At 51.4% G+C, this 113524-nt stretch carries 110 protein-coding genes and 1 other annotated feature (1 of these 111 cut by a window edge); of the genes, 75 read left to right on the top strand and 35 right to left on the bottom strand.

Annotated features, from left to right (window positions below; genetic code table 11):
* Window positions 1–693, bottom strand: the start of a protein-coding gene (locus tag I2D94_RS04515; protein WP_195395767.1) for an FAD-dependent oxidoreductase. 1074 nt of this gene lie to the left of the window's left edge; only the first 693 of its 1767 coding nucleotides appear in the window; its start codon is at window positions 691–693; its stop codon lies off the left edge, out of view.
* 195 nt (window positions 694–888) lie between these two features.
* Here I2D94_RS04515 and I2D94_RS04510 point away from each other — a divergent pair, with 195 nt between their 5' ends.
* The 8 genes from I2D94_RS04510 (at window position 889) to I2D94_RS04475 (ending at window position 9072) form a co-directional block, all read left to right on the top strand.
* Complete coding sequence (locus tag I2D94_RS04510) at window positions 889–1806, top strand: LysR family transcriptional regulator (protein ID WP_195395766.1); 918 nt, start codon at window positions 889–891, stop codon at window positions 1804–1806.
* Window positions 1807–2139: 333 nt separating this feature from the next.
* On the top strand, window positions 2140–3012 hold the full coding sequence (locus I2D94_RS04505; RefSeq protein ID WP_072683067.1) for a PRD domain-containing protein: 873 nt from the start codon (window positions 2140–2142) through the stop codon (window positions 3010–3012).
* An 18-nt stretch (window positions 3013–3030) separates the two neighbouring features.
* Window positions 3031–4422 (top strand): PTS transporter subunit EIIC, encoded by a 1392-nt coding sequence (locus tag I2D94_RS04500; RefSeq protein WP_195395765.1) that lies wholly within the window; start codon window positions 3031–3033, stop codon window positions 4420–4422.
* A 5-nt stretch (window positions 4423–4427) separates the two neighbouring features.
* On the top strand, window positions 4428–4937 hold the full coding sequence (locus I2D94_RS04495; protein WP_195395764.1) for a PTS glucose transporter subunit IIA: 510 nt from the start codon (window positions 4428–4430) through the stop codon (window positions 4935–4937).
* A 1-nt stretch (window position 4938) separates the two neighbouring features.
* Complete coding sequence (locus I2D94_RS04490) at window positions 4939–6423, top strand: glycoside hydrolase family 1 protein (RefSeq protein WP_195395763.1); 1485 nt, start codon at window positions 4939–4941, stop codon at window positions 6421–6423.
* Window positions 6416–7249, top strand: coding sequence for a Cof-type HAD-IIB family hydrolase (locus I2D94_RS04485; protein WP_195395762.1), 834 nt, complete (start codon window positions 6416–6418; stop codon window positions 7247–7249). Before I2D94_RS04490 ends, I2D94_RS04485 begins: the two co-directional genes overlap by 8 nt.
* Before the next feature lie 240 nt (window positions 7250–7489).
* On the top strand, window positions 7490–8062 hold the full coding sequence (locus I2D94_RS04480; protein ID WP_195395761.1) for a guanylate kinase: 573 nt from the start codon (window positions 7490–7492) through the stop codon (window positions 8060–8062).
* A 266-nt stretch (window positions 8063–8328) separates the two neighbouring features.
* Complete coding sequence (locus I2D94_RS04475; RefSeq protein ID WP_195395760.1) at window positions 8329–9072, top strand: YdcF family protein; 744 nt, start codon at window positions 8329–8331, stop codon at window positions 9070–9072.
* Window positions 9073–9610: 538 nt separating this feature from the next.
* On the opposite strand, the gene I2D94_RS18195 is transcribed toward I2D94_RS04475, so the two are convergent.
* On the bottom strand, window positions 9611–9721 hold the full coding sequence (locus I2D94_RS18195; RefSeq protein ID WP_234973134.1) for a transposase: 111 nt from the start codon (window positions 9719–9721) through the stop codon (window positions 9611–9613).
* Window positions 9722–10169: 448 nt separating this feature from the next.
* Here I2D94_RS18195 and I2D94_RS04465 point away from each other — a divergent pair, with 448 nt between their 5' ends.
* The 15 genes from I2D94_RS04465 (at window position 10170) to I2D94_RS04395 (ending at window position 27167) form a co-directional block, all read left to right on the top strand.
* Complete coding sequence (locus I2D94_RS04465) at window positions 10170–10673, top strand: PTS sugar transporter subunit IIB (protein WP_195395759.1); 504 nt, start codon at window positions 10170–10172, stop codon at window positions 10671–10673.
* Window positions 10674–10691: 18 nt separating this feature from the next.
* On the top strand, window positions 10692–11504 hold the full coding sequence (locus I2D94_RS04460) for a PTS sugar transporter subunit IIC (protein ID WP_195395758.1): 813 nt from the start codon (window positions 10692–10694) through the stop codon (window positions 11502–11504).
* Complete coding sequence (locus I2D94_RS04455) at window positions 11497–12309, top strand: PTS system mannose/fructose/sorbose family transporter subunit IID (protein WP_195395757.1); 813 nt, start codon at window positions 11497–11499, stop codon at window positions 12307–12309. The genes I2D94_RS04460 and I2D94_RS04455 overlap by 8 nt, the downstream gene beginning before the upstream one ends.
* Entirely contained in the window at window positions 12293–13171 is an 879-nt protein-coding gene (locus I2D94_RS04450; protein WP_195395756.1) for an HAD family hydrolase, read from the top strand. Before I2D94_RS04455 ends, I2D94_RS04450 begins: the two co-directional genes overlap by 17 nt.
* Window positions 13164–13583, top strand: coding sequence for a PTS sugar transporter subunit IIA (locus tag I2D94_RS04445; RefSeq protein WP_195395755.1), 420 nt, complete (start codon window positions 13164–13166; stop codon window positions 13581–13583). Before I2D94_RS04450 ends, I2D94_RS04445 begins: the two co-directional genes overlap by 8 nt.
* Window positions 13584–13592: 9 nt before the next feature.
* Window positions 13593–14822: a hypothetical protein gene (locus I2D94_RS04440; RefSeq protein WP_195395754.1), complete on the top strand. Its 1230-nt coding sequence runs from the start codon at window positions 13593–13595 to the stop codon at window positions 14820–14822.
* A gap of 71 nt (window positions 14823–14893) precedes the next feature.
* Window positions 14894–16825: an HTH domain-containing protein gene (locus I2D94_RS04435; protein WP_195395753.1), complete on the top strand. Its 1932-nt coding sequence runs from the start codon at window positions 14894–14896 to the stop codon at window positions 16823–16825.
* 75 nt (window positions 16826–16900) lie between these two features.
* Window positions 16901–17359, top strand: coding sequence for a hypothetical protein (locus I2D94_RS04430; RefSeq protein ID WP_195395752.1), 459 nt, complete (start codon window positions 16901–16903; stop codon window positions 17357–17359).
* Window positions 17360–17545: 186 nt separating this feature from the next.
* Complete coding sequence (locus I2D94_RS04425) at window positions 17546–17941, top strand: BlaI/MecI/CopY family transcriptional regulator (RefSeq protein WP_072683081.1); 396 nt, start codon at window positions 17546–17548, stop codon at window positions 17939–17941.
* Between the two features lie 151 nt (window positions 17942–18092).
* The gene (locus I2D94_RS04420; RefSeq protein ID WP_195395751.1) at window positions 18093–19154 is read left to right on the top strand and encodes a hypothetical protein; all 1062 of its coding nucleotides are present in this window, start codon (window positions 18093–18095) and stop codon (window positions 19152–19154) included.
* A gap of 190 nt (window positions 19155–19344) precedes the next feature.
* Entirely contained in the window at window positions 19345–22371 is a 3027-nt protein-coding gene (locus I2D94_RS04415) for an AAA domain-containing protein (RefSeq protein ID WP_195395750.1), read from the top strand.
* Window positions 22372–22425: 54 nt separating this feature from the next.
* On the top strand, window positions 22426–23748 hold the full coding sequence (locus I2D94_RS04410; protein WP_195395749.1) for a hypothetical protein: 1323 nt from the start codon (window positions 22426–22428) through the stop codon (window positions 23746–23748).
* 51 nt (window positions 23749–23799) lie between these two features.
* Window positions 23800–25131 carry an MFS transporter gene (locus I2D94_RS04405; RefSeq protein ID WP_195395748.1) on the top strand — a complete coding sequence of 444 codons (1332 nt, stop codon included), beginning with the start codon at window positions 23800–23802 and terminating at the stop codon, window positions 25129–25131.
* 65 nt (window positions 25132–25196) lie between these two features.
* Complete coding sequence (locus tag I2D94_RS04400; protein WP_195395747.1) at window positions 25197–25646, top strand: hypothetical protein; 450 nt, start codon at window positions 25197–25199, stop codon at window positions 25644–25646.
* Between the two features lie 111 nt (window positions 25647–25757).
* Window positions 25758–27167 (top strand): ATP-binding protein, encoded by a 1410-nt coding sequence (locus tag I2D94_RS04395; protein WP_195395746.1) that lies wholly within the window; start codon window positions 25758–25760, stop codon window positions 27165–27167.
* 254 nt (window positions 27168–27421) lie between these two features.
* Here the strand turns inward: I2D94_RS04395 and I2D94_RS04390 are convergent, their stop codons facing one another.
* The 5 genes from I2D94_RS04390 to I2D94_RS04370 all read right to left on the bottom strand — a co-directional run bounded on the left by I2D94_RS04390 (window position 27422) and on the right by I2D94_RS04370 (window position 31351).
* Window positions 27422–28063 (bottom strand): CatA-like O-acetyltransferase, encoded by a 642-nt coding sequence (locus I2D94_RS04390; protein WP_195395745.1) that lies wholly within the window; start codon window positions 28061–28063, stop codon window positions 27422–27424.
* A gap of 279 nt (window positions 28064–28342) precedes the next feature.
* Window positions 28343–29821, bottom strand: a complete 1479-nt coding sequence (locus tag I2D94_RS04385; RefSeq protein WP_195395744.1) for a TrkH family potassium uptake protein — start codon at window positions 29819–29821, stop codon at window positions 28343–28345.
* Window positions 29818–30483, bottom strand: coding sequence for a TrkA family potassium uptake protein (locus tag I2D94_RS04380; protein WP_195395743.1), 666 nt, complete (start codon window positions 30481–30483; stop codon window positions 29818–29820). Before I2D94_RS04380 ends, I2D94_RS04385 begins: the two co-directional genes overlap by 4 nt.
* Window positions 30484–30485: 2 nt before the next feature.
* Window positions 30486–30959 (bottom strand): TrkA family potassium uptake protein, encoded by a 474-nt coding sequence (locus I2D94_RS04375; protein ID WP_195395742.1) that lies wholly within the window; start codon window positions 30957–30959, stop codon window positions 30486–30488.
* Entirely contained in the window at window positions 30953–31351 is a 399-nt protein-coding gene (locus I2D94_RS04370; RefSeq protein ID WP_195395741.1) for a hypothetical protein, read from the bottom strand. The genes I2D94_RS04375 and I2D94_RS04370 overlap by 7 nt, the downstream gene beginning before the upstream one ends.
* Before the next feature lie 326 nt (window positions 31352–31677).
* On the opposite strand from I2D94_RS04370, the gene I2D94_RS04365 reads away from it, so the two are divergent.
* Together I2D94_RS04365 and fucO are read left to right on the top strand one after the other, a co-directional pair.
* On the top strand, window positions 31678–32235 hold the full coding sequence (locus tag I2D94_RS04365; protein ID WP_072683093.1) for a TetR/AcrR family transcriptional regulator C-terminal domain-containing protein: 558 nt from the start codon (window positions 31678–31680) through the stop codon (window positions 32233–32235).
* Between the two features lie 92 nt (window positions 32236–32327).
* A complete protein-coding gene (fucO, locus tag I2D94_RS04360; RefSeq protein ID WP_195395740.1) occupies window positions 32328–33479 on the top strand; it encodes a lactaldehyde reductase in 1152 nt (383 codons plus the stop codon).
* A 416-nt stretch (window positions 33480–33895) separates the two neighbouring features.
* On the opposite strand, the gene I2D94_RS04355 is transcribed toward fucO, so the two are convergent.
* The 3 genes from I2D94_RS04355 to I2D94_RS04345 are packed head-to-tail and all read right to left on the bottom strand — an operon-like array spanning window position 33896 to window position 36375.
* A complete protein-coding gene (locus tag I2D94_RS04355; protein WP_195395739.1) occupies window positions 33896–34159 on the bottom strand; it encodes a hypothetical protein in 264 nt (87 codons plus the stop codon).
* A gap of 6 nt (window positions 34160–34165) precedes the next feature.
* On the bottom strand, window positions 34166–34879 hold the full coding sequence (locus I2D94_RS04350; RefSeq protein ID WP_072683097.1) for a response regulator: 714 nt from the start codon (window positions 34877–34879) through the stop codon (window positions 34166–34168).
* Window positions 34876–36375, bottom strand: coding sequence for a DUF4118 domain-containing protein (locus I2D94_RS04345; protein ID WP_229056755.1), 1500 nt, complete (start codon window positions 36373–36375; stop codon window positions 34876–34878). Before I2D94_RS04345 ends, I2D94_RS04350 begins: the two co-directional genes overlap by 4 nt.
* A gap of 359 nt (window positions 36376–36734) precedes the next feature.
* On the opposite strand from I2D94_RS04345, the gene I2D94_RS04340 reads away from it, so the two are divergent.
* Both I2D94_RS04340 and I2D94_RS04335 read left to right on the top strand, forming a co-directional pair.
* A complete protein-coding gene (locus tag I2D94_RS04340) occupies window positions 36735–37772 on the top strand; it encodes a diguanylate cyclase domain-containing protein (RefSeq protein ID WP_195395737.1) in 1038 nt (345 codons plus the stop codon).
* A 64-nt stretch (window positions 37773–37836) separates the two neighbouring features.
* A complete protein-coding gene (locus I2D94_RS04335; RefSeq protein ID WP_195395736.1) occupies window positions 37837–39300 on the top strand; it encodes a hypothetical protein in 1464 nt (487 codons plus the stop codon).
* A 331-nt stretch (window positions 39301–39631) separates the two neighbouring features.
* Here I2D94_RS04335 and brnQ read toward each other — a convergent pair whose 3' ends face one another.
* The 4 genes from brnQ to I2D94_RS04315 form a co-directional block, all read right to left on the bottom strand.
* Window positions 39632–40942 carry a branched-chain amino acid transport system II carrier protein gene (gene brnQ, locus I2D94_RS04330; RefSeq protein WP_195395735.1) on the bottom strand — a complete coding sequence of 437 codons (1311 nt, stop codon included), beginning with the start codon at window positions 40940–40942 and terminating at the stop codon, window positions 39632–39634.
* A 40-nt stretch (window positions 40943–40982) separates the two neighbouring features.
* Window positions 40983–41217, bottom strand: a binding site (T-box leader).
* 282 nt (window positions 41218–41499) lie between these two features.
* Window positions 41500–42369 (bottom strand): carbohydrate kinase family protein, encoded by an 870-nt coding sequence (locus tag I2D94_RS04325; RefSeq protein WP_195395734.1) that lies wholly within the window; start codon window positions 42367–42369, stop codon window positions 41500–41502.
* 190 nt (window positions 42370–42559) lie between these two features.
* On the bottom strand, window positions 42560–42988 hold the full coding sequence (locus tag I2D94_RS04320) for a hypothetical protein (protein WP_195395733.1): 429 nt from the start codon (window positions 42986–42988) through the stop codon (window positions 42560–42562).
* Window positions 42985–43188, bottom strand: coding sequence for a helix-turn-helix transcriptional regulator (locus I2D94_RS04315; protein ID WP_072683103.1), 204 nt, complete (start codon window positions 43186–43188; stop codon window positions 42985–42987). The genes I2D94_RS04320 and I2D94_RS04315 overlap by 4 nt, the downstream gene beginning before the upstream one ends.
* Before the next feature lie 399 nt (window positions 43189–43587).
* Between I2D94_RS04315 and ispF the strand changes: the two genes are divergently transcribed.
* From ispF to gluQRS, 5 genes are all read left to right on the top strand, one after another.
* A complete protein-coding gene (gene ispF, locus I2D94_RS04310) occupies window positions 43588–44070 on the top strand; it encodes a 2-C-methyl-D-erythritol 2,4-cyclodiphosphate synthase (protein WP_195395732.1) in 483 nt (160 codons plus the stop codon).
* Complete coding sequence (locus tag I2D94_RS04305; RefSeq protein ID WP_072683105.1) at window positions 44067–44366, top strand: hypothetical protein; 300 nt, start codon at window positions 44067–44069, stop codon at window positions 44364–44366. The genes ispF and I2D94_RS04305 overlap by 4 nt, the downstream gene beginning before the upstream one ends.
* A gap of 357 nt (window positions 44367–44723) precedes the next feature.
* Entirely contained in the window at window positions 44724–45218 is a 495-nt protein-coding gene (locus I2D94_RS04300) for an RNA polymerase sigma factor (protein WP_195395731.1), read from the top strand.
* Between the two features lie 3 nt (window positions 45219–45221).
* Window positions 45222–46076 (top strand): anti-sigma-V factor rsiV, encoded by an 855-nt coding sequence (locus tag I2D94_RS04295; protein WP_072683107.1) that lies wholly within the window; start codon window positions 45222–45224, stop codon window positions 46074–46076.
* Window positions 46077–46334: 258 nt separating this feature from the next.
* Window positions 46335–47282 (top strand): tRNA glutamyl-Q(34) synthetase GluQRS, encoded by a 948-nt coding sequence (gene gluQRS, locus I2D94_RS04290; RefSeq protein ID WP_195395730.1) that lies wholly within the window; start codon window positions 46335–46337, stop codon window positions 47280–47282.
* 49 nt (window positions 47283–47331) lie between these two features.
* Here the strand turns inward: gluQRS and I2D94_RS04285 are convergent, their stop codons facing one another.
* Window positions 47332–48120 carry a sugar phosphate isomerase/epimerase gene (locus tag I2D94_RS04285; RefSeq protein WP_195395729.1) on the bottom strand — a complete coding sequence of 263 codons (789 nt, stop codon included), beginning with the start codon at window positions 48118–48120 and terminating at the stop codon, window positions 47332–47334.
* Between the two features lie 143 nt (window positions 48121–48263).
* Here I2D94_RS04285 and I2D94_RS04280 point away from each other — a divergent pair, with 143 nt between their 5' ends.
* The 9 genes from I2D94_RS04280 to I2D94_RS04240 all read left to right on the top strand — a co-directional run bounded on the left by I2D94_RS04280 (window position 48264) and on the right by I2D94_RS04240 (window position 57593).
* Window positions 48264–49538, top strand: coding sequence for a four-carbon acid sugar kinase family protein (locus tag I2D94_RS04280; RefSeq protein WP_195395728.1), 1275 nt, complete (start codon window positions 48264–48266; stop codon window positions 49536–49538).
* Between the two features lie 240 nt (window positions 49539–49778).
* Complete coding sequence (locus I2D94_RS04275; protein ID WP_195395727.1) at window positions 49779–51824, top strand: BglG family transcription antiterminator; 2046 nt, start codon at window positions 49779–49781, stop codon at window positions 51822–51824.
* A gap of 1 nt (window position 51825) precedes the next feature.
* On the top strand, window positions 51826–52299 hold the full coding sequence (locus I2D94_RS04270; RefSeq protein ID WP_006058440.1) for a PTS sugar transporter subunit IIA: 474 nt from the start codon (window positions 51826–51828) through the stop codon (window positions 52297–52299).
* A 55-nt stretch (window positions 52300–52354) separates the two neighbouring features.
* Window positions 52355–52639, top strand: a complete 285-nt coding sequence (locus I2D94_RS04265) for a PTS sugar transporter subunit IIB (protein ID WP_006058439.1) — start codon at window positions 52355–52357, stop codon at window positions 52637–52639.
* Window positions 52640–52664: 25 nt separating this feature from the next.
* On the top strand, window positions 52665–54044 hold the full coding sequence (locus I2D94_RS04260; protein WP_195395726.1) for a PTS galactitol transporter subunit IIC: 1380 nt from the start codon (window positions 52665–52667) through the stop codon (window positions 54042–54044).
* A gap of 96 nt (window positions 54045–54140) precedes the next feature.
* Window positions 54141–54806 carry a class II aldolase/adducin family protein gene (locus tag I2D94_RS04255; RefSeq protein WP_195395725.1) on the top strand — a complete coding sequence of 222 codons (666 nt, stop codon included), beginning with the start codon at window positions 54141–54143 and terminating at the stop codon, window positions 54804–54806.
* Window positions 54803–55462: an aspartate/glutamate racemase family protein gene (locus I2D94_RS04250; RefSeq protein ID WP_195395724.1), complete on the top strand. Its 660-nt coding sequence runs from the start codon at window positions 54803–54805 to the stop codon at window positions 55460–55462. The genes I2D94_RS04255 and I2D94_RS04250 overlap by 4 nt, the downstream gene beginning before the upstream one ends.
* Window positions 55463–55464: 2 nt before the next feature.
* Window positions 55465–56349: a 2-hydroxy-3-oxopropionate reductase gene (gene garR / locus I2D94_RS04245; RefSeq protein WP_229056754.1), complete on the top strand. Its 885-nt coding sequence runs from the start codon at window positions 55465–55467 to the stop codon at window positions 56347–56349.
* On the top strand, window positions 56346–57593 hold the full coding sequence (locus I2D94_RS04240; protein WP_195395723.1) for a glycerate kinase: 1248 nt from the start codon (window positions 56346–56348) through the stop codon (window positions 57591–57593). The genes garR and I2D94_RS04240 overlap by 4 nt, the downstream gene beginning before the upstream one ends.
* 127 nt (window positions 57594–57720) lie before the next feature.
* Here I2D94_RS04240 and I2D94_RS04235 read toward each other — a convergent pair whose 3' ends face one another.
* Window positions 57721–58350: a TetR/AcrR family transcriptional regulator gene (locus tag I2D94_RS04235; protein ID WP_195395722.1), complete on the bottom strand. Its 630-nt coding sequence runs from the start codon at window positions 58348–58350 to the stop codon at window positions 57721–57723.
* Window positions 58351–58478: 128 nt separating this feature from the next.
* Between I2D94_RS04235 and I2D94_RS04230 the strand changes: the two genes are divergently transcribed.
* On the top strand, window positions 58479–59378 hold the full coding sequence (locus tag I2D94_RS04230) for a hypothetical protein (protein ID WP_195395721.1): 900 nt from the start codon (window positions 58479–58481) through the stop codon (window positions 59376–59378).
* A gap of 72 nt (window positions 59379–59450) precedes the next feature.
* Here I2D94_RS04230 and I2D94_RS04225 read toward each other — a convergent pair whose 3' ends face one another.
* The gene (locus I2D94_RS04225; protein WP_195395720.1) at window positions 59451–60221 is read right to left on the bottom strand and encodes a ZIP family metal transporter; all 771 of its coding nucleotides are present in this window, start codon (window positions 60219–60221) and stop codon (window positions 59451–59453) included.
* 224 nt (window positions 60222–60445) lie between these two features.
* On the opposite strand from I2D94_RS04225, the gene I2D94_RS04220 reads away from it, so the two are divergent.
* The 15 genes from I2D94_RS04220 (at window position 60446) to I2D94_RS04150 (ending at window position 74299) form a co-directional block, all read left to right on the top strand.
* Window positions 60446–61003, top strand: coding sequence for a hypothetical protein (locus I2D94_RS04220; protein ID WP_195395719.1), 558 nt, complete (start codon window positions 60446–60448; stop codon window positions 61001–61003).
* 21 nt (window positions 61004–61024) lie between these two features.
* On the top strand, window positions 61025–61498 hold the full coding sequence (locus I2D94_RS04215) for a hypothetical protein (protein ID WP_195395718.1): 474 nt from the start codon (window positions 61025–61027) through the stop codon (window positions 61496–61498).
* A gap of 104 nt (window positions 61499–61602) precedes the next feature.
* Window positions 61603–62466, top strand: a complete 864-nt coding sequence (locus I2D94_RS04210; RefSeq protein ID WP_072683114.1) for a DUF4438 domain-containing protein — start codon at window positions 61603–61605, stop codon at window positions 62464–62466.
* A gap of 517 nt (window positions 62467–62983) precedes the next feature.
* Window positions 62984–63820 (top strand): transketolase, encoded by an 837-nt coding sequence (locus I2D94_RS04205; protein WP_195395717.1) that lies wholly within the window; start codon window positions 62984–62986, stop codon window positions 63818–63820.
* A complete protein-coding gene (locus tag I2D94_RS04200; protein WP_195395716.1) occupies window positions 63817–64737 on the top strand; it encodes a transketolase family protein in 921 nt (306 codons plus the stop codon). The genes I2D94_RS04205 and I2D94_RS04200 overlap by 4 nt, the downstream gene beginning before the upstream one ends.
* Window positions 64738–64740: 3 nt before the next feature.
* A complete protein-coding gene (locus I2D94_RS04195) occupies window positions 64741–65565 on the top strand; it encodes a triose-phosphate isomerase family protein (RefSeq protein WP_195395715.1) in 825 nt (274 codons plus the stop codon).
* Complete coding sequence (locus tag I2D94_RS04190) at window positions 65562–67010, top strand: lactate racemase domain-containing protein (protein ID WP_195395714.1); 1449 nt, start codon at window positions 65562–65564, stop codon at window positions 67008–67010. The genes I2D94_RS04195 and I2D94_RS04190 overlap by 4 nt, the downstream gene beginning before the upstream one ends.
* A 92-nt stretch (window positions 67011–67102) precedes the next feature.
* A complete protein-coding gene (locus I2D94_RS04185; RefSeq protein ID WP_195395713.1) occupies window positions 67103–68200 on the top strand; it encodes a class I mannose-6-phosphate isomerase in 1098 nt (365 codons plus the stop codon).
* Window positions 68200–68538: a PTS fructose transporter subunit IIB gene (locus tag I2D94_RS04180; RefSeq protein ID WP_072683284.1), complete on the top strand. Its 339-nt coding sequence runs from the start codon at window positions 68200–68202 to the stop codon at window positions 68536–68538. The genes I2D94_RS04185 and I2D94_RS04180 overlap by 1 nt, the downstream gene beginning before the upstream one ends.
* Window positions 68522–69613, top strand: coding sequence for a PTS fructose transporter subunit IIC (locus I2D94_RS04175; protein ID WP_072683120.1), 1092 nt, complete (start codon window positions 68522–68524; stop codon window positions 69611–69613). Before I2D94_RS04180 ends, I2D94_RS04175 begins: the two co-directional genes overlap by 17 nt.
* A 5-nt stretch (window positions 69614–69618) precedes the next feature.
* Window positions 69619–70479: a ketose-bisphosphate aldolase gene (locus I2D94_RS04170; protein ID WP_195395712.1), complete on the top strand. Its 861-nt coding sequence runs from the start codon at window positions 69619–69621 to the stop codon at window positions 70477–70479.
* A gap of 86 nt (window positions 70480–70565) precedes the next feature.
* A complete protein-coding gene (locus I2D94_RS04165) occupies window positions 70566–72521 on the top strand; it encodes a transcription antiterminator (RefSeq protein WP_195395711.1) in 1956 nt (651 codons plus the stop codon).
* A gap of 13 nt (window positions 72522–72534) precedes the next feature.
* Complete coding sequence (locus I2D94_RS04160; RefSeq protein ID WP_072683123.1) at window positions 72535–72990, top strand: PTS sugar transporter subunit IIA; 456 nt, start codon at window positions 72535–72537, stop codon at window positions 72988–72990.
* The gene (locus I2D94_RS04155; RefSeq protein ID WP_195395710.1) at window positions 72983–73846 is read left to right on the top strand and encodes a hypothetical protein; all 864 of its coding nucleotides are present in this window, start codon (window positions 72983–72985) and stop codon (window positions 73844–73846) included. The genes I2D94_RS04160 and I2D94_RS04155 overlap by 8 nt, the downstream gene beginning before the upstream one ends.
* 162 nt (window positions 73847–74008) lie before the next feature.
* On the top strand, window positions 74009–74299 hold the full coding sequence (locus tag I2D94_RS04150; protein WP_195395709.1) for a metallophosphoesterase: 291 nt from the start codon (window positions 74009–74011) through the stop codon (window positions 74297–74299).
* 3 nt (window positions 74300–74302) lie between these two features.
* On the opposite strand, the gene I2D94_RS04145 is transcribed toward I2D94_RS04150, so the two are convergent.
* A complete protein-coding gene (locus I2D94_RS04145; protein WP_072683126.1) occupies window positions 74303–75172 on the bottom strand; it encodes a hypothetical protein in 870 nt (289 codons plus the stop codon).
* 133 nt (window positions 75173–75305) lie between these two features.
* Here I2D94_RS04145 and I2D94_RS04140 point away from each other — a divergent pair, with 133 nt between their 5' ends.
* A complete protein-coding gene (locus I2D94_RS04140; RefSeq protein ID WP_195395708.1) occupies window positions 75306–76244 on the top strand; it encodes a LysR family transcriptional regulator in 939 nt (312 codons plus the stop codon).
* A gap of 86 nt (window positions 76245–76330) precedes the next feature.
* Here I2D94_RS04140 and pepF read toward each other — a convergent pair whose 3' ends face one another.
* Entirely contained in the window at window positions 76331–78097 is a 1767-nt protein-coding gene (gene pepF, locus I2D94_RS04135) for an oligoendopeptidase F (RefSeq protein WP_195395707.1), read from the bottom strand.
* A 236-nt stretch (window positions 78098–78333) separates the two neighbouring features.
* Window positions 78334–79092: an SDR family NAD(P)-dependent oxidoreductase gene (locus I2D94_RS04130; protein WP_072683129.1), complete on the bottom strand. Its 759-nt coding sequence runs from the start codon at window positions 79090–79092 to the stop codon at window positions 78334–78336.
* On the opposite strand from I2D94_RS04130, the gene I2D94_RS04125 reads away from it, so the two are divergent.
* Window positions 79064–79342: a hypothetical protein gene (locus I2D94_RS04125; RefSeq protein ID WP_195395706.1), complete on the top strand. Its 279-nt coding sequence runs from the start codon at window positions 79064–79066 to the stop codon at window positions 79340–79342. The two genes, I2D94_RS04130 and I2D94_RS04125, sit on opposite strands and share 29 nt — an antisense overlap.
* A gap of 401 nt (window positions 79343–79743) precedes the next feature.
* On the opposite strand, the gene I2D94_RS04120 is transcribed toward I2D94_RS04125, so the two are convergent.
* The 3 genes from I2D94_RS04120 to I2D94_RS04110 form a co-directional block, all read right to left on the bottom strand.
* On the bottom strand, window positions 79744–80415 hold the full coding sequence (locus tag I2D94_RS04120) for a lysoplasmalogenase family protein (protein ID WP_195395705.1): 672 nt from the start codon (window positions 80413–80415) through the stop codon (window positions 79744–79746).
* Window positions 80416–80669: 254 nt separating this feature from the next.
* Entirely contained in the window at window positions 80670–82790 is a 2121-nt protein-coding gene (gene feoB, locus I2D94_RS04115; RefSeq protein WP_195395704.1) for a ferrous iron transport protein B, read from the bottom strand.
* 2 nt (window positions 82791–82792) lie between these two features.
* Window positions 82793–83038, bottom strand: a complete 246-nt coding sequence (locus tag I2D94_RS04110) for a FeoA family protein (RefSeq protein WP_006058412.1) — start codon at window positions 83036–83038, stop codon at window positions 82793–82795.
* A 227-nt stretch (window positions 83039–83265) separates the two neighbouring features.
* Here I2D94_RS04110 and I2D94_RS04105 point away from each other — a divergent pair, with 227 nt between their 5' ends.
* Both I2D94_RS04105 and I2D94_RS04100 read left to right on the top strand, forming a co-directional pair.
* Window positions 83266–84000 carry a hypothetical protein gene (locus I2D94_RS04105; RefSeq protein ID WP_195395703.1) on the top strand — a complete coding sequence of 245 codons (735 nt, stop codon included), beginning with the start codon at window positions 83266–83268 and terminating at the stop codon, window positions 83998–84000.
* The gene (locus I2D94_RS04100) at window positions 83997–84761 is read left to right on the top strand and encodes a hypothetical protein (RefSeq protein ID WP_195395702.1); all 765 of its coding nucleotides are present in this window, start codon (window positions 83997–83999) and stop codon (window positions 84759–84761) included. Before I2D94_RS04105 ends, I2D94_RS04100 begins: the two co-directional genes overlap by 4 nt.
* A 302-nt stretch (window positions 84762–85063) precedes the next feature.
* Here I2D94_RS04100 and I2D94_RS04095 read toward each other — a convergent pair whose 3' ends face one another.
* A complete protein-coding gene (locus I2D94_RS04095) occupies window positions 85064–86899 on the bottom strand; it encodes an FAD-dependent oxidoreductase (protein ID WP_195395701.1) in 1836 nt (611 codons plus the stop codon).
* A 122-nt stretch (window positions 86900–87021) separates the two neighbouring features.
* Between I2D94_RS04095 and I2D94_RS04090 the strand changes: the two genes are divergently transcribed.
* The 3 genes from I2D94_RS04090 to I2D94_RS04080 all read left to right on the top strand — a co-directional run bounded on the left by I2D94_RS04090 (window position 87022) and on the right by I2D94_RS04080 (window position 89954).
* Complete coding sequence (locus I2D94_RS04090) at window positions 87022–87726, top strand: response regulator transcription factor (protein ID WP_072683135.1); 705 nt, start codon at window positions 87022–87024, stop codon at window positions 87724–87726.
* A complete protein-coding gene (locus I2D94_RS04085; RefSeq protein ID WP_195395700.1) occupies window positions 87707–89173 on the top strand; it encodes a HAMP domain-containing sensor histidine kinase in 1467 nt (488 codons plus the stop codon). The genes I2D94_RS04090 and I2D94_RS04085 overlap by 20 nt, the downstream gene beginning before the upstream one ends.
* A 319-nt stretch (window positions 89174–89492) precedes the next feature.
* Window positions 89493–89954, top strand: a complete 462-nt coding sequence (locus I2D94_RS04080; RefSeq protein ID WP_195395699.1) for a YbaK/EbsC family protein — start codon at window positions 89493–89495, stop codon at window positions 89952–89954.
* Window positions 89955–89998: 44 nt separating this feature from the next.
* Here the strand turns inward: I2D94_RS04080 and I2D94_RS04075 are convergent, their stop codons facing one another.
* Window positions 89999–90481, bottom strand: coding sequence for a type II secretion system protein (locus I2D94_RS04075; RefSeq protein ID WP_195395698.1), 483 nt, complete (start codon window positions 90479–90481; stop codon window positions 89999–90001).
* A gap of 87 nt (window positions 90482–90568) precedes the next feature.
* A complete protein-coding gene (gene proC, locus I2D94_RS04070; protein WP_195395697.1) occupies window positions 90569–91354 on the bottom strand; it encodes a pyrroline-5-carboxylate reductase in 786 nt (261 codons plus the stop codon).
* Window positions 91355–91500: 146 nt separating this feature from the next.
* Here proC and I2D94_RS04065 point away from each other — a divergent pair, with 146 nt between their 5' ends.
* Both I2D94_RS04065 and I2D94_RS04060 read left to right on the top strand, forming a co-directional pair.
* Window positions 91501–92739: an HD domain-containing protein gene (locus I2D94_RS04065; RefSeq protein ID WP_195395696.1), complete on the top strand. Its 1239-nt coding sequence runs from the start codon at window positions 91501–91503 to the stop codon at window positions 92737–92739.
* 228 nt (window positions 92740–92967) lie between these two features.
* Window positions 92968–93750, top strand: a complete 783-nt coding sequence (locus I2D94_RS04060) for a hypothetical protein (protein WP_195395695.1) — start codon at window positions 92968–92970, stop codon at window positions 93748–93750.
* Here I2D94_RS04060 and I2D94_RS04055 read toward each other — a convergent pair.
* The gene (locus I2D94_RS04055) at window positions 93733–93897 is read right to left on the bottom strand and encodes a hypothetical protein (RefSeq protein ID WP_195395694.1); all 165 of its coding nucleotides are present in this window, start codon (window positions 93895–93897) and stop codon (window positions 93733–93735) included. The two genes, I2D94_RS04060 and I2D94_RS04055, sit on opposite strands and share 18 nt — an antisense overlap.
* Window positions 93898–94016: 119 nt before the next feature.
* Window positions 94017–95903 (bottom strand): transglycosylase domain-containing protein, encoded by a 1887-nt coding sequence (locus tag I2D94_RS04050; RefSeq protein WP_195395693.1) that lies wholly within the window; start codon window positions 95901–95903, stop codon window positions 94017–94019.
* Between the two features lie 118 nt (window positions 95904–96021).
* Between I2D94_RS04050 and I2D94_RS04045 the strand changes: the two genes are divergently transcribed.
* From I2D94_RS04045 to I2D94_RS04030, 4 genes are all read left to right on the top strand, one after another.
* Window positions 96022–96414 (top strand): DUF1934 domain-containing protein, encoded by a 393-nt coding sequence (locus I2D94_RS04045; RefSeq protein ID WP_072683143.1) that lies wholly within the window; start codon window positions 96022–96024, stop codon window positions 96412–96414.
* Window positions 96411–98057 carry an arginine--tRNA ligase gene (argS, locus tag I2D94_RS04040; protein WP_072683144.1) on the top strand — a complete coding sequence of 549 codons (1647 nt, stop codon included), beginning with the start codon at window positions 96411–96413 and terminating at the stop codon, window positions 98055–98057. Before I2D94_RS04045 ends, argS begins: the two co-directional genes overlap by 4 nt.
* Window positions 98058–98089: 32 nt before the next feature.
* Window positions 98090–98434: a DNA-directed RNA polymerase subunit delta gene (gene rpoE, locus I2D94_RS04035; RefSeq protein ID WP_195395692.1), complete on the top strand. Its 345-nt coding sequence runs from the start codon at window positions 98090–98092 to the stop codon at window positions 98432–98434.
* A 127-nt stretch (window positions 98435–98561) separates the two neighbouring features.
* A complete protein-coding gene (locus I2D94_RS04030; protein WP_195395691.1) occupies window positions 98562–99215 on the top strand; it encodes an HAD family hydrolase in 654 nt (217 codons plus the stop codon).
* Window positions 99216–99358: 143 nt separating this feature from the next.
* On the opposite strand, the gene I2D94_RS04025 is transcribed toward I2D94_RS04030, so the two are convergent.
* The 5 genes from I2D94_RS04025 to I2D94_RS04005 all read right to left on the bottom strand — a co-directional run bounded on the left by I2D94_RS04025 (window position 99359) and on the right by I2D94_RS04005 (window position 105426).
* Window positions 99359–100843, bottom strand: a complete 1485-nt coding sequence (locus tag I2D94_RS04025) for a DUF1846 domain-containing protein (protein ID WP_072683147.1) — start codon at window positions 100841–100843, stop codon at window positions 99359–99361.
* A gap of 178 nt (window positions 100844–101021) precedes the next feature.
* Complete coding sequence (locus I2D94_RS04020; protein WP_072683148.1) at window positions 101022–101231, bottom strand: cold-shock protein; 210 nt, start codon at window positions 101229–101231, stop codon at window positions 101022–101024.
* A gap of 600 nt (window positions 101232–101831) precedes the next feature.
* Window positions 101832–102650, bottom strand: a complete 819-nt coding sequence (locus tag I2D94_RS04015; protein ID WP_195395690.1) for an HAD hydrolase family protein — start codon at window positions 102648–102650, stop codon at window positions 101832–101834.
* Between the two features lie 29 nt (window positions 102651–102679).
* On the bottom strand, window positions 102680–104299 hold the full coding sequence (locus I2D94_RS04010) for a DUF885 family protein (RefSeq protein ID WP_072683150.1): 1620 nt from the start codon (window positions 104297–104299) through the stop codon (window positions 102680–102682).
* A 236-nt stretch (window positions 104300–104535) separates the two neighbouring features.
* Window positions 104536–105426, bottom strand: a complete 891-nt coding sequence (locus tag I2D94_RS04005) for a LysR family transcriptional regulator (protein WP_195395689.1) — start codon at window positions 105424–105426, stop codon at window positions 104536–104538.
* A 118-nt stretch (window positions 105427–105544) separates the two neighbouring features.
* Between I2D94_RS04005 and I2D94_RS04000 the strand changes: the two genes are divergently transcribed.
* On the top strand, window positions 105545–107008 hold the full coding sequence (locus I2D94_RS04000) for an FAD-dependent oxidoreductase (protein WP_195395688.1): 1464 nt from the start codon (window positions 105545–105547) through the stop codon (window positions 107006–107008).
* A gap of 189 nt (window positions 107009–107197) precedes the next feature.
* Here the strand turns inward: I2D94_RS04000 and I2D94_RS03995 are convergent, their stop codons facing one another.
* A complete protein-coding gene (locus I2D94_RS03995; RefSeq protein ID WP_072683151.1) occupies window positions 107198–107482 on the bottom strand; it encodes a hypothetical protein in 285 nt (94 codons plus the stop codon).
* 437 nt (window positions 107483–107919) lie between these two features.
* On the opposite strand from I2D94_RS03995, the gene fba reads away from it, so the two are divergent.
* Window positions 107920–108786 carry a class II fructose-1,6-bisphosphate aldolase gene (gene fba / locus I2D94_RS03990; protein WP_072683152.1) on the top strand — a complete coding sequence of 289 codons (867 nt, stop codon included), beginning with the start codon at window positions 107920–107922 and terminating at the stop codon, window positions 108784–108786.
* Between the two features lie 115 nt (window positions 108787–108901).
* Window positions 108902–109756, top strand: a complete 855-nt coding sequence (locus I2D94_RS03985) for a YitT family protein (RefSeq protein WP_072683153.1) — start codon at window positions 108902–108904, stop codon at window positions 109754–109756.
* A 98-nt stretch (window positions 109757–109854) separates the two neighbouring features.
* Here I2D94_RS03985 and I2D94_RS03980 read toward each other — a convergent pair whose 3' ends face one another.
* Window positions 109855–111252 (bottom strand): sensor histidine kinase KdpD, encoded by a 1398-nt coding sequence (locus tag I2D94_RS03980; RefSeq protein ID WP_195395687.1) that lies wholly within the window; start codon window positions 111250–111252, stop codon window positions 109855–109857.
* A 383-nt stretch (window positions 111253–111635) separates the two neighbouring features.
* Between I2D94_RS03980 and I2D94_RS03975 the strand changes: the two genes are divergently transcribed.
* Together I2D94_RS03975 and I2D94_RS03970 are read left to right on the top strand one after the other, a co-directional pair.
* The gene (locus I2D94_RS03975; RefSeq protein WP_195395686.1) at window positions 111636–112082 is read left to right on the top strand and encodes a DUF3284 domain-containing protein; all 447 of its coding nucleotides are present in this window, start codon (window positions 111636–111638) and stop codon (window positions 112080–112082) included.
* A gap of 85 nt (window positions 112083–112167) precedes the next feature.
* Window positions 112168–113430, top strand: a complete 1263-nt coding sequence (locus tag I2D94_RS03970; protein WP_072683157.1) for a UDP-N-acetylglucosamine 1-carboxyvinyltransferase — start codon at window positions 112168–112170, stop codon at window positions 113428–113430.
* Window positions 113431–113524: the final 94 nt, after the last annotated feature.

Here is a 113524-nt window from a genome sequence, read left to right as displayed (position 1 = left end):
CTGCAGCGGCGCGCCGAACAGAGCGCCGAACGGCTGTTCCTCATTCCAGAAATTGTGCGAAGCGCTGGGTACGGTCAAGACTCCATCCGGATCATAATAGCCGGGTTCCAGGCAGACGTGCAATCCCTTCGCTTCCATTTTGTCGATCATCCAGTCGACGGATTCCGCGCTGTTGTTGATCCACCGTTCCCATTTCTTTTTATCCATGAAATAAGTGCCGGAGGTTTGTTCCGTTTTTACGATTTCCCGGGCAATTTCCGGCGAATAATCAATACCTTTGGCCTTCTGATACTTGGAACCCACCGCATGATTGGAACCACCGCGGGAATACGGCTGGGAGCCGGCGGAGAACATCAGGACATCGGCGCCCTGTTCCATTGCCGAGCACATCGTGCATAAGCCAGCCATACCGGAACCGATGACGATGATGTCATGCTCGATCGTTTCTTTGATTTCAGAATCCGGGATTGGATCCGGCGCAATTTCAAACGACCATTTTTTCTGCGCCATCGTATCGGCAGTTAAGACGTCGTTGTTGGCCGGCGCTGATGAAGCCTCCGGGGTTTTCGCATCGTTGTCTGAAGCACAGCCGCCCAGCATACCGGCAGCCGCCAAGCCGACAGCCCCCGCTGCCGCACCTTTGATGAAGTCCCGCCGGGAGATTCCCTGCGCGAGTTTGTCAGTGTTTTTCATTTCCTTCCTCCTTGAGTTTTCGAGCCGAACTGTGCTTTTATAAGATTGACAAGAAATGCACAATGCTCTTTAATTGATATTGTAGGCGGTTTCGGATTAGGAAAAAAGCATTCTTTTTTTGCGGCTGCGCAAGGGAAACTTGCTTTGTGCAAAAAAAGTCAAATCAATTATAAGGAGAAGACAGGGGGAATTCAGATGGATATTCAGCATCTGCGTTATTTTCTGACCGTCAGCCGGACCTTGAATTATACCAAGGCGGCAGAGGAATTATATATCAGCCGGCAGGCGGTTGCGCAGGCGGTGCGGCAGTTGGAAACGGAGCTGCAGTCGTCGCTTCTGATCAATCGGAAGAATACGCTGGCCTTGACGCCGTTAGGACAGGTTTTTCAGAAGGAGGCGGCGAAAATTGTCCGTTCGTTTAGTCAGTTTGAAGCAGCGATGATGAAGCAAGCTGAAGATAAGAAAAACGAACTCAAAATCGTCATGGGCGCCGGCATTGTTCTGAATTTATCAGCTGAGATTTTCGCCCGTTTTTCCACCGCTCATTCTTCCATTTTATTATCGACGAAGGAAGAAGATAATGAAGCGATACTGCATCATGTGACGGAAGGCGAAGCGGATCTGGGCTTGATCGGAACCACGCCGGCCTACATTCAGGGGTTCCGTTACTGTCTGATCAAAAAGAGTGATCTGCATGTGTGCATGCACGTCGATCATCCGCTGGCGAAAAAAACATCGCTGACATTTCAGGATTTAAAGGATGTGCCGATGGTCGGCTTTGGAGAGAAGTATGACCTGCATCGCTATTATGTGCAGAAGTGTCACGAAAATGGTTTTTTACCAACCTTTTCTATTATCACTGCGGATGTGAATATCTCACGCAACCTCGTGCTGGAGAACCGGTCGGTCAGCTTTGCGTTTCCAGACTACCGCAAAGACACACACCCTTCCCCATCCAAGGTCAAGGTGCTGCCGCTGAATCTTGGCGAAACGGATGATTGGGGAATTTACGCTATCACGCGGAAGACCCAGGAAATCACGCTGGCCCAGCAGCTATTTATGGAATTCATGCAAAGTCAGGCACAGACTGACAATTCGGCCATCGCGGCCTGAGTTCGCTGACAATTTCACGCTGTCTCGTTTTTATTGAAACATCGGTCAGTTGGCAATGGAAGAAGCGGGAATCCTGCGTTAATCGAGGGAAGGGAAACGATAAAATTGAAAAATCATGAAATATGAAATCGCTATTGACAATCTGCAATCGCTTTCATTATAATACAGTCAGGAACAAAAATAGAAATCGGACTTGTTACTTGATCTTAAGATTAAGGCAAATTCCAATGGGCTGTTGAGAGGACAACCCAATTTGGAGTTTGCCTTTTTTTGTTCTTCTCTGGGAAGGAGGCAAGAGGAAAAGATGACGCAGGACAGGACTCGTTTGGACTTATGCTGAAAGACACACTGCGGGTCAAACGAATCATAAACAACAACATTGTCATCGCCGAGGATTTCAAAGGCCACGAAGTCGTCGCGATTGGCAAAGGGCTGGGATTCCGCAAACAAAAGTATGACGGTATTAACAGCCGCGAAGTAATGAAGACGTATGTGCTGGTCGATGGATCTGCCCGTCCGCAGCTGCTTTCTTTGTTTGAACAGGTACCCTTTGAGATCATCGAACTGACGCAGAGAATTATTGACATCGCGCAGGAAGATCTCAAAATGACGTTTAATGTGAATTTGGTCGTAGCCTTGGCGGACCATATTCAATTCAGCGTCAATCAGTACAAAGCCGGCTTTGATATGCCGGCGCTGGTCAACGAGGAAGTGAAGCGGTTTTATAAAGATGAATATGAGGTAGGTAAAAAAGCGGTTCGCCTGATCAACGAAACGCTGCATATCCAGCTGAAACGGGAAGAATCCACGTCGATTGCCTTCCATCTGATTACCGCGGCGGAAAAAAGACCGAACCATGATGCGCTGCGGATTATGCAGGGGGTCAGTGAAATCATCAAACTTGTGGAGCAGACGCTGGGTCTGACGCTGGATGAAGATTCCATGGCGGTTTCCCGCTTCATTATCCATCTGAAATTCTTTATGCGAAGCATCCTTTTTGAACAAGTCCGGCGCAGCGAAGGATCGCTGGGATCCATGTTATCCCAGTTTTCTACCGGCTATGAGCAGGCCAGCCGCTGTGTCGATCTGATTTCCAACTATGTTCTTAAACACTATGATTACTCGCTAACCGATGAAGACCGGTTATATCTGATGATTCATGTCGTCCGGCTGTGGGATCAGCCGGGCGGAAGTCATAAAGCGTAATAGCGAAGGGAGAAACTTATGGCTAAAATTGATTATTCTGCATTAGCCGCGGCGATTATGGAAAACGTCGGCGGTTCCGGCAACGTTCATACTGTATCACATTGCGTTACACGGCTGCGGTTTGTACTCAAGGACCGCTCAATGGCGAAGGATGCTGAAATCAAACAGCTGACCGGCGTCTTGGGCGTGGTTTATGGTTCGGGTCAGTATCAGGTGATTCTGGGGGAAAATCTGTTTCCGGTGTTCGACGAAATCGTTAAGAATTATGAAGTCGAAACCGGCGGCGTCGTGGCGGAAAACCATACGGAAGATCTGGCGCTGAATGGAAAAAAGAAAACAATGAACGATTATTTCATGAAGGCGATTCAGTTCATGTCCGCTTCCTTGACGCCGTTTATTACCGTCTTATTCGGAGCGGGCATGCTGCGGGTCATTCTGTCATTGGCTTCCTATTTTTATCCGGTAATAACGTCCAGCACAACGTATATGTTGTTTAACTTCATGTCGCAGGCGCCGTTCTATTTCATGCCGATTCTGGTTGCTTACGGCGCCTCCCGCGTCCTGAAATCCAATCCGGCGTTTGCGATCACCGTGGCGGCCGCATTGCTTTATCCTGATTTTGCGGCGATGGTCGCAGCGGGGGATCCGGTCACGATGCTGGGTCTGCCGGTGAAGCTGGTCAGCTATTCCAGTTCGCTGCTGCCGGCGATTTTCTCAGCGATTCTGTTAGCCTATCTGGAGAAATTCTTCTATCGTGTGATTCCCGGGATGCTGCGGTCCGTCTTTGCCCCGCTGTGCGTATTCCTGGTCGGCTACCCGGTGACGATTTTAATTCTGGGACCGGCCGGCGTTGTCGTGGGCACCTGGATTGTGACCGGTATTGTCTGGCTGCAGGCCCATGTCGGCGGCTTTGCGCCGGGCATCATTGCGGCGATTCATCCCTTCTTAGTCATGATGGGCGTCAACATGCTGATGGTCGCGCCGATGACCGAATTATTCACGTCGGTCGGCTACGATAATGTTTTCCGTCCAGGCTGGATTCTGCACAACATCGCAGAAGGCGGTTCCTGTCTGGCAGTCATGCTGAAAACGAAAGATAAAGATTTGAAATCCAGCGCGCTGTCCGCGGCGATCGGCGCGATTATTTCCGGAGTTTCCGAGCCTGCGCTCTATGGCATCAATCTGCGTTTAAGAACACCGATCTTCGGCGTCGTGGCCGGCGGTCTGGTCGGCGGGGCAGTTGCCGGATTTATGGGGGCGAAAGCTTTTTCCATGGGGTATTCCAGTATTCTGGGCGTTGTCATTTTCGAGAATACGATCACGGCGATTGTAGCGGGTGTGATTGCGGCGTTCTTCGTTTCTTTCCTGGCCACCTTTGTGCTGTATAACGGGAAAACGGTGAACGACTGACGCCGATGCTGAATCTTTTCAAAAGACAAGCTTCAAGCTGTCCGCAAACCGCGATCACTGCGGTCATCAGCGGCCGCTTACTCCCGCTGAGCGAGGTTCGGGATGAAGTGTTCGCGCAGAAAATGCTGGGCGATGGAGCGGCGGTCCAGCCGGAAGGTGAAATTGTCGCCGCCCCCTGCGATGGGAAAATCACGATGCTGTATCCGACCCTGCATGCGTTCGGCTTAGTTAATCCTGATGGGTTGGAAATACTCGTGCACATCGGAATTGATACGGTGAGCTTACAGGGAAAGGGCTTTAAAGCTTATGTTCAGGAAGGGGATTCAGTAAAGCGCGGCGATAAAATGATCCGCTTCGATTCCTATCTCATGAATCAGAAAGGCATGGACATGACAACGATGACGTTGTTTCCCAACGCCGATGCTTTTCAGCTCGATATACAGCGCAGCGGTCTTGTCAAAAAAGGACAAAGTCGGATTGCGACCTATCAAATAAAGGAAGGAAAGGACAAATAAGATGAAAAATACAAAAGAGATTCAAGCGCCAAAGGGTTTCCCCAAGGGATTCCTGTGGGGCGGAGCCACGGCGGCCAATCAATATGAGGGAGCTTATTTGGCGGATGGCAAACTGCCTTCCGTCGCAGACGTCCAGCCGCACGGCATCTTCGGCGGACCACAGGAGGATCAGCCATTCTACCCCACGCATGAGGCTATTGATTTCTACCATCATTATAAAGAAGATATCGCGCTGTTTGCGGAAATGGGCTGGAACGTCTACCGCACTTCGATTGCCTGGACGCGAATTTATCCAACCGGCGAGGAAGAAATGCCTAATGAAGCCGGCCTGCAATTTTATGACGCGATGTTTGACGAGCTGATCGCCAAGGGCATGAAGATCATGATCACGATTTCCCATTATGAAATGCCGCTGGCGCTGGTAAAAAAATATGGCGGATGGGATAACCGGAAGTGGATCGGATTCTATATGAAATTCGTAAGAACAATCGCCGATCGCTACCGCGGCAAGGTCAGCTACTGGCTGACGTTCAATGAGATCGGGAATAATGTCAATTATCCGATGATGTGGATGACCGCCGGTATCCGCGCCGACAGTGAAAATCTCGAGCAGAAATGTTTCCAGGCTTCCCATCATCAGTTTGTCGCGTCATCGCTGGCGACAAAATATATTCACGAAATCGACCCGGCCGCTCAAGTTGGCTCTGTCATCGAATATAAGACGATGTATCCGATCACCTGTGATCCGAAGGATTCCGTCGTGGTTTCCAAATGCAAGCAGAAATCGTATTTCTATCCTGATGTGCAGGTGCGTGGGGAATATCCATCCTATATCTGGCAGTATTTAGAAGAACATCACATCGAGATCGAATATGAAGAAGATGATATGCGGATCATCAAAGAAAATCCTGTCGATTTCTTATCGTTTACCTATTACCGGTCCCGTATTGCGGGTAAGGATTATATTGAATCCGTGCAGAAGGACACCAATAAATCAGACGCGCTCGTCGAAGGGGATCAGCAGCAGATCGGCCGTCAGGATATTGTTTCTACCGGGCAGACCAATCCATATCTGAAGCTGACGCCTTCCGGCTGGTCGATTGATCCGGATGGATTATATCTGGCGTTAACCGATTTGTATGACCGGTATCAGGTTCCGATTTTCATCGCAGAGAATGGCCTGGGGCTGAAGGAAGAACTGGTAGAGGGAACGGTTGAGGATGATTACCGGATTGAATTTTTAACCGACCACTTCACCGCGATGAAAGAAGCGATCCGCAACGGCGTTGAATTGTTCGGTTATACTTATTGGGGACCGATTGATCTGGTTTCTAACGGTACAGGCCAGATGTCCAAGCGTTATGGATTTATCTATGTTGACCGTAACGACGCCGGTCAGGGCACCAACCGGCGGTATAAGAAAAAGAGCTTTGACTGGTATAAAAAAGTGATCGCAAGCAACGGTGAAGATTTAAGCAATGATTAAATGCATCATCACCGATATTGATCAAACGTTAACTGACGCTAAGATGAAGCTGACGCCGCGGACTTTGGAAGCGGCAGGCAAAGCAAGGGCGCAGGGAATTCAAATTGTACTTTGTTCCGGCCGGCCATTTCCGGGGATGCGGGATTATCTTGAAGCTTTGGGATTGAACCAAAGAGCGTACTGCAGCGTTGGTTTCAACGGCGGCGTACTGTATGAAAATGGTACGGGCACGGTATTGCGGGCAGCCTTTTTTGAGCCGGAAATACTGCGGGAAATTGTAGATGAGCTGCGCAGGGTGAACGTGAATTTTCACCTGGAATCTCCGTCTTCGATTGTGACGGGATTGAATCCGGTGAAACATTACACGGTGCGGGACAGCTTTATTACGAATATGCCGCTGGAAGTCGCGAAGTTTGAAGATCTGCTGCAGTGGTCAGATATCTGCAAAATCATGATCGCTGACAAGCCGGAAACATTGGATTCGCTTGTTCTTCCTGAAAGATTGAAAACAAAGGCGAAGTTTGTCCGGAGCCGGCCGTATTATCTGGAAGTTGTCCCGCTGAATGTGCATAAAGGTCTGGGCGTTGAAGTCGTGGCTGCACGATACCAGCTGAAGAAAGCAGAAATTCTGGGGGTCGGCGACGGCCTGAATGATCTGGAATTGCTGGAAGCCAGCGGAATGAAAGTGGCTATGGAAAACGGTGCGGATGCGTTGAAGCAGATTGCCGATGTCATCGCGCCTCCGCATGATCAGGACGGCTTTGCACGATTGTTGGAAGCGCTGCTGCGGGGTGATGATTGGATTCTAAGTAAATTAAATAATTAAGATTGTGTTTAAACGGAAGAATTTGGATTTACATCGAATTTCTTCCTTTAGAGGACTATCTTTGTGCAGTGAAACGCGCTTTCTTGCTATAATAGATTCAGAAGAACAGATTTCATGGAGAGTTATGTTTGTAAATGCAACATTTTATGATGAAAATTTTACAATCAAAAAGAAAATGTTTGTCATTGCCTTCGTTTTGCGGTATAACTACATTATGAAATCTGAGGGAGGGGCGAATTTATGGCAAAAGGATTAGTCGTTATTTTGAGCGGTGTCAGCAGTATCGGCAAAGATCAGGTGCGTCAGAAGCTGCTGGATGATCCGGAATTGGGCTTGATGGATATCATTTCTCTGACCACACGGCCAAAGAAGGAAACGGAGAAAGATGGCTGGGATTATTACTTTGTTAATCATAAGGACTTTGCGAATGCCGTGCGGGATCATAGGATGCTGGAATATACTGAATTCAACGGATATTACTATGGAACTCCGGCGGAGCACGTAGAGTTTTTGACGGCGATGGGGAAGAATGTTCTGATTTCCATTGAGGCGCAGGGCGTAGGCCAGATCCGCATTAAACATCCGGACAACAAAGCTTTTTTCCTGGTTCCGCCAAGTCTGGACGAATTGGAGAAGCAGATCCGTCAGCGGTATCATGCGGACGAATCGGGCATCAATCTGCGAATGAATAAAGCGAAGACCGAACTGGAACTGGCGAATATCTTCGGCATCTGCGTGCCGCTGACTTCTGATGAGGAAGCCTTCAACGTCATCAAGACGGAACTGCTGGAAGAATTGAAAAATCGCGAATAGGAGAAGGAAAGCCGGCGTATCGCCGGTTTTTTGTTGGGAAAAAGAGGAACAGAATTCGATTTGTTCTATAACCTTATCCGGGGTTTCTTTTGTTGATAAAAAGCTGCTTTTCTGACAAAGCGGAAAAATAAAGTAAAAAATTGAAGTAAGATCCATACGAATTGATAACGAAACATCGCGGACTCTTACGGTGAACTTAAGGTTTTCTGACATTCCGGATATTCATCATAAAATATGTTATTCTAACGTCAGAAAGGCAGGCGGCGATGATGAAAAGAAAAACAGTTATGGTGATTTCAGGATTGATTTGTTTCATCTATGCCTGTCTGACAATGGTTACGGTTTCCCTGCAATTCGGCAACGCCTTTTTTCTGACGTTAGCAGTGGTGCTGATCGGCGAGGGCTTAATCCATGAAAAGCTGGGGAAACAGGGAAAGCGATGGATGAACGGTATCTGGATGATCAGCGGCATACTGGCTTTGATTTTGATCGGCTTAATGGTAAATGCGGCCAACATGCATGTCGCTGCTCTTAAAGATCAGGGGTCCACAGTGATCGTGTTGGGGGCGAAGATCAATGGGGATCAGCCGAGCTTAATTCTGAAACGGCGGCTTCAGGCTGCGCTGGATTATGCCAATGAAAATCCGGATTGCATGATCATTGTGACCGGAGGTCAGGGCAAGGGGGAGGATTATGCGGAAAGCACAGTGATGAAGAACTGGCTTGTGGAAAACGGGCTGGAGATGAATCGAATTTTGGAAGAAAACCAAGCCCGCAACACGGGTGAAAATCTGAAATATTCTTTAAAGCTGCTGCGTCAAAACAACCTGAGCGAAAATGTTGTGATCGTCACGGACAGTTTCCATCAGCTGCGTGCTTCGATTCTGGCAAAACAGTTGGGAATCGAACAAATCAGCGCTGTAAATTCGCAAACTCCGGTATCGTTGATTCCGATGTATACCGTGCGGGAATGGTTTGGATTAGTGAAAGCACTGGCGCTGCAGAAATAAAATAAACAGGATTTCTTAGTCGAAACTGAGAAATCTTTTTTATCTATTAGGAAAGTGCACGTAAAGGAGTAAGGAAAATAAAAACTCTTCAAAGTTATGTTGCGCTAAAGAATTTTAAAGTGATGGGATTCATTTTTAAGGTACACACTGAAAAGAAAGAGAGGTAGGAATACTCTGTTTTAGAAACTTTCTTTAGGACATCCCCAGGAAGCATCAGAGAATCACAACGGATACAATAAGCAGAAAAACATAGAATACCGTTTACGGTAACCAAGTCGCAAACTTCTTCCGCGATGTCGATTTCCATCGGATCAAAGAAGTCGCACTGAGTACACTTGAAGGGGATCAATTCCGTTGTGCCAGTCAACAAATTTCCACGTTTCATTGATTTTCATCTCCAATCCAGACGGGCAGAGGAATTCTACAAATTCCATAACATGACTGCAGGGACAGAGTAAAGAATCAATATCCCGGTGGACTCTTTACGGAATTCATGATAGGAGGTTAGTTTCTTGTGAATCTGCTTCCGAGGTTTACTTTACATCTTTCGAATACAGGCGCTGAGTTTTTTCTTTCGTGAAGTATAAGCGCCTAAATAGCGAACCATTTTGAAGTTCTCATCGGGAATATGGATCATCAATTTCTTCATGAAATCTACGATGGAGTCAAAGATATCGACCTGTTCTTTCGTTTGATGATCAATATAATGCCATCAAACGAAATTAAGATCATAATCATAGTTTTCAATCCGACTTTGAGCAATGACAGGTCGGCCTACATAATGGATAATGTAGTCAACCCCCTCTTGATTGGTTTTTCAGAGTGTTCGTAGAACACTTTTTCTCAATGATTTAATGACTTTCTGATTGAGCGATTAACCGATATAAGGTGTTGAATATTTTATGTCCGGCAGGTTTGGGATTTCATGCAAGATATGATAAAAATACCTAAATTCATTTTACGATCAACCTAAACAAGCTATGAATCCTTCTTGTCTTCGACAAAAAGGATGTAAAGTATTTCCGCTTTGAGCGGAATCTGGGAATGATTTCTTTGACAACTCGGATGCTAGAATAGGCGCAGAAAGGAGAATTTCAATGAATATTCTGAACTGCCGTGTTGACGACCGCTTAGTGCATGGCTGCGTCGCGACAATGTGGGTCCCGAAACTCCATGTGGAGCGCGTTCTGTGCATTGACGACGAAAGCGCAAACAATCCGATGCTGAAAAATGCGTTGCGCATGGCCACACCCAATGGCGTATTCCTGTCCGTATTAACTCACGAAAAAGCCGTTGAAAATCTCAAAGCTGACCGCTATCAAAATCAAGCCGTCATGATCGTCGCCAAAAGTCCCAAAACCTTCTTAACCCTGGTGGAAAACGGGATACCCGTTCCATCGCTGACGCTGGGAAATCTCGGCAACATCGACAAGACCGCAGATTCGGTCGTGATCAGCCGCTACATCACCGTGAATGATGAGGAAGCCGCCGCCCTGGAACAGCTGCATGAAAAAGGGGTCAGGCTGGAAGCCAAGCTGCAGCCGGCGGACGACGCGATTGCTGATTTCTATCAGGTGATGAAAGATAAACGTAAATCATGAGGAGAGGAGAGAGAAAGAATGTTTAATCCGATACAGATCATACTGCTGATTCTTGCCTGCCATATCATCGGAACGCTGGGGCAGAATGTCCAGTTAGTCGCAAAATTCGGCGGCCAGCAGGTATTCCGCGGCCTGATCGCCGGCTTCATTATGGGAGATGTCAAAACCGGGCTGCTGATCGGCGGTACCTTCCAGCTGATGTCCATGGGCTTGGCGGCCTATGGCGGCGCGTCGATTCCTAATTTCAACACTGCCCTGTGGATCTCTGTTCCCTTTGCGATCGCTTCCGGCACCGATGCTCCGCTGGAGCTGGCGATGGCGGTCGGCGTTCCGGTCGCCACGCTGGGCATTCAGCTGGACGTCATTGCCAAAACAGTTAATTCCTATTGGTATCACCGTGCTGAAAAACATGTCGAGAAACGCGAATACAAGAAATTATACCGCGATATTCTCATTGGCGAATACGGCTTCGGCCGCGCCGCTTTAGGCCAGACGCTGCCGGTCATCATCTTCTTACTGTTCGGTGAGCCGATTGTTCAGCTGATTATCAATTATATGCCGGTCTGGCTGACCAGCGCATTGGGCACGGTTTCCGGCGTACTTCCGGCGCTGGGCATGGCCTTACTGATGCTGTACATGCCGGTGAAGGAAAACTTCCATTATCTGCTTCTCGGCTTTGTGCTGTATGTCTTTTTCGGCCAGTCGATCCTGGCGATTACTCTGGTCGGCGCGGTCATTGCAATCGTCCTGTTTAAACGCATGGAAAAAGAGTCCAAAGCGGCAGCCAACGCTTATCTGAACGTGGATGCAGGAGGTATCGGAGATGAGTGAAAAGAATGAAAAGCTGACTAAAAAAGAACTGCGGAAATTCTCGCTGCGCTATGCCATTACTGCCCAGGCCAGTCAGAGCTACGAAGCGATGCAGGGAATTGCCTGCGTCTATTCGATGGGGCCATTCTTTGAAAAATGGTTCGCTGACGATCCGGAGCTGATGCAGAAAAAGTTCCAGAACAACTTGAAATTCTTCAACTGCCAAACCTATTTCGGAGCGGCGATCACCGCAGCGGCGCTGGCGATCGAGCAGGACCGCGATCCCTCGTCCCTGCAGCTGGCGGCTTCGTTAAAGACGTCGCTGATGGGTCCGTTCTCCGGCATCGGCGACGCGCTGTTCAACACGATACCGAAGGTCGTCATGGGGGCGATGACTGCCTATGCAGCGATTGAGGGCAACTGGATTACCAGCATCATCATGATCGCGATCTTTACACCGCTGATTACCTGGGTTCGTCAGAAGATGATCGAAGTCGGCTATTACGGCGGCGCGGAATTGATTACCTCGCGCAAGGATCAGCTCAACAACATCCGCGACGCGGTTTCTGTGCTGGGCGTCATCGTCATCGGCGCTCTGATTCCTTCGCTGGTCAAGGTCACGACACCGCTGGCGATCACTGTCGGCGATGCGACGCAGACGATTCAGTCGATTCTGGACGGCATTCTGCCGGCGCTGCTGCCGTGTTTGGTCACTGCGATGACCTATTTCGGCTTAACAAAAATCAAGGGCATGAATACGGTTAAGATGGTCTGGATTCTGATCGTCGTGACGATTCTGCTTTCCTACTTTGGCATCATTGCCTAAGCCGGATTCCCGGCGGATCGGCGAAACTGGCGGTCTGTCCGGGATTCGTCTGGCAGCGCTGGATTTTGACGGCACGCTGGTTCCCAAGGATGTGCCGAATGTAGATTTAAACGATCAGACCGCGGCTTTGCTGGAACAGCTGCGCTGCCGGGGCCTGCGGCTGATCGTTGCGACTGGGCGGCATCCGTCCTTTATTCAAAAACGAATCCGGAAATTTCAATTCGACGCAGTCATCGGCTATTCCGGTAATGTCAGCCACGGCCGCCAGAAAGAAGCCGCGGCGTTCAGCTTGGACATGATCCAAGCGGTCTACGTCTTTGCGCAGAACAACCCCGGTCTGGAAATGACGCTGTACTCGGATCATGGCATAGCCTGCGGAAGCAGCTCGGAAAGCCGGGAGGCGCTGCTGAAAAAATGGCGGCGCACCGATCGGATCTGTGATTTGAATGGGGTTGCCGATTTCCTGATCAGTGACATTCGAAAAGCAACAACGATGCAGATCAGCCGGATCTGCCTGCACCTGGACCGCTGGGAGCTGTATCCTGGAATCAAGTCAGAATTCCAAATTCATTTCCCCGGCTATCGTTTGGTCAAAACCGGAGACAAACAGGCGGAGGTTCTGGCTCAGGGACGCTCTAAGGCATCTGAAATTCTCAGGCTGGCGCACAGTCTTGGCATCAGTGCGGATCAGATTGCCTGCGCCGGGGATGATGAAAATGATATCGAGATGCTGCAGCTGTTTGATCACAGCTATTATATCGGCAGAAATGACGATCCGCTGCGCTCAGCCGCGGCTTACTGCGCGGGTCATGTTGATACCGTATTGGAACAACTGTTAATCAAAGGAGAAAGCCATGTTTAAAATAGCGTTGGCCAGTCATGGCAGCTTATGCCGAGGCATGCGGGAAACCGCAAAGCTGTTTACCCGGGACGTCAGCTTCATTCAGATCTTTCCCTTTTATGAGGAAAACCCCGAATCGGATGTGGAAGTGCAGCTGGATGCCTGGATTCAGGATATTCACGAGGAAGATGTCGTCGTGATGCTCACGGACATTTTATGGGGAAGCGTCAACCAGAAGATCATGCTGAAGCTGCAGAACCGAACGAACGTGCATATTGTCACGGGACTGAACCTGCCCTTGCTTCTGGAGATGATCACGATGGAGCCTCAGTCGGTCATCCCGGAACTCATATCCGAAAAAGTAAAAAGCTGCCGCGATTCGATCGCATTCATGCGGGAAGTGACCGTCGAATTTCAGGACGGCGACGAATAGGAGGATTTTATGGTAAAAGTTACGACTACGACAAGCGTGAACATCACGCCCGATCATCCGACATACATTGCCGGACACGCCATGCGGACGGAGAAGTTCAAGGGCGTTCATGATGAAATTGAAGCGATTATGCTGGGACTGCAGATCGACGGGAAGCCGTTTTTATGGATCGAGGCGGATATTTCTAATTTTGACTGTGATTTTGTCCATCTGTTCAAGTATCACATCGTCGAAACTTTGCGCATTCCTTACGATCACATCATCCTCAGCGCGGACCACAGCCATTCCGCTCCGCTGCTGCTGACGCGCAATCCGGAAATGCCGCATGACGACGGGTGGCGCAAGGAGGTTCTAAAGAAGCTGATCGACGGCGCGCAGGAAACGATGAATAAGGAATTTCACGAAGCGGTGCGCGTGCAGTGCACGAAGGGCGAATCGCAGGGATATTACGGCAACCGCAACGCGAAGGACAAATACGGCGATACCTCGATCGTTGTGATCGAATTTAAGGATGAGACCGACGCCACAATCGCGGCCTTGGTGAACATGTCCTGTCATTCCACCGTGCTTTCTCCGGAAGAATACCAGATTTCAGGCGATCTGCTGGCGGCCGTCCGGCGCGAGCTGATTCCATATCTGAACGTCACGCCGCTTGTCTGCAACGGCAATGCCGGCGATATGTCCAACCGGCTGTACCGCCAGAACAATGACTTCAATGAGCTGAAGCGGGTCAGTTCGGGCATCGCCCGGCAGATTTCCCAGTTTGATACAAAGCTGGACCTGACCCTTGCCCATCCGCAGTCAAAAACTTTCGTTTTTCCAATCGAATACGACCCGGACATCGACGTCCTGAAAGCCCGCCTGGCTGATTCCCAGGCTAAGCTGGAACAGGCGGCCGCTTACGATGAGCGGAAGTGGCTGATCTCGGAAATCAATGGTTTCCAGCGGAAAATCAAAGCCGGTCATGTTAAAATGGATTTGGAAGCGACGATTCTGCGGATGCAGGACTTAGAAATTGTCGTGCTGCCATGCGAACTGGTTTCTGCCTTCGGCCGCCAGATCAAAAAGAGCTCCCAGGCTAAAGTGTGCTTTGTCAGGGGCTATGCGAACGGCCAGAACGGCTATGTCGTCGAAGCCAGCGAATTTGGCGGCGGCCATGATGGAATCTCAACGCAGCTGCCGAAAGGCAAGGCGGAAGAATTTGTCGCCCTGATTATCCAGCATTTATTTAATAATTAAGTCAGTGAAAGAATCCTCGTTGAAAGCGTTTTGCCTTTGATGAGGATTCTTTGCAGAACAGGAGGAAATCCATGGTCTATCATTTTACTTCCCGCGAAAAGAATATCCTGCATTATCTGTCCATCAGCGATACCTATATTTTAGGCAAGCAGCTGGCGGCTGTCACCGGAGTGAGCGAGCGAACGATCCGCGATGATATCAAACGGATCAATCAGGTTCTGTTTTCCGAGGAACTGGATGATTTTTTTGAACTGGTCAGCACGCATACGAAGGGCTACAAGGTGTGGGTCAAGGATGTGTGCCAGTTCAGGCAGTTTATGAAGGATCTGGATTATGACGTCAACACGATGGAGCGGGAGCTGATCCATTTCCGCGAGCGTGAAATCCGTCTTCTGGCAATGCTGATGAAGGATGTCACGCTTTATAAGCTGTCGCAGATGCTGTATTTCAGTGAATCAACAATCCGCTCGCTGATCAAAAAATCCAACGGCACCTCGCTCAAAAGTCACTACACGATGAACTTCGCCAACGGGAAATTAAAGGTCAACGGCAATGAGATCGCAATCCGCATCGCGGCTTTAAAAACAATCTATGTCAATCCGGAATACAAGGGAATCCCGGACAACATCCGCGGCCAGATCACCAATCCTGAATTTGAGGAAAACGTGTATGAAGCGCTGGAAAGTTTTTTCAAACAGAGCGAAAAGCTGAGTGTCCCGTCGCTGCTGTTTCAATACATGTCAAAGTCGCTCTGGATTTCCTACCGGCGCAATCAATTTAACAAATGCGTGTCGTTTACCGAGGAAGAAAAGCGGATGCTGGAGAGCTACGACGTGGAATTCAGCGCGGCGGAGGCGATCGTTGCCCTGCTGAACCGTCGGTATCATTACGAATTTCTGCGCGACGACAGTTATTTCCTGGCGATGATCTTAATTTCCTTCGGCAGCCGCAGAAACCTGATGATTCAGGAAATGGACAATGAAGCCTATGCGCTCTGCAAGCTGGCGGCCAACGTCATTTTAGAAGATTTTTATGACGGCGGCCGGCTTGAGGACGCAGATGCTCTGATGGAAAATCTGTCGTTGTTTTTCTGGGGTTTTCAGGTCCGCAGTCATTTTGACATCAGCCGGCAGTATATGGGTGTAACCCGCGTGAAGCGCAAGCTGATCACTGCCGCCGAATACAGCCGCAAGCTTTCCCGGCTGCTGGAAGATAAGCTTCATACGAGAATTGCGGATAAGGAAATGGTCTTTCTGACCGTCTGCATCGCGGAAGGGCTGGACCGCGGCCGGCTGAGGAAGAAGCAGCGGGTCTTGGTCACAAGTAAATACGGCCTCTGCGAAGCCCGGCGTTATGCCGAACAGCTTCAAAAACGATATCAGGATTCCCTGGCACAAATTGCTTCCTGCGAGTTATATGAGATTGAAAAAATCTACGATCAGTTTGACGTCATCCTGATCAATGACCGCAAGCTGGCGGCTCGGGACGAAAAACTGGTTTACTATCAGTCGTACAGTACAGTTAATACGATGAAGCCGCAAACGGAATACCGGATTACCCAGATCTGCGGCACTTATTGGTTTTATCATCAGCTCAGTCCTGAATGCTTCATAACGAATCTGGATCTAAAATCGAAGCATGAAGTTTTCCGCTACATCGCCAAGCGGTTTTTGGCGCCGATGCCGGAATTCAGGCATCCGGTCAGTTTACTGACGGATCAGGATAAGCGGCTGACCTGTGAATGCGGCTACCGGGTGGCGCTGGTCGCTGTGATCGAAGCGTCGGCAGTGAATCAAATTCATTTCCTGATTCTGAAAAATGCGATTTCCTGGAACCAGCGGTTTGTGCAGAATATCATCTTTATTCAGGCCGCTGCTTATCCGGATCTGCAGAACTATGAAATGGGTCTGCAGGCGATGCTGATCGACCCGGATAAATGCAGCCTGCTGATCGGCGAGCCCAATTTGAATACGCTGCGGAAAATATTAAATGTAGAGGAATAAAGCATGAAGGGTAGGCGATTGGCTTACTTTCAGACATGAATGATGGCCGTGCAGAACACGGGAATGGAGGAAAAAATGAAAGAATTAACTGCGAATGAGACAGCCGGTATCCGGATCAAAACGAAGCCAAGAACCTCGACAGGACTGTGTGCTTTCTTTGCCTTCGTGATGATCCTTTCCGGGAATGCCGCGCTCATGATTCCCGGTCTGATCTTTGCCCTTACGGCGCTGATCGTCGTCTTCGGCATTCAGGATGAAACCTGCGCCCGAATCGAAGCCGGAGAAATCGTTCTGCTTCCGGAAAAAACACAGGCTGTGACGGCTATTCCGTTCTGCGAGGTGGCGGAGTGGAATACCCGGGATGGAATCCGAATCCGGACTCTGAACGGAGAAACTTATTTTATTGAAACCCGGGACACAATGAAAGCGCATAGAGCGCTGTGCAGGCGCATGCCGGAATTGGAAACGTCTGCAATCCGTCAGCGGCAGCTGCGGGAGCGGAAATCGAAGAAGCCTCGCCGGGCGTCTCAGTAAAATAGAGTACTGTCAAAACGGAGTGAAAGAAAATTGAAGAGTAATGACTGGGCGTAGAATTTATGATAACCAAAAAAGGTTGAATCTACAAGCTGAAGGACAAGAACAGAAATAATAGGCTTTGTTTAGTAAAATCTCTTTCAAAAACTACAAAAAATAATATAATTGTAGCGAAAGGGGAACTGTATGAAAAAAACATCTAATTCTGAGAACTTAATTCTTCAATTATTTTGGAACAACAAATATCAAATCGCTTGTCATGAGATTTATAAAAGAGTGCGTGAAGCGTATCCCAACCACTGGAAAGATAGTTCAGTCGCTGTTTTTCTAATGAGAATGGAAGAAAAAGAGCTAATCAGGAAAGCAGAAATTGATGGAACAAAGTATTGGGTTTCCATCACCCAAGGTCAGTATTCTAAAAATTTACTCAATTCACTCTTAATGAAAAGTGAAAATAAGACCTTTGATGAAATTCTTCTCGGTTTTATCGAAGATCCGGAGAAACACCAGGCGGCTCTTGATGAAATTGATGCAGTTATAAGAAAATATGAAGCGATGGAACAAGCTGATTTTTCTGCTTAAAATGCTTTAAGAAGCATGAAGCTCTTTTCTGGATTTAAGCTTAGTCGTTTAGAAAATGTTGAATCAGCGCAGAATTGATAGAAAAGCAGGCAGGCATTGCCAAACTTTTTGGGATCGCTTAAAATAGAATAAACAAAAAGGAGGACAGCTCATGAATCAAATCAATGGGTTGCTGATGAGCGGAGATCTGCCGGTCGCTCTCATCGAGAAGAATCAGCTTAAAATACTCCGCAGCGATTGCCTTCCTTATTATTTCCGTAGAAACGGCGATCTATTGACATGGATCCAAAGTCGGGCGATTGACGGGGATCGCGTACATTCCCGTCTTCTTAAAAAAGCGCTTCAGCTGCAGAGGAAGGATGAGTTATCCGCAACCATGGCAGTTAGAGCTGCGTGTATTACGGATAACTATTGGATCAAATTAGACACCGACACCTTGACGTATGAGGATATCCGCTTTAAAACCGATACCTATTCCGATCTTGCCTTAGCGGGAGATTTGGAGGTGTTTTCCCAAAGATTAGATCCGCGATCCTCGCACACTCCGGAGTTGACCAATATCGGCAACTTTGAAAAAGGCTGGAAGCTTGTTGACGGAGTCTGGTGGTTAAGCAAGCAAGGCAGTCCTGAACAACTTTTCAGCGAATTCTTCTGTGCGCAGCTCGGACGCTTTTTAGGCATGGACATGGCGGTCTACCGATTAAATGAAGACTATATCATGTCCGAGGATTTTACGAAACAGGAAATGAATTTTGAACCGGCGGCCGCGCTGATCGGTGATCAAACGGATGATTACACATTGAATTATCAAACGTTGAAGAATCTGAATCCAGACTGCGGCAGGCAATATTTAGATCTTTTGTATCTGGACGCAATCGTTAGAAATCCCCATCGCCATGGGATGAATTACGGTATTTTACGATCCCGGACGACCGGTAAGGTTCTGGGAATGGCGCCGAACTTTGATAATAATCTTTCTTTAATCGCGATGGGATACCCCAGAAATTTAGATCGATCCCAGGATCGGCTGATCGACGCCTTCAGAGAATTTCTTATCCAAAATCAGATTGAGTACAACCCGCCGCAATTTACGGAATCGGTCTTACGGGACATCATGGAGTCCATCCCTATTTCCGTGAACGCCTCTGAAATCATAACGTTCCTGATGAACGGACAAGTGGCGTTCGTTCAAGCCTGTGGGAATAAGTACTGAGTGCAAAGCGGATCCAGGCGGTTCTGTTCTTTGATTTGGACGGAACACGTTCAAGCTTATGGAAGTTATTGATAATTCTCTTTCAATTCTGGATGTTGAAAAGCGGACTGCCCTGGGGTACCCTTTGTACGGTCTGCTTTTCTATTTGAAAACGGCTGTGGTATAATCAACTTAAGGAGCAAGTCAATCTATGAATTCCAAGGCCCTGGAGTGTTCAAAATCGATACAGAGCGGAAAATGGCTGCAGATCGAGTATGACAACACGAGCGATCAGAAGCGGACATTTTTTTGGATTGCGATCGAAGACATCGAAGTCCCGAGCCGAAAAATGAAAGTGAAAATGTTCAACCCGGAGAAGTCAATGGACGTTCTGGACGGAACGGTCTATTTTGATAAAATTCTGTCGGCGCGGGTCATCGAAAGTACAATCTTTCCGCTGCAGGAAGCCCTGATGGATAAAATCCGCACGCATTACAATGACTTTGACTTTCTGGAATATACCGGCATCAATGAGCGGGTGCTCGGCTATTACCGGCAATGCTACCTGCTGGATCAGGACACCTCCGTTCACAGCTATACGCTGGTCGATGGTCTGGATCCTGATATTTTAAAGAAGAACGCGATGCCGCTGGGGCTGGAACAATTTGATCAGATGGTGCGCCGGCTGCAGAACGAGCTGCGCCTGCAGCGGCGAAAACAAGCTCCGGCCTGGCTGAAGCTGGCGATCAACGTACTGGCCCTGCAGCGGCGGGATGGGATGATTCCAATCGTTTACCGCGATCTTTTGCTCGATCTGGTTCACCGCCGGCTGATCGTCTCGCCGGATCTTGGCTTCAACATCAAAGTCAGCGACGACCAGGAGCAGCCGCGGTTTTTACTGCAGCGCTATCTCGACTGCTCAGCCGGGGAATTCATCGACCGCTATCCGACTCAGGCTGCGATGATGAGCGAACAGATTGCGGTGAACTGCGGACGAGGCGAAACTGTGGATGAACGGCCGTATTTGTTTGAACTCAAGCGCCGGATGAACATTAACATTGAAACAGAATACAATGAAATTCAGAACCAGATGCAGAATCAGACGCTCTGTGCTCCGCTGAAAGCCTTCTTTGGCATGCCGGAAAAAGTCCGCCGGCGGAAGACGCCGATTCTGACGCTGGGGTCGCAGGTCAACATCAATCAGTTCCGGGCGATTTATAACGCCATGAATCAAAACGTTGTGTATGTCCAGGGACCGCCGGGGACCGGGAAAAGCGCGACGATCGTCAACGTGCTGCTTTCCTGCTTTCTCAATAACCAGACCGCCCTGGTCGTTTCCAATAACAACGAAGCGATCGACAATCTGGACCGCAAGCTGAACTCCCTGCAAAGCGGAGACCGGCGGATACGCTTTCCAATCCTGCGCTTAGGCTCCAATCAGCGGATTGAGGAGGCGCTGGTGCAGATCAAGCTGCTTTTAGATCAAGCTCAGGCCTGTCCGCCGACGCGGGAAGAACGGGAAGAACTGAAGGTATTGACGAAGAAACTGGGCGGCAGCCGCAAGCAGATGAATCAGCTGCTGGATCAGATTGAAACCCGGCTGGAGCTGGATGAACAGATCGAATCGCTGGAAGGGGTATTAAACCAGCTGCGGTTTAGCAGCCGGCAGGAACCGAGCGCCCAGATGACCGCGATGGCGATTGAAAGCCAGCTTGCCGGACTGCGCCGTCAGCGCCAGACACTGGAAGGCGTGAGCGAAGATGAAATCCAGGCAGTTCAGGATCCCCGCGAGGTTCTGCGGTTTCTCGACCTGAAATCGCGGGCTGTGCTGCAGCGCCTGTTGAACAAACGCAATGAATCGTTGCGGTCCATCGTCCGGATTGACAATCCGGAAGACCGTTTTCTTGAGTTCCGGGCGCTGATTCAGAGGCGTGAAGGGTTGGAACAGGTGCTGGATTGTTTTCCATTTCTGATTTCCACCAATGTGTCCTGCAGCAAGCTGGCCACCGCGGAACCCATTTTTGATCTCATGATCATGGATGAAGCCGGGCAGTGCAGCAATCCGCTTTCCTTATTGCCGATGGCCCGGTGCCGCCGGGCGCTGTTTGTCGGCGATCCGAGTCAGCTGCAGCCGGTCATCACGCTGCCCGCTTCCCGCAATACCCGTCTGGTCTGGGATTACGATATTCCCCAGGCTTATGATTATAAGATGAACTCGATTCTCAGCACGATGCTGAAAATCGACACGATCTCAAAATTTATTCTGTTAAAACATCATTACCGCTGCGCAGATCTGATCATCGCTTTCTCCAATCAGAAATATTACGGCGGGGAGCTGGTGCTGTGCGGCCCGCCGACGCCATCCGGCGCGCTGACGCTGATCGACGTGCACTCCTCGGCGCAGAAGCAGAAAAATGTGGCGATGGAAGAAGTCGCGGAGATCGTCCGCCAGATTCGCGATCATCCCCAGAAGAAGGTTGCAGTGATCACGCCGTTTCGCCGTCAGGCACAGATGATCCGGCGGGTTCTCTCCGAACAGAACCTTGATTTCGTCAAGGTAGGAACGATCCACACCTTCCAGGGGGATGAGAAGGACACGGTGATTTTAAGCTGCGCGATGACAGAATCGACCTCTCAGGGTACGTTCGACTGGGTGAAAAACAATCAGGAGCTGATCAATGTCGGTGTCACCCGGGCTCAGCAGCATTTCACGATGATCGCCGACCGGGCCCAGATCGCCCGCCTCTCCCAGGGGAAAACCAACGATCTGCTGGAACTGATGCAATATGTCGGAAAGCAGGGGCAAACTCAAATCAGCGCCCGGGAAAGTCAGCTGTTTCAGTCGAAGGTCAAAAATTTCAAGTATTTCAACACCGCCGCGGAAGATGAGTTTTTGAAAACACTGCTGCATATCAAATCGGTATTCGGCCAGATTTTAGTCGAACAGAAGGTGAAGATCACTGACGTTCTGGAATTGGATCCCGGAGATCGCAAGTTGTTTATGTATGGAAATCAGGCTCATTTTGATTTTGTGATCTACGACTTGAGCCACCGGCCGTTATTGGCGGTGGAGGTCGGCGGCACGGAGCATTTCAACGATGCCAAGGTCCGCAGCCGGGATCAGAAAAAGCGCCAGATCTGCGAGGCGCATCAACTCCGGCTGATCACGATCCGCAACGACTATGTGCGCCGCTATTCGTTTATCAAGGAATCCATTCTGGAAGCTTTGGGTGAGTAGCATGAACGAAGTGGCTGGTCAGAGCCTTAAGAAGCCGACAGAGGAGGGCTTTGTATGCAGGAAGAAACAAAACGCGTAGCCGGGGTGTTGATCGGCATTCACCGCCGTCAGCGCTTAATGGAAGATCCGGCCGGCGGCTGGACGCAGGATCAATTTATCCTCGATGAAACGGGGGAAGCGATTTGTTCGCGGATGACGTTATATAAATTGGAACAGGGCCAGGGAATTCAGGATGAAGAACGGTTGGAGCTGCTGCTCAGAAAACTGGGCGAAACGACGTTAAAACAACCGGAACAGGTTTGCCTGCGGAAAGAACGAATTCAGCGGCTGAAGCAGGCTTACGAACAACTCGATCAGAAAGCGCTCGGCGAGCTGCTTACGGATATCGAAGCCTTGCCGCCAACGACGCAGGTGATCGCCATGGAGCTGCAGCTGTGCCTGTCGTTGATCATCGAACATCTTGCCTTTCCGGATACGCAGCCGCACAAACCGTTGTATATCCGCTACCGTGAATTTGATGCGAAGCTGAAAAATCAGATTTCCATGTACCTTGATCTGGCACAAGTGCTGGATGAGGATTTATATGTCATGATGATCGTCTTATTCTGGCAGATCAACATCAATCAATGGACGGACCGAAAACTGTCCGAGACCTTACTGGAGCGGTTGGAGCAGTGCGAGCCGCACGACGGGATCTGGCTGCACCGCAAGGGCACCTTCCTATCCGCGCTGAACCGCAAGGCGGAAGCCCTGGATTGCTTCAATCAGGTGTTAAGCGGCTTGTATCCATTATCGGATTCCGTGCGTACCCTCACAGAGGTCATGCGTTTTCGGATCTGGAAGCAATTTGATCAGGACGACGCATTCCGCAGGAGCGGATCATTCGAACAAACGCTGGTTGCGCTGCCCAAGGAGCTGACAAGTCAGGGCTGGATGGAGCTGGGGCTGTGCCTGTGCGAAGGCGGCGCAAAGAGGGGGACGGAGCGGATCGACCGTGCGTTAGCCCAGGCGCCATATCTGGCGTTGTACTATCTGCCGCATTTATTTCGCTGTCCTCTGGATCCGGCGCGGATTTTGAAACTGGCGCAGGTCTATCTTGACCGCTGGACGACGCCCGGAACCCTGGCCGTTTACCGGTATTATGAAGCGAAGCAGGCTGGGGAAGCGCCGGGCTTACTGCAGCAGCGAATATTGAAAGAGATTCTGCCGGAGATTGAAGACACGGTCTACCGTCCGCAGGAGTTGATTCCGCTGCTCCATGACGAACTGCTGACCCTGGTGCAGCAGAGCGGCAGCTACAAAGGGCTGGCGGATTTTGAGCAGATTACAAAACGTCGGAAACCGGCGCTGATCCGCGAAATTTGGATCAATGGATAAAGGCAGGACTTGCGGGTCCTGTTTTTGTTATAGTAAATCCGGGTGATCAAGATGAGAAAGAAAGAAATGAAAGCAGAAATGCCGCAGGCATTGACGGATGAAGCCGCAAAGAAAGTGGAAGAAGGACAGGGGGAGGAACCAAGAGAGAAGAACGAAAAGCCGCTGCTGCGCAACCGCAGCTATCTGCTTTTGCTTCAGGGCAACCTGTTTTCCGGCTTTGGCGATGTGCTGTTCAGCATAGCGGCCGGGATCTGGGTTTACAAACAGACGGGATCAACGATGATGATGAGCGTTATGAGTTCCATCAGCATGGCGGTTTCCGTGCTGATCACGCCGTTTTTGGGACCGATCGTCGACCGGCGAAGCAAGAAAAGGATGATGGTGCTGATGGACTTTATCCGCGGAGTGACGCTGGTGCTGGCCGGATTGTGGTTTTGGGGACGTCCGTTATCGGTGCCGGTGCTGATTTTGTGCGCCGCAGCGATGGCGCTGTGCAACGCGCTGTTTAACCCGGCCGCGATGGCTGCATTTTCCCTCGTTGTTTCGCGCAGCCAGTTCATGAAGGCGCAGTCGTGGAACACCGGGTTGTTCATGGTCATCAACCTGACCGGCAAGGGAATATGCAGCCTGTTGGCGCTGATGTGCGGGCCGGCAACTTTGTTGATCGTCAACGGCGTGTTGTATTGGGCATCGTCATTGTCGGAATGTTTCATCACACTGCGGCCGACCGAAGTCCCGGCCGGAGCGTCAAGTTCCTTTTTCAACGATTTCAAAGAGGGCTTACAGATCACGTTTGGCAATCCGTCCCTGCGCGATCTGCTGCTTCTGCTTTTAGCCTGGAATGTACTGGTATCCGGCTTATCCTCGGTAACGCTGCCCTTTTTGCAGCAGAAGGGACTGGCCGATGAATTTTACAGTTTATATCTGACCTTCGGCAGCATCGGCGCGGTAGCCGGAACGTTTATTCCCGGAATGCTGCCCAAACCGCTGCGCGATAAGCTGTGCAGCTTACTGCCGATGATCATCGGCACAATCGCTTCGTTCATCACCGCCTTGAGCCACAATCCGGCGTTAGTATGCGTTTCGTATCTGATTGCCAATCTGTTCAATTCGATTGGCAACATCATCGTTTCCTCGGCGATGATTCTGGGCTGCGAGGAACAGATGCGCGGCCGGTTAGTCGCGCTGGAAACGTCGATCATGACGGCAGGCCGGCTGATCTCGACGCTGGCATTCGGTTTCTTTGGCGAAAGCCTGGCTCTGGGCCTGCTTTCAGCGATAGGTCAGGGGATTTGTCTGGTCCTTTACCTCCCGTTTATCAGAAATCGCCGTCTGAATCGTTTCCTGAAGGAAGGCGTCAGCGCGGAATCCGAGGCGAGTTGAGTAAAAAAGTCCGCAGCGTTTTGCGAACAGGGTATAATAGAAGAATAAAAATAAAGGAGTCAGGTATGGAAAAAAATCCCCCTCTATCAAAAATCTACGAAGCGCTGAGCGCCGTGGCAGATCAACGGATTGACATACAGACAGACCGCGCTTATGTTCTCTCCTCGGATCACGCCAAACGGTACACGGTCAAGTTTTTGGAAAACGGCTATTCCAGCAACGACAATGCGACGCTGTGGCAGCACTATCCGGGTTATCCCATTCTGGCTGTGATGATGATTCAAGGCCAGCTGAAGATTCATGAAGAACGTTTGTCCTGGTTTCGGGCAGCGAACTGGAAACAGCTGAACACAAAGTATAAAAATCAATATGACAAAGCGATCGCGGAATTTCTTGAACCGTTTTCGGAAGCGGTCCGCAGTCAGATTGAGGATGAAGTGAAATGCTTGTTTCATCAGCTGGAATCCATGGAACTGACAATCAAAGGCAACCGCGAGCCGAGGAACCCGCAGTAAACGCCTACCTTTCTTATCAACAAAATTACTCAGATACGATTTGCCAAATCATACTTGACTAAGTTTATCATTTACTTTATAGTGAATTAAAAGGATAAGGAGGTGAACCGGATGTTTATTGGCAGAACTCGTGAACTCACTGCTTTAGATCGGCTTTATCAATCGGATCGTTTTGAATTTGCCGTGATTTACGGCCGCCGCCGGGTAGGTAAAACGACGTTGATCAATCAGTTTATCAACGATAAAAAAGCCATTTATTTTATGGGTGTGGAAAGCAATGCTAAACAGAATTTAGAGAATTTCAGCCGCAGTATTTTGGAAATGGAAACAGGGTTCAAGGCTGAGACGACGTTTCTTTCCTTTCAGGCAGCTTTAGAAATGGTCTTTCAACTTGCCGAACATCAGCGGTTGGTTTTGGTCATTGATGAATACCCGTATGTAGCCCGAGCTTCTGCCAGCTTAGCTTCCACGCTCCAGCTTCTGATCGATCAATATAAAGAAACGTCTAAACTTATGCTTATCTTGTGCGGATCCTCGATGTCTTATATGGAAGATCATGTTTTGGCATATAAGGCTCCGCTTTATGGCCGGAGAACGGCTCAAATGAAGATCCTGCCGTTTGATTTTGAAGAAGTCTGCCGCTGTTTCCCCGGCTACTCCGCTGAAGAACAAGCGCTTGTTTACGGAGCGGTGGGCGGGACGCCTCAGTATCTGCTTCAGATTGACGATCGGCTCAGCGTCGCTGAAAATATTAAGAATACATTCTTAGATCCGACGTCCGCCTTATTTGAGGAGCCGGAAAATCTTCTGAAACAAGAAGTTCGTGAACCTGCCCTTTACAATGCGATCATTTCAGCAATCGCTAACGGGGCTTCCCGTTTGTCGGAGATTTCTTCAAAGGTTGGCGAAAATACGAATGTCTGTGCCGCCTATCTTAAGAATCTGTTAGGATTGGGATGGGTTCAAAAGGAAATACCGTATGGTGATCAGGCTTCCCGAAAGGCCGTCTATGTGATCAGCGACAATCTTTTCCGGTTCTGGTACCGGTTTGTTCCACAGAACAGCTCAATTATTTCCCGCGGAGCGAAAGAACTGGCTTTTAAGCGGATCGAGCCCTATTTATCAGAATATATGGGAAATGTTTTTGAACAGATCTGTATACAATATCTTTGGAAATTGCTTCTGGCAGGTAGATCACCTGTATTTTTTTCAGAACTGGGTCGTTGGTGGGGAACGGATCCCCGTGAAAAAAAACAGACGGAAATTGACATTATGGGTGTTCAGGATAAAACAACGGCCTTGTTCGGTGAATGCAAATGGACGAATGAAAAGGTCGATCAAAGCGTGTTAAAAACATTAGTCAGCCGCAGCCAGCTGTTTTCTTACACAGAAGTTCACTTATTTTTGTTTGCGAAGACCGGATTCACGCAAGGCTGCCGCGAGATGGCAGAAACACTGAACCATGTCAGTTTGATTTCATTCACTGAAATGATGGAATTGTTTCGTGAACCTCAAGTGTGAAAAAGAAACGATGAAGAGTGCCGTCTTTTGTCAGCCTGAATTTTCTGGGTTCAATTTCTTTTGGCAGAAGCTCACTGTGACACAGAGTAAAGGACTGGAAAATCTTTGAATCACTCAGGGCAGCGATGTCGATCATCAATCGTGATCGGATCTGTCATTGAAGCCGTCCCTGCGGGGCGGCTTCCGGCGCTTAAGTTTTGACTGCGGCTGGTTGACAAGAAACGCCGGTTTCTTCGAGGCATGACCGATCAGCGTCACAGCGCGGCGCAAAGCTGAGCTAAGGCCTGATCCAGCGCCTGATAAAACTGCCCAAGATGGCGGCCGTCGACTAAGGCATGATGGCATAACACGGATACTGGCAGAACCAGCCGGTTCTCTCGCAGCGAGAACTTGCCCCAGGTGATCCGGGGATTGCTGTCAGCGGGGATCGGCACAGGCTGTATCAGCGCAGAATATGAAATCCAGGGCAGTGTGGAAATGTAGAAAAAATCCAGCGTGTCTTCCTCGTTTTCCGCAATCGATCCGCCTAGCTTTGCAGCCTCCTGCATCTTTTGCGCATAAGGCAAAAAGTCGGGGAAAGGCAGCGAATAATCCAGCGTGCAGTAACAATATGTCCCATCTTCCAGCGCGACGGTATGGGAAGTTCGACATTGGTCAAACTGGACGATTTGCCCCTTGAGAATCCGCTGGCGGAATTCCGGAACGGCATTTGCGGCCTGGGCGGCGCAATAACAGAAGGAAAGGAAGAACGGCAGGCGCTGTTCTTTTATTTTGGCGTGGAACTTTGTGATATCGACGTCAGCGGTCACGCTGACATAGGGATAAGCCAGCTGACTGAAGTATTCAAAATGACTCTTTCGCTTGTAGGTCTCCAGATCTAAAATTTGATAATTCATGATTTTCTCCTTTGCGCTGACGCAGTTTGAAATGAAAGCGGGCATGAATTGAAAAGCCGTAAACGCAGATTCCAACCCTCACGGATTCTAATCCACAATTTACGGCTGTGAGTCGAAACGCTCAACCTGATTATGCGCTGCTATAACTTGTTTTCATTATAGAACAGACCTGATTGTTTCTCAAGATAAAGAAGCAGGTTCAAGAGGAAAGAAAGCGGAGAAACTGTCTTTCCACTTCTCCTCAAGGCCGATGTCTTTCGCTTTCACAAAGCAAAACCGCTATTGGAAAACCGCGTTTTTTAAGCGAAGGAACCCCGCGTGGATCCCTGAGAGCAGAATGAAGATCTCCAACCGTCCTAAAAGCATTCCCGCCATTTCCACGATCAAGGCCAAAGCAGGCGTCGCCGGTCCGGTGATGCCGATCGACAACCCGACAGTCCCCAATGCGGAAGCAAAATCGAACATCGCTTCGATCAACGAACAATTCGCCGTCAGCATCAACAAGAACGTTCCAATCAGATAAATCAGAAAATAACAGAAAACAAAATTTGCGGTATCTGCTAACAACTTTTGATCAATGGCTACCCGTCCCTGCGGCCGCTTAAAAAACATACAGGAAACGGCGCCCGCCGGCGCGTTTCTGCGGCGCAAACTATCGCCCAGCCCCCGCAGCATCAGATAGACCCGCGTCAGTTTCAGACCCCCGGCCGTCGAACCAATTCCGCCGCCGATCAACATCATGACGATCAGTACGAACACCGCGGCCTGCGGCCACTGCGTATAACCGACTGTGGAAAAACCGGAAGTTGACAACGCGGAAACCACCTCGAAGAAAGCGATCCGGAAACTGCCGGGCAGATCGGCGTAAGCCGCAAAGAACAACACCAGCGCCGTCAGAGGAATTGCCATCACCAGCACCAGTCCCATAAACCGGACTTCGCTGACGGCCATAAACTTACGCGCCTGTCTGCGCACCAGCAGCAACAACGCCGCAAAGTTCGTCGTTCCGATCACCATCAGCACGATCGTGATGAATTCGATCAGCGGACTTTGATAGTAGCCGATGCTTTCCGCGCGGGTGGAGAATCCGCCGGTGGATAAGGCGCACATCGCATGGATCAGACTGTCGAAGAAATTCATGCCCGCCAGGACATAGGCCGCGACGCCCAGCGCCAGGAAGGTTGTGTACATCAACACGATCAAACGCACCGTCCGGCCCAGATTCGGGGTGAGCTGATCGGAATGTCCCTCAGCCTGAAACAGGTTCATGCTTTGTTTATTCTGGATGAACAACGTCATCACCATGACGAAGCCCAGACCGCCGCAATATTGCATAAAGCCCCGGTGAAACAGAAATATCGGTGAAACCTGCGTCACATCCAGCACGGATAAACCGGTCGTTGTCCAGCCGCTGACCGATTCGAACAAGCTTTGAATCCAGTTTAACCGGCCGGCTAAAACAAAGGGCAGCGCCCCGATGAAAATTCCGTACAGCCAGGCGAACAAGACGAAGAATCCCCCTTTTTGAATCAGCTGCGGACGCGGTTCCTCCTGATCCTGCGCCGCCCCTTTCCAACAGCTGAATAACCCCGCCAAAAGCGAAATTCCAGCCGGCAGCGCGAAGGCTTCCAGTTCTTTGGGCAGGGTTGGATAAAAACAGGCCGTCACCATCGGTACGGCGCAAAGCAAGCCGCACAACATCATAAATTTGCCGATAATGCCGCCATGCCGCAGCCGGCTCCATCCTGAATTTTTCATTTGCCCTGCAGCACCCTGACGGCGGCGGCTTCCTGTTTGGCGGCAGCGATCAGAATCAGGACGTCCTGCGCTAATAGCTTCGTATCTCCATGCGGAACCAGCGGCTGATCCTGACGCAGAATCGTCGCGATGATGACGTCGCGGCTGAGCTGAATTTCGCTGAGCGTCTTCCCGATAACGGGAGAGGTAGCCGGCAGCCGCAGTTCGGAAATCCGCAGCTCGCCATCTCCCAGGGGAAGCAGGGTTGTAAATTCATCGAGAAAGGTCTGCTGCTCCACAATGCTGGTAATGGCAGACAACGCACAGACGACAGAATCGATCCCCATCCGGTAGAAAAATTTGATTTTTTCCGGATTGGCCACCAGTGAAACTGTCTTGCGGACGTGGAATTGTTTCTTGCAAAGCTGACAGATCACGAGATTGTCGTCATCCCGCGGCGTCAGCGCAATCGCGATATCTGCATTTTCCGCCTGAGCGTCTTCGAGCACGAAGGGCTTGGAGCCATCGCCGGTCAATACCGTCAAATCGCTCATCTGCGCCAGAACCCGGCAATGCAGGGGGTTTTTATTGATCGCCGTGACGTCGTAGCCTTTTTCCAGAAACGACCGCGCCAACGTCTGCGCTTTATGAAAACCGCCGACAATCAGAATTCGTTTCTTCATGTTCAATTTCCTCCTTCCTGACTCGTCTGATTCAGACTGGCCGGATTGTTTAACAGTCGTTCAATCGCCAGAGACGACAGCGCGGTTGGACAGATCGTCTGGATCCCGAATTCCCGGTAAACACATTCCCGCTGCGGATCATACAGCCGGCAGATCACATGCGGCGTCTGGAAGCATTCCCGGGCCAGCTGCGCGATCATGATGTTGGTATTGTCGTTGTTGGTAACGATGACCAGATGATCCGCCCGTTCGATTTCAGCCTGCTTCAAAGTGGCGGCGTCCGTCGCGTCGCCGACTAACGTCAGTCCGGCGTAGGCCGGCGATAATTTGCGGAATGCCGCTTCGTTCTGATCGATCAGAATTACGTTTTTGCCCTCGTCCGATAATTGGTCGGCCAGCGTGGAACCCAGCCGCCCGCAGCCGACGATCACCGTCAATTTGGATTTGCCAAGCCAGTTGACATGAATACTTAACATGAATGTTTCCTCCTTACTACATGACCGATCCCTTTTTCGTCATAGACGATCTTCCATGGATTCCAGGCTGGAACGCTCTGGCAGTCGCCTGGGGAATAAGCGAAATTCCCCTGACCGGTAAACGAGGCGCACTGCTCCAGATTGCAGCGGGCCGGGATATAAGTGGGATCGAGGGCCGCGGCTGCCCGGAAATGTTTCATGGCGGCCAACAGCTCATGATGGCTGGCCAGCAGGATGCCCATCAGGTTGTGCGGAACCGGCGAATGTGGATGCATGCGCATCGCTTCGGCGATTTCGTGTTCTCCGCCGGCGTAATCCTGCAGCCGGACGGCAGTCCGGATACTTTCCGTTAAGGCTTCCAACGTCATGGGATTTGCGATTTCATTCATCATGAACACCTCCGCTTCATCTTGACGAGAATAGAATACCGTGAAAGCTGTGAGTTTTGTGTGAGAAAGAACCGGCGGCGTGTGAGAATGGCGTGAGGATGAGAGCCGGTTCAAGGATAAAAAAACTGGCGGACAAAAGAAAAAGACAACATCTGCCGGGGGTTCCCATCGGATAAAACGCGCGTCTTTCGTTAAGCCAGAGCGGGAAGGTGAGGAAAAAGAACGTTGACAAATGAGAAAATCAGGAAATCGGCGGAGGCGGCGGTTGACGGAGAGCACGTTTTTTTTTATGATGAAAGCGAACAGGCAAAGCGAAAGGATGAGTCAGGATGGCGGAAAAGGAAATGATGAAGTACCGGCTGGCCGAGGCGATCAAGACATTGATGGAAACGGAACCTCTGGATAAAATCACCGTGCGGGATATTGTGGAGTCAGCCCATACGACCCGGCAGTCGTTCTACCGGCATTTTCAGGACAAATACGATCTGGTTAACTGGTATTTTGAACGGCTGGCTCAGAAGTCGTTTAAGCTGATGGGCGTCCAGTACACGCTGCGGGAAGGCTTGTTAAAAAAATTCGAATTTATCCGGCAGGAAAAAACATTTTTTTCTCAGGCTTTTCGTTCGCAGGACTACAATTCGCTGATGCACTATGATTATCAATGCATTTTGGATTTCTATACAAAATGGATCGAACAGAAGACGCAGCAGCCGCTGACGCCCCAGATTCAGTTTCTGCTTGAGATGTATTGCCGGGGTTCGATGCAGATGACGGTGAAATGGGTGATTCAGGGGGCAAAGGAAAGCCCGGAAACGATTGTGGATTTGTTGATCGACGCTCAGCCGGAAAAGCTGCGGGCAATGCTGCGGGATACAGAACTGGAATAAATCCGATTGTACCATTTTTGTCAAAGTGTCACTTGAATCCTTTGTTAATTTATTTACAATGAAAGTAAAGAAAGCGAAGGAGGAAATCAAATATGGCAAATCGCTTTATGTTAAATGAAACAAGCTACCATGGCTACGGCGCAGTCAACGAAATCGTAAACGAGGTGAAAAACCGCGGCTTCCGCAAGGCGCTGATCGTCACCGATGCGGATCTGGTCCGGTTTAACGTCGTCAAAAAGGTCACTGATCTGCTGGATGCGGCAGGGCTGCCGTATGCCATCTATGATAAGGTCAAAGCCAATCCGACTGTCGATATGGTCAAGGAAGGGGTCGCGGCTTTCAAGGAAGCCGGCGCGGATTATCTGATCGCCATCGGCGGGGGTTCGCCGCAGGATACCGGCAAGGGGATCGGCATCATCATCAACAATCCGGAATTCGCCGATGTGGTCTCCCTGGAAGGCACGGCCGCTACGAAAAATAAAGCAGTGCCGATGATCGCGGTGGCGACGACTGCCGGTACGGCCGCGGAAACGACGATCAACTACGTCATTACCGACGAAGCCAGGCGCCGGAAGTTCGTCTGTGTGGATCCGCACGATCTGCCGGCTGTGGCGATCGTCGATCCGGAGATGATGTCAAGCATGCCAAAGGGATTGACGGCTTCCACCGGTATGGATGCGCTGACGCACGCGATTGAAGGGTATACGACGCTGGCTGCCTGGGAGCTGGCGGATACGCTGAACCTGAAGGCGATCGAGCTGATCGGCCGTTCGCTGCGCGCCGCGGTCAACAATGATCCGAAGGGCCGCGAAGACATGGCGCTGGGTCAGTATATGACCGGCATGGCGTTCTCCAACGTCGGTCTGGGCGTCGTGCATGGCATGGCGCATCCATTAAGCGCCTTCTACGGCATTCCGCACGGCGTTGCCAACGCGGTGCTGCTGCCATATGTCATGGAGTTCAACAAGGATTACACCGGCGAGAAATTCCGTGAAATTGCCCGTGTCCTGGGCGTTAAGGGAGTCGACGCGATGAGGGAAGACGAATACCGTCAGGCGGCAATCGACGCGGTGCGTCAGTTGTCCCTGGATGTCAACATCCCGCAGACCCTGAAAGAAATCGGTGTTCAGGAAGAAGATTTGCCAGCGCTGGCAGAAGCGGCGATGGCGGACGTCTGCACCGGCGGCAATCCGCGCCCATGCACCTTTGAGCTGGTGCTGGAGGTCTATAAGAAAGCGTTCTGAGAGGCCGGCTGAATTTCCTGCGCTTTTAGAAATGGCCTGTATCGTTTGAAGCGAGCGTCAGGGATCAATGAAGAATTGATTGAAAAACACCGGGATTGTCAAACTCCGGTGTTTTTTTCATGGCGATTTTTACATTATGCTTTAAAAAGCAAAGCCGCTGGGGATAAGCTGGATGAAAAAAGACCGCCGGAAACGATCCATTTCGTTTCCAGCGGCCTTGATGCAGTCTTGATCGACCACTTTCTTTGCGCTTGTTTTAAAGGCGCGTTTTTCTGAATTTGCCAGAAAGTGCGTCCAACCGGACATGACGGACTTTCCACGCACCGCAACAACGCCGGATGATTTCCTGCGGCGTGTTCAATCGGGCATTTCGTTATGACCAGCTCTTGTGTCGAACTGTTGCTTTGAAAGTTGAATTATTTATGATTCCAGCCATAATATTCGGCGTCTTTTTCCAACGAGATCTCGCTCGTTTCCACCGGTTCATAAAGCCAGAATTCCTCTTTGAAGAACAAGGCCTGCCATTCCTCGATGCTTAACGTGAAGCGGCTGTTGGAATTCTGAATCCGGACCCGTCCGTTCACCAGCGCGTAAAACTGCACCTGATCCGTCTGCCGGGTCAACAGGATTTCACCATTTTTCAGCGCGGCCAGCGCTTCCTGTGTTTGTATTTTCTGCATTGCTTTTTATCCTTTCTGCATGTCCTGATCCACCAGCCGATAGCCGACGCCGATTTCGGTGACGATGTAGCGGGGCTTCGCGGGATTTTCCTCAATCTTGCGCCGCAGCCCGGCCATTAAGGCCCGCAGTGCCTGCGTATCCTCACCATACCCGCTGCCCCAGATCGAGCTGATCAGATAGCGGGTCGTTAAGACCTTGCCGCTGTTGCGCAGAAACAGGCTCAGCAGATTGTATTCCATCGGCGTCAGGTGCAGCGGCTGGCCTCGCAGTGTGACCTGGCGTTTTTCCAGATCCAGCGACAGCTCGCGGACCGTCAGCACCTTTTGGACCGCCGCTGTGTTTTGGCGGAACGCATGCCGGATCGCTACCCGAATCCGCGCCATCAGCTCGGTAGTGGAAAACGGCTTGGTCAGATAATCGTCGGCCCCCAGATCCAGCGCCTGGGCTTTTTCCTGATCCTGATCACGGGCGGAAACGACCAGAATCGGGATTTCCGACCATTCACGCACCTTGCGGATGACATCCATGCCGTCATAATCCGGCAGTCCCAGATCCAGCAGCATTAAATCATAAACATTCGCCGCCAGCAGCGTCATCGCGCTCTGCGCCGTTGCGGCATTGTCGCTGGCAAAGCCTTCGGCGCTCAAGACATAACTGATAAAATTACGAATCTGCGGATCGTCCTCGACGATCAGGATCCGGGTTGTAAACTTGTTCATTGTGATTCCTCCAAAGGCAGCCGGAATGTAAATTCCGCGCCGCAACAATCCGTGCGGTTGCGGGCGCTGATCGTGCCGTGATGGGCCTTGACGATAGATTCGCAGATTGTCAAGCCCAGGCCGATGCCATGCTGCGCGTCCGCCTGACGGGTGCGCGTCGTGTAAAAAGTCTGGAAAATATGCGCGAGGTCTTTGTCCGCGATACCCTCGCCCCCATCCCGGACTGTGAAAACAGCCTCGTTCTGATCACGCCGCAGCGTCAGCGTAATTTCATCCTGCGGCTGAGTATGCTTCAAGGCGTTGTCGAGCAGATTGATCAAAACCTGCTGGATCAATTTGCCGTCCATCGGAATCATCAGCACTTCATCCGGAATGGAAACGTTGATCATCCGCTGCGGCGCCCGCTTGGCAATGTGATCGAGAGCGGAAGCGATGATTTCCTCCGCCGCTTCTTTTTCCAGATGCAAATTCAGATGCCCGTCCTGAATGCGGGTCAGGCTGAGAATGTTTTCCACCAGGGAGTGCAGCCAGTCGGCGTCCTGATAGATATCCCATGCCAGAGCGCGGCGCGGATCGTCGTTTTCGCTCATGCCGAGAATCATTTCCGAGGTGCCCATGATCGCTGAGAGCGGGGTGCGCAAATCGTGGGAGATCGCCCGCAGCAGATTGCTTCGATACCGTTCCTGGGCCGCTTCTTCTTCCGAGCGGATTTTCTGTCTTGCGGCGCGGAAGCGATCCATCGCCAGCGTGATCATTTCGCTTAACGATTGAAGCAGCTGCCGGTCCGATTCGCTCATCGAATTCATGGTTTCCGCCGGTATCCGCAAAACGGCCAGCTGCACCCCTTTGTTCTGTAACGGCAGACTGACGGTTTTTTCGCTTTGATCAGTTTCGCGGCTTTCCTTCCCGGCCGTCAGATCACCGCAGGGCAGGGAAAGGGCGCTTTGCCCCGGCAGAGCGCGGTAAAGCGATGCCGGCTGTTCGCTTTCGTTCAGGCACAGACAGCTGATTTCCGTGTTCAAGGCGTTGGAAAGAACCTCAGCAGCCAGCCGTGCGATCTGGGGTAATTCAATTTCTTCGTTCAGCCTTCGGCTGAGCGTATAGTAGGTTTTGATCTCCTGTTCCCGCTGCATCGCGCGCCGGGCGCTGAGCTTGGCTTTGGAAGTCAGAGCGCTGGTGATGAAGGCGGTGACGGTCATGATCACAAACGTGATCCAGTAGCTTGGATCATCGACGGACAGCGACCAGTAGGGAGCCGTGAAAAAGTAATTGAAGATCAGCGTGGCGGCTAACGACGCCAGGACGCCGTAACCGTAGCCGCGGGTGATCCAGGCCGTCAGCAGCACGGCGAGCAGGTATAACAGGACGATATTGGTTTCCGGGAAACCCAGCTGGCGGAATACCAGGCCGACAACCGTCGCGGCGCAAAGCAGTCCCAGCATCTGCAGCCCATGCCGCAGCGTCGCCCAGAAAATCGAAATCCGGGAATTTGACATCTCGCTCATCTCCTGGTACTGATTGTAGCTTAAAAAGCGGAAACTGTCCATTTCTCGCTTTCCCGTTGAAAGTTGCGGAAGCGGCATCGGGAAGTTGGCAAACCGAGCCTGATTTACCCCGGGCAGATCCGGAAGCCGGCGGGCAGCGCCGGATTTACCGTTCTCGTTAAAGACATTTATCCGGAAGTTCGTTATAATAGAAACAGCTGATTCAAAAATCGAACAAAACAAGTTTTTGAAAACGCACAGAAGCGATAAAATTTCAGGATTTACCGAACGACAGGCCGGGAATTTCATTGCCCGGTCGACCGGATGAAACATGTTTGTAAGCAAGGCTGAAAAATCAAGGAGTTGATCGCATGGAAAATCTGCCTTCCCCCGAAACTTTTTGCCGGTATCTCTGGCATGAATATCTGGAAAAACAAAATTATACTTTATTGGATCATTGTTTTCTGCCGGAAACGACAATCATCGGTACCGGCGAACATGAGGTCAGCCGCAGCTTTGAGATGTTCGTGCAGAAGATCGCCGCGGAAATCAGCGCGCGGACAACGGCGTTTATCATTGAGGATCAGTGGTATCAAAGTCAGCCGGTCAGCGCCGACTGCACGCTTGTGATCGGCGAGCTGCGGGTTCGGGAACAGACCGAGAATCCGCTGGAATTCATCGGCCGGTTCCGCTTTACAATACTTTTGCGTCAGATGGGCAATCAATGGCGGGTTCTGCATGTACATCAGTCGGTTCCTGATCCGGAACAGGGGACGGATGAATTTTTTCCGCATCGTCTGATGGAACAATCCAACCGTCAGCTGAAACAGCTGGTGGAAGAGAAAACACGTGCGCTGGAGGAATCTTACCGCCGGATGGAATACAATGCCCGGCATGATTCGCTGACGCGGCTGCTGAACCGCCGGTGGGTTGAAGCGCAGATCAGCGCGGCAATGCAGGAAGGCCGCCCGGGCGTCATGATCATGCTGGATATCGACTGGTTTAAGCAGATCAATGATACGATGGGACATCCGCTGGGCGATCAGGTGCTGGAAACGCTGGGCCAGGCGATCCTCGCCGTTTTCCCTGATGCCTTAAGCGGACGGATCGGCGGCGATGAATTCATCCTCTATCTCAGATCGGACCGGGATCAAATCAATCCGCTTTCCACCGCGGGGATCATAGAGGAAACCAACCGGCTGATGAGTGTCTGGGAAACGCTACGAAAACAGAAAGGACTGACGATTTCTGTCAGCGCCAGTCTGGGCGCCGCCCGGTTCCCGGAGCAGGGACAACAGTTTGATCAGCTCTGGTACCATGCCGATCAGGCTTTGTATCAGGCCAAAGCTGCCGGCCGGGGGTGTCTGCGCTTCAGCGGGGAAAAGGATGAACGCTTGAATGGATTCTAAGAAAGAAATCAACTTGAATATGGAATGAGGGTCAGCCGCGCTGATCTCAGGGAGGAAATCAGAAATGGAATTGTGGAAACAGATTGAACTCTGGAACGCAAACGGACAATACACCCAAATCATTGATGCCATCGAAGCGCTGGAAGAGGCAAAGCTCACGCCTGAACTGATCAGCGAACTGGCGAAAGCGTATAATAATGTCGCGGACGTGAATGACCGGGCAAATTTTGAGAAAGCGATCCAGCTGTTAAAGAGGGTCGAAGAACCGTTGGGAAAGGAGCATACCTGGAATTTCCGGATGGCTTACGCCTATTATTATCTTGATCAGGAAGGCCCGGCACTGACCTATTTTGAACGGGCACTAAACGCCCGGCCGGGCGATGAGGATACGCTGGCGTTGATCGAAGATTGCCGCAGACGCTTAGCTTTACCGCGCTTTGAGAAGCCGTTTCGGCAGCGGGTGCAGGAGAGCTGGCAGCTGTTTGAGCGTGAAGAACAGGTGCTGCGGGTGCGGATGCGCAATCGGGTAGAGGGTGAGGAAATCATCAATCAGACAACCCGGCTGCTTCATCCGGCATTTTCAGAGATCGCCTTTGAGTTGGGATGCAATCAGGATCGTTATGATCTGATATTGACGCCCGAGGGCGACCGGGTACGCTTGATAGCGCTGGATTATTATCAGAAGCAGATGCCGGAGAGCTTGAAAAAACGCTGGAATGTGATGATCGGCCGCCAGCCTGCGCCCAAAGCGGCGCTGCGGATCGCGGGCCGGGAGCTTTCGGCGGAAGAAGTGCAGGTGTGGATTACAGAGCACACTGAAAAAACGGTGTCGCTGGCGGTCTGCTGCCCGGCGCTGGCAGAGCTTATGGCGGAAAATGAAAATCAGGTCTGGTGGATTTTGTCTGTTTTCATTGATCAGACATTGGGCGAGATTGCCGCGATGTCGGTGATTGACGAGGTCAAGCTGTACTCACAGCCGCAAAGTGATGCGGGGATAACACTGGCGGAACTGCCGGAGGCTTTGCGTGAGATGGGGCTGGATCTCAGCCGCGATCCGGCGCGCGTACTGAAGAGCTACACTGCATATCGGATGGAGCCGGACGAGAAACGCCAGGAACAGGTGCGTGGGGATGTGACGGCCGGTTCGACATGCTGCCCGGTGCTGATCCAGCAGTATTTGCGTGGGATAACGCAGGCGGTCGATGATCTGCATAAGGACGGCATCGCCGCCGGCTTCTTCTATTATCCGTTCGACGGGTTTCAGGGGGAAGACCGGGCGAAAGCGATCCTGGATTTCCGTGATGAATTGGAAGCGAAGATCAGCGAAAGGGCCGGGATGGACGCCGCAGCCTGGCTGGGCGGGGCTTCCGGATTGAATTGTGGATATCTGGATTTCATCGCCTGGGATCTCAAAGCGGTGCTGGACGCGGCGGTGGCCGTATTTGCCGAAGCGCCGGTGAAGTGGGCCGCCTTCCAGACTTTCCGTGTCAACGTCGGCGGAATCCTGTTGAAAAACGACGAGGAATAAGCGGCAGCGGCCTGTCTGAACTGCCTTTTTGCGAATAGGAAAACGAAAAGCTGACTTCCGGATGATCGGGGAAATCAGCTTTTTTTAACACAACCTGCCAGGGTGATAACTGGATATGGAAGATCACTGTGCAGTAGTGGCACAAGCATCAAAATTCTAACCGAAGGCAAAGTGATTATCGTGATGTAATGGATGAAGAAAGCTGGGGGAAAACAACAGACAAAATAGGAAACAGAAATCAAGAAAAGTAGTATATCAGGACGAGCTTGCCCATGAAAGATAAGTCTGATTTATAAAACATGGCGCTTCCTGTCTGATTGTCAGAAAAAGGTTAACGCCTTGCTTTCTTTCTTCTGCCCAGCATCAGCGAAAGGCCAAACATCACTATTGCGATGCAGATCCAGCTCAGCGACTGCGAGGCCAGCGGCAGATTTTCCAACAGCTGGGTCAGTCCGGGAATTCGTAAACCCAGGGTATCCAGCTCAGCCAGAACGCTGACGACACCCGTACTGAACACAGTCAATGGATAGATCAGGCGGTTATCCTTATATAAAGGATCGCCCAACCCCAGCAGGATCAGAACCAGCGCCATCGGATAAATCATATTCAGCACCGGAACGGAGATCGACAGAATCGCCGATAACCCAAAATTGGAAACGCCCAGCGCGAACAGCGTCAGGAATAACAACCATTGAGAATAGTTGATTTTCGGCGTCAGTGAGGAAAAGAATTCGCTGCAGCTGGTTAACAAGCCGACGCAAGTCGTCATACAGGCCAACAGGAAGATCAACGCCATGACCCAGCGGCCGCTTTCGCCAAACAGCGAAGTGACGGCCAGCGTCAGCGTCTGCGCACCGTTAGCGCCGATCGGCATGCCGGAAAGGGAAGTGCCTAACAGCGTTAACATGATATAAATCACCGCCAGAATCAACCCCGCCAGACAGCCGGCTTTCATACTGGTGGACATGACTTCCTGATCGTCGTCAATCCCCAGCGCGCGGATGTTCAGAGAAACGACAATGCCGAAATTGAGGGCTGCCAGCGCGTCCATCGTCAGGTAGCCTTCTAAAAATCCCTTGATTAACGGCCCGGATGCATAATCGGGCTGCGGCAGGGCCGGCTGTCCTAACGGATGCAGCAGCGCGGCGGCAAAGACGGCCACAATCAACACTAACAGCGTCGGCGTCAGGAGCTTTCCCAGCTGGTCGATCAGCTTGCTTGGATTGCGGGAAAGCAGCCAGGCGATCAGGAAAAATACGCTCGTAAACAACAGAAGGGAAAGCTGCGGGGAGGTGCCATCCGGAAGCAAGGGCAGGATCGCCATCTCAAAGGGCAGCGTAGCTGTCCGCGGCGTTGCCAGCAGCGGCCCGATCGACAGGTAGATCAAAACCGCGAAGAACAGTCCGAATCCGGCATGAACCTTCTGAGCCAGAACATCCAGACCATTGAAGCGGGAGACAACGGCGATCCCCAGCACCGGGAAACCCACCGCGGTGATCAGAAAACCGATTAACGCCGGCAGGCTCTGCGTCCCGGCATTTTGTCCCAGGAAGGGCGGGAAAATCAGATTGCCCGCCCCGAAAAACATTGAAAACAACGTCAGGCTCAGCAGGATCAGATTCTTTTTAGAACATTTTTTCATAAAACTCTCCTTCCAGTTCGATCCACAAAAAAACCGTCCAACAAAGGACGGCTTGACCGCGGTACCACCTTGATTCCGGAAAATTCCGGCTCTTTTCCCATCTGTCAATGGGCTGTGTCTTTAACGGGATCAGCGTCCGGCACTTCTTACTGTCAGTTCAGAAGGCTTCTTCAAGAGGACTTCGGCTGGAATTCTGCCTGCCGGCTTACACCTGGATCCGGCTCTCTGGTGAGGTTCAGAAATTTCCGTCTACTTATTCTTGTCATCGAATCTATATCCTGATTGTATTCAATTTCCGCAGGATGTCAATTCTTTTGTGGAAGATCGACGAAATATTGGTCATGATTTACCGCTAATCAATCAGAATTGAGGTGAGCCTCATGATTTTTTGGCGGAGATAGTTCTACCCCTCTAACCTTGTCATACTGAAGGAATAGATGCAGGATAATCCCGGTTTTCAATCCCCTTGATCGCACCTTCAATCAAGGATAGCGATTAAAATTGAAGGAAACGGGGTTTTATCAATCTTTCTCATTTGGCGTGGCTTATCTGCCAATTTACTGGGGTTGGGAAGCGGTCCGGGGTTTCAGCTGACATAGCTTTTCTGACAATGCGGCAGGCTCCTGCAGCACGATTGCCGCCGCGGCCAAAGCGGGATGCAGACAATGCTCGATCGGTTTCTTTTGCGTCAGACCTAAGAGCAGTCCGCTTAAAAACGCATCGCCGCAGCCCAGCGGATAAGCGCCGTCCTTCTCCGCTGGATATGGGCGAATCCCATCCAGCGTAACTAACAGCGCGCCATCCTTATCCAAAGTAATAATGATCCAGCTGACGCCTTTTTTCAACAGCGCTTTCGCAGCCTGCGCCATCGGGACTGAGCCGGCGTAAGCTGTCATTTCATCACGGTTGAGCACGATTCCTTCCCATTTGTCCAATGTGGCCTCCGGCGGAATCTGACCGCTGAAAATCCAGCGTGTCTGCGGCGTTTTGGCTAAGAGCGTCGTTAAGAATGCGGGATCGATTTGATCGGTGATTCCCCAGTCACATTCTCCCAAGACGCAGTAAGGAAGATCTTCCCCTTCGCCATGGAAGAGAAATTCCGATTGGATGGACGAAAAGTACAGCCCTTTTTCCGGATCGGAAGCCGAGATGAAAACCGGCGTGCTTTGATTGACGACCGGGCCGTAAACGAAACATGTTTTTTTCTGCAGCTCGTTGACGATCGCCAGTCCGGCGTCATCGCGCCCGAACTTGCTGACAAAATGCGTTTCCAGACCTAAACAACCGCAGTTATAAGCGACATTGTGCATTGATCCGCCGAAGCTTCGCACGATCTGCGCTTTGTTGCAATGCTCCATTTCAAAAGCCTGACGGCCGACAACGACAAGATCAATCATTGACGTTCCGATCACGGCGATTCCATTCATGATTCCCACATCCTTTTCCATCATGATAACAGAAATTCGGCGGAAAGAAAACTGTCAATCCATGCGGAAAGAACGCGAAATTCCGCGGAAATGTTTCGGATTTAAAAGAAAAAAGGAAGCGGCCGGCTTCCCTTGTGAATTTTGAAAAAATCCTGTATTTTTCGTGAGCCTGACTGATTGTTTAGCAACTTCACATTTCTTTGTCAAACTTCACGCGATAGTAAACCGAAATGCCGACGACGCACAGGTAGGCGGCGACAAAGGACAGGATGACAAAGAGATCCGCGTTCATCAGCGCAAACGATACCATTAAAGCCCCGAAAATATAGATCATCGCGTCGTAAGCTTTGCCTTTCGCCCGATTGGCGATCTGAACGTTGCGTTCATCCCGCTGATCAATTTCGATTTGCTTCTGAATCTCAGGCGCGTTTTTTAAAGCTTGACGGCTGATCCAGGCGCCTGCGCCATGACCGAAAACGCCGCAGCCAACGCCGATCAAAAGATAAGGCAGAGCGGGCAGATTATCAACGGGAAAAATGGATGTGCGAAGCAGAAGAAAACCAGCGGTGATCAAAAGCAATCCGGCTGCGGCAAGCAGAAGTGCGTTTCTTTTTTTCATTTTGATTCCTCCTCATCAATGAAAACATCTTCAATACTGACGTCAAAATAGCGGGCAATTTTAAAAGCTAACAAAATTGATGGATTATACCTGCCGTTTTCCAGCGAGCCGATCGTCTGCCGGGAAACTTCCAGGGCGGCTGCCAATTCTTCCTGCTTGATGCCGCGCGCTTTACGCAGCGCTTCCAGTCTGTTCTTCATAAACCTCCTCCATTCATGGAAAGCTTGCTTTCCATTATAGTGTAGCATGCTTCGCTGCTATGTCAAGCAGACTTTCCATTTTTTCAGGATAGAGAAGGGGTGGAACAAACGAGATTGAAATGGAGCTGGCGGTCTCTGGTGAAGAACATTCTTTCGATCACTTGCTTTTCTGATCTTTAACACTCAGCTTTTAACCGCTGCGCAGGACGTAATAAGGAAAAGTTCTTATAAAATATTTCAGAGAAAGGATGCGATTTTACGCCGTATTCTTTATAATAAAAGAAAGAAGGATTCGTTTCCCATTCCCCAGGGATGAAAATCTAAAGATGGATTTCTGAAATACCCGCGGTTTGATCTGGGGATCGGCGTTCAAGAACACAAAAGAAAGAAGGATAAAACATGTTTAGAATTGGGCAGTCCAGCGATATTCATCAGTTGGCGGAAGGCCGCCGTTTAGTTTTAGGCGGCGTTGAAATTGAACACACGAAAGGGTTAGTCGGACATTCCGACGCTGACGCCTTGCTTCACGCGATCGCGGAAGCGGTGATCGGCGCTTTAGGCGAAGGGGATCTGGGAAAGCATTTTCCGGATACCGATCCGCAATACAAAGGCATCAGTTCTTTGATTCTGCTCGAACAGGTGACAGAATTAATGGAAAGCAAAGGCTATCGCATCGGCAACGTCGACGCGCTGATCATGATTGAACGCCCGAAGATGGCTCCGCATATCCCGTCGATGCGTCAAAACATCGCACAGGCGCTGCATTGCGCGCAGGATCAGGTCAACGTCAAGGCGACGCGCGGGGAGAAGCTCGGTTTTGTCGGCCGGGAAGAAGGCGTGCTGGCCCAGGCCATCGTTTTGTTGGAGAAAACGGAAGCATGAGTAAATTCTGTCGTTTCTGGCTGCAACTGAGTCTGATTTACAACGCCATCATCGCGGTTGAGAGTTTGTTTGGTCAGGCCTGGATGATGCTGGGGATCGCGGCGATCAGTCTGTGGTGCCTGACGCTTTTGATGCAGGGACGTTTGTTGGGGCTGCGTTTATATTGGACGATGTGCGCGACGATTTTCCTGATCAATGTTCTGAATCATGTCGATTTGTCATTTAACTTGTTGAATCTGATCGATCCGGCCATGATGACCTTTCTGGTCATGCGCAGCCGGCAGGCTTTCCGATAAACAAATATTCATTACGTTTGCGTCAGGAGCAGAAAAGACCGGGACAGGATGAACATGTCCCGCTCCAGGCATGAAACAGAATCCCCTCTTTTCCGGATCCGGCCATGTTCGCCATGGGAAAAGAGGGTTTTCCATTTTAGCGAGTGTGAAAAGATCGCGGATAGAAGAGCGTTTCCGGTTTTTCTGTTTTCCGCAGCCATCCATAAAATTGGAAATCATATAAAAAAGAAAACGAAATTCCAACTTTTACCACAGGTTTAACACCTAATTAAGTAGAAACCCGGAAAAAGATCTTTTTCTAAAATCGGAGGTGATATCGCGGCGGCAATCTGGTTTTAGATCGGAAGGAGCAGGCTCATGAACAGAGAAGAAAAAAAGGAGCTGTTGGAAAAAACGGTTCTGGAACATCAGGCGATGTTGTACAGAATCGCCTTTTCCATTGTCAAAGAGGAACAGTCCGCGCTGGACGTCGTACAGGAAACGATCGTCAAGGCGTATTCGCAAATCGGCCAGCTTCGACAGCCGGAATATATCCGGACATGGTTAGTGCGGATCTGCATCAACGAAGCCAACGGAACATGCCGCAAACAGATCACACAACGTCAGCGTCAGGCATCGCTGCAGGAGTATCAGGGGTATACTCAGGATACATCGCCGATCGAATACAGCGATTTGTTTCAGGCTGTGATGGCCTTGGAACCAAAGCTGCGAACGGTGATCATCCTGCGCTTTTTTGAAGAACTGAAATTCGACGAGATCGCGGCCATGACGCAGACCAATGTCAATACGATCAAATCTCAGGTCTATAAAGGACTGAAATTATTAAAAACACAGTTGAAACAGGAGGTGTAGACAATGCAGGAACCTTGGATAGAGGCCAAAGAGGAATATCAGAATCAACCGCTTCCGCCCCAGCTGAACGCACGGGTAAAACAGGCGATTGCTCAGGGACAGAAACAAACGCAAAAACCCCGGTGGGTGATGAAAGGGCTGATCAGCTTTGCGGCCGCGGCGGCTTGTTTTACCCTGATGATGCATGTGTCGCCGGTGTTTGCGCAAAATGTAGCGAAACTGCCGGTGATCGGCGAATTTCTGCGGCTTGTGACGGGCGTGCAGATTGATAAGGAAGATGCGAATGAAGTCATCCACATCACGCTGCCGAAGGTGGAAAACAGCGGCAATGCGGAATTTGAAAAGCGGATTAATCAGCGGATTGAGGAAGAACTGAACCAGCTGTCCGCCGAAGCCCGCGGCCAGGCGGAAGCGCTGAAAAAACAGGCTGCCAGTCAGAAGGAGCCGTATTATCCAGTTGATTTTTATGCCGATTATCATATTCACTACAATCAGGGAACGTTGCTGAGCTTCTCGATCGACACGACAACGACGATGGCCAGCGGGTATGATCAGCGCTATTTCTTCAATCTGGACTTGGAAACCGGACAGGAGCTGACGTTAGCTGAGGCGATAGGCCCGGAGAATCTTGCGGCGGCAGATCAACAAATCCGCGCCCAGATCGAACGCCAGCTGGCTGAAAACCCATCTTCGTTCTTCGATTTTGATGAGGAAGGTGGATATGCCGGACTCAGCGCGAATCAGAAATTCTTTATTAATGAAAATCGTCAGGTTGTCGTTGTCTATGACGAGTATGAAATCGCCCCGGGGTCCAGCGGAACGCCGGAATTTATTCTGAGTCTGCCTTTGTTGAAATAGACAGCCCGGCTCAGAACAGAGGATACGCTCTGCGGCAAACGCAAATCAATCGAAGCTTGGACTGGGCTTTGTCAGGACCTGAGTTTTGAAGGAAAGAGTAGAAATGAAATAGGAACACGGAAAACAGATCGGAATCGACGGTCTGTTTTACTTTTGACTGAAAAAGTTTTATCATAAAAATATTCAGATCCGGCCGGATGACGCTGATACTGAAAGCTTGTGAAGCGCAGACCGCCGGAGAAGGAAATGGGGAAGGTTATGGGAGAAAAAGGACAAGTCCGGGGACGGTTTGCGCCCAGTCCCAGCGGACGGATGCATCTTGGCAATGTGACGGCGGCGTTGTTAAGCTGGCTGTCCGTGCGATCTCAGCAGGGAAGCTGGGTGCTGCGGATTGAGGATCTGGATCCGCAGCGCAGCCGGCGTGCGTTTGCCGAACAGATTATGGATGATTTGCGCTGGCTGGGATTGGATTGGGATGAAACACCGCTTTGGCAGAGTGAGCGTACGGCAATCTATGAAGAAAAACTCGGTGAGCTGCAGAAGAAGAACCTGATTTATCCCTGTTATTGCAGCCGGGCGGATCTGCACAGCGCCAGCGCTCCGCACGGAACGGATGGGGAACTGCTTTACAGCGGACGGTGCCGGAATTTGAGCGAACAGGAAAAACGGACGCTTGAGAAAACCCGCCGGCCGGCAATGCGGGTCCGGGTGGACAATCGGGTCATCGCGTTGAAGGACGGACTTCAGGGACAGGGGGTGTCACGATTGGATCAGACCTGCGGCGATTTTATTGTGCGGCGTTCCGACGGCGTGTTTGCCTATCAGCTGGCGGTGGTGATTGACGATGGTCTGACAGGAATCACCGAGGTGGTCCGGGGGATGGATCTGTTATCGTCCACCCCTCGCCAGATCTATCTTTATCAATGTCTTGGCCTGCCTGTCCCCGAGTTTTACCACATTCCCTTGTTGATGAACGAACACGGGCAGCGGTTATCCAAACGGGATCAGGCGCTGGATCTGGGCGAGCTGCGCCAACGTTGGAGTGCGCCGGAGCTGATCGGGAAGCTGGCCTGGCTGACGGGACTGCGCGATCATTATGAACCGATCACGGCCCGGGAACTGATCGGCGAATTTGCCTGGTCGAAGGTCCGACGGGAGCCGATTGTCGTGCCCGCGGACTTTTCTGAAATTAAAGCTAAGGGATAAAAAAGCGGCGTTGCCGGTCTATGGACCGAAACAGCGTCGCTTTTTTACGTTAAAGTTCTGGTTCATCGAAGACCTGATGAAGCAAAGTCAGCGAAGTTTGGGCGCAGCGCATGAAATCAGCGTTATCCGATTCCAGGCTGAACGTCAGGTCGTAATTCGCTTGCCGGATCAGGCGGTGGATTTTCCGCAATGCGGGAAGGTCTGAAGCGTCGGGATATCCGCGGTACAGATGATCGCCGCATTGACTGTAATGAAGGTGCCGCAGCCAGGGGGCAAACACACGTAAGTCATCCACAGCTTGACCCATCGCCGCGCTGTGATAAAAATCCAGGACCAGACCAACGTTATCCCGGTTCGCTTCCTGAATCCACGCCAAAGCTTCAATCGGATCATGACCGAAGTCGCAGCACTGGTCATGCAGCGCTTCCAATAAGACCTGTTGATGGTAAGGCCGGGCAATATCCGCAGTGATCTGTAAAAATCGAATCAGCTGACGTGCGGCCTCATCGCGGGAAAACGTTGTTGGAAGTTTCCGGGCGGCCGGGGCTCCGATTCCCAGATTGACGATCCCCGCCTGCGCGCCCCGCTGAACAAGCCGACGTGCATAATCGGCAGTGGCCTGATCGTCGCAGGAAGGGCCGATGATTGCCGGCTGGCCTGCGCTGTAGGCATTGAAACCAAGCACGGGCAAGCCAAGCTCGTTTTTTTCCTGCAGGAACGCCTGCCACTGCGTTTCTGACTGAGCTGCCACCTCAAAACCCGGCAATTCAATATAATCGTAACCCATTTCGTAAACCTGACGGTAGTTTCCAATCGTTGTACAACAACCTAATTTCATAACAAACCTCCTGTTCTGGTCCTTATTATAGAATTCCACCTCAGATTTCCATGGAAGATCAATCCAAATATTGGCAAACGTCTGCCCCGATATTGAAATTGCATTCCCTCATGGGGTGTCATACGATAAAAAGGGTGATTGTAATGATTAAAACAGGAATAATCGCAGACGATATTACCGGCGCGCAGGATATCGGCGTGATGTTGGCAAAACAAGGTCTGACGACGCGGATCACGCAGAAGACCGGCGGCCGTTTTCCCGCGGATACGGAGGTTCTGATTCAGGATACCGATTCGCGGTTCGATTCGTCTGTAACGGCTTACCGCAAGGTCAGGCAGGCTGCGTCCCGAATGAAAGCGGAAGGCTGCGGACGCTTCTATAAGAAGACCTGCTCGGTTTTTCGCGGCAACATCGGCGCGGAGTTCGATGCGCTGCTTGATGAAACCGGAGAAGATTTTGGCATTGTCAGTGCCGCTTTTATCAAAAATGGACGGCAGACAATCCAGGGAATTCATTATGTGCATGGTCAGAAAATCGCAGACAGTCCCTTCCGCAGCGATCCGGTGAATCCCATCCATGAATCGGAACTGGCCCGGATCATTCAGGAACAATCCCAACGGAAAACGAAGATCGCGACGCTGGCGGAAATCCGCCGCGGTCCCGAGGCGCTGAAAGCTTTCGTCGAGCGGTCGAAACAAGAATGCAGTTATCTGATTTTCGATGGGGAAACGCAGGATGACTTAAAAATCATCGCCGCCGCTGTACATCAGGAGAAAATCTTCCTGGGCGGCAGCGGACTGGCTGAGGAACTGGCCATTTATTGGGCGGAACATGCGCCTCAGCCGCGAACGTTTGAGACGTTAGGAACAAGAACGATGATTTTAGCCGGAAGTCTGACGCCGCAGACGCACAAGCAGATCCAGCTGTTTGAACAGACGCCGCAGAGCTGTTCAGTGGTGCTTGATCCGCTCGCGCTGTTTGATAAGCAGACCGCCTTGCGTCAGGCAGAACAGGCGAAAGCTCGAATGAAAGCCGCGTTGGACAAAGACTTGATCCCGCTCGTTTATTTTCAAAATGACGCCGCCTTGGTGCGGCAGACAAAAGACCGGGGCCGGCAATGCGGCTGGACGGAAACACAGACTGCGCAGGAACTCTCGTCAAGATTGGCCGGTCTGGTTCACGATGTGATTCAGGGCAGCTCCGTTTCCCGGGTTCTGTCCGCGGGCGGAGATACTTCCGCACGATTTATCGAACACATGAAGATAAATATGATGGAAATTGTCGACGAGCTGGAACCCGGACTGTGCTCCACCTTTGCTTACAGCGATTGCGGCCCCTTGCTTTTTATTCTGAAATCGGGCAGCTTTGGTTCTGATCCTTTCTTTATCAGTGCGGCGGACTACCTGCGCCATCGTTAAGCAAGACTTTGCAGGAAAGCCTTTAATGCAAGCAGGCTTTGATCCGCGAATAACGCCGAGAGCGAAAGACCGCTGCGGCCTTATCAGAAAAGCGTGGGGGCGAAACCGCTTCTTGTTTCGATGACAGACCAATTCCGGGGCACAGCCTGTCCCCAAATCCGGGATCAACCGCCCGGCAGCAAAATTACCCGCCGCTATAATGGAATCATCCAAGGCGGGGGTCGGAAAGGAGGGAAAGCCTTGATATTGGATAAACGGAGTACCCAGATCGTAATGTTGATTCGACAAAACCCGATGATCAAAAGCAGCGACATTGAAAAAATGCTGGGCCTTTCCCGCAAACAATTAAACTACTCGATGCGGAAGATCAACGCCTGGCTGCAATGGGAACATCTGCCGGTCATCCAGCGGACAAAGCAAGGCGGCTTCATTCTGAATGAACAAGCTTCAGTGAAGCTGTTTACGCAGAAGGCTGAACCGGAAAGCGGCTATGTCTATTCGCATGAGGAGCGCCTGCAGATCAGCATCCTGATTCTGCTGGGAATGCCGGACGTGACGCTGAATCACTTCGTTTCGATTCTGGAAATCTCCAAGAACACCGCTTTGAGTACCTTGAAACAACTTCAGATCCTGATTCGCCGGTTTAATCTGGAACTGCGCTATTCCCGGGAATTTGGCTACCAGCTGACCGGCCGCGAATTTAACCGCCGCCAGCTGCTCAGCGAAGCACTCAACAGCGTCATCAATCAGCTGGAAAGTTCACGCCTTAACCGCATTCTCCAAATCCGTCCGGAACAGATCCAGACGCTGGACCGGCAGCTGAATCTGATTGAGAAGCAGCTGAAAATCCGGTTTACCGATCAGGTGATGAAGTTTCTGCCGTATTTTTTAACGATCGTCTTCCGCCGCATTCAGCAGGGACAGATCATCGAAGACTTTGAAGTCAGCGCGCACTCCTTCCGTCACACGCGGGAATATGAGGTGGCACGGGATCTGTTGTCCGGCGTGAATACCTGTCCGGCTGAGGAATACCTGTATCTGACCTTGTTGTTGTTAACTTCAAACTTCCGGTTTATGTCCGACAACCACGACGCGAAGGATATGGATATTTATCTGTCTGTTTATGAAATGATCGAAGCTTTTGAAACAGTCAGCTGCATTCGCTTTAATCACAAGGAACAGCTGGTCGATTACATCTTTCAGCATTGGAAGGCGGCTTATTACCGGATCCTCTACGACTTTCACATTGAAAATGAAATGCTTGAAGCCATCAAAAACCGCTACACCTATCTGTTTGATCTGACCCGGCGGTCGATCTATCCGCTGGAAAAGACGCTCAACAAGCCGATTCCCGAGGAAGAGATCGGGTTTATCACGATTCTTTACGGCGGCTGGCTGCGGCGGGAAAAGCAGATGGATCAGGCGGCGGCGAATCCCCGCGCGATCTTCGTCTGTGAAAACGGCGTGGCGATTTCCAGCTACATGTATCTGGAACTGAAGGACCTGCTTCCCCAGCTTGATTTCGGCGGCGTTTACTCCGTGCGGGAATTCCGCGATCAGAAGATCGAATGCGATCTGATCTTCTCCACCGTGCCGCTGGAAGTGCCGGTGAAGACGTTTGTGCTGCAGCCGATGATGAGCGAGCCGGAAAAGCAGAGCTTTGCCCATCAGGTCCAGATGTATCTGGCCGGATTCAATCTTCAGGTCAACGAGGTGGACGATTATATGGATGTGATCGAGCAGTACGCCAAGGTGGAAAACAAGGAAGAATTACGCAAAGGCTTAAGCCGGTTACTGTATCGGCAAAATGAAAAACTGCCGGTTGCGAAAAATCCGGCGCAGCCGGATCTGGCAGATCTGTTGGTTCCGGGACATGTGATGCTGGCGGAACTGACCGACTGGAAAGAGGCGGTGAGTCTGGGCGCCAGGCCGCTGCTGGAAAAAGGACTGATTCAGGAACGCTATCTTCAGACGATGATCCGTCAGATCCTGATTCAGCGACCCTACATCATGGTTGCGGACGGAGTAATTATCGCCCATGCGGCGATTGACGCCGGCGTCAACGAAACGTGCATGAGTCTGGTCCGGCTGCCGCATAAGATCGCTATTCACGACTATCTGCAAGCCGATATCATCCTGATTCTGGCAACGGTTGATTTCCAGAATCATCTGAAAGCTTTATCGCAGTTTAACGAACGGGTATCGGAGCCGGAAGGCCTGGCCCGGATCCGCAGGGCGGCTGACGCGGACGCCTTGCGGGCAGTCTTGATTGGGAAGGAGGGATAAGATGCAGAAAGAACCGATGATTTACCGCGATCTGATCTACCTGGATCCGACGTATACGAGTCAGCACGACCTGTTTGAATCTCTCTTTCAACAACTTTACGAAAAGGGTTTTGTACAGGCCAGCTTTTTACAGGCAATCGAGGAACGAGAGGGAAAATATCCGACGGCTTTGCCGACGGAACCCTTTCCGATCGCGATTCCGCATACCGACCCGGAACACATTATAAAACCCTTCGTGGCCGTGATCCGGCTGCGGGACAAGCTTTTGTGGAAACAGATGGTATCCGAGGAAGTCATTGCGGTGAAAGCCGTGTTCCTGCTGGGATTCCATCATCACAGCGAATATCACATCCGCCTGCTGCAGAAGCTGATGGATCTGTTTTCCGGCACGGATTTTCCAGACCAGCTGTTAAAGGCGGAAAACGTCGAGGAATGTTACCGGCTGGCCTGTGCGGAGATCGGCAATCTGGAATGATTCGCTCATTTCCGCCGATTCAGAAAACAACGCATTGTGTGAAAAAGGAGAATTTATGAAAAAATTGATCGTTGCCTGCGGCAGCGGCGTCGCGACATCCCAAACTGTCGCCAGTAAGCTGAGCCGGCTGTTGAAGGAAAGAGGCTGTTCCTGCACGGTGGAAGCCGTGGATATGAAATCGCTGGACCGTTATCTGGCCGGTCCGGATGTAGCGGGCTATGTGTACATCACCCGGCCGCTGAAGGATTATAAAGTGCCGGTTTATAACGGCATCGCGTTTTTGACGGGGATGAAACAAGAAGAAGAACTGCAGAAGATCATCACGGATCTGAAGCGGTAGTCCAACCAGGAGGGAGTGGAAAATAATGCAAATGTTTCAGGATTTAATCAACTGGATTTTAGGCTTCGGCGCTTCTGTCTTTGTGCCGATCATCATGATCATCGCCGGATTGATCGTCAAGATGAAACCGAAGGATGCCATCTCCGCCGGCTTGCTTTTGGGCATCGCTTTTACCGGCATGAGCGAAATTATCAACTTCATGCGCGGAGCGATCACACCGGTCGCGGAAGCGATGATCAAAGCCACCGGCGTTCAGCTTTCCATCATCGACGGCGGCTGGACGACAATGTCCGTTATCTCGTGGGCCTGGCCGTATGCCTTCGCGATGTTCCCGCTGCAGATCGGAATTAATATCCTGCTTCTGGCACTGGGAAAAACAAAGACGTTTAACGCCGACCTGTGGAATGTCTGGGGTAAAATCTTTACCGCGGTCATTGTGATGGGGACGACCAATTCCGTCGTTCTGGCGTTTGTCGTCGCTTCGATTCAGATCGTTCTGGAATTGTGGTCGAGCGACGCGCATCAGAAACGTCTGCAGAAAATGTCGGGAATTCCAGGCGTTACCTGTTCTCACAGAACGCTGTTCTTCAGCTGCATTCTGTGGCCGTTTGATATGATTCTGCGGAAGATTCCGTTTCTGAATAAAGAATTCGGCGTTGCTCAGCTGCGCGATAAGATCGGTATTTTTGCGGAAAACCATGTGCTGGGTTTCATCCTGGGCTGCGTGTTCGGCATTATCGGCCGATATGACATCGTCAATATCCTCAAGCTGGGATTGGTTGCGGGCACGGCGATGACGCTGTTCCCGATGGTCACGAAGCTGTTCATGCAGGCGCTGGCGCCGATCAGCGAGGCGGTGCAGGCGTATATGCAGAAGCGCTTTAAGGACCGCGAGCTGTATGTCGGTTTGGACTGGCCGTACTTAGGCGGTGCGAATGAAATCTGGATCGCCGTCATCGCGATCGTGCCGATGCTGGTTATCTATTCGTTTATTTTGCCAGGCAACAATCTGCTTCCGTTTGCCGGCGTTATCAATCTGTCGCTGGCGGTTCCGGCCTGGATCGTCACCAAGGGCAACGTGCCGCGGATGCTGATTCTGTGCGCGATCGGCGCTCCGGTCTTCCTGTATGTCGGAACCGCGATCGCTCCGTATATGTCGCAGCTGGCGATGCAGACAGGCGCCGTTGAACTGGCGGCTGGAGAACTGATTTCCAACTCCTCAATCAACGCTCCGGTTTTCACCTACGCGACACAGCTGTTCGCTTTCCTGCAGGGCAACTTCCTGCCGCTGATTGTCGCAGTCGTATGGGGAACCTGCTGGGTTCTGTATACACGCTGGCTGAAAAAGGAAGACGCGTTAATGGAACAGGAAGAACAAGCGCAGGCTTCATCCGAGATTCAATAGAGAATCAAAATCAGATTCAACCAGCTTTATTCAGCAAATGAAACAAGGAAACAAAGTCAGCTTGCCTTTGTTTCCTTTTCAAAGGAGGACTCAAACATGAGCGAAGCATTGAAACAAGCAAAACAGGAAGTGCTCAAGGGCTGCCGTCTGACCTGCGAGAAGAACTTCACCGTCGGCACTGCCGGCAACATCAGCGCCCGCGTTATGGGAGAAGACCGATTCGTCATCACCCCAACCTCAATGGATTATAATTTGTTAACGGAAGAGGACTTAGTCGTCATAGATATGGACGGCCATGTAGTGGAAGGCAAATGGAAACCGTCGATCGAACACAATCTGCACCGCTATATCTTCAAGAACCGGCCGGACGTCAACGCCGTTGTTCATGTGCATTCGACGTATGCCACCGCTTACGCCTCCATCGAAGGAATTGAGGAAATGCTGGCGCTGGATATTGAAGCGGCTAACTACTTGGGCGGTGATTTGAAAATCGCAGCTTTTGCGCCGCCGGGCAGCGATGAACTGGCGGAAGCGGTCCGCGATCAGCTCGGCGAACTGGCCGGGGTTCTGATGCGCAACCATGGCTCCTGCTGCGTCGGCGGTGATATGCAGATGGCAATAACTGTCGCTGAGATTGTGGAAAAAACCTGTTATTCATTATTTTTGATCCGGGCGATCGGCACGCCTTATCGTTTTCCGGAAGAATACAAAGCAGGCTCGTTTGAGCGGTACTGCAAATTCCACCGGGAGAAAAAAGCATGAAGATCGCGGTGATCCACACCGGACCTGTAACGCTGAATCCGATTAAAACCTTGTTTAAGCAATGGCTGCCGGAGGTGGAAATGGTCAACATCATCGACGACAGTTTGCTCAACGATGTCATGAAGGCAGGCCATCTCACGGAAGCGGTCACCTCCCGGATTGTCCGCTATGCGCTGATGGCGCAGGAGATGGGCTGCGGCGCAATCCTGAACCAGTGTTCCTCAGTTTCTGAAGCGGTCGACGTCGCGCGGTCATGCCTGCGGATTCCCTATTTTAAAATCGACGAACCGATGGCAAAGCAAGCGGTCGAAACCGGATCGCGGATCGGACTGATCGCCACGGTGGAAACGACGCTGCCGCCCAGCCGGCGGCTGATCGAGGCTGAAGCACGAAAGCAGAACCGGACCGTGACGGTTCAGGAGTATCTGGCTCCCGGCGCGCTGGCGTATCTGATGGAAACCCAGGATCAGGAAGGGCATAACCGGATGGTTTTTGATACAATTCAAAAAGCAGCCGGAGAAAATGACGTCGTGGTGATGGCGCAGGGAAGCATGGCGATTTTACTGCCGCTGTGCAAGACCTTGCCCGTCCCGGTGCTGGCTTCGCTGGAAGCCGGTGTGCGTCAGTTGATCCCGATTGCGGAAAGGCAGGAATAAGAATGAAAATTGGATTTATCGGGTTGGGCGTCATGGGACGTCCGATGGCAAAAAATTTAATCCGGGCGGGACATGAACTAACCGTCGCGGATCATCATCCGGAGCATATCGCGGAGCTTGTTGAGCTGGGGGCAAAGCCGGCAGCGTGCGGGAAAGAAGCGGCGGAGGGCGCTGAAGTTGTGATCACAATGCTGCCGAATTCGCCGCAGGTGGAAGCTGCGGTGTGCGATGAAGACGGAATTCTGGCCGGTTCCCATCCAGGCCAGATTCTCATTGATATGAGTTCGATCGCCCCGCTGGCCAGCCGCTCTCTGGCCGAAAGATGCCGGCAGGCAGGCGTGACGATGCTGGACGCCCCCGTTTCCGGAGGCGAGCCGAAAGCGGTTGACGGCACGTTATCCATCATGGCGGGCGGCGATGCAGAAACTTTTGAAAAAGTAAAAGGCCTGCTGCTGGAAATGGGTTCCTCAGCCGTTCATTGCGGACCATGCGGTGCGGGTAATACCGTGAAGCTGGCGAATCAGATTATCGTCGCGGTGAACATGGCGGCAGTCGCGGAAGCTTTCACTCTGGCTGTACGGACGGAAGTGAAGCCGGAAGTCTTGTTTGAAGCGATTCGCGGCGGATTGGCCGGCTCTACTGTGATGGAAGCCAAGGCGCCGATGATGATCGCGGGTCATCGTCAGCCAGGTTTCCGGATTGATCTGCATATCAAGGATCTGAATAACGCGTTGGAAACAGGACATGCGGCCGGTGCGCCGCTGCCCCTGACAGCGCAGGTCATGGAAATGCTGGAGCTGCTTTCCAATCAGGGCTTCGGCGCGGAGGATCACAGTGCGCTGGCCCGCTATTATGAGCTGCTGAGCGGCGTTGCACTGCATTCATGAATTCATCGGCGGAGCGGAAAGCGGAAGCGCTTGCGATTCTAAGGGAAGCCCTGGCGCAGGTTCAGCCGCAAAAACGTGTAAGCGAGGCGCTGGCGGATTGGCCGCGGGATGTACCTTGTTCGCTCTTGGCGATAGGCAAAGCTGCCTGGACAATGGCGGAGGCGGCGCGGGAAACCTTGGGCGATGGTCTGCGGGAAGGTCTGGTGATCACGAAGCATGGACACAGCCGGGGACCGCTGCCGCCGCTGACGATCATCGAAGCTTCGCATCCTGTTCTGGATGAAACCAGTCTGACAGCCGGCAACGCGATCCTGGAATTTGCGCGGCGGCTGAAGCCTGACCGCCGGGTGCTGATTCTGTTGTCCGGCGGCGGTTCCGCGCTGGCCGAAGTCCTGCCTGAGGGTGTTACCTTAAAGCAAGTTCAGCACTTGAATGAACAACTTCTGCGCAGCGGCGCGCCGATTGAGGAACTCAATCGGATCCGCCGCCGGATATCCCGGCTCAAAGGTGGAAAACTGGCGGCCTTGCTGAGACCGCATCCGATTGAAGTTTTGATTCTGTCGGATATTGTCAACGGCGATCCGCGGGATGTCGCGTCGGGACCCGTTTTTGCGGATCCCTTCACCGGGCAGTCGCTGATGCCGCTGATCCGGCGATATCAGCTAAAGCTGGATCCCGCATTGCTTCCCTACCTTTCGAGTACGGAAGAGTCAGATTGCAGGCCGGTACATTGGCAGTCTGTAGGCAGTGGAGAAGAACTGTGCGAAGCCGCCCGGGCGGCAAGTGAGCGTCACGGTTATCCGGCGCACATTGTTTCCGCCGCACTGACCGATTCTGTTTCATCGTTGGCCAAGCGCTTGATCAAAGCCTGTGAGGAAACACAAAAAGGATTGGCCTCCAACGAAAAGCAGGCGCTGATCTTTGGCGGCGAACCTACTGTGGAAGTGAGCGGATCCGGCATGGGCGGGAGAAACCAACATCTGGCCCTGCTCTGCGCGCAAAAACTTCAGGGACAAGCCGGGATTACGATTTTGGCAGCCGGTTCGGACGGAACGGACGGACCGACAGACGCAGCTGGGGGACTGGCGGACGAAACAACCTGGACCCGGCTTGAAGGCAGCGGGGAAGCCGCGATCACGAATTTTGACGCCTATCCAGCTTTAGCAAAGGCTGGAAGTCTGATCGTCACAGGCCCGACAGGAACCAATGTCAACGATCTGATCATCGCGCTGATCGAACGATAATAAAAAATGATCAGATTATTAAAAGTTATAAATCGAAAATCAAAGTATAAAAAAGGATCGAACGTCGCGAATTTTTAAAAACTCGGCGGTGCGATCCTTTTTAATTATCAAATTCAATTTTAGCATTTTATTTCTCTTCTTTCGGATTTTTTCCGGTGGAGAGCCAGGATCGGCTGCGCTGGTATTCAGTCAATTTTTCTTTCTGAACATGGCTTTCAAGCAAATACCAGTGAATATCCAAAAAATCAGCGTATGAAATCTGATCCTGCGCTTCCCGGTAAAAAGAATTTTTAATCCATACGATATGACTGTCCATGATCATCCGCGTAAACGCATGCCTTTCCTGTTCGCTTGTCCAGGGGATCAGCCAGCCTTGATCGCTGAGCTGCTGCAGAGACTGCTCCAGATGATTTTCAATCCTGCTTACCGTATCGACGTTATGACGGTAAAACTCCGGCGTTGCCCGGCCCAGTTCATCTTCGGTATAGAAGAAGCGATTGACGATCAAGCTTTCGATCATCGCCCGGATTAATTCGAACAACTCTTCAAAAGTTGCAGCGAGCGGTTGATTTAGAAAATCCGGCCATTTCAGCAGAGCGATCATCAGGTCTTCTTTTTTATGAAAATGATAAGTTAAATTGCCCAGACTGATTCTCAGAGCTGACGCGATATCGCGCATCGTCGTTTCCTGATACCCCTTTTCATTAAAAAAGGTCTGGGCTGTTTTTAGAATTTCTTCTTTCAGATTTTTTTTCATCAGCGATCACCTTGTTTAATTCTAGCATGCGCTCTGCAATCTGACAAACAAACCTGGGGCTTGACAAAGAAGTAACAAACGATTAAACTCTAAATTAGTACAATGTACTAAAATTAGGAGGGAAAGAAATGAAGAATAAACACAGTCTTGCTTTACTGACGGCGGGTTTGATGATGGCGGCTTGTTCCACATCCCCTGCGCCAACGGCAACCCCGGAAACAATGCCGGAACCGACAGCCAGCGCTGAACCAACGACGGTAGATTACCGGGATATCGACGTCCAACAGTTAGCGAAAGAGGGCATGAAGCTGACCTGTGCTTCTGTCTATGGCGTTTACAATCAGGAAGGCGATTCTGTCGACAGTTCGATTGCAGCGACAGTTTATGTCAATGATGAAACCAAGGAAGTCGTCTTTATTGATTTTGTAGAAGCTCTGCTTCCGGTCTCGGCCGGCGGGGCAGATGGCTGGGCTATTCTCGACGATGAAAAAGCGGAAGCCTTAGGCGGCGCCGTCATTACGGCAGGCGAAAAGCGTTATCCTGCAGCCTTTGAACTGAACGGACTGACCTGGACAGCGTCGTCGGCGGACGATCAGGTTGTTTATACAGCGTCGGTCCATGGCAAAGACGTTGAATTCATAGCCTATGTTGCAACGCAGGAGGGCGGCGCCTGGTATCATGAAGGAATAACGGAACCTGCGCAGCTGCTGGACAGCGAAGGAAAACCGGCGGCCGAAATTCAGATTGGAACAAAAGCGTCGATTCATCATGGCGTCGATTTCTGGCCAAGTCCGATCACCTTCCCGGGAAATATTGAGCTGATCAAAAACTATGTTTACGATCACGGCGTCAATTATGGAACATACCCGGAATCGACAGACATTGCGAAAAATGATGCCGGCGAATGGACCGTTGCGGATGTCACGACCGGCGCCACGTTAGCCGGTGCGCCAAATTATTTCAATCTGATCAAGCAGGCTTATGATCAGATTGAATCAGGTCAGGGAACACCGTTTACCGCAGAGTAACGGCGCAGACAGAAAAAGCTGAGATTGAACAAGGATCCCATCGCGATCCTGATCGTCAATTTCAGCTTTTCTTTACATGATCGAAATCAGCACGAAGCCTAACAGAAACCCGGCCAGTTGGAATACCAGCGGACGCCGGCCTTTTTCCATCAGCGTGACCTGCGGCAGAATTTCATAATAAGTGACATACAACATACATCCCGCTGCCAGCGCCAGCGTGAATCCGATAAACACCGGACTGATCGAACCCAGCAGCACGCCGGCAACCCCGCCGATCAAGGTCGGCAGTCCGCTTAACGCGACCAGAAGCAGCGACCTGCCTTTGCCCACTCCGCCGCTGCGCAGCGGTACGATCATGCCCATGCCCTCCGGCAGATTATGCAGCGCCAGAAGCAGCGCCATCATCATTCCCGTCTTTACTTCGTACAAGGCGCTGGAGCCGACCGCCATGCCTTCCGGGAAATTATGCAGCGCCACCGAGCCGATCATCATCAGACCCAGCTGCATTAACTTTTTAGTATTGACTTCTTCCATCGCATGATGGTGATGATGCAGATCATCCAGTTCATCCGGCTGTTCATCATGATGATGAAACAGACCGTCAAATTTCAACAGAAGCAGCACGCCCAGACCGCAGCCGGCGACGGCAATCGCCAATCCCGCCTGTTCCAGCGCTTCCGGCATGAGGTCAAAACAGATCATGCTGATCATCATGCCGGCGGAAAACGCCAACAGACAGCTCAGAGATTGTGATGACTTCGGGTCGATCCGCAAACCGAGAACTCCTCCCAGAAGCGTGCCCAGTACCCCCGCAACAAATGTCAATAAGACCGCCATAACCATGTTGATCGCCTTCCTTTCAGCGTCTTTAATTATATCAAACGTGTCAAGAACAATCTGTTTCCTGTAATTTTATTCTGCCCGATTGATGTCGTTGCATAAACAAATAAAAAAATAAAATAAAAGAAATTTTGTTTAGAAATCAAGTATAATAAAATTAGAATTAAGCGGACAGATCATCTCAATAAAAAATCAGAAGGTAGTTGAAAAAGAGGGGGAAAACAATCGTGGAAGCATTTATTACTAATTTCCAATCCCCTGTGGAATTGGAAGATTTAATTGATCGATATGAAACAGACCGAATGACGAACATTGATCATTTCTTTAGTGAAGCTACAACGTTGGACTGGACTGTAAAGAAAGATGCGCAAATTAATGACATCGTTGTATTTATGTGCGCAAAGACGTCAAAAGATCACATGGGACATGTCTGCGCTCAATGTAAGGAAATTGGAAACCAGAAATTACTAATTTATGCCGAGCAAGAACGTCAGTTATATAAAAAATATGCCGGTATGATTGTTGGTTTGGGAATCATTCAGGAACTTCCGTATCAAACTTTTGATTCAGGCTATCAATATTCATATTGGAAAAGTCCATGGTATGCTAAAATTTCCAATATAACGCGTTTAAAGAATCCGCTGCCAATCGATGAATTCCGTGATTTTATTTATATAAGTAGAACCGGGGCAATAACAAATTTAACACGGGATCAATATCGCCAGTTGTTTAAACTAATAAAAGACTATAATTTTGAAATAAACGATAAATATCAAATGATTTAATTAAGGAAGGTGAGTTTGATTATGAAAAAAGGATTCTTCTGTCTTATCATCACCCTGTGTCTGTTTGGCTGCCAGACAAAACCCGCAACCGAGGAAATTCTGCGGACTCAAACGGAACAGTTTCTGGAATTGACAGACACGATCCCAGCCATGCCGCAGGATCTTTTCGATGATGCCAAAACGCTGGACGAGAGAACGGCGCTGGCAGAAGATTGGAGCGCTCAGATCCAGGATTATCTTTCGCCAGTGATGACAGATGAGGCGATCGAGGCATTTGTTGCCAACCGAATGCCGGAAAACTTTAACCGGTTTCTTGGCTTTGAGGAGGCAATGCAAACTCAAGACTGCCGTCAGATCAGTGATGTGGCAAAACTCAGCGGCGGGGATTATGATGTCACGGTTACCTATACCACCGGAAAGAAGACGGTGAAGCTGCTGCTGAACTTTAAAGAAACGGAAGACGGCTGGCGAATCACATCGCTGCGCCGACGCTGATCCAAGGGCGTAAGACACAAATATTAACAGCGGGGACAATCCTCGCTTTTATGCAATGAAAATTAAATGGTATAATAGGCTCAATGAGAAAGCGAGGAATTTCAATGATCAAATTCAACAAAGAACATTTAGTTATGCAATCTGTTCAGGGCAAGGTTCATCCGCCGGTAATGAAACGCCAGTATCGCGTCGGCAGTGACGGACGGCCATGGATTCTGCCGGCGACCGGCGGGATCACGTATAATTTCCAGATTGGCGACGGCTGTATGGGACTGGCCGGCGATCATGTCGAACCGGGCGTCAGTACGAAGAATCCGGATCCGGCTATGGATATGGCGTACAACACCTTGACCTGCATCGGCAATCAGGCTAAAGTCATCACCGGCGAAGCAAAAGGTGCAATAGGCTATGTTACGGGAAAGCACGGCGGTATTGATCACGTCATGATTGCCTTTGAACAGGAAGTGTTGGAAAAACTGACGGTCGACGATCAATTTTTAGTCAAAGCCTGCGGTCAGGGGATGACGCTGACGGATTATCCGGAAATCACCGTCATGAATCTGGATCCGGAGCTGTTGAATAAGATGGGGATAGAGGAACAGGACGGCTGTCTGGTCGTGCCGGTCACAAAGGTGATTCCGGCGGCGTTAATGGGTTCGGGCTTGGGCAGCGATACGATGCTGAGCGGCGATTATGATATCATGACGCGCGACGCGAAATCGTTTGCGGAGCTAAGGCTGCAGGAACTGCGGTTCGGCGATATCGTAATGATTCAGGATCATTGCAACGATCACGGCCCGGATTATTGCCAGGGCGCCGTGACGATCGGCGTCATCATCCATGGCGACAGCTACATTTCAGGGCATGGCCCGGGCGTTACCGTTTTGATGAGCTGCCGTACACCGAAGATCAAAGCCAGACTGGATTCGAATGCCAATCTGGCAAACTATCTGAATTTCAAGAAATAAACGTCAGAATTCAGCGGGACAAAGCGACAGCGACAAGTCGGAATGACAGAAGAACCGGCGTTTTATCCATAAAGTAGATCTCATTTCTGATCCGGAGGTGGGATCTTTTTTTGCGTTTGCTCAGCTGAAAAAGGACCTGAGTCAAAAAAGGAGGACGAAGTTTAGCCGGCGCTTTGTTTTGGCAAAGGCAAACTTCACCCACGCAATGATCGGCAAGGGGTGTGATGAGTTCGCTGACTTGCCGTTGTTCTGAGGTGTTTTTCTGCGTTGGTTTGCGTATTTCGAAAATGTCCGATTGAACCAGACTTTCTTTGATTCCCCAGCCATTTTTCCTCATGCAAGCTTCAGGCAGCTGACCCGGTCCGCAGGCATGTCTGACACAGGGGCGAAGTGGCATAAAGGCGGATCTGTATCGTTTTGTAAGGAATAACGTCAAATTTACCGGAACTTTCTGGACCTGATCGTTCAGTATTCATGGCATTTCTGCTTTTATGATTAAGGCAAGGAGGCGAGTGTCATGAATGTTCGACAATTACAAATCGCCGCGGATCAGATGCGGTTGGATATCCTTGATGAAATCACCACGGCGCAAAGCGGACACATCGGCGGAGCGTTGTCGATCTGCGAACTGCTTGCGGTACTTTATGGAGAACACATGAAGATCCGGCCCGAGGAACCGGCATGGCCGGACCGCGACCGGCTGGTATTATCGAAAGGCCACGCATCCTCCGCGCTGTATGCGGCGCTGGCCGCGCATGGGTATTTTGACCGGGCGGAGCTGAAAAAATTCCGGTCGATTGACGGAATCCTGCAGGGACATCCCAGCATGACGAAAACGCCGGGCGTGGATATGTCATCCGGTTCGTTAGGCCAGGGATTGTCATGCGCCAATGGCATGGCGTTAGCCGGCCGGGTCGACCATAAAACCTACCGCGTGTATTGCATCTGCGGGGATGGGGAAATGCAGGAAGGACAGATCTGGGAAGCGCTGATGACGGCCGCTCATTATAAGCTCGATCAGTTAACGCTGTTCGTCGACCGCAACGGCTTACAGATCGACGGTCCAACTGCGCAGGTAATGAATATCGAACCCCTGGAAAAGAAGCTGGCTGCTTTCGGGTGGTTTGTGCAGATGATCGACGGTCACGACGTCGCCGCCATTGACCAGGCGATCAAGCGTGCCAAAGCCGCATCCGGGAAACCCTCCGCCATCATTCTCAATACGGTGAAAGGCAAGGGTGTTTCCTTTATGGAAAATATCGTCGGCTGGCATGGAACACCGCCGGATTTAAAACAAAGTGAACAAGCCCGCAAAGAATTGGAAGCGCGGCTTCACAAGGAGGAACAAGCATGACGAAAGCCACGCGGACAGCGTATGGCGAAGCGCTGGCGGAACTGGGGGAAACTTATGATTTTCTTGTTTTGGACGGCGATTTGTCCAAGGCAACACAGACCTGTCTGTTTGCCCGGAAATATCCGGAACGCTTCTTTGATCTGGGCATCGCCGAACAAGATCTGATGGGCACAGCGGCCGGCATGGCCAGCTGCGGCAAAACCGTCTTCGCTTCCACGTTCGCGATGTTTGCGGCGGGTCGGGCTTACGAACAAATCCGCAACGCGATCGCTTATTCTCATCTGAATGTAAAAATCGGTGCGACCCATGGCGGCGTGCTGATCGGCGAGGACGGCGCCTCCCACCAGTGCATTGAGGATCTGGCGCTGATGCGGGCGATCCCGGGAATGACCGTGATTGTTCCCTGCGATGAATTTACGGTGAAATCTGCAGTGGAGGCGGCTATTCTCAACGAGGGTCCTGTCTACCTGCGGTTTGGGCGGACTTCTTCCCCCGCGGTGCATCGCCCGGACGTCAAGTTTGAAATCGGAAAAGGTCTTGTCGTCAAGGATGGAACCGACGCTGCGATTCTGGCCATCGGCGATCTGGTGTATGAAGCTTTGCAGGCAGCGCAGATTCTGGAAAGAGAAGGCATTGCGGCTGCGGTTGTTGATATGAGCACAGTCAAGCCGGTTGATCGCGGACTCATCTGTCATTACGCCGCCAGGACTGGGAAGATCCTGACCGCTGAAGATCATAATGTTATCGGCGGATTGGGCAGTGCGGTCAGCGAAGTCGTCGCCGAATTGGGACAGGGGCAGGTCCGCCGGATCGGAGTCCAGGATCGCTTCGGAACTTCAGGCAAGCGCGATGATTTGAAGAAACGTTATGGTCTGGATGCGGAAACGATCGCTCAGGCGATCCGGGATTGGAGGTAAACCATGGATCATCTTTATGTGAATTTAAAACGTTTTGATATTTCGCCCCGCAGAGGCGGCGTCAATCGTCTGGCGCCGATGGATCAATGGGCAGCGACGATCATCCGTCAGGTAGAATCAGGATTCACGTTCACTTCCCAAACCGACGTGACGTTTTTCTTCCCGGAAGCTCATTTAATTCCGGCAGTGGCAGCGGCGAAGAAAATCCATGTCGGCGCGCAGGGCGTGTTGGGTCTTGACACGGAGGCCGGCGGAAATTTCGGAGCGTTTACGACGAGTCTGACCGCGAACGCTGCTGTTGAATTGGGCTGCCGGGCGGTGATGATCGGTCATGGCGAACAACGGGCAAAAGACCGCGCATTGTTGGAAGCGGCCGGCGTGGAAGCGGAAGACGCGATTTCCCGGACATTGAATAAGGAAGTTCTGGCCGCGCAGAAAGCGGGACTGGACGTGCTGTTTTGCATCGGCGAGAGCGCCGCGCAGCGTCCGAAGTGGCAAAGCGTGCTGCAAACCCAGCTGGAAATCGGCCTGGCGGGCGCGGATCTGAAAAAAGTCGTGATCGCCTATGAGCCGCTGTGGAGCATCGGACCGGGGAAAATCCCGGCCTCGCCGGATGAGATTCGGGAAGCGGCCGTAAAAATTAAACAGGTGATTCCCGTTCCGGTCGTCTATGGGGGCGGTTTGAAGAAAACCAACGCGGCAGCGATCGCGCGGATTGCCCAGATCGACGGCGGGCTGATCGCTCTGACCCGTTTTGAAGGCGAGATCGGGTTTTATCCCGATGAATTTCTGGAAATCATGCAGGACTATCAGGAGGCGCGAAAATGAAAGTAGAATTGGAATACGGCCCGGGAACCATCTGGGCAGAACTGCCGGACACGACCGACATCTTTATCCCGGGCGTGACGGTGCCGGATCCGCCCCACATTCCGGAAGACCAGCTGGTACAGGCGACGCAGGACAGTCTGCTTCATCCGATCGGCATGCCGCCGTTAAGCGAGCTGGCTCATCCCGGCAGCCGCTGCGTCATCGTTTTTCCCGATCGGGTGAAAGGCGGGCAGCAGCCGACAAGTCATCGCAAGGTGGCGATCCGGCTGATCGTCGACGAACTGATCGCGGCAGGGGTTCGGCATCAGGATATCTTGTTGATCTGTTCCAATGGTCTGCACCGCAAGAATACCGAGCCGGAGCTGCGCGGGATCCTCGGCCCGGAACTGTTTGGAGAATTCTGGGGGACGGGGCAAATTCTGAATCACGACTCGGAAGATTATGAACATCTGGTCGATCTGGGGAAAACCGAACAGGGCGATCCGGTCATCATGAACAAATATGTTTACGACGCGGATGTCGCAATTCTGATCGGCCATGTCCAGGGCAACCCCTACGGCGGTTATTCCGGCGGCTACAAACACTCGGCCACCGGGATCACGCACTGGCGTTCGATCGCTTCACATCATGTCCCATCCGTCATGCATCGGGCTGATTTCACGCCGGTCAGCGGCCACAGCCTGATGCGCGATAAATTCAATCAGATCAGCATGACGATGGAAGAGCGGATGGGGAAGAAATTCTTCTGCTGCGACGCCGTGCTGGACACGCAGTCCCGGCAGATCGCGATCTTTTCCGGCTATGCGAAAGAAATGATGCCGTTAAGCTGGAAGGTCGCCGATCGGCGAACCTATGTGCCGTGGGCGGAAAAGAAATACGATGTGCTGATTTTCGGTGCGCCGCAGTTTTTCCACTATGGCGAGGGAATGGGCACGAACCCGATCATGTTGATGCAGGCAATCTCCGCGCAGGTGATCCGGCTGAAACGCATCATGAGCGACCGCTGCGTGATCATCTGCCAGAGTCTGTGCAACGGGTATTTCCACGATGAGCTGTGGCCGTATACGCGCGAGATGTTTGAGATGTTCCAGCACGATCAGATGAATACGCTGCCGGACATGAACCGGGTTGGGGAATATTTTGCGACAAACGTGGAATACATCCGACGTTATCGGTTTGCCAACGCCTTCCATCCCTTCCACGGGTTCAGTATGATCTCATGCGCGCATATCGCCGAGATGAACACCGCGGCAATTTATATCACCGGAGCGATGGAACCCGGCTACGCCCGTGCGATGGGCATGAAAACCCGCGCTACTGTGGAGGAAGCGCTGGCCGATGCCCAACAGAAATATGTCGGCGGGCATCCCAACATTCTGGCGCTGCCGCTGACCTTTAAGACCAGCGCCGTCCACCTGATGATGAAGGATCAGCACCTTGATTAACCAGCGGCACCTCCCCATCCGCAGCCATCAGAAAAATAATTGACATCGGCCTCAGGCAGAGTGACGAAAGGTTGAAAGAAAGAAGGAAAATTATGAGTGAAGCTTCCTCAAGAATCTGGATTTTTGATCATGATCGAATCACCCGTCCGTATATCGGCGGCACGCTGTTAAACCAATGGCGGAGAATGGAACCCGCTGAAAACAATCATCAATGTGAAGAATTGCTGGTCACCTCGATCGGCGCAATCGCTCCGGGACATGGCGAGGGTTATGCGATCAGCCGCACAATCGCGGCGCAGGGCGGCAAACGGCTGGACGCGATCATCGCGGAAGATCCTTCCGGCGTGCTTGGCCCGCGCAGTCAGAAACGGCTGCCCAATCAGCTCGGCGTGCTGGCACGCGCCGGCGATACGATCGTCCGGCTGGTGCTTCAATGCCATCCGCGCAAGGAAGACGCCGCGCGTTATTTTCACAGCCCCTGCGGCAAGACCGAAGCCTGGTACATCGCCCGCACGCAGACCGTGAACGGGCAGCCCAGCTGCATTTATGCCGGCTTTATGCCGGGAGTTACCGCCGCCCTGTGGAAATCTCTGTTTGAAAAGCAGGACGTCGCGGCGATGGTGGATTGCCTGCACAAAATTGAAGTGATGCAGGGCGACGTCATTCTGATCCCGGCGGGGATGCCGCATGCCGTGGGGCCGGGCTGTCTGTTTCTGGAAATCCACGAATGCAGCGATATCACAATCCGCGTGGAACGGCAGGTCAACGGCGTGACGTTAACAGATGAGGAAATGTTCAACGGTCTGGATGGCGAACATGGCCTCGGACTGTTTGATATGACGACCTATACGGAAGACGAAATCCGCCGGCGGGTGATTATGCATCCGAAGGCGGAAGTCCTTCAGGGCGCAAGCCGATCGGTCATGATGATTGATGAGACCGATACCGACGCCTTCGGGATGCAGATCGTCGAGGTTCATGGGGAATATACGCTGGCCAATACCGGCGAACACCGGCTGTGCGTGCCGATTGACGGCGACGTCAAACTGACAACGCCGCAGGAAAGCGTCACCCTCACTCAGGGCTGGGGCGCCCTGATCCCGGCGGAATGCTCCTCGGTTACATTACAGGCAGAAACGGCGCGGGTCCTGATCGGACTTCCGGCCGTGATAAAGGAGGAATCAAAATGATGAAGATCGTTGGCGTGGCCGCCTGTACGGCGGGGATCGCCCACACCTACATCGCCCGTGAAAAGCTGATGAAAAGTGCGCAGCTCCGCGGACACCAAATCCATTGCGAAACGCAGGGAACAATCGGCGTTGAGCATGAGCTGACGCCCGAGGACATCAAAGCTGCGGATGTCGTGATTCTGGCGATCGACGTGGCAATTACCGGAATGGAACGCTTCAAGGGGAAGAAAGTCGTTAAAGTCGATACGTCGACCTTGATCAAAAACCCGATCGCCTTGATCCAGAAAGTAGAAAAAGCCATAGAGAAAGAGGGAACTTCGCATGAAAAAAACGTTTAGAGAAATGAAACAGCACATTCTTACCGGCATCAGTTATTTTATTCCGTTAGTTGTCGCCGCCGGTTTAACGATGGCGATCGGCCGTCTGATCGCAGGCCAGAGCGTCGCCAACCTCGGTGAAAGCGGGATCGGCTATTGGCTGTATCAGACCGGCAATCTGGGCATGCAGCTGATGGTCCCGATGCTGTGCGCGTACATCGCCTTCAGCGTCGCCGGCCGTCCGGCGTTAGCGCCGGGCTTCATCATCGGTTATGTCGCGAATAATATCAAAGCTGGGTTTATCGGTGGTATGATCGGCGGCCTGTTGGTCGGTTATCTGGTCGTCCTGATCAAAAAGTATATCAAGCTGCCGAAATCGCTGGAAGGCATCATGCCGGTCATTATCATACCGTTTTTATCCACAGCGGCTGCCGGGCTGCTGATGTACGGCGTGCTCGTCGGTCCGATTACCTGGCTGACCAATCTGTTAACCACATTCCTGACCTCACTGTCGGAAGGCTCGCGGTTTATTTACGGCGCGGCGCTGGGCAGCATGGCGACGTTTGACTTCGGCGGTCCGGTCAACAAGGTCGCGACAGCATTTGCCAACGCGTTGTATACCGACGGGATCCGCGACGCGAAGACCGTGCAGATCATCGCTTCGATGATTCCGCCGTTTGGGATCGCGATCTCCTGTCTGTTAACCCCGAAAAAATATACCCGCAATGAAAAAGAAACCCTGAAATCCGCAGTGCCGATGGGCTGCGTCATGATCACTGAAGGCGTCATTCCGATTGCCGCGCGGGATCTGGTTCGAGTTGTCGTTTCCTGCGTTGTCGGTTCGGCGGTCGCCGGCGGCTTGTCGATGATGTGGGGTGTTTCTTCCGAACTGCTCAACGGCGGCTTCATCGCATTCCCATTCTTCAGCGATCCGATGAAAGGGTTGATCTGTCTGGCGATCGGCAGCGTGATTACCGGCGTTGTGCTTTCCTTCTTAAAGCGTCCGGTCAGCGCGGCGGATGAAACCGGCGAGGATCTGGGGCATGAAATTTCTGAAGACGAACTGGATGAAATCTCCTTCGTCAACGTGGAGTAATCACCATGTTGATCACATTGAAAGAAATGCTGGCGAAAGCCAGAGAAGAACAGTTTGCTGTCGGAGCCTTTAATACGACCGATCTGAATCTGGTTCGGGCTGTAATCGAGGAAGCTGAAGCGACGCAGTCGCCGGCGATTCTGCAATTTGCGCCGGGAGAGTTTAACTTCGCCACGCCGGAATTCTTTGCCTATGTAACCCTGCGGATGCGCAACAGTGACGTTCCCTTTGCTTTGCATCTGGACCATGGCAAGACGGCGGAGGATTGCCTGCGGGCGATCCAGGCCGGATTTACTTCGGTGATGATCGACGGTTCCCAGCTTCCATTTGAAGAAAATATGCGGCTGACCCGGCAGGTTGCTGAACTGGCTCATGCCTGCGGCGTATCCGTGGAAGGCGAAATCGGAACGATCGGCGCGATGAGCACCTCGGACGAGGGCGGCGTGGAAAACATCACCTATACCAATCCGGAAGATGTAGTGAAGTTTGTTGAAGGCACAGGCGTGGACGCTCTGGCTATCGCGATCGGTACAGCTCATGGTTTATATCCCAAAGGCTTTGTCCCGAAGCTGCAGCTTGAACTGCTGAAGCAAATTCATCAAGTCGCACCGGTTCCGCTGGTTTTGCACGGCGGCAGCGATAATCCGGATGAAGAAATCCGTCAGGCCTGCGCGATCGGAATTCAGAAAGTCAACATTTCCAGCGATATCAAGCAGACCTTCTTCCGCACCCTGCAGGCAACGCTGGATGAAACCCATGGCTTTCTGCCGCCGAAGATGTATGGCCCGGCAATCGCCCAAACCCGCAGCACCGTCCACGCAAAAATGGAACTTTTCGGTTCGCTGGGCAAAGCGTCCGTCTATTAAATCAGACACATAGCCAGGGTACACCGCTTGACAAAGAGGGGGATGCAGGAACACGATGAGAAAGAAAACGACAAAGAGGTGACGCGATGAGGATGAAGGCGAATAAAAAAAACCGGATCAAGCATCAGATCCTGCAGATTCTGCTGGAAAACGAATGGTTTTCAGCCTCCTCCATCGCCCGTTTGTTAAACCTCTCGGAAAAGAACGTCCGCGGCAAGATCGACGAACTGAACGATGTGCTCCGGCAGAAGAATCTCGGTGAAATCATCAAGGTGCCGGGGAAGGGCAGTCTGTTGAAAGCTGACAGCGAACAACGCAAGGCCCTTTCCAGTCTGTATGGTTCCTATGAGGTGGAAGATATCGTCAATGGCGAATACCGGCTGTATGTCTATCTGCGGATCCTGTTGTCCCGCTTCGGCCATCGGCTGACCGTCGCTGAATTGAGCGAGCTGACCTATGATTCCCTGCCCGTCTGCAAGAAAAACCTGGAAACCTGCGCGCAATGGCTGAAAATGTTTTCGATTGATCTGTCCGTGCGGCGCAATTACGGGATAGATTTAGAAGGGCAGGAGGTCAGCTGCCGGCTGGCGATCAAACATCTGGTGATCAACGACAAGGCCCATTCGATTGAAGCGAATATCCGCTATTTTGCCAAGGGCATCAATCTGGAGCTGCTTTCCGAATGTATCGACGCTGTTGAAAAATCGTGGAATTTCAGTTTTACCGAGGAATCCTACAACAGTATTCTGTTGTTTGCGGCGCTGGCGGTCACCCGTTCGGATATGGGACTGCTTCAGCTGAAACAGGAAGAAAAAGACATCGTTGTCAAATATAACGAATATGAGCTGTCCCAATCGTTGTTTAAACAGATTGAGGAAAAGTTTATGATCCAGATCGACGACGAGGAAGTGAAATACTTTGCGATTCAGCTGCTCTGTTCGCAGATGATCCACAACGGTGCGGCCGATCTGGAATACGGTGTGCGGGATTATGATAAGAAAATCAAAGAATTTGTTCAGCGGATTATTTCAGTCGTTTCCAATATCATGAACGTCGATCTGACAATGGATCACGAGCTGTATTACGGCTTGTTGAATCACATTCGCCCTGCCGTCTTCCGCATGAAATTTGAGAAGCACTCCACCGCCAATCTGACCAGCTTTATTCAGGAGGAATACCGCAAGACCTACCGCGTGTCGTGGGCATTGAGCATCCTGTTTGAGGAGTATTACGGAATCCAGATTTCTTCGACGGAGCTGAGCTATATTACTTTATATATTCAGGCTTCTCTGGACCGGCTGGAACCGCCGCTGACGATTCTGCTGATCACGGAGCTGGGCATGGGCCTGAATCAGATGTTCTGCAACAAGATCAAGCTGGCAATTCCGAAGATCAAGGAAATCAAAATTCTGAGTCTGCACGATCTGGACGTCGGCGAGCTGGCGGGCTATGATCTGATCATTTCCACTTCGGCGCTGCCGGTGCAGGACGAGCGGATCGTTTATATCGAATCGCTGCTGAGTGGGCATGGCATTGAAGAATTGAAAGAGAAGATCGAATATTTAAAGAAGACGAAAATTAACCAGAAATCACATTTCGATGTATCCTGCCATACGCTGTTTGATCCGCGGCTGATTCTGATTCATCCCGCAGCCCGGGATAAAAAGGAATTGCTGCGGAAGATGACAGACCGGCTGCTGGCGTGCGGGGCAGTCAGCGAGAAATATCTGGGTACGGTGCTGGAACGGGAAGGCGCTGTGTCAACCTGCATCGGCAACGGCGTCGCGATTCCGCATGGATATGCGAATTATGTCAATCAGTCGCGGGTGGTCGTGGCTGTGCTGAAAGATGCGATGCAATGGAATGAGGAAGAACAGGTGCGGCTGGTTTTCCTGCTGGGACTTCGGGTCAACACCCGTTACGAATCGGAAAAGACCCAGTTGTTTTACAAGAGTTTTTTGGAAATGATTGATACCGAACAGGACGTCAGTGAACTTTGCCGCCTTTCCCAAGAAGAACTCTATAAATTTTTAGTTCGATAACAGGAGGAACACCATGGAATTGGAGAATGTTTTAGATGAAAAAATTATGACGGTTTCGCTGAAAGCCGCCGATAAAGACGACGCGCTGAAGCAGATGGCCCGGCAGTTGAAGGAGAACGGTTATATTGCGGATGTCGAAGCGTTTGTCGCGGATATTTACAAGCGGGAAAAAGAGGGGATCACGGGGATTGGCAACGGCGTCGCGATCCCCCATGGCAAAAGCGACAGTGTGTCCCGGATCGGCGTAGCCGTCGCCAACCTTGAACACCCGATCAAATGGGAAACGCTGGATGGCAAACCGATCGAAACGATCTTCCTGTTTTGCGTCAGCAACGATCAGAATTTTGCCCGCAATCACATGATCCTGCTTTCCCGGCTTGCCGCCAAGCTGGCGGATGATGAGCTGCTGGATAAAATCAAGCAGGCCCGGTGTCCGCGTCAGATCAGGGAATATCTGCTTCATGGCTGAGGTGGAAAGGGAGGCAATCCGGCTGACTCAGGGATCAATGGAAGCGATGATTCACCCCGGACGGGGCGCATTGATCAGCTCGCTGATGTGGGCGGGACGGGAGTGTCTGCACCGTTTGCCGGAGAACATTGCTTCCAGCGAACGTCCGCGGTGCGGAATTCCGGTCATGTTCCCTTATTATGGGAATCCCGGCGGCGGTGTCCTTAAATTAAAAGGCCGGGAATATCCGGCGGGACTTCATGGTTTTCTTCATTCATTTCCCTGGACCGTAGAGGATTTAAAAGTGAATCAGGCAATACTGCGAATGGACAGTGATGAAGAATTGGCCGGACGTTATCCGTATGCTTTTCATGCCCGGATGACGATTACGCTGACGGATGAGGGCTTGATTTCCACAGTGGAGATTACCAATGACTCCTCAGAAGTCATGCCCTGTGATTTGGGGATGCATCCGTTTTTCCTGATTGAGGATTATGATGCGCTGACGCTTGTCGCTCACCCTGAAAGAATGGAAGACACTGCTACGGGAATCCCGCTGGATCATCTGAAGAAAGCCAGTGTTTTGGCACAGGGGTGCTTTTTGAGCCATTGTCCGATGATTGCGGTGGAGGATCCTCTGCGGAATCAGCGGATGGAACTGCGATTGGAAAAAGGATATCGGAATCTGATGGTGTGGTCCGGCGACGCGCATCGTTTCCTGGTGCTGGAACCGCTGACGGGACCGTTGGATGGCATCAATCAGAAACAGGCCGGACTGAATCTGGCGCCCCGGGCAAGCGCCAAGATGACCTGGTCGCTGCGGTTGAGCCGATTGAAGCCGGAAACCGCTGCGGATTGCCCCAAGGGCACGAAATGAGAACAGAACCCCAATGAGGTTGGAAAAAAGCCGGATGATGCTCTGATCAAGGCAGAGTCCCATCGGCTTTTTTATGATTTTATCTCCGAACGTTCTTTAAAAATGATAAACTGAAATCAGAGAAAGATTTCTAACTTAATTAGAACAGAAGAGGAACAAAGAATGAAAATAGCGGTACTCAGCGATATCCATGGGGACTTTGACAAGCTGAAGATGATCCTTGATCAGATTCAAGGAGCGGATAAGCTCGTCTTGTTAGGGGATTTGTATGTTGGGGGAGATTTTCCTTCCGCTTGCCGGACATTCCCAAATCAGAAAAAGCTGGAATCTATGAAAGAGTATTCTTTCCGATTCCAGCTCATTTTTTCTCTGCGCGGTTGCTTCGATGGTTGTTCTTGCAGGAAGAAACAACAAAATGGGAAGTCCGCAGCGGCAGTGCAAGTTACCAGTTAAACCTTATTCAAAAGCCTTTTGCCAGGCAGCGTAGTACATTCCGATATAGTTCTCGTATTCCGTCGCCGTGGCGCCGGTAACAACGTCGCCAACCAGTCCGACATTATCTTCATTTCTGCCGAATTCTCCTTCCGGGAACTGATTTTCAATGCAGAAATCGCCGATCTTTTTCAGGTTGCCGCTCCAGCCCAGTTCGCCGCCTTCAATGCCATAGCCCGTGCCGACTGCGGTCCAATGTCCGATCAACGTCTTAAACCGGGACTGCGTTTTATCCAGATGTACGCCGTCTTTCCGATCCAGCGTGTAGGTCGCGCAATCTTCGATCGGATTTCCCTCTTCATCCAGACACCAGTAGTTGCCGGCTGCCAGCTGTTCCATATACCAGGCCGCTAAATCTTCGTTCAAGATCTCCTTGCTGAAATCCTTGATTTGATCATTGCTGTAAATCGGCATGCCGGTTCCGTCCCCTTCGCCGGTCAGGATGATGGCCTCATCCCCAGTTCCTAATTGGACTTGTCTGGCATAATACCCCTTTGCACCCGTGACGGCTACGCCGGGGATGTAATTGCTTTCATCCATGCCGGCAATTTCTTCTTCGGTGAACGTCGCCCAATGATCCGGCAGATGACATTCCTCAAATGTGTAACCGGTCGCTTTACCCTCTTTTACCGTCACGGTCGCCGTGGCCAGGTAAGCCGGGTGATCGTAATACGTCATGTACGAAGTGTAGCTGCCATCCTTCGGCTGTTTCACCTCTTCCGCCGGAACCGTCGGCTCCGGGGTTGTTGTGGTTTCCGGCGCTTTCGTTGTCGCGCAAGCGGCCAGAGAGAACGCCGTCATGCAAGCGGCGATCATCATCAATCCTTTCTTCATTTCTTCTTTCCTCCTTGTATGCTTCATTATAGTGAAAGAATGAACGAATGACGCAAACAAAGCGTTGAACTGATCATCAACTATTTGTTACAATAGCTGTAGCGCAGAATGTCTGCCGCAGGAGGGTTTTGCCATGAATCTGGAACAGCTGAAATATTTTATCGACGTGTGCGAAACCGGCAATATGACTCAAAGCGCCAAAAAATTCTATATCTCTCCGCAGGGCCTGAATAAAAGCCTGCGATCGCTGCAGAAGGAGCTGGATATCGACTTGTTGATCTTTCAGCAGCGCAAAACGGAAATGACCGAGGAAGGACGGCTCTATTACACGCAGATCAAGGATCTTGTGCGGCAGCTGGAACAGATCAACGACGATATCCGCCGGAATTCCGATAAGACGCTGAGCGTGGCAATCTCAAGCAATACCTATGCGATGGTGCAGGGACTGCTGGAACAATTTGAGCGCACGGAGCCTGAGGTTCGGGTGATTCTCAGCGAGTACTCGGATAAAATCGTTGAGGAAAAACTGCTGCGGCAGGAAGTCGACGCCGCCTTCATCACCGGCCCGATCTTCACCAGCGAACTGCAGAACGTCCGGCTGTTTGAGGCGTATAACGAATTATGCGTGCCGTGGGGACATCGGCTCGCTTCGCACAGCTTCGTCACCTTTCACGATCTGGTCAACGAACCTTTTTTAACCTTAAACGAAAGTTATAAAATCTACGATTGTTACAACGTCCACATGCGGATGGCCAATGCCGCGCCGCGGATTGTGTACTGCGGCTGCGATCTGGAAGCAATCCGCCGGCTGGTCGAGGAAGGCAAAGGGCTGGCGATCAGCAATCCTCAGTTTCCGATCGAAAGCGAAAAGATCGTCAAAATTCCGATGCGCAACAAGAATCCATGGCAGCTCAGCGTGGCGATACCGCTGCGGCCGCAAAGCCGGATCGCCGAACGGTTTTTCCAGATCGTGCAGAAAGCCGCGCTGCCGTTAAATAAGAAACTGCCGCTGTCTTCTGCCATCGCGCCGGCCAGCTTCCCGGCATCCGAGGATCAGATTCAGGCGGAATAAAAAGAGAAGATTAAAAAATCCTGCTTCGCTCGGAGTCTGCCGGGCAAAAGCAGGATTTTTGTTGTGCCGAAAGCACGTGGGGAAATTCAGATTTCCCGCATCAGCTTTTCAAACTGATCCAGCGTTTCTTCAAAATAGCGGAACGCGTCGTCATAGACCTGTTCGCCGCGCGGATCCGCGCCGGCTTCAACCAGCTGATCAATCGGAGCGCAGCTGCCTCCGCGTGTTAAAAAGCGCAGGTAAGCTTCCGTTTCTCCTCTGAGAATCCGGGAAGCGAAGGATAAGGCGACGGACATGCCGATCGTGTATTTATAAACGTAGAAGTTGTAATAGAAATGCGGAACGGAATAGCATTTGTATTTTTCCAGTTCATGCACGGTGACGGATGGACCATAGTAGTCCTGATTCAGTTTGTAATAATAATCTGTCAAATCGGAGGAAGACAGAGCCTGCCCGGCTTCCAGCTGCTCGTGCAGCCATGCTTCAAACTGGGCGAACATCGGCTGACGGTACAGCGTTCCGACCAGCTGCTCCAGCATGTTGTACAGCAGTGAAGCCTTCATTTTCGGATCGTCGCTGTTTTGCAGCATGTACTGGTTCAGCAAGACTTCGTTGACCGTGGAAGCAACCTCCGCGACAAAGATGCGGTAATCCGCCAATAACGGCCGATTGGCCCGGTGGGAGAAGAACGAATGCATCGAATGGCCCAGCTCATGCGCCAGCGTGCTTAAGGAATCATAACCGCCGGTGAAGTTGGTCAGGACAAACGGATTGGAATCGTAGGTGCCCCAGGAATACGCACCCCCGCGCTTGCCCTGATGCGGATAATAGTCGATCCAGCGCTCAGCCCGCGCCCGTTTTAATAAAGCCTGATATTCTTCGCCTAACGGCGCTAACGCCTGATCCAGAATTTCAAAGCACTGATCGAGATCATAATGTGCATCGACAGCCTGAACTAACGGGACGTTCAAATCATAACTGGTGCAGTCATCCAGTCCCACGATCTTCTTTTTTAATTCGTTATAGCGCCAGAAAGTTTTGTGATATCTGGTGTTGGCCATGTCCAGTACCTGATTAAACAGCGGAACATCCGCGCCGTCCTCAAACAGGCTTGCTTCCAGCGCGCTGGAGAAATGATGCAGCTTTGCCTGGAGCACCTGTCCCTGGGCGTGGCCGATCAAGGTCGAACAGAAAACGTTCTGATGCCGGCGGTATTCTTCATAGAAATGCTCAAACGCCTGCCTGCGGATTTCTCTGTCCGGATTGTGAAGCAGCTGGTTCATGATCGCCTGATTTAAGAATTCCTCTTTTCCGTCGATCATCACCGGTTTAAATTCCGGTACGAACGCTTTGAACGTTTTCTGCGGATTTTGAAACAGATCGCTCATCTGCGCCAGCAGCTGCTCGGTCTGAGCGTCTGGATGATGCGGGATGGTGCGGAACGTTTCTTCCATCGGATAGCGGTAATCTGCGCAGTCTTCCGCGTTCAGATACGTTTCGATCACATTGCGATGCTCGATCAGTTCCTGATCGACAAAGGTTGTCGCCGCTGCGGCCTGATTGACAAAAGTGACCGACTTGGCCAGATTCTGCTGGACCTGCGGATCTTCCGGTTCCACGTCGGCGCGCATCTGGGCATAAACCGTCAGATTTTCGCACTGCCGCTGCAGTTCCTCCTGTCTGTCCATAAAGCTGCGGAAGCTTTCACGGGACTCCGTGATGTGTCCCTGTGCCTGCGTGATCTGGTTCAGCAGCTGTTTCGCATGTTTTAGAGCGGCGTCAAACTGGGCCTGATCGGCGAACAATCCGCTCAGATCCCAGGTATCTTCAATTCGAATTTCTTTTCTTTCCATGTTGGATATCACCTCTGCCTTCCATTGTATCATTAATTCCTGATTTTCCCATTTCTTCCTTTCGACAAAAAGAAAAAAATTCCGTTTTCTTCCGGAACTTTTCTCGGATTCAAATGTTCGCTGATCCATAAACGCGGATGGGAAAGTCAGTGTTGTTTTTCGCTTTGTGGGGAGAACGGTTTTTTTGGTAATTCAGGGAAAGGAAACCCTGAGCGCAGGCTGCGCTATCCGGCAGATTAAGAGTGCATGTGCAGACCGCCGTCCAGCATGAAGCTCTGACCGTTGAGATAAGCGGAATCGTCAGAGGCCAAAAAGGCGATGATCGGTCCGCAGTCCTCTTCCGTTGTGCCGATGCGGTGCAGCGGAGACTGGCGTTCCAGCGACTTCAAAGCCGCCGGTTGGGTGGTGCGGAACGTCTCGGTCGAAATGATCGGCAGGAAGACGTTGGAGGTAATCCCATACTGCCCCCATTCCCGGGCGGCTGTGCGGGTGATCGCACGGATGGCTTCCTTTGCCATGCCGTAAGCACCGAATCCCTCGTTGCCGTCAACACCGGCAGCCGAGGCGGTGTTGATGATCCGGCCCCAGTGGTTTTCCTTCATGTAAGGATAGCACAGCTGCATGAATTTCAGACTGGCCAGCGGTCCGGTCTTGTAAGCGAGTAAGGCATAATCGCTGTCAATATCGGGAATTGCCCGGTACAGCATCGCGCCCTGAGCGCAGTTGACAAGAATGTGAATGGTGTGGAAGCGGGCGATTGTTGCTTCGATGGCCCGGTGGATCTGGGCGTCGTCGACAACGTCGCAGGCGACCGTCATCACTTCGCCTTCGTTATCCCGATTTTCAATTTCGCGGCGAATCTCGTCGAGTTTTTCCTGACGGCGGGCACAGAGGACGACGGAAGCCCCATGCGCGGCTAAGACCTTCGCGATCCCCGCGCCGACCCCGGAGCTGGCCCCGGTGACGATGGCAATTTTACCAGAGAGTTTACCCATAAATCTCACCTTCCTTTATTTTAGTATAGCACTAACTCGTGAGGAAAGAGCAGAATTTAACAAAGTATTGCTTTCACAAAGCGCTCTGAGGGAAAAACCAAAGACAGCGGACTATGAAATTCAGAAATCAATTTTTTCAGAGAGCTTGCAGCTGTGCGATAGCCTTGCGGTGGAGCGCTTGCGCCGCTGTGCTCCGCTGCTTCTACAAACTGCCGGAAAAGACGCTCGCCGCTCTTGGGGACAAGCATAAAATCTGAGTTTCTTTGGATGGAGGGGAGTGATGAAACGTCCCGGGGCAATCCGCCGAGCGAGGCCGAATTGCGATAATCAAACTGCGGCTGCCGTATTTTTGGATCAAGGCGAGACAGGTTTGTTTGCGCTGTTGGGCCGGCACTCCCACTGAGGTTCTAAAGAAGATTTCAAACATGGACAATGCCTCGATTCGTTATAAAATAGACTGTTTCTTATGTTCGTTTAAAAGGATATCCCCAGAAATTTCTGCGCTTACGCACGCTGATCAATTTGGCAAAAGCAATCACACAGACTTCGCGAAGCCGGCAGATTCCTGACCAGACAAAAGAATAAACCGCATGTCAGCGCTCTTTCGGGTGGGAAACTTCAGGCTTTGCTTTCATGGAAGGCCGGATGACCTCACCGTGCGGCATGAGCGAAGCAAAGCAGGGCTGGCAGATAGAACGGCCAGATCCAGCCGCCGGCCGCCGCCAGCGGACCGCCCAGCTGAAAGAGCACGACGTTCAGGTCGCACAGAGCTAATAACACGGTTCCCATTGCCGTCCAGAAACGAAACCGGATATCGGCTGAAGGGGGCTGAAGCTCAGATGGATTCTTCCCAAGCTTGTCAAACGCGAATTTCAAAAGGAAAGTATGCGTAAGCATTCTCAGCGCCGCGCTGAGGTTAAAGCTGGTTTGAATTGCGTAGAACATCACCAGACAGATCATTTCCGGCAGTTTCAGAAGCAGCCCTGCGATAAAGAACAAGCCGCCGAGGATCAGGCACAGCTGGAGTGTTTGTTCCCGGGAAATCAGGCTGAAGCTCAGACACAGCTGGACAAGACAAAAGCCGGCGATCCCGGTTTCCCATTGCCGGGTAAATAACAGAAACAAATCGGCCAGGGCACAGCCGGTCAGAACCAGAAGCGACAGAGGATCCGCCTGCTGCCCCTTCCCTCTGGACATCAGCGCGCTTGCCAGACACAGGACAACCCCGATCCACTTCCAATATTCAATCTCCGCAGCTCCCGGCAGAACCCCATTCTCTATCCCCAGAATTAAAACGCAGAAAAAGACCGCAAGTCGAAACATCTGCGCCACCTCCTGCATTTTAGCCTGCCCCTTTCCGCACAGCCTTATCAGGTCTTTGCCCAGTTGCGAGGATAACTGTCTTTTCTGTTTTGACCGAAATCGGTCTGCAATAGACCGTTAAAAAGAAAAAGGAGCGCGAGCAGCGCTCCAACAGGGAGGGAAGAAAGGTGAAGATCACAGGGGAAAGAAAACTGGATGATCGTGCAGAAAGAGAAGGTTTACCGCTGTGGATGAACGGATTTTCTTATTCCTGTTTAGAACAACCGCAGGATAAACGCCGCCAGACTGCAGCAGACGACACCGCATATTGTCGGGATCAGGATCGCCGCGGCGGTCCATTTGACACTCTTGGTTTCCTTGTAAATGGTCAGGCAGGTCGTCGAACAAGGCCAGTGAAACAGCACGAAGATCAAGGTGCATACCGCCGTTGTCAACGTCCAGCCCTGCGCCAGAAACAAGTCCTTCATCGCGCTCAGACTGCTCATTTCGATCAGCGAGCCGTTGGCCATGTAGGCCATGATGATGATCGGGATGACGATTTCATTGGCTGGAAATCCGAGGAGGAAGGCGATCAGAATTACGCCGTCCAGTCCCATGAAGCGGCCTAACGGATCGAGGAACCCCGACGCCCAGGCGAGCAGCGACTGCCCCTGCACGCCGACGTTGGCCATCACCCACAACAGAATCCCGGCCGGCGCGGCCACGGTGATCGACCGTCCCAGAACGAATAATGTGCGGTCAAATACCGAGCGAACCAGTACCTTGCCCAGCTGCGGCCGGCGGTAAGGCGGCAGCTCCAGCGTGAACGAGGAAGGTACACCGTTTAAGACCGTAGCCGACAACAGCCTGCTGACTAAAAACGTCATACCCAGTCCCAACAGGATCGTCAGGGTTAAAAGCAGCGCCGACTGCAGCGACTGTGTCAGCCCTGCGGCCGAGCCGAGAAAGAACATGGTCAGAATACTGATCAGCGTGGGAAATCTTCCATTACAAGGAGCAAAATTATTGGTCAGAATCGCGATCAGCCGTTCCCGCGGAGAGTCGATGATCCGGCAGCCGATCACCCCGGCGGCGTTGCAGCCGAAGCCCATGCAGGTCGTCAGCGCCTGTTTGCCGCAGGCATGCGCCTTGGCGAACGTTTTGTCCAGATTGAACGCGACGCGGGGCAGATAGCCGAGATCCTCGAGATAGGTAAACAGCGGGAAGAAGATCGCCATCGGCGGAAGCATAACTGCGACTACCCAGGCTAATACGCGGTACATCCCCTCGCTCAGCATCGTGACGATGACACCCGGCAGATGCAGCGCCGTCAGAAACTTCGCCAGCGGCACTTCCAGAGAGAATAGAAATTCCGCCAGCATCTGCGAGGGAATATTCGCGCCGGCCAGCGTGATCCATAACACCAGACACAGAAGCAGAATCATCAAGGGAATCCCGGCCCAGCGGGAGAACAGAATCCGGTCGATCTGCCGGTCGCGTTTCATCGCCTCGGCCTCGTTCATCGTCACGGTCTGTTCCGCCAGCTGCTGCGCCTGCTGGACCGGGCACTGGATCAGCAGGTCCGGCCAGTTGTCGTTTTTATACGTCTGATCGAGCACCTTGCGGCTGCGCAGGGCCAGACTGTGAAGTGTTTCAATATCCGCCTGATTTAAAGCTGTCGATGCGTAGAGCGACTTCAGCGTCGAGTCCGGATTGTTCAGAATCTGCAAGGCAATCCAGGGAATGTCGTAGGCCGGATCGAGCATCCGCAGCTGTCCGCGCAGGCGGTCCAATTCGTTCTGAATGACAAACGGATAATCCAGGCAGGCGATCTGCGTGCGGGGATGCTCGCATAGTTGCGCGACGGCGTCCATCAATGCGTCTAATCCCTGATGACTGCGCGCGCTGGCGGCGACGACCGGGACCTGAAGCAATTCACTCAGCTTTTCCAGATCGATTTCAATTTTCTTTTTGCGTGCTTCATCCATCAGATTAACGCAGACGACGACATTCGCGGTCATCTGGAGAATTTGAAGGACGAGGTTGAGATTCCTTTGCAGGGCGGTCGCATCGCACACCACGATCGTTACGGCGGGCTTTTGGAAACAGATGAATTCGCTGGCGATCGCTTCCTCGGCGCTGTTGGCGATCAGGGAATACGTTCCCGGCAGATCAACCAGCGTGTAGTCCGTTTCCTGATGCCGGGCGATGCCTTTGGCCAGCGCGACGGTTTTTCCCGGCCAGTTGCCGGTGTGCTGGTTCATGCCGGTCAGCTCGTTGAACACGGTGCTCTTGCCGACGTTCGGATTGCCGGCCAGCGCGATCAGAATCTCGGAATCACCGAACTGGAAGCGGCGGCTGGCTTTCGCGCTGGTCGACTGAACAGTAAGTCCCATACCTATTCCTCGTCATGCTCGACAAGGATGGAACGGGAATCTTTATCGCGAATGGCAATGACCGTACCGCGGATCAGATAGGCCACCGGATCGCCGGCGCAGCTTTTGACCAGCGGAATCAGCTCGGTGCCCTGAACTAACCCGATATCCTGCAGGCGGGTGCGGATCGAACCGGTGCTGTTGAGCTGGGTGACTTTGCAGCGCTTACCCAACGGGATCTGATTTAATGAACATTGGACGATACTCATAGTCAATTCCTCCTTTAAGTTGGTCATGGGAAAGCTTGTTTCCCACTACCAACTTATGTGAAGGGAAAGCGTGCTGCTAGGCTTACGGAACAGCCTGCAAAAAGAAAGGGGGAAAAAGCAGACTTCGATGCGCTGAATGATGAAGGAATTCTTACAATTTCTTTGTTCGCTGAAAGAACGAAAAACGGGATGATATAATTTTATAAAGAAAGGGGAATTCAAAAGCCATGAAGAAAACAAGGGTACTGGAATCCAAAACGCTGACCGTGCTGCTTTGGCTTGTGATTCTGGGCAATGTTATTGGAATAGTCAGCACGCGCCGACATCAGTTAACGCCGACGGATTACCGGCACTGCGGTGTTTTTGAGTTCAGCGGAGCAAATGGGAGCGGCCATGTTGAATTTACCAATGCCGAGTCTTCTTATAATATTACACGGCAGGGGGAATTCTGCGCCAATATGGAATTCTTCGCAAAATCAGAAACCGGGCTGGTTCCGATCTCGGCGCTGAATCGGCTGCATAACGGTGATTCGCTGCTTGTGATTCCGGTTTATGATTCGGTATATGCCGAACTGCTGAAGGTCAAGCCGGACACCTCGCCTCTGATGCTGCAAGTGGAAGGTCTGTCTGAAGGGCTGACAGAGCGGGATCCGCGGCTGGAGGCTCAGAAAGCGGAGATTCTGCGGATCCTGATGCCGCACTTTACGGGACAGCCCGACTGGATTACATATGCCTTGCGCACAGACGAACAGGGCGAGGTGAATCTGATCATCATCTTTGAGGATCTGGACACTGAACAGATTTATGCCGTGGAGGTCACGGGCGCCTATTTTGATGAGCAGGATGTTTTCCATTTTGGAGAAAAAGAATTGCGCCTGGCTGACTTCCGGGAATTTGAGCGGCAGGCTGCTGCGGATCCGACCTGGATCTGGGGGAATGGAAAGGGATTGGCGAGCGAATGAAACAAAAAGGAATCAACCTTGTGCTTCTGGCTGTTGCGGCGTTAACGCTGGTTTTGCTTGGACGCAGCGTGATGCAGGAACTGGTAGTGGCAATCAGCCGCGAAGTGTGGGAATATTATCATACATCCGTATATTCTGGATATCCCTCGACGCCCAATCGAAGAGAATGGAATCCGCGGCTGCTAAAGGACGATCTGCGTTATGCCCAGCAGGCAGGCGATCTGGAATGGCTCGATCAGCTCAAACGTGTCCAGGCCGCGTCCCGCTGTCAGACACCCCGGTATAACTGGTATCCGGCATGCAATATCCTGCTGACCGACGAACCGCGGATACAGGGATCAATCCCTTTATTGACCCGGGAAGAAGCGCAGACGCCGGACGTCCAGGCTGCGCTGGAGGAAATCCTGTTTCGCTTTGCCAGCCTGCGCTATAAACAGAATCCCGAAGGAACATTGACGATTGAAAACGCATATTTTATTGATTCAGAGCTGGGCAATACGGCTCAGCTGTTCGCCTGGGTGAGGGAGAATTTGGGGGAATCGGAAGAAACGAAAACCTTCGTTTTAGTGATCCACAATCTCCATCAGGCAGAAAACCGCTGGGTTTACTGGAATGATCACTATGGTTACAGTTCTGATTTTTGCGATCTTGTCCTTCCGCCTGACGAGGACTGGCCGGAATATCACGCGACCCCGTTGCCGCTGATCGAGGGTGCTTCGATGCGGTTCGATGAAATGGAATGGATGCTCGGCCGTTTGTAGACGAGAAAAAGGTGAAAACGCCTCTTTCTAAAACGATCATTCTTCTCTATTGCGATTTTTGGACATTATGGCATTCAACGAACTGCGATTATTGGAGGTACTGATGAAAAATGAATTGCGATTTTTCAAGGATCGCTGGATTTCACAAAAGAATCGATTTGCGCAAAACTTTGTAAAACATAATCTGACGGCCACAAGCTGACAATTAAAAAACCAGACCGGCACAGTGCGATGACTGCGGCAGTCTGGTTTTGTCGTTTTGATCTGGAAATAACAGAAATGAAACAGCGTGGGGACTTCCTTTATTTACCCGCGTTTTTCGCAGCGTTTGTGCCTGCGGTATAACCGGAGAAATTGGCCCATCCCTGCATCATCGCCGTCATGGAATCCGCGCCGTTCGCGCCGCCGACAACGCAGCCTGCGCCATAGAGATTAGCGATCGGATTGCCTTCCACATCCACAATCTGGAGATTTTCGTTTGCTTTTAAGCCGCCCAGCGTCGTTGCGAAACGCGGCTTCTGTTCGACGATGACATAGGTTCCTTCTTTTAAAGCTACCGGATCCGGTTTGTCAAACTGTGTGTCTTTTCCGGCGGCGCACATCTCGTTGTAGTCGGCGACCGTCGCGGCTAAGCCTTCTGCGTCGATGCCCATCTGGCCTGCCAGCGCGCTCAAATCTTCACCTTTGACGATAATCGGCTTGCCATTGTTGGAAACTGAATACCAGTCCTCGATCGAAGCTTCCGAAGGGATTAACTTATCTTCCACAGATTTGGCAAGATAGGCGGCATAGGCGTCTTCATCCATGACCAGATAAAGAATTTTATCTTCCTGAGCCACGGTAGCATTAGTGATGTCGCTTAATGTGCCGACTTCGCTGACTACGCGTTCACCCTTGGAGTTGACATAAATCGCACCGTGGCCGTTGGTCGCTGCCGTCGAACTGGCGGTGGCGGCTAACCCCTTGGTCGGGAGCTTTTCAACACCCTGCGCGTAAACCTTGACTAAATCCAGATTGATCGTCGCCGCGCCGACTTCTTCACCCATGACCAAGCCGTCGCCGGTGTCGCTGTCGCGGCCATAGAACAGATATCCATCCAGCGATTTTGGAAGCAGCTCCTGGTTCGCGCCGAAGCTGCCGGTCGCCAGGACGACGGATTTCGCGTTGAAGGTGACTTCCTTGCCTGTCGCATGCGTGCCCACAGCGCCGATCACCGCGCCGTTGTCATCCGTGAGAAGCTTGGATGCCCGCACATCGGTGAACAGCTGACCATGATTTTGTGCCAGCAGCGTCTGCATCTGATCCAGGAAGGAAACGGAACGTCCGACAACGCCGATCTGCCGGGAAGCGGAATGATCCGGATACTGCGTTGCGGCCGCGTCATAAGCAATTTTTAAATCGTCGGTCAGCCAGTCGATGCACTCGCCGATGTTGTCGGCAAGCAGTCTGACCAGCACCGGGTCATTCTTTTCCAATCCGACCCTCATGATATCCTCGTACAACAAGTCGGAAGAATCCTGCGTTTCATTCAGGACTTCTTTTTGAATCCGGGAATTGGTGGCAACCATCGTGCCGGCATTTAAGACCGTATCGCCGCCGATGAAGCCGTTCTTTTCCAAACAGATGACATTCGCTCCGGTCTGAGCGGCCCGCACGGCGGCCGTAATGCCGGATCCGCCTCCGCCGATGACCAGCACGTCGCAGTCATAGCTGTCGTTGAGTGCTTCCGCCGCGACTTCGGTGTTGAAGCAGGTATTCAGATCTGCGCCAGCCTGAGTCAGCGCGTCTTTGACTGCGGAAATAAAGGTGGCGCTGGTGATCGTCGCTCCGGTGATCGTATCCAGATTGACGGTTTGGTTGGCGATGATCTCATCGGTCAGCTTTTCCATTGCGTTGGTGCCGATTCCGGCCGTCTCCGACGATTCAACGACGTTGATTGATTCGATCGCCTGATCACTGACCGTGACCTCAATCGTGATCGGCGCGTTGTGGCCGGTGACGGTCGCAGTATAGGTTCCCGGCGTCAGCGCGGCGGCTGAGGTATCCGGGGTTGGCGTGCCGGCGCCGCCGTTGTTGCCACAGCCGGCGGCTGAAGCAGCGAGCACCAGACATAAAGCCAGTTTAAGAAGCTTTTTCATTGTCTTTCCTCCTCTTACAATGCAACAAGATAATAATTTAACAATGTGTTGAAAATATTTTGTTTTTGACACAGTTTTGACGCAATTCTGTTGTTTGTTATAATAAAAACGGGAGAACAAACATGAAAACGATTTTAATAGTGGATGATAACGAATCGATCTGCAACATTTTATATCATTATGGAAAAGAAGCCGGCTACACGATGGTGATCGCGCATACCGGTCAGGAAGGACTTACCTATTTTACCAATTATAAGCCGGATGTCATCCTTCTGGACGTGATGCTTCCGGATATCGACGGCTTTGAAGTCTGCCAGTGTATCCGCAAAGTATCCCGTGTGCCGATCTTGATGATTACTGCCAAGACAGCCGATCAGGACCGCGTCATGGGACTGGATATCGGGGCGGACGATTACATCCTCAAGCCGTTTTCCTGTCAGGAGGTGATGGCGCGGATCCGCGCGGTTTTGCGCAGAACGGAGGACAATCCGGAACAGGCCGATTTCGTTTATGGAAATTTAATGATTCAGGAAAGCCGGAATTTAGTCAGTCTGGACGGCAAGCCGATCAATTTGACAAAGAAAGAAATGGAGCTGCTGGTACTGCTCGCTTCTCATCCCGGCCGGGTGTATTCCCGCGAGATTCTTCTCGATCTGGTTTGGGGATACAGTGGGGAAAGCTATGACCGGGCGGTGGATTCCTGCGTGAAGCGGCTGCGCGCCAAGCTGGACGAATATCCGCACCCCTGTTTCTCCATCAAAACGATCTGGGGCGTAGGGTACAGTTTTGCCTATGAGGAAAAAAAGCATGAGCAAGCTGACAAGTAAGCTGGTCGTTATGTTCAGCGCCGTGATTCTGAGCTATGCGGTGATTCTGGTGTATAATTTTTCGCACTTCACCGCCGACGTTCTGAATTCGCATCACGTCGATATCATTTTCCGCGGCGCGGAAAACGCGGCGGAAACCTTTGAACGCATGCTTCCGGAAGACACGCGGCCGGATAACTTTATCCAGGCGGTTCGGGATACGGGAAATGCGGAATACAGTCTGGCCCTGCTTTCCGATATCAGCGATTACAGCTATTCCCTGTGCGATCAAAATGGCGAATATCTGTACTTAAACGAAGATCAGCTGATTCAGAAAAACGATATCACTTTGATCCCGGAAGCGGAAACCGTCCGGGATTCAGCGTTGGCGGGAGAAAGCTCCTGTCTTGAGTTTCCGACGGAAGAAGGGCATATCATCGCCGGGGCCGCGCCGATTCATAATAATCAGGGAGAAACTGTCGGTGTTCTTCTGATCCTGCATCAGGCCGGCGATTCTGCGGCGATGCAGTCGAAGATCAACCGCTTTCTTTTCGGGCTGACGCTGGTCGTCTTGCTGATGCTTCTGTTGGTCAGCGTGTTCATGTCCTTTCATTTTACCGCGCCGATCCGGAAAATCACGCAGATTGCCAACGAGCTGGCGCATGGCAATCTGTCGATTCAAACGAATATCCATCAGAAGGATGAAATCGGACAGCTGGCCTATTCGATGGATCAGCTGGCGATCGAATTGCGCAAAAGCAAGGAAATTCAAAAAAACGAAGCGAAAATGCACGATAATTTCCTGGCGGATATCTCGCATGAATTAAAAACACCGGTGACCGTGATTCGCGGGTCGCTGGAATCGCTGGCGGACGGGGTGATCAAGAATCCTCAGGATGTCGCCGCCTATTACCGGCAGATGTTGGCGGAAAGTCAGTACCTGCAGAAACTGATTCAGGACCTGTTGATGATCTCAACCTTGAAAACCAAGGAATTTAAAATTAAACAGGAGCCGGTTCATCTTTCCGAGGTGATGTCCGATACGGCGATGAGCGCCCGCGGCATGGCGATGAAAAAGAAAATTCAGTTTGTCACGCAGCCGCCGGAGAATGATTTCGTCATCCTGGGCGATTATGAGCTGATCCGCAAGTTGTTGATGTTGATTCTGGATAACGCGGTTAAATACACAGAATCAGGAAAATCTATTTATTATTATCAGACCGACCGCGGAGAAATTGTGATTCAGGACGAAGGTGCAGGCATGGATCAGGAAGCTCTTTCCAATATCTTTAAACGCTTTTACCGGCAGGGAAAAGGAATTGAGCGCGGCAGCTCCGGAATGGGGCTGGCAATCGCAAAAGAAATCGCCGTCCGGCATCAGATTGAGATTCAGGTTGAAAGTGCAGTGGGCGCAGGCACGACGTTTACGCTTGTTTTTCCAATAGATAAAATGCATGTTGAGAAATAACAGACGATAATGTAACCACTGATTGAAGAATTTCTTAGCATGAGAGTTTATTTCCGTAGTTCCTTAACTGATAATTAAAAAAGCATAAAAAAAGAATTCCTGCCCGCCCAACCGATGCATCAAACGATACCACGGCCAGAACGACCGCAGCGAAAGCGGGGACGGAATTCTTAATTATTAAATATCTGTTCATGTAAAATGGCTGAGATTTTTAATTGCAGAAGCGTGATGTTTCAATGTAACCTGATATCGTATTTCGTCAATTCTTGCGTCTTCCTTCAAAGTGAGGTAGGATTAAAAACAGATTGGGAGTGATGTTATGGCGATTGAACAAGCCCGGGAATATTTAAAAGCATGGGGCTGCGCCGATCAGATCATTGAGCTGGAGCATTCCAGCGCAACGGTGGCGTTAGCGGCCAAAGCGCTGGGCACGGAGGAAGCGCGGATCGCGAAAACCTTGTCGTTTTGGGTGCAGGATCAGCCGGTGCTGGTCGTGACGGCCGGGGATCAGAAGATCGACAATGCGAAATATAAGGCGTTTTTCCATGTGAAAGCGAAAATGTTAAGCTATGAGGAAGTGGAACCGGTAATCGGTCATCCGATCGGCGGCGTCTGTCCGTTTGGCATCCATCCGGGAATTCCTGTTTATTTGGATGAATCGCTTCAACGGTTTGAAACGGTGTTTCCGGCCTGCGGCAGCGGCAACAGCGCGATCGAGCTGACGCCGGACCGGTTGTATGAAATCGCGCAGGCACAAGCGTGGATTAACGTGTGCAAATAAAAAAACATTCCGATCCACGTTTCCCGTTGACCGGAATGTTTTCGTTATTCTTCACGAAAGGATAACGGTTTGCATGAACCGGCAGCCTCACACTTTAAATAGGTACCGTTTTCATAGGTATAATAATCGGATTTAAATTTCTCACCTGTATAATATTGAATAAGAAACGTCGTTTGTCCGTAAAGAATTGAATATCGTTTTGCGAGTTCCTCTCCGATCATTTCTTCGATTAATTCGGTAACTCTGATTTCATATTCCTGATTGCCTCCCGGCATGGCAGAGTTAAAAGGAAGGAGAACTTCGCTGTTCTGATTAAGGAGATAGCCTTCCTGAACGCGGGCTTTGATGTCGGCGGCGGTAAACGCTTTATCAATTTGTTTCAGATTATTCAATGCGGCGGTATCCGCTGCCGTTTCTGTGAAACCGGTCAGCTTGGGGACCAGCATGATTAACAAGGCCACCAGAATCGCAACAACGACAATGCATTCAATCAAAGTAAAACCATTTTTCTTTTTTTTCTCTTTCATCCTTATCACCGCATTAAGTATATCAATTTGACTGCGGTTAGTTATATTCAATTACAGTATAAAACTTTCTGATTGTGTAAAAAGGGATCAGCCGGAAATCTGGTTTGTTTTTTCAATGATCGCGTCGACCGCTTCCAGCATGGCTGAACGTAAGCCCAGGGCTTCCGCTTTTTCCACGCCGACGATCGTGCTGCCGGCTGGGGAACAGACCTGATCCTTCAAAATTCCCGGATGCAGTCCGGTTTCGCTCACCATCGCCCCGGCGCCTTTCACGGCCTGAGCTGCCATCGCATACGCCTGAGCGCGCGGAATTCCGTGTTTGACCGCGGCGTCGGCCATCGCTTCAATTATCATATAAATCAAAGCCGGGGTGCTGCCGGTCAGGGCGGATACCGCGTTCATCTGCGCTTCCTCGATCACCGCGGTTTTCCCGGTCATGGCCAATAAGGAAAGTGCCAGCTGCTTTTCCGATTCCGTGACTTGGGCGTTAAACGTCAGCGCGGTAAACCCTTCCCCGACAGCCGCGCAGGTGTTGGGCAGGGTGCGGACCAGATGGACGTTTTCACCCAGGCGCCGGGCGTACCAGTCCAATGTCAAAGAAACGGCGATCGTCACGACGAGCGTTTCCGGCCGCAGCGCCGGTTTGATCTCGGCGAGCACCTCCGCCATTTTAACCGGTTTGACCGCCAGAAATAAAACGTCGCTGACCTTTGCCACTTCGGCTGAGGAATTCAGCTTCTGTGCCGGGAAATCCGTCTTTTCCGCTAAATGCGGCGAATACGCCGCCATCGCATAAGCCTGCGTTTTCTGAGTAATGCCGTGAATGATCGCCGATGCCATATTGCCTGTGCCGATCCAGCCGATTGTCGTCATAAAAAGTCCTCCTTTTTTTAACCGGTCCTGCCGGTTTTCTTCGATTTGGTTTCATTATACAACAAACCATCAAACTCAGCCGCTCGTGAATTGTAATTATCGGGATAAACCTTTAAAATAAAAGCAGAAAGGCCAGGTGGAAAACAATGTTTGAGAAACTCAACGAAGTCAAAGTGCTTCGCGATCCAATTCATGGCTATATTCACGTTGATCTGAAAGTGATCTGGGACTGCATCAACAGCCGCGAGGTCCAGCGGCTGAAGCGGATCCGGCAGCTGGGCGGGGCGTTTCAGGTTTATCATACCGCGGAGCATTCCCGGTTCGCGCACTCTTTAGGGGTGTATGAGATCGCCCGGCGGATGGTCGAGGAAGTCCGCGATCTGCGGGAAACGCTGAGCGAGGAGGAAAAGATTACGGTCATGGCCGCCGGTCTGCTTCATGATCTGGGGCATGGTCCGTTCTCCCATGCGTTTGAATCGGTGACGATCGCCAGGCATGAGGAAATGACGCGCCGGATCATTCTGGAAGATACCGAAGTCCATCGCGCGTTAGTCCGTTGCAGCCCATCGCTGCCGGAAAAGGTGGCGGCGGTGATCGACCACACCCATCCCAATAAAATTCTTGTTCAGATGATCAGCGGTCAGCTGGACGCTGACCGGATGGATTACCTGCTTCGGGATGCGTACTTCACCGGGACGAAATACGGGGAATTTGATCTGGAACGAATCCTGCGGACCATTCGCGTGCGCGATCATAAAATGGTCGTCAAGGAAAGCGGCATGCATTCCGTCGAGGATTACATCATGGCCCGCTATCACATGTACTGGCAGGTTTATTTTCATCCGGTATCGCGCAGCTTTGAGTCGATGCTCGCGCTGATGTTTGCACGGTTAAAACAGCTGCGGGATCAGCACAGTCCGATTCTGGAACAAATTCCAATTTTCAACGCATTCCTCTCAGGACGCGGCGTCAGCGTCGAGGATCATTTTCTGATGGATGAATCCGCCTGCAACTACGGGTTTACGCTGCTGCGGCAAAGCGCAGATCCGATCGCGGCGGATCTGGCGCGGCGGCTTTTGGACCGCGATCTGTTTCAGTCCTGCGAAATCCATACGCACGATCAGCTGGAAGCGATGCGTGCACGGTTGGTGGAAAACGGCTGGGATCCGACGTATTATCTGACCGTAGACGAAGTCCGCCAACGGCCATATCAGCCTTATCAGGGAAATGAAAATTCGATGGTCTGGGTTTTGATGCAGGATGGCACGATTGAGGAATTATCCGATGCCTCGGTCATCGCGGCGGCACTGGTGCATGGGGAATCCAAGAATGATCTGCGGATGTACTATCCGCGGGAAATGGAGAGTGACCCTCCGGGCCGGTAAGCCTGTAAAATTCTCTGCGGAAAGATTCCAAAAGCTGGAAATCATGATATAATACGGCTGACGATCCGCGCGGTTTTCCATTCCTGCGGATCAAACACAAAAAGTAGACTTTCCCTGACAGCCCTGTAAGTCCGGAATTTTTCTGGAAACAGGGCTTTTCCTTTCGTTTTTTCGCTGTCATAAAATGTCTGATTTAATTGACAGATGTGAAAAAAGGGGGAGTTTTCAATGCGGTGGAAATGGTTGACGGAAAAAGAATACCGGAGCGAGGCCGGGCAGCGGCGGGTGAACGATCCCCGTTTTCTGGATCCAACGTTTCCCGCTTCATTTCGCCGGTGCTTTCAGGTAAAAGAGGGAAATCTGGACGTCGTCGGCGTTATCAGCAAGGTTGAAAAACAGCTGATCGTGGGCGGCATTCTCGATGAAAATCCCGATGCACTGCGGCTGAGCCTTCGTTTTCATCATCGCCTGATGTGGCTGTGGGGCTTTCACAGCGGCTGGATCGGGGTTCCTTGCGGATCACTTTCAGGGCTGGCTGTCTCTGACGGCGGCTTTTTTCAGGAAGGCAATCCTGTTGGAAAAAGGAAAAAGTCCGGCCGATGCAGGGAGGGCGCATGCCGGATTGAATGGGAGAAGGATGAGGAAAGAACGGGCGTGGGCGTGCTGCGGTGTCAGATCGATCCCCAGCTTCAGATCCATCGGCTCGAAGCCCGGATTCTGACTTATAAGCAAGCCGAAGTCGCCCGGCGTGGGGAAGCCATCGCCCAGATTCATCATTGGAATCAGCTGGCGAACAAGGCCGGGACTCCGATCGACGCCGGCGGCCTGCGATTTGTCTGGATCGGCGAGGAAGCCTGGATCAGCGCCCAACTCCCTAGCGCATATTGCGCGGATTACGAATACCTGCGCGATCAGCTGGCAAAGCAGCTGACACAGTGGGGAAAGGTCTTGCGGCCGGACCCGGAAGTCGAGTGGATTCCATGCCGCCGCCGTTTATTCATGCCGGTATAACAGAAAGGCGAGCAGCGTCATCTGACAGGTTAAACATGCCATGCCTGCGCTGTGATTCGCCCACAACAGCGCGGGCCAGTTCATCGCTGCCCAAAGTCCAAAAAGTGTCAGAATGCCGGCCAGGCCGGTACATAGCCCTCGGATCATCGCAATTCCTCCTGCCCCAGACTATGTTGCAGAAAAACGGAAGGTTCCAGAAATCGCCTTCCTTTTTTTCGTTAACAATCATTTCAGAAATAACCCGTGCAGGAAAGACGGCGTTCCGCTTACGGATCAGTGCGGCGGAACCAGTAGAGCGAACCGGCAGAGCTGGGCTGTCCGCTGATCGGATCCACGCGCCGTTCCTCCAGCTCGGGGCTGAGCGTGTACCAGGGGCCGGGGGAATCCTGGGGATAAACGGTGTTGAAGATCTGCTTCCAGATCTGTTTCGGCACCCGCCGTTCCTCGTTGGTTTCCAGTTTCTCATTTTCATCATAACCACTCCACAGCACGACGGTCATCTGCGGATTATACCCGGCGATCAGGCTGTCCCAGTCGCTGGACCCGGACTTTGCGGCCGTCGTTGTATACGGCTCATAGCCTAACAGGGATGGCGTCATCACCTGCAGATTTTTGATATCGAATGGCGCCCGCAGCAGCTGGGAAAGCATCAGCGTTTCATCGCGGTGCAGCAGCTGTTTCGGGTTTTCCTGGCGTTGGTAGAGGATGTTGCCGGCGTTATCGGTGACTAACCGGATCATCGACGGCTCGTCCACCAATCCCTCGGAAGCGAACGTGTTGTAAATCTTCGCCAGGTCGATCAGCGGGAAATGCGTCGCACCCAAAGCCATCGCAGCCGTGGCTTCCTCAGATTCGATGCCGAAGGCGGCCAGACCGTCCGCCAACAGATCCATGCCCAGAAACAAATGCGTTTTCACGGCGTAGATATTATCCGACACGCCGATCGCATTGATCATCGAGATTTCCTTTTCCGGATAGACATTGCGGTAATTAGTCGGGGCATAAAACACACTTTGGGAGATCTGAAACTGGGTCGCGGTGGAAAGAAAGGTCGAGGAGGGAGACAACCCCTGCTGCAGGGCGATGTAGTAAAGCAGCGGCTTGATCGTCGAGCCGACCTGCCGGGTGGAATACAGCGCGCGGTTGTATTGGGAGGTTGTGTAGTCCCGGCCGCCGACCATCGCCAGAACGTTGAAGGTAAACGGCTCCAGAATTAATCCGGCGATCTGTTGATCGGTATCGGGCATGTGATCGTCGACGGCGTCCTGTAAAATCGTCTGCATCTGCGGATCCAGATAGGTATAGACGTTCAGCCCCTTTTCCAGCGTTTCCTGATCGAGCAAGCCCATCTCTTTCAGCTGCGTCAGCACGGCGTCCTTATAATACCCGCTGGAGCCCATGATTTTCTGGGTGGAAAAGTCCGCCAGCAGCACCGGCTGCGCTTTTGCGCTGTCGGCTTCGCTTTGGGAAAGCTTGTCGTTGTCGACCATCGCCTGCAAGACGACGGCCTGCCGCGAACGGGCGTTGTCCATCGAGATAAACGGAGAAAATAAAGAAGGACCGTTGGGAATTCCCGCCAGCATCGCCATTTCGCCTAAGGTGCAGTCGTTTAGCTCCTTGCCGAAGAAAAACGCGGCGGCTTTCTGGATGCCGTAGACGCCATGGCCGTAATAGATGGTGTTCAGATAGGTTTCCAGAATCTGATCCTTGGAGAAATGCATTTCCAGCTTCGCGGCGTACACTGCTTCCTGAAACTTTCGCGACCAGGTCTGGTCGAGCGTCAGAAACAGGTTGCGCGCCAGCTGCTGGGTAATCGTTGAACCGCCTTCCACGATATCACCGTTTTCAGCGTTGACCAGCACCGCTTTGGCAATCCGGACCGGATCCAGACCGTAATGTTGATAAAAACGCCGGTCCTCAATCGAGATCACCGCGTCGATCATCGTCTGCGGGACGTCCTCCAAATTTATCCATTCGCTGTTTTTCTGGTAGGTCGATTCATAAATCAGACCGCCCTGGTTATTATAAAGACGGATCCGGCTGTCCTGTCCCAGCAGCGGGACATACGATAAATAAGCGTAGCCGTAGAAGCCCAAAAGTGCCAGTAATCCGCATAACGTCAGGACGCATCCGGCCGTGATCAGTTTTTTCATCGTCCATCACCTCGCAGGTTTATTGTGGCCCGTAGAAAGAATTTTAAACTTATTGAAATTGACTATTGACAACTATTCAACAACCGTTATAATCATAGGGAATAAAGGAAAAAGAAACATGATTTCAAAACCTAAACAAGTTCGAGTCGTACGAACAGATCTGAACACTGGCCGGGCGGAATGCCTGTGCGAATGTGCCTGCGAGGTCGTCGGCGGGAATCAGCTTTTCTACACCGAGGAACCTTCGGGCTGTCCGGTCCGGGTTGAAATACAAAGTCAAAGCATAACGATCCAACGCAAGGGTGAAGCCGTATCCACGATGTTTCTGGTGCTTCATCAACGGTCCGTATCCCGTATTCAAACGGAGTTCGGTGTTTTTGAAATCGGCAATCTTACGACCCTTCTGGAACAAACGGAGGACTGTTGGCGCGTCGCGTATGAAATCGGCGAAGCGGGACAGCCGTCCGACCGCTTCCAGATCGAATGGTTTTTTAAGGAGGCAGAAGCGTGAATCAAATTGAAACAAACCTCAAAACCTGCATCATAAACGCGGTGAAACAGGCTTTTGATCTGGATTGGGAGAGCGGCGACGTCGTCATCGAAATCCCGAAGGAAAAGATCCACGGCGATTACTCGACGAATGCGGCGATGCGGCTGACAAAGCAGCTGCGGCAGAATCCGCGGATGATCGCGCAGCAGCTGATCGATCATCTGGATCTGAAGCAGGGCTCGATTGCCAAATGTGAAATCGCGGGTCCGGGCTTCATCAATTTCTTTATGGAGAGCGCAAGTCTGGCGTCGGTGATCGGCGTCGTGCTGCAGGAAAACGAAAACTACGGGCGTTCTGACGCGGGTCAGGGGCTGAAGGTGGACGTCGAATATGTTTCGGCCAATCCGACCGGTGATCTGCATCCGGGCCATGCCCGGGGCGCGGCGATGGGCGATTCCGTCACGCGGCTGATGAAATTTGCGGGCTATGACGTGACGCGTGAATACTATGTGAATGACGCGGGCAATCAGATCCGCAACATGGCGCTGTCGCTGCAGGCACGTTATCTGCAGGCGTGCGGGATGGAGGCTGAGGTGCCGGAAGACGGTTACCACGGCCCGGACCTGATTAAAATCGCGCAGGATCTCAAACAGGAATACGGCGAAGAGCTGGCGCATAAGGATAAAGCAGAAACTTATTCCTTTTTCCGCCAATACGGACTGCAGGCCGAGCTGGCGAAGCTGAAAGCCGATCTGGCGGCCTTCGGCGTTGAGTTTGACGTCTGGACCAGTGAACAGAGCATTTATGACCGCGGTATGGTGGACAAAGCGCTGAACACGCTGAAAGCTCAGGGCATGACGTATGAAAGCGAAGGCGCTCTGTGGCTGCGCACAACCGATTTCGGCGACGATAAGGACCGCGTGCTCGTCAAGAGCGACGGCAGCTATACGTACCTGACGCCGGATATCGCGTACCATGTCGACAAGTTTGACCGTGGCTATGATAAGCTGATCGATTTCTTCGGTGCCGATCATCATGGCTACATTGCCCGGCTGAAGGCGGCGGTGCAGTCGCTGGGCAAAAATAAAGACGATCTGGAAGTGGACATCATCCAGATGGCCCGGATGGTAAAAGACGGCGAAGAGTTTAAGATGTCCAAGCGGACCGGCAAGGCCGTTGCTTTAAAAGATCTGGTGGAGGAAGCGGGCGTCGATGCCGTCCGGTACTTCTTCGTTTCCCGGGCTGCGGATACGCACATGGATTTCGATATCGACATGGCGAAGAAGCAGACCAACGAAAACCCGGTCTACTATGCTCAATACGCTCACGCGCGGATGTGTTCGATTCTGCGTTCGGGAGCGGACATCGCGCTTGCGGATCATTACGAACTGATCACGCACGAAAAGGAACTCGATCTGCTTAAGCACATCAACGAGTTCGCATCCACGGTCGCGGATGCCGCCAAAACCCGCCAGCCGCACAAAATGTGCAATTATATCACCCGTTTGGCGCAGCTGTTCCACACGTTCTATGCCGATTGCAAAGTTCTGGATCGGACGAACCTGGAATTAAGCGCCCAACGTCTGGCGTTGGTGAAGGCTTCTGAAATAACTCTGCGCAACGCACTGACCTTGATCGGCGTCAGCGCACCGGAAAAAATGTAAGAAAGGACTGTTTCAAAGTGTCAAATCGTTCAATGACTGATGTTGCTTATCAACTGTTAAGCAAAAAGAAAAACAGCGTCACCTTCAACAAGCTGTGGGATGAGGTTTCTCAAATCATGGGTTATTCCGAAAATGTGGCTGAACGGAAAATCGCCTCGTTCTACACGTCGATGATGCTGGACAACCGTTTTACGTCCCTGGGCAACAACAAGTGGGATCTGCGGTCACGGCATACGTATAACGAAACGCACTTTGATACCAGTGCGATCGTCCTGGAGGACGACAATATCGACGAGCTGGACGAACTGGACAGCTTCGAGGAAGACGCGGAAGTCGAAAAAGTTTCGTTTGAAGAATCAAACGACGAAAGTTTCTGATGGGGAAAGGGCAGCGCAGTCTGCCTTTTCGTTTGGAAAAAGTGATGCGCAAAGAAAACGCGCTTTGTGCAAGCGTGTTTATCAATCGACTTTCAGGCAAGAATTATAGCGAGTGAGGTGAAAAAGGATGAAAATGGTAGTCTGGGATTGGAATGGGACGTTATTGGACGATGTGGAGGTCTGCATCGAAACGGTCAACGCGATGCTTCGCCGGCGGCATCTGCCGCAGCTGGAAAGCGTGGATCAATACCAGAATGTGTTTACGTTCCCGGTGATCAATTACTACCGGCAGGTTGGTTTTGATCTGGAACGGGAAAGCTTTGAGGCTTTGTCAACGGAATACATGCGCGGATATCACGAACGGGCCGTGCGCTGCGGCTTGTTTGCGGACGCGGAGCCGGGGATCCGGCAGCTGCGGGAACAGGGGGTGCCGTCGCTGATTCTTTCCGCTTCCCGGCAGGATCATCTGCGCATGCAGACAGAACAATGCGGCTGTACGGACTGGTTCAGCGATCTGATCGGAATTTCCGATATCTATGCTCGGGAGAAGCTGAGCGCCGCCCAGGCGTGGCTGAAGCAAAATCCGCAGCCGGATCGGGAAATGATCATGATCGGGGATTCCCTGCATGACGCGGAGGTTGCGGAAGCGTTAGGCTGGGATTGCATTCTAATTGACCGCGGTCATCAAAGCCGCAAACTTCTTGTCACCTCCGGCAAGCCGGTCGTGTCCGATATTTTGGAAGCGGTCGCGTTGATTTCCGCTTCAATAAGTGCTGGATAACCTTTTTGCCGTGGAAGAAAGCACCCGGCGGGTGCTTGTTGGAGAATGAGCAGAGGATGAATAAAGTTTCCAGTTAAAATAAAAATGCAAATGAAAAGCTGCGGCACAGAAGACTCGGATGAATCTTTGTGCCGCAGCTTTTGTTAACGATTATACAATCTTTTCTTCTGATACACCGGCTCGCATGTCAGATTCATGCCCAGCTTTTTGAATGTCGACGAATCGACTTCCGAAAGCAGCACGGTGGAATGAACTTCGCAGTCCTTCAGCTTTTTCAGCTGCTGCATCGCCAGATGGGATACCGGATTATTCGTCGCGGCAATCGCCAGGGCGATCAGAATCTCATCGGTATGCAGGCGCGGGTTATGATTGCCGAGATGCTCGACTTTCAGCTTCTGAATCGGTTCGATGACATTCGGGGAGATCAGCGGGATATTATCGTTGATGCCGCCGATTTCCTTTAACGCATTCAGCAGTGCGGCGCTGGAGGCGCCTAACAAATTGGAAGTTTTTCCAGTGATGATCCGTCCATCGTTCAGTTCGATGGCCACGGCCGGCGCTTCGGTTTCCGCGGCTTTATTTAAGGCGGCGGTAACCACTTTGCGGTCTTCCTTTACAATCCCGGCCTGGTTCATGATCAGTTCAATTTTCTGAACGGATTCTTCCGTTGCCAGATCGCGGCGGTAATCGCACAGCGCTTGATAGTAGCGGCGCAGAATTTCATCTTCGCTGGCCCGGCGCGCCGCTTCATCGTCGATGATGCAGTTGCCGACCATATTGACGCCCATATCGGTCGGCGATTTGTACGGGGATACGCCCGCAATCTTTTCAAATAAAGTATTCAAGACCGGGAATACCTCCACATCGCGGTTGTAGTTCACCGCAGTTTCGCCATACGCTTCAAGGTGGAACGGGTCGATCATGTTGACGTCGTTGAGATCCGCCGTCGCCGCTTCATAGGCCAGATTGACCGGGTGCTTTAACGGCAGATTCCAGATCGGGAAAGTTTCAAATTTGGCATAGCCGGCTTTGATGCCTCGCTTGTAATCATGATACAGCTGCGACAGGCAGGTTGCCATTTTGCCGCTGCCGGGTCCCGGGGCGGTGACGACGATCAGTTCACGGGTGGTTTCGATGTATTCATTCTTGCCATAGCCTTCGTCGGAAACAATGTAGGAAACATTGCTTGGATAGCCGGGGATCGGATAATGCAGAACGACGTTGATGCCGAGATTTTCCAGTTTCTTCTTAAACAGATTTGCGGTGATCTGGCCGGCATACTGTGCGATGACGACGCTGCCGACATACAGGTCAATGCTGCGGAAGGCGTCGATCAGACGTAAGACGTCCAGATCGTAGGTAATCCCCAAGTCGCTGCGGACTTTGTTTTTCTCAATGTCCGTCGCATTGATGACGATGACGATCTCGACAGATTCCCGAAGCTCCATCAACATTTTTATTTTACTGTCCGGCTGAAATCCCGGGAGTACGCGGGAGGCATGGTAATCGTCAAAGAGCTTGCCGCCGAACTCCAGATAAAGCTTGTTGTCAAACTGTTTGATGCGTTCTTTAATTTTGGCAGACTGCATCTGCACATATTTTTCGTTATCGAAAGCCAGTCTTTTCATAGTCTATACCCCTTAAAAACTCAATTTCATATTATATCAGAAAGAAAGGGAGAATACCATTGAAGAAATGGTAAAATGCGCGAGTTCTGCGAGGGAAAATGGGGAAGCTTTGAGTCATGCTGAACTTGGGATGCAGCTTGGCAGCAATAAAAAAAACCCTTTCGGGTTTTCGGTTTTTTTACAGAACTGTGACGTTAACAGCGCGGGACTTGTTGCTGCGAGCATCATTTTCAATCTCGAAGGAAACCTTCTGGCCTTCTTCCAGTGACTTGTAGCCGCTGCCGTTGATGCCTGAGAAATGAACGAAGATATCGCCCTGGCCCTGATCATCCGTGATGAATCCGTAGCCCTTGTCGCCGTTAAACCATTTTACTTTTCCTGTACTCATTTTAAGTACCTCCTTTAGTGGGAATAAGAAGCTACTCAAGGTATAAAAAATCGCATAACTTCAGGGATTTTTGTACATTGAGTGATAATTACAATCCCGTTACGCGATCATAGCTATTGCTTAATATTACTTCTTCAGTATAACAGGTTTTAGCCCGATGTCAAACAAATAAAAAAATATTTTTTCCCCGGGTTCCCATTTCTTAAGGAGGAAGCAGAAAGACAAACAGGAATCCGTAAGATAGGCAAAAGGGCCTCGGGTCCAAGGTAAGGGTTGAAAATGAGAAAGCGGAACAGGTTGATGCTCAGCGTGCTTCAGGGAGTGATCAATAAGAACAGGGTGTTTTCTAAATCTGCGAGAACATCCCGGACTCTGAATCTATCGGACATTCAAAGCGGATCAGGATCTCTTTTTTCTTCCGCCTAAATGAATAGCGACATCCCAGCTTCATTCATTGCCACATATTGTTGATTTCAATATTTATGATTCCTGACGTCTTTGCGGCTTCGCTGAGTTGTTGTAACCTGCTCGGCAGGAGCTTCCGTCCCGTTCTCTTAAAAACAGGGTGGAACTAACTGATTTTCTTTCATGGATACCGATTCAGATCAACCCCAGGAGCGTATGCAAGGCGTAGGCAATTCCATCTTTATCGTTGCTTTGCGTTTGATAACGAACCTGACTGAGCAATTTCGGATCGGCATTCCCCATACCGACGCCGTTAGGAAAACGGGTCAACATTTCCAGATCATTCCAGTCATCGCCGAACACCGCGATTTCTTCCGGTTTCAGATTCAGCAGGCAGCGCAGGTGATCAATACTTTTGAATTTGCTTGCCTGGCGATTTGTGATTTGCAGCACCTTGCCCTGATCGGTCAGATAGACGTTCGCCTGATTCCCGCTTATCGCGCGGCAGCGATCTGTCAGCGACAAGGGCAGAGCAGTGACGGAATCAACAAGATTTTCAAAGTAAATCAGAATTTTCACCGTTTGTCTAACCACTTCCAACCCCAGCAAAACGCAGAGGCGCGGATCAATGCCCCATAACGGATCGGCAAAGTCGGCTAACGGTTCATTGAAGGCGTGGAATTCATCCTTCAGCTGCAGCGCAAGATGCAGTTCAGGGACTGCTTGAACGGCTTTCACGCAGCTGGCGACGATTGCGGCGGGCAGAAACGTGTATCGTGTCTGCCCATGCAGCTTTTCGCAGGCGCCGTTGCAATAAATTCCGCCGTCGAATAAGTTCAGTTCGATTTCCGTCCAGCCGAGCATTGTTTCCAGCAGCGGCGCCCGGGCCGTGGCGATGAACAGGGAAATACCTTTCTTGCGGCAAGCCCGCAGCGCTTCCCATGTGGAACGCGCCAATGTTTTCTCAGAGGTTAACAACGTGCCGTCCAGATCAAAAAACAGTGCTTTTATCATTGCGGATTCCTCGCCTCTTAATGATGATCCTACGCAAACCGGTAAAGGCTTGGATAGTCGTGCAGAATTGACCAGCGGGCTTGCTCGCTGCAGGTTAACAACAGGCGCAAGCTTTCCATACTGATCTGTCCCGCTTCAAATAACCGCCGGGTCATCTCATCCGCCGGCAGACCCAGTTCCTTTTCCAGCTGTTCAATCTTTTTCAGACCATAGCAGTAACAGGTGAAATAACCGAACATGTCTTCCTGAGCCAGAACCTGACCGCGTGCGGTCTTCGCATCAAAGCCCAGTTCCCGCCGGTATAATTCAACGACTTCACCGATCGTGCGGTTTTCCCACCGCAGCATCAGATCAGCCTGAATCCGCACTGACGTATGGTGCCGGCGGTAAGCTGTGAACAGCGGAAAGTAAGGATCTTCCGCAAAGATTGATTCGTAAACGTGCTCGCTGCGGTGCGCTGTGCCTTCGATCAGCGGGTCAGCCTTTGGCCCGCGGCGCATCGTTTCCGGCAGCGGATCGCTGTTGACCCGCAAAAACTGGATGTGATGGCCGAAATAGGCTTCATGAATCGTATTGACCTTAATCCAGCCGTCGCTGACGGCGGTGTAGTTGGTTTCATTTAAGAACATCCGGCCGTGCAGCGGACGTTCGTACGGACAGCCGTCCATGTAACCACCCCACGGGAAGGATTCTCTGAGTTCTTCCGGCACTCCGGTCAGATCGCAAATTTCATCAATCGGATGCCACAGTTTCTGCTTGCTGACCGCTTTGACGCGGGCCAGATATTCATGACCGCGGCGGAACATTTCCTCGGCACTTTCGCAAGCTCCGGCCTTTTCGTCCAGCAGTGCTCGAACCTGAGTCATCGTCGTCACCGGCGTATCGCTTAACCGGTTGGCAATCGCGAAGACGTTGGCCCGCGTCGCTTCAATTTCATCTTTATACCAGGAAAGCAGATCTTCCAGATCGACACCCAGCTTCATGGCCAGCGTGCGCCGGTAACTTTCCGGATCCGTGTTCAGGCGTTGATCCTCGTCTTTGATTTCCTGACCTTCATTGACGCCGGCCTCGCGCAGCAGGTCAATCCAGCGGGACAGCGCCTGGACGCCTTCGCTCAGACGATGCTTGACTTCCACTTCCTGGGCGTCCAGCTGAGGGATAATCTGTTCGGCCTGGCGTTTGAGCGCAGCGCTGCGGGATAAGATGACCGGCAGATCCTTTTCGTCAAAATCGGGGAACCGGCGTTCCAGAGCCTGCAGGCAAGCGGGCAGCGCAGCCCATTGATCGCCTAAAATAGCGATGCGCAGACTGCGTCGCCGCTGATCCACGGACCACAGCTGCTTTAACGCATGTTGGATTTCACCCAGCTGAACCTGCGGATGCGTCCAGAAATCTTCCGCTTCCCAAGTCAGAAAATCAAGAACGTCATGGAAATGGTGGATAAAAAAATGCGAGGCTTCATTGTCGTCTGTCAGCTGATCGACACGATAGCGCAGCTGGTCTAAGGTCTCGGCCAGAGCCTGACGATGTTCTTCATCCGGTATCCAAAGGGTGCGTTGGTAAATCTGGCGGCTGTGCAGCCGGTCGCCGGCCAGCGCCAAATCGCGGTCCAGCTGACGGATGATCATAATCTCCTGCGGTGATTGCATGATAAAACCCTCCTGTTAACTTGGCTATAACTATAATGAAATTCTGCGGCGTTGACAAGCGCTTCCGCGGATAAAACGACGGTCAGGCCTGGATTTTAACAAAATTGAAGGCGCTGATTTTAAACGGATCCGGCAACAAGCTTTCTTTAACGCTTCACTGCCGATCGACGATCATGAAAAAAATTAATGAGGCCCCTTTCTCTTTTAATTCATAAGGAATTGCAAATATACTTGAATTACAGCTCTCGATCTTTTAAATAATCATAATGCTGGAAAAATTCTTGCGCAGTGGCAAGGAATTTCTTTGTCTGCCCGCTTGGATTGAGGGCATGAATGACGCCGAGTTGATGGCTTAGATTCAGCTGCAGCGGAATTGCGATCAACGGTTGCAAAAAACGAACGTAATAAGCGGCGGTAATGTAAATTTCCTGAGCGTAACAGGCGTTATAAACAGCCGCGATTTCTTCCGCCTCGGGATATTCCTTAAAACGAATATTCGGAATTGTTTTCAACGCGTCGAGCAGCTCGCTGCGCCAGAGGAAACGGTTGACTGCGACCGTGTGTCCGCATAAGGCATCCAGAGTAATCACGTTTTGCTTCGCCAACGGGTGGGTAGGGGCAAGCAGGCACATGTAGGGTAGATCAATTAGCGGAGTATAGCCGACTGGAGCCGGGGGTTCATCATGATTCCAAGCCAATTCGATAACGTCGGCCTGACATGTCAGAATCCGCTGGAATGGATTGTCGCCCGGATGCAGCTTCAGGATCGGCTGAATATAAGGATATTGCTGGGTAAACCGCGTGATCACTTTTTCTAAAAGTAAACGTGGATGATTCGGTGCTTCAATGCGGATTTTCTGTTGCTGATCGGCGATGCTGCGGCAGCGTTCAGCGGCGTTGAACATCGCTTCTGTCAACTGCTGCGCTTCGGTCAGAAAGGCTTGACCGGCAGGGGTCAACTGAATTCCTTTTGGTGTACGGATGAATAAAGTGACACGTAGTTCCGCTTCCAAAGCGTCCATTTGTTTTTTCAGCGCTTGTTTGCTGATGAACAGCTGTTCTTCCGCTCTGCTGAAACTGCCGCATTGCGCGATGACGATCATCGAGCGCAGCTGCTTATCGTTCATGCGATCACCTCATTTGTTCTGCTTTCAGCATAAACTAAAAGTTAACACAGGGTCAATAGAAATCTCATTCCTTCTTGTGAAAAAATGCTTTATTCTGAAACAAACAGGAGGAAAGAAAATGAATTGGAAAAAAGGATGGGTCATAGCAGCGGCGGTGCTGCTCGTTACAGCCTCGGCGTGTACTGCTCAAATGAAGCCGGAAGCAGAAAAGGAAGTGTCTTCAGCCCAACCAGCGTCGGTGTTGGAATGCGACGCTGTCGTAGCGGGCGGCGGCATCTCGGGCCTCATGGCGGCACTGTCCGCGGAAGAAGCTGGAGCACAAGTAATTCTGGTGGAGAAGCAAGGTGTGCTTGGCGGCAGCGCGGCGCTGTCCAGCGCTTTTATGACAACAGTGGACAATGAGAACTTCGGACCGGATATTGACGATAGCCTGGAAACGACGATGAATTATCTGATGTCAATCCATAATCAGTCCGAGGATAAGACCTTCCCGGATCAAACACAACTGGAAATGATCATGAGTCAGACTGGAACGACCGTTGATTTTATGCTTAACTTGGGAATGCGGGCGGAATTTACAGCGAAGAGTACAGCGACGACAGCCTGGGAGGGCAAAGGTGCGGGAATGACGCAGAAGCTTGGCGAGATTGCCGAATCGAAGGGTATTCAGATTTTACTGGAAAGTCCAGCTGTGGAAATCTTGATGGAAAACGGTGCTGCTGTGGGATTAAAGGTGAAGCAAAATGAGACTGAAATCCAGATCAAAGCGCGAAAAGTTATCGTTACAACCGGCGGCGCGGCGTGGGATGAAGCGCGTTTGGAAGCTGCAATGCCGACGTTGGCGAATATGACGATAATCCAACAATCCGCTGTAGGCAACACGGGTGATGGGTTTAAGATGATGGAACAGATCGGCGCGCAGTTCTATGAAGGACTCAAAATTATGGAAGGCGGATTGGATGCCGATCCAGTGTGGAAAAAAACGATTGAAAAACGACCGGGAACTGCGGATAAGCTTGGCTTCAATGCGGAAGGCCTGCGGTTTGCCAATGAATCGCCAGCCTCGAGTCAGATGCTGACTTACGCGATGATTCAGGATGGATCCTCAGCATTTTACTGGTTGTATGATACGACCGACGAGGAACTGAACGTTTCGCTGGAGGCCGGTTTGGAAAGCGGCGCGGTAGTCTATGGCGATACGATTGAAGCGCTGGCAGAAACCTTGCGGATTGATCCGGCCGCATTACGGGATACATTTGACCGTTATCAAAGTCTGTGCCAAAAACAAAAAGATGAAGACTTTGGCAAGAGTTCAGAGAAGATGATGGCTTACGCTGAAGATGGCGGTTATTATGCGGTCGCTTATTATCCGGTATCTTGGGGGACGCTGGGCGGCGTTGTAACGGATGAAAAGGGTCATGTCCTTGATGAAACAAATACGGTCATTCCGAATTTGTTCGCGGCTGGGGAAATGTCTAATCGTAAATTCTTCAGTGATTATTACATCGGTGGGAACTCTTTGACGACTTCAGCAACCTTGGGCCGGTTGGCGGGTGAAACCGCGGCCGCTGAACTTCGCTAACTTCATGTTTTCAGTACGCATAACAATAGAATTTTAACGAATAAATCAAAATCCTCAGATTTCCCAAACGGATAGAACGCTGGGAGGCCAGAGGATTTTTTCTGTTCATTGAGGCGCAGAAGTGAAGCCGGCAACTATAAAATAAAAAGAACCGTCGCAAAGCTTGAATGCTCTGACAGTTCTCTTAGTTTACGATAAATTTGCCGGTGTTGAGGAGTTCTCTTTCTCGTTCGGTCCTCTTTTTTCCAGTTCTTCTTCCAGACTGAAAGTAATTTCTTCCAGGGATGCAACTAAGCTTTTCAGCTGTTCGATGTTCTTATTCAGCATTGTGCAGGCCAGATCCAGCGATGCGGAAGCATTCGGATCTATCCCTTGCGTCCCTTTTCGAATTACGTTAAGGACGGAATCATCCAGGTTGTCTACGATCGAAGCGAGATCCCAAGCGATGTCGTAAATTTCTGAACTTTTATTCATACTATTCCTCCGGTTGGAATTATATCCAACAATTTCTACTATGACAATCATTTTTTTAGTGAAGTTAAGTAAAAAATTCACTAAAGCAGGTGATAAAATGAAATCGGTAATCCTTACTTGTAAACCCTCTTTATATTACACCCTGACAATAGTATTATACACAAAAAAGTTAATAATTCTTCATAAGTTAACCAAAAATGGGTAAAATTATCCTCTTTTTTTTCAAAGTATTTTGTTTTGAGAGCGAATCTTGGCATCGGAGATTTAAAATCTGTGCTTTCTTCAAATTTTCTCACAAAGTGGCAGATCAGCATTTTTGACTGAAATCTGAGGATTGTTCGGGATGTGTTCTTTTTAATGCAAAAGCGCGGTTGCAGACTTCTCAAATTATGAAAAATGGAGTAGAATAAGGGCGTAGAAAATAGGAGGATACATTTATGGCATTAGTTTCCGCAAAAGAAATGATCGAAAAAGCGCATGAAGGTCATTATGCAGTAGGCGCATTCAACATCAATAACATGGAATGGATTAAATCCATCCTGGCTGCAGCTGAAGAAGCCAAGTCACCAGTCATGTTAGGCGTTTCGGAAGGCGCTGGCAAGTATATGGCTGGATTCAAGAATGTTGTCGCCATGGTCAGAGAAATTCATGACTCCATGGGCATCACCGTTCCAGTTGCTCTGCATCTGGATCATGGTTCATTTGAAGGAGCCAAGGCCTGCATTGAAGCGGGATTCACTTCTGTCATGTTTGACGGTTCGCATTACGATTTCGAAGAAAATGTTGCGAAGTCGAAAGAAATTCTGGAACTGGCTCATTCGAAGGGCATTTCCGTTGAATGTGAAGTCGGCGGCATCGGCGGCGAAGAAGACGGCGTTGCCAGCATGGGCGAATTGGCAGATCCGCAGGAATGCGCGAACATCGCGGCGCTGGGCGTTGATTTCCTGGCTGCGGGCATCGGCAACATTCATGGCAAATATCCGGCTGACTGGCAGGGTCTGAACTTTGACCGTCTGGCTGAAATCCAGGCTTCCACCAATGGAAAACCGTTAGTTCTGCACGGCGGCAGCGGCATCCCGGCGGATCAGGTTGCCAAGGCAATCTCCCTGGGCGTTTCCAAGATCAACGTCAACACCGAACTGCAGCTGGTTTTCGCAGCCGCAACCCGGAAGTACATTGAAGAAGGCAAAGATCTGGCCGGCAAGGGCTATGATCCGCGTAAATTGCTGAAACCAGGCGCAGAAGCGATCACCAAGAAGGTCATCGAAATGATGAACCAGTTCGGTTCCGCAAACAAGGCGTAATCGTTTAAAAACTGAGATCCTCGAAAACCGGCGGAGAAATCTGCGGGTTTTCTTTTTTTTATGCCGGGGGAAAGCTTATAATAAGAAGGATGAATTGTCAACGAGGAGGTCGCTTATGAAATCGTTAAAACAAAAGGGGAAGGATATTGTCTGGGTTGTGGCGGGCAATGCGGTGCTGGCGCTGGCCGTCAGTATGTTCATCCTGCCCTATGATATCTTGTCAGGCGGCGTCGCCGGCGTGGCGGTTGCGCTGCAGCCGTTGATTCCGCTGCCAGTTACGCTGATGGTCAATCTGCTGGTCGTCGGGTTGTTTATCGTCGGAGCCTGTTTTCTGGGAAAAGACTTCGCGATGAAGACCATTTTGAGTTCGTTGATCTATCCGGTATTTCTGACGTTTTTCAGTGGCCGGGTGCCGGTGCTGGATCTTGATCCAATTCTGGCTTCCCTGTATGGCGGACTCTTAGGCGGTACCGGCGTGGGGATGGCGTTACGAACCGGGGCGAGTACCGGCGGCATGGATATTCCGCCGTTGATCGTCCATAAGCTGACGCACATTGAAATTGCCAAGCTGGTGCTGATCACCGATGCGCTGACCGTGCTGCTGGGCGCATTTACCTATGGCCTGGAAGCGGTGCTGGTCGGCTTTGTTTCCGTCTGGGCTTCTTCCGTGGCGATTGATAAGGTGCTGATGTTCGGCGGCCAGCAGGCCAAAGCGATTCAGATCATCTCCGATCAATATGAACAGATCATTGAACGGATTCATTCCGAACTGGAACGCGGCACGACGCTGATCGAAGCGCAGGGCGGCTTTACCTGTGAAAAGCGGAAGATCATCCTGGTCGTCATCACGAAAAATCAGTATCCGGCATTGATGGAAATGGTGACGGCGATCGACAGGGAAGCGTTTGTGATTGCCAACGATACGCATGAGGTCAAAGGCTTCGGCTTCAGCTTTGAGTTCAAGGTTTAATAGCAGCCGGCAAGCCAGGGTGAATCCAATTCGTCTTTGGTAAAGGACATCGGAAATGATATTGTCTTTCTCTGCGAATTCCTGTTCAACTCTGTCGTTTAATCTGAATTTGCGGCCGCTTCATTTTCATCAGCCAGCGTTGATAATGGAAATTGCAGAATTACCTGAGCGCCGCTGCCATCCGGAACGTTGCCGGGAATCATGCGGCCTCCTTCGATCTGCATTGCCTGCGAAACGGTATATAAGCCCAGACCCGCATGGCCATGACTGCTGCGGGCTGATTCATAACGGTAGAATGGCTCGCCGATATGATTCAGGCTTTCCGCGTGAAAACCGGGACCTTCGTCGCTGACTTTCAAGATCCAGCAGGTTTCCGTAATCTGGCCCATCAGCTGAACCGTCTTGCCTGAGGGGCAGTAGCGGATTGCGTTATCAAGCAGATTGATCAGCGCCCGGCGCAGCGTTTCCGCATGGATTCGGGCCTGGAAGGGCGGACAGAATACCGTCAATGTGATTGCTTTATTGCGGCACAATCCGGATACTTCCTTCATGCAGCGCCGGACCAGCGCGTCGATGGCGGTGACGCGGGGCTGTTCCGCCTGATTCTGGCTGCACGCTGCCTGCTGCAGCTGAAATACAACCTGACGAAGCTGACCGACATGGCGATTGATGGCTTCCAGACGATGCCTTGCTGACCGGGCTTCCTTTTGCAAAAGTTCGGCGTCGGTTTGGATTTTAGCCAGCGGCGTCTTTAAATCGTGCGCCAGCACGGTGATCTGGATCTCCCGCTGATTTTGCATGTCCCATTGCTGGATCAGGGAATCCTTCAGTGCGGAGCGCATCGTATCAACGGAATTCAACGCCTGATTGAACTCGGTGAACGCGGTATCCTGAATTTCAAAATCAAGATTGCCGGAAGCGATCTGCGTTGCGGATTCTTCCAACGTGTTCAAAGCCTGTACAAGTTTCCGCCCGTAGTGATTGGCCGTCGTCAACAGGTACAGAAAGAGCGACAAGCCGAGTGCGCCGATCAACGGCCCCTGCAAGTTGGGGATCAGCGCGGCGAATGCCGGGAGGGCGGGGCGGATTTCATAGCGGAATAAGAGGATGACGACTTCCGCCCGCAGGTCGGTGCGAAACCAGGTTTGCGTGCCGATCTTGCCGGTGTAGCTGCCGGTATAGAGAGAAAAATCAGTCAGCGCGCTGTCCGGGGACAACGAAGTATCTGCCAGCTGTTCATGACTGAACAGCACATAATCAAGACCATCGCCAACCTCAGCCGGATCAAAGAAATCCTGCCGCTGAATTTTACCGATCAGTTCCTGGGCCTGTTTCTCATTGTGATTGAGCCGCGTGTACCATCCAGCCTGAAGTCCCAGCAGAAACAGAAGCACAGCACTCCCCAAAAGCGCGAGTACGCCCAAAGCGGTCGTCAGAAAATAGCGCCGTAAAAATTGCGCCAGAGTGTGAGTTTTTCGGTGTCTACGTTTATCCATGGTTCATTTTCTCCCGGAAGTCTTAATCAGAATTGTGATTTCGTTTCGGCTGGAAAAGCGGCGATGGCTTTGTCTGTCCTACATTATTCTTTGCCTTGCGGCGGATTGTTATTTCTATTATAGCATGAAGTACCGGAAGAAATGAAACAGAGTGGAAGCACAGTGGGAGAGCGGAACATTCCGTTCGGTTTTCCAACGTCAGTTTGATCGAAAAAAAGCGATCCTTATTTATGTTGATCAAAGCGCCTGCCGGAAGTTTTAGGATAAACGGCGCGGTAAAGGAAAGTTCAGGAAAGCGAAAACTGCCGGTAAGGACTTGGAAATTGTGGCAATGCCGGGGAGTTCACGGTATAATAGGTACGGATAAGGTAAGGATGAGGTTTATGCAGATACAGCACGAGTTTCCCTGTTCTGCCGTGCAGTTTTTCAATTTCATGGCACGGCGGATTGCGCAGGACATTCAGATCGAAACCGATAAGAAATTGACAATCGCCCAGATTCATGAGGGCATGAAATATGATAAGAAGGTTCTGGTTTCAGAAAGGAAGCAGCGGGTCGGCAAGGCGCAGGTCGCGGTATACGACAAGCCGGGTCATGTCCAGCTGCGGGTCGATATGTTTGACGGTACGCAGGTGATTGACACCCGATGCGCCGCGCTGGGCGAGGATCGTTGTCAGGTGACGTACAGCGAGGAATTCCTGCCGTCCAGCATGGAGAAAAAACTGGCCATCGCCAGCTTTTCCTGGATGGGCAGAAAGAATAACAAAAAGAAGCTGCAGAAACTGATGGATCAATGGGAAGCAGAGATTCGTCAGCTGTATTGCGAGTAAGGTTTCCGCGTTCATTGAATCAGGGAACAATCACGTTTTCAGCCAAACTTAATAGTATGATAGTGCAATGAAAGGAGCCCAACCGATGGAAGAAGTATTTAAGATTGAAGGCGGTCATCAGCTGAACGGAGAGGTCAGAATCAGCGGGGCGAAGAACGCGACGGTGGCTTTAATCCCGGCCTCCATTCTGGCTAACGGCCCGGTGACGATCTGCGGCGTTCCGGATATCGCGGACGTGGAGTCGTTATCGACCTTGTTAGAGGAATTGAACGTCGCGGTGGTGCATAAGGATCGGGGGCATCTGATCATCGATCCGACGGAGATGATCAACTGCCCGCTGGAACATCCGGCGGTTACGAAGCTGCGGGCTTCCTATTATTTCATGGGAGCCTTGTTAGGCAAATACAAGCATGTGAAAATTAAAATGTCGGGCGGCTGTTATCTGGGGCCGCGTCCGATTGATCTGCATCTCAAGGGCTTTGAAGCGCTGGGGGCGAAGGTCGACTATCAGAAAGGGTGTTACACGATCGAAGCGGAAGAATTGATCGGAACAAAGATCTTCCTGGATATTTCTTCGGTCGGCGCGACGATCAACATCATGATGGCGGCGGTGTATGCAAAGGGCCGCACGACGATTGAAAACGCGGCGAAGGAGCCGGAAATCATCGACGTTGCGACGCTTTTAAACAAGATGGGCGCGCATATCCGCGGCGCGGGGACGAATGTGATCACGATTGACGGCGTGGATTATTTATCCGGCTGCTTCCATGAGATCATCCCGGACCGGATTGAAGCGGGCACGTTTATTATCATGGCGGCCGCGGCGGCTAAGGAAATGAAGATTACCAATATCATTCCGCAGCATCTGGAATCGTTGTTATCAAAGCTGCAGGAAATGGGCGTGGATATGGAAGTCGATGTCGACAGCGTGACGATCCGCGGTGGCGGGAAGCTGCAGGGCGTGGATATCAAGACGCTGCCGTATCCCGGCTTTGCGACGGATTTGCAGCAGCCGTTATCGGCGTTGCTGACGCAGGCGGAAGGCAAGTCGACGATCAAGGAAACGATATATCCGGAACGGTTTAAACATTGTATCGAACTGCAGCGGATGGGCGCGGATATCAGCGTCGGTCAGGGCAGCTGTACGATCGAAGGAATCACGCCGCTCTATGGCGACCGGGTTACTGCAACGGATCTGCGCTGCGGCGCCAGTCTGGTAGTGGCGGGCTTGCTAGCGGAAGGCGTGACGGAGATTCATGAAATTTATCACATCGAACGAGGCTACGATGATCTGGATGGCAAGCTGCGGGCCTTGGGCGCAAACATCTGGCGGGAAACGATCGAATAGCGCCATTATGAAATCAGGGCTCTTTCAAAAATAGTGTTGGTGAGAGAAAAACCGAAACAAGAAAGACGCAGATGAGTTCCAGAAATGGGACTCA

The organism is Holdemania sp. 1001302B_160321_E10, from assembly GCF_015552275.1.
Classification (GTDB): Bacteria; Bacillota_I; Bacilli_A; order Erysipelotrichales; family Erysipelotrichaceae; genus Holdemania.
The sequence above is the reverse complement of the archived record's forward strand: the minus strand, read 5'-3'. Positions and strand labels throughout refer to the sequence as shown.

Excerpts from the sequence above, each read along its gene's own strand:
- I2D94_RS04085 (WP_195395700.1), top strand. The coding sequence starts at position 87,707 with ATGAGCAAGCTGACAAGTAAGCTGGTCGTTATGTTCAGCGCCGTGATT.
- I2D94_RS04155 (WP_195395710.1), top strand. The coding sequence starts at position 72,983 with ATGGCTGAGGTGGAAAGGGAGGCAATCCGGCTGACTCAGGGATCAATG.
- I2D94_RS04425 (WP_072683081.1), top strand. The coding sequence starts at position 17,546 with ATGAAAAAAACATCTAATTCTGAGAACTTAATTCTTCAATTATTTTGG.
- I2D94_RS04235 (WP_195395722.1), bottom strand. The coding sequence starts at position 58,350 with ATGAAAAAAAATCTGAAAGAAGAAATTCTAAAAACAGCCCAGACCTTT.
- I2D94_RS04205 (WP_195395717.1), top strand. The coding sequence starts at position 62,984 with ATGAATGTTCGACAATTACAAATCGCCGCGGATCAGATGCGGTTGGAT.
- I2D94_RS04015 (WP_195395690.1), bottom strand. The coding sequence starts at position 102,650 with ATGATAAAAGCACTGTTTTTTGATCTGGACGGCACGTTGTTAACCTCT.
- fba (WP_072683152.1), top strand. The coding sequence starts at position 107,920 with ATGGCATTAGTTTCCGCAAAAGAAATGATCGAAAAAGCGCATGAAGGT.
- garR (WP_229056754.1), top strand. The coding sequence starts at position 55,465 with ATGAAAATTGGATTTATCGGGTTGGGCGTCATGGGACGTCCGATGGCA.
- I2D94_RS04445 (WP_195395755.1), top strand. The coding sequence starts at position 13,164 with ATGTTTAAAATAGCGTTGGCCAGTCATGGCAGCTTATGCCGAGGCATG.
- I2D94_RS03980 (WP_195395687.1), bottom strand. The coding sequence starts at position 111,252 with ATGGATAAACGTAGACACCGAAAAACTCACACTCTGGCGCAATTTTTA.
- I2D94_RS04050 (WP_195395693.1), bottom strand. The coding sequence starts at position 95,903 with ATGAAAAAACTGATCACGGCCGGATGCGTCCTGACGTTATGCGGATTA.
- I2D94_RS04260 (WP_195395726.1), top strand. The coding sequence starts at position 52,665 with ATGCAAATGTTTCAGGATTTAATCAACTGGATTTTAGGCTTCGGCGCT.
- I2D94_RS04325 (WP_195395734.1), bottom strand. The coding sequence starts at position 42,369 with ATGAATGGAATCGCCGTGATCGGAACGTCAATGATTGATCTTGTCGTT.
- I2D94_RS04485 (WP_195395762.1), top strand. The coding sequence starts at position 6,416 with ATGATTAAATGCATCATCACCGATATTGATCAAACGTTAACTGACGCT.
- I2D94_RS04100 (WP_195395702.1), top strand. The coding sequence starts at position 83,997 with ATGAAACAAAAAGGAATCAACCTTGTGCTTCTGGCTGTTGCGGCGTTA.
- I2D94_RS04145 (WP_072683126.1), bottom strand. The coding sequence starts at position 75,172 with ATGAAGAAAGGATTGATGATGATCGCCGCTTGCATGACGGCGTTCTCT.
- I2D94_RS18195 (WP_234973134.1), bottom strand. The coding sequence starts at position 9,721 with ATGAAGAAATTGATGATCCATATTCCCGATGAGAACTTCAAAATGGTT.
- I2D94_RS03995 (WP_072683151.1), bottom strand. The coding sequence starts at position 107,482 with ATGAATAAAAGTTCAGAAATTTACGACATCGCTTGGGATCTCGCTTCG.
- I2D94_RS04385 (WP_195395744.1), bottom strand. The coding sequence starts at position 29,821 with ATGAAAAATTCAGGATGGAGCCGGCTGCGGCATGGCGGCATTATCGGC.
- I2D94_RS04000 (WP_195395688.1), top strand. The coding sequence starts at position 105,545 with ATGAATTGGAAAAAAGGATGGGTCATAGCAGCGGCGGTGCTGCTCGTT.
- I2D94_RS04435 (WP_195395753.1), top strand. The coding sequence starts at position 14,894 with ATGGTCTATCATTTTACTTCCCGCGAAAAGAATATCCTGCATTATCTG.
- I2D94_RS04355 (WP_195395739.1), bottom strand. The coding sequence starts at position 34,159 with ATGCAGAAAATACAAACACAGGAAGCGCTGGCCGCGCTGAAAAATGGT.
- I2D94_RS04370 (WP_195395741.1), bottom strand. The coding sequence starts at position 31,351 with ATGATGAATGAAATCGCAAATCCCATGACGTTGGAAGCCTTAACGGAA.
- I2D94_RS04025 (WP_072683147.1), bottom strand. The coding sequence starts at position 100,843 with ATGAAAAGACTGGCTTTCGATAACGAAAAATATGTGCAGATGCAGTCT.
- I2D94_RS04405 (WP_195395748.1), top strand. The coding sequence starts at position 23,800 with ATGAGAAAGAAAGAAATGAAAGCAGAAATGCCGCAGGCATTGACGGAT.
- I2D94_RS04065 (WP_195395696.1), top strand. The coding sequence starts at position 91,501 with ATGTTTGAGAAACTCAACGAAGTCAAAGTGCTTCGCGATCCAATTCAT.
- I2D94_RS04410 (WP_195395749.1), top strand. The coding sequence starts at position 22,426 with ATGCAGGAAGAAACAAAACGCGTAGCCGGGGTGTTGATCGGCATTCAC.
- I2D94_RS04375 (WP_195395742.1), bottom strand. The coding sequence starts at position 30,959 with ATGTTAAGTATTCATGTCAACTGGCTTGGCAAATCCAAATTGACGGTG.
- I2D94_RS04255 (WP_195395725.1), top strand. The coding sequence starts at position 54,141 with ATGAGCGAAGCATTGAAACAAGCAAAACAGGAAGTGCTCAAGGGCTGC.
- I2D94_RS04365 (WP_072683093.1), top strand. The coding sequence starts at position 31,678 with ATGGCGGAAAAGGAAATGATGAAGTACCGGCTGGCCGAGGCGATCAAG.
- I2D94_RS04010 (WP_072683150.1), bottom strand. The coding sequence starts at position 104,299 with ATGCAATCACCGCAGGAGATTATGATCATCCGTCAGCTGGACCGCGAT.
- brnQ (WP_195395735.1), bottom strand. The coding sequence starts at position 40,942 with ATGAAAAAATGTTCTAAAAAGAATCTGATCCTGCTGAGCCTGACGTTG.
- I2D94_RS04295 (WP_072683107.1), top strand. The coding sequence starts at position 45,222 with ATGCAGGAACCTTGGATAGAGGCCAAAGAGGAATATCAGAATCAACCG.
- I2D94_RS04170 (WP_195395712.1), top strand. The coding sequence starts at position 69,619 with ATGTTGATCACATTGAAAGAAATGCTGGCGAAAGCCAGAGAAGAACAG.
- I2D94_RS04200 (WP_195395716.1), top strand. The coding sequence starts at position 63,817 with ATGACGAAAGCCACGCGGACAGCGTATGGCGAAGCGCTGGCGGAACTG.
- I2D94_RS03985 (WP_072683153.1), top strand. The coding sequence starts at position 108,902 with ATGAAATCGTTAAAACAAAAGGGGAAGGATATTGTCTGGGTTGTGGCG.
- I2D94_RS04395 (WP_195395746.1), top strand. The coding sequence starts at position 25,758 with ATGTTTATTGGCAGAACTCGTGAACTCACTGCTTTAGATCGGCTTTAT.
- I2D94_RS04455 (WP_195395757.1), top strand. The coding sequence starts at position 11,497 with ATGAGTGAAAAGAATGAAAAGCTGACTAAAAAAGAACTGCGGAAATTC.
- I2D94_RS04075 (WP_195395698.1), bottom strand. The coding sequence starts at position 90,481 with ATGAAAGAGAAAAAAAAGAAAAATGGTTTTACTTTGATTGAATGCATT.
- I2D94_RS04415 (WP_195395750.1), top strand. The coding sequence starts at position 19,345 with ATGAATTCCAAGGCCCTGGAGTGTTCAAAATCGATACAGAGCGGAAAA.
- I2D94_RS04510 (WP_195395766.1), top strand. The coding sequence starts at position 889 with ATGGATATTCAGCATCTGCGTTATTTTCTGACCGTCAGCCGGACCTTG.
- I2D94_RS04490 (WP_195395763.1), top strand. The coding sequence starts at position 4,939 with ATGAAAAATACAAAAGAGATTCAAGCGCCAAAGGGTTTCCCCAAGGGA.
- I2D94_RS04480 (WP_195395761.1), top strand. The coding sequence starts at position 7,490 with ATGGCAAAAGGATTAGTCGTTATTTTGAGCGGTGTCAGCAGTATCGGC.
- ispF (WP_195395732.1), top strand. The coding sequence starts at position 43,588 with ATGTTTAGAATTGGGCAGTCCAGCGATATTCATCAGTTGGCGGAAGGC.
- I2D94_RS04150 (WP_195395709.1), top strand. The coding sequence starts at position 74,009 with ATGAAAATAGCGGTACTCAGCGATATCCATGGGGACTTTGACAAGCTG.
- fucO (WP_195395740.1), top strand. The coding sequence starts at position 32,328 with ATGGCAAATCGCTTTATGTTAAATGAAACAAGCTACCATGGCTACGGC.
- I2D94_RS04380 (WP_195395743.1), bottom strand. The coding sequence starts at position 30,483 with ATGAAGAAACGAATTCTGATTGTCGGCGGTTTTCATAAAGCGCAGACG.
- I2D94_RS04345 (WP_229056755.1), bottom strand. The coding sequence starts at position 36,375 with ATGTCAAATTCCCGGATTTCGATTTTCTGGGCGACGCTGCGGCATGGG.
- I2D94_RS04125 (WP_195395706.1), top strand. The coding sequence starts at position 79,064 with ATGGCAATTTTACCAGAGAGTTTACCCATAAATCTCACCTTCCTTTAT.
- I2D94_RS04110 (WP_006058412.1), bottom strand. The coding sequence starts at position 83,038 with ATGAGTATCGTCCAATGTTCATTAAATCAGATCCCGTTGGGTAAGCGC.
- I2D94_RS04390 (WP_195395745.1), bottom strand. The coding sequence starts at position 28,063 with ATGAATTATCAAATTTTAGATCTGGAGACCTACAAGCGAAAGAGTCAT.
- I2D94_RS04180 (WP_072683284.1), top strand. The coding sequence starts at position 68,200 with ATGAAGATCGTTGGCGTGGCCGCCTGTACGGCGGGGATCGCCCACACC.
- I2D94_RS03970 (WP_072683157.1), top strand. The coding sequence starts at position 112,168 with ATGGAAGAAGTATTTAAGATTGAAGGCGGTCATCAGCTGAACGGAGAG.
- I2D94_RS04005 (WP_195395689.1), bottom strand. The coding sequence starts at position 105,426 with ATGAACGATAAGCAGCTGCGCTCGATGATCGTCATCGCGCAATGCGGC.
- I2D94_RS04265 (WP_006058439.1), top strand. The coding sequence starts at position 52,355 with ATGAAAAAATTGATCGTTGCCTGCGGCAGCGGCGTCGCGACATCCCAA.
- feoB (WP_195395704.1), bottom strand. The coding sequence starts at position 82,790 with ATGGGACTTACTGTTCAGTCGACCAGCGCGAAAGCCAGCCGCCGCTTC.
- I2D94_RS04185 (WP_195395713.1), top strand. The coding sequence starts at position 67,103 with ATGAGTGAAGCTTCCTCAAGAATCTGGATTTTTGATCATGATCGAATC.
- I2D94_RS04460 (WP_195395758.1), top strand. The coding sequence starts at position 10,692 with ATGTTTAATCCGATACAGATCATACTGCTGATTCTTGCCTGCCATATC.
- I2D94_RS04285 (WP_195395729.1), bottom strand. The coding sequence starts at position 48,120 with ATGAAATTAGGTTGTTGTACAACGATTGGAAACTACCGTCAGGTTTAC.
- I2D94_RS04500 (WP_195395765.1), top strand. The coding sequence starts at position 3,031 with ATGGCTAAAATTGATTATTCTGCATTAGCCGCGGCGATTATGGAAAAC.
- I2D94_RS04020 (WP_072683148.1), bottom strand. The coding sequence starts at position 101,231 with ATGAGTACAGGAAAAGTAAAATGGTTTAACGGCGACAAGGGCTACGGA.
- I2D94_RS04030 (WP_195395691.1), top strand. The coding sequence starts at position 98,562 with ATGAAAATGGTAGTCTGGGATTGGAATGGGACGTTATTGGACGATGTG.
- I2D94_RS04440 (WP_195395754.1), top strand. The coding sequence starts at position 13,593 with ATGGTAAAAGTTACGACTACGACAAGCGTGAACATCACGCCCGATCAT.
- I2D94_RS04280 (WP_195395728.1), top strand. The coding sequence starts at position 48,264 with ATGATTAAAACAGGAATAATCGCAGACGATATTACCGGCGCGCAGGAT.
- I2D94_RS04165 (WP_195395711.1), top strand. The coding sequence starts at position 70,566 with ATGAGGATGAAGGCGAATAAAAAAAACCGGATCAAGCATCAGATCCTG.
- I2D94_RS04335 (WP_195395736.1), top strand. The coding sequence starts at position 37,837 with ATGGAATTGTGGAAACAGATTGAACTCTGGAACGCAAACGGACAATAC.
- I2D94_RS04340 (WP_195395737.1), top strand. The coding sequence starts at position 36,735 with ATGGAAAATCTGCCTTCCCCCGAAACTTTTTGCCGGTATCTCTGGCAT.
- I2D94_RS04505 (WP_072683067.1), top strand. The coding sequence starts at position 2,140 with ATGCTGAAAGACACACTGCGGGTCAAACGAATCATAAACAACAACATT.
- I2D94_RS04045 (WP_072683143.1), top strand. The coding sequence starts at position 96,022 with ATGATTTCAAAACCTAAACAAGTTCGAGTCGTACGAACAGATCTGAAC.
- I2D94_RS04240 (WP_195395723.1), top strand. The coding sequence starts at position 56,346 with ATGAATTCATCGGCGGAGCGGAAAGCGGAAGCGCTTGCGATTCTAAGG.
- I2D94_RS04090 (WP_072683135.1), top strand. The coding sequence starts at position 87,022 with ATGAAAACGATTTTAATAGTGGATGATAACGAATCGATCTGCAACATT.
- pepF (WP_195395707.1), bottom strand. The coding sequence starts at position 78,097 with ATGGAAAGAAAAGAAATTCGAATTGAAGATACCTGGGATCTGAGCGGA.
- rpoE (WP_195395692.1), top strand. The coding sequence starts at position 98,090 with ATGACTGATGTTGCTTATCAACTGTTAAGCAAAAAGAAAAACAGCGTC.
- I2D94_RS04305 (WP_072683105.1), top strand. The coding sequence starts at position 44,067 with ATGAGTAAATTCTGTCGTTTCTGGCTGCAACTGAGTCTGATTTACAAC.
- proC (WP_195395697.1), bottom strand. The coding sequence starts at position 91,354 with ATGACGACAATCGGCTGGATCGGCACAGGCAATATGGCATCGGCGATC.
- I2D94_RS04350 (WP_072683097.1), bottom strand. The coding sequence starts at position 34,879 with ATGAACAAGTTTACAACCCGGATCCTGATCGTCGAGGACGATCCGCAG.
- I2D94_RS04080 (WP_195395699.1), top strand. The coding sequence starts at position 89,493 with ATGGCGATTGAACAAGCCCGGGAATATTTAAAAGCATGGGGCTGCGCC.
- I2D94_RS04270 (WP_006058440.1), top strand. The coding sequence starts at position 51,826 with ATGCAGAAAGAACCGATGATTTACCGCGATCTGATCTACCTGGATCCG.
- I2D94_RS04055 (WP_195395694.1), bottom strand. The coding sequence starts at position 93,897 with ATGATCCGAGGGCTATGTACCGGCCTGGCCGGCATTCTGACACTTTTT.
- I2D94_RS04400 (WP_195395747.1), top strand. The coding sequence starts at position 25,197 with ATGGAAAAAAATCCCCCTCTATCAAAAATCTACGAAGCGCTGAGCGCC.
- I2D94_RS04250 (WP_195395724.1), top strand. The coding sequence starts at position 54,803 with ATGAAGATCGCGGTGATCCACACCGGACCTGTAACGCTGAATCCGATT.
- I2D94_RS04175 (WP_072683120.1), top strand. The coding sequence starts at position 68,522 with ATGAAAAAAACGTTTAGAGAAATGAAACAGCACATTCTTACCGGCATC.
- I2D94_RS04210 (WP_072683114.1), top strand. The coding sequence starts at position 61,603 with ATGATCAAATTCAACAAAGAACATTTAGTTATGCAATCTGTTCAGGGC.
- I2D94_RS04215 (WP_195395718.1), top strand. The coding sequence starts at position 61,025 with ATGAAAAAAGGATTCTTCTGTCTTATCATCACCCTGTGTCTGTTTGGC.
- I2D94_RS04160 (WP_072683123.1), top strand. The coding sequence starts at position 72,535 with ATGGAATTGGAGAATGTTTTAGATGAAAAAATTATGACGGTTTCGCTG.
- I2D94_RS04465 (WP_195395759.1), top strand. The coding sequence starts at position 10,170 with ATGAATATTCTGAACTGCCGTGTTGACGACCGCTTAGTGCATGGCTGC.
- I2D94_RS04315 (WP_072683103.1), bottom strand. The coding sequence starts at position 43,188 with ATGAAGAACAGACTGGAAGCGCTGCGTAAAGCGCGCGGCATCAAGCAG.
- I2D94_RS04320 (WP_195395733.1), bottom strand. The coding sequence starts at position 42,988 with ATGAAAAAAAGAAACGCACTTCTGCTTGCCGCAGCCGGATTGCTTTTG.
- I2D94_RS04300 (WP_195395731.1), top strand. The coding sequence starts at position 44,724 with ATGAACAGAGAAGAAAAAAAGGAGCTGTTGGAAAAAACGGTTCTGGAA.
- I2D94_RS04430 (WP_195395752.1), top strand. The coding sequence starts at position 16,901 with ATGAAAGAATTAACTGCGAATGAGACAGCCGGTATCCGGATCAAAACG.
- I2D94_RS04095 (WP_195395701.1), bottom strand. The coding sequence starts at position 86,899 with ATGAAAAAGCTTCTTAAACTGGCTTTATGTCTGGTGCTCGCTGCTTCA.
- I2D94_RS04105 (WP_195395703.1), top strand. The coding sequence starts at position 83,266 with ATGAAGAAAACAAGGGTACTGGAATCCAAAACGCTGACCGTGCTGCTT.
- I2D94_RS04130 (WP_072683129.1), bottom strand. The coding sequence starts at position 79,092 with ATGGGTAAACTCTCTGGTAAAATTGCCATCGTCACCGGGGCCAGCTCC.
- I2D94_RS03975 (WP_195395686.1), top strand. The coding sequence starts at position 111,636 with ATGCAGATACAGCACGAGTTTCCCTGTTCTGCCGTGCAGTTTTTCAAT.
- I2D94_RS04495 (WP_195395764.1), top strand. The coding sequence starts at position 4,428 with ATGCTGAATCTTTTCAAAAGACAAGCTTCAAGCTGTCCGCAAACCGCG.
- I2D94_RS04120 (WP_195395705.1), bottom strand. The coding sequence starts at position 80,415 with ATGTTTCGACTTGCGGTCTTTTTCTGCGTTTTAATTCTGGGGATAGAG.
- I2D94_RS04225 (WP_195395720.1), bottom strand. The coding sequence starts at position 60,221 with ATGGTTATGGCGGTCTTATTGACATTTGTTGCGGGGGTACTGGGCACG.
- I2D94_RS04195 (WP_195395715.1), top strand. The coding sequence starts at position 64,741 with ATGGATCATCTTTATGTGAATTTAAAACGTTTTGATATTTCGCCCCGC.
- I2D94_RS04190 (WP_195395714.1), top strand. The coding sequence starts at position 65,562 with ATGAAAGTAGAATTGGAATACGGCCCGGGAACCATCTGGGCAGAACTG.
- I2D94_RS04420 (WP_195395751.1), top strand. The coding sequence starts at position 18,093 with ATGAATCAAATCAATGGGTTGCTGATGAGCGGAGATCTGCCGGTCGCT.
- I2D94_RS04060 (WP_195395695.1), top strand. The coding sequence starts at position 92,968 with ATGCGGTGGAAATGGTTGACGGAAAAAGAATACCGGAGCGAGGCCGGG.
- gluQRS (WP_195395730.1), top strand. The coding sequence starts at position 46,335 with ATGGGAGAAAAAGGACAAGTCCGGGGACGGTTTGCGCCCAGTCCCAGC.
- I2D94_RS04230 (WP_195395721.1), top strand. The coding sequence starts at position 58,479 with ATGAAGAATAAACACAGTCTTGCTTTACTGACGGCGGGTTTGATGATG.
- I2D94_RS04140 (WP_195395708.1), top strand. The coding sequence starts at position 75,306 with ATGAATCTGGAACAGCTGAAATATTTTATCGACGTGTGCGAAACCGGC.
- I2D94_RS04475 (WP_195395760.1), top strand. The coding sequence starts at position 8,329 with ATGATGAAAAGAAAAACAGTTATGGTGATTTCAGGATTGATTTGTTTC.